General features: G+C 38.0%; 133 protein-coding genes (2 of these 133 only partly in view). 89 read left to right on the top strand and 44 right to left on the bottom strand.

Annotated features, from left to right (window positions below):
* The 7 genes from CEQ83_RS17140 to CEQ83_RS17110 all read left to right on the top strand — a co-directional run.
* On the top strand, positions 1–765 hold the 3' portion of the coding sequence (locus CEQ83_RS17140) for an ATP-binding cassette domain-containing protein (RefSeq protein WP_014459000.1). Its footprint begins 6 nt before the window's first position; only the last 765 of its 771 coding nucleotides appear in the window; the start codon falls outside the window, past its left edge; it ends in the stop codon at positions 763–765.
* Between the two features lie 12 nt (positions 766–777).
* Positions 778–1,164 (top strand): hypothetical protein, encoded by a 387-nt coding sequence (locus tag CEQ83_RS17135; protein WP_148262917.1) that lies wholly within the window; start codon positions 778–780, stop codon positions 1,162–1,164.
* 19 nt (positions 1,165–1,183) lie between these two features.
* Positions 1,184–1,939: an enoyl-CoA hydratase/isomerase family protein gene (locus CEQ83_RS17130; protein ID WP_014459002.1), complete on the top strand. Its 756-nt coding sequence runs from the start codon at positions 1,184–1,186 to the stop codon at positions 1,937–1,939.
* 37 nt (positions 1,940–1,976) lie between these two features.
* On the top strand, positions 1,977–2,948 hold the full coding sequence (locus tag CEQ83_RS17125; RefSeq protein ID WP_014459003.1) for an aliphatic sulfonate ABC transporter substrate-binding protein: 972 nt from the start codon (positions 1,977–1,979) through the stop codon (positions 2,946–2,948).
* A 38-nt stretch (positions 2,949–2,986) separates the two neighbouring features.
* Positions 2,987–4,042, top strand: a complete 1,056-nt coding sequence (locus CEQ83_RS17120) for an ABC transporter substrate-binding protein (RefSeq protein WP_226555106.1) — start codon at positions 2,987–2,989, stop codon at positions 4,040–4,042.
* A 32-nt stretch (positions 4,043–4,074) separates the two neighbouring features.
* Positions 4,075–4,842: a class II aldolase/adducin family protein gene (locus CEQ83_RS17115; protein WP_014459005.1), complete on the top strand. Its 768-nt coding sequence runs from the start codon at positions 4,075–4,077 to the stop codon at positions 4,840–4,842.
* 77 nt (positions 4,843–4,919) lie between these two features.
* Positions 4,920–5,945, top strand: coding sequence for an ABC transporter substrate-binding protein (locus CEQ83_RS17110; protein WP_014459006.1), 1,026 nt, complete (start codon positions 4,920–4,922; stop codon positions 5,943–5,945).
* A gap of 20 nt (positions 5,946–5,965) precedes the next feature.
* Here CEQ83_RS17110 and CEQ83_RS17105 read toward each other — a convergent pair whose 3' ends face one another.
* Positions 5,966–6,439 (bottom strand): hypothetical protein, encoded by a 474-nt coding sequence (locus CEQ83_RS17105; protein ID WP_115654523.1) that lies wholly within the window; start codon positions 6,437–6,439, stop codon positions 5,966–5,968.
* Between the two features lie 74 nt (positions 6,440–6,513).
* Positions 6,514–7,644 carry a GerAB/ArcD/ProY family transporter gene (locus CEQ83_RS17100; protein ID WP_155017429.1) on the bottom strand — a complete coding sequence of 377 codons (1,131 nt, stop codon included), beginning with the start codon at positions 7,642–7,644 and terminating at the stop codon, positions 6,514–6,516.
* 327 nt (positions 7,645–7,971) lie between these two features.
* On the opposite strand from CEQ83_RS17100, the gene CEQ83_RS17095 reads away from it, so the two are divergent.
* The 4 genes from CEQ83_RS17095 to CEQ83_RS17080 all read left to right on the top strand — a co-directional run bounded on the left by CEQ83_RS17095 (position 7,972) and on the right by CEQ83_RS17080 (position 12,329).
* Entirely contained in the window at positions 7,972–8,454 is a 483-nt protein-coding gene (locus CEQ83_RS17095) for a GNAT family N-acetyltransferase (RefSeq protein WP_155017428.1), read from the top strand.
* Between the two features lie 2 nt (positions 8,455–8,456).
* Positions 8,457–9,536 (top strand): DNA alkylation repair protein, encoded by a 1,080-nt coding sequence (locus tag CEQ83_RS17090; RefSeq protein ID WP_155017427.1) that lies wholly within the window; start codon positions 8,457–8,459, stop codon positions 9,534–9,536.
* Between the two features lie 156 nt (positions 9,537–9,692).
* Positions 9,693–10,277, top strand: a complete 585-nt coding sequence (locus tag CEQ83_RS17085; RefSeq protein ID WP_155017426.1) for a hypothetical protein — start codon at positions 9,693–9,695, stop codon at positions 10,275–10,277.
* A gap of 396 nt (positions 10,278–10,673) precedes the next feature.
* A complete protein-coding gene (locus tag CEQ83_RS17080; RefSeq protein ID WP_155017425.1) occupies positions 10,674–12,329 on the top strand; it encodes a M14 family metallopeptidase in 1,656 nt (551 codons plus the stop codon).
* A gap of 22 nt (positions 12,330–12,351) precedes the next feature.
* Here CEQ83_RS17080 and CEQ83_RS27170 read toward each other — a convergent pair whose 3' ends face one another.
* Both CEQ83_RS27170 and CEQ83_RS17075 read right to left on the bottom strand, forming a co-directional pair.
* Positions 12,352–12,507, bottom strand: coding sequence for a hypothetical protein (locus CEQ83_RS27170; protein WP_014459014.1), 156 nt, complete (start codon positions 12,505–12,507; stop codon positions 12,352–12,354).
* A gap of 81 nt (positions 12,508–12,588) precedes the next feature.
* Positions 12,589–12,927 (bottom strand): YflT domain-containing protein, encoded by a 339-nt coding sequence (locus CEQ83_RS17075; RefSeq protein WP_115654518.1) that lies wholly within the window; start codon positions 12,925–12,927, stop codon positions 12,589–12,591.
* Positions 12,928–13,149: 222 nt separating this feature from the next.
* On the opposite strand from CEQ83_RS17075, the gene CEQ83_RS17070 reads away from it, so the two are divergent.
* Positions 13,150–14,019, top strand: a complete 870-nt coding sequence (locus CEQ83_RS17070; RefSeq protein ID WP_013058194.1) for an SDR family oxidoreductase — start codon at positions 13,150–13,152, stop codon at positions 14,017–14,019.
* Between the two features lie 31 nt (positions 14,020–14,050).
* Entirely contained in the window at positions 14,051–14,275 is a 225-nt protein-coding gene (locus CEQ83_RS17065; protein ID WP_014459016.1) for a hypothetical protein, read from the top strand.
* Positions 14,276–14,326: 51 nt separating this feature from the next.
* Here CEQ83_RS17065 and CEQ83_RS17060 read toward each other — a convergent pair whose 3' ends face one another.
* Complete coding sequence (locus CEQ83_RS17060) at positions 14,327–15,184, bottom strand: STAS domain-containing protein (protein ID WP_042991999.1); 858 nt, start codon at positions 15,182–15,184, stop codon at positions 14,327–14,329.
* Between the two features lie 169 nt (positions 15,185–15,353).
* Here CEQ83_RS17060 and CEQ83_RS17055 point away from each other — a divergent pair, with 169 nt between their 5' ends.
* Positions 15,354–16,295, top strand: coding sequence for a magnesium transporter CorA family protein (locus CEQ83_RS17055; protein ID WP_140451236.1), 942 nt, complete (start codon positions 15,354–15,356; stop codon positions 16,293–16,295).
* Positions 16,296–16,374: 79 nt separating this feature from the next.
* On the opposite strand, the gene CEQ83_RS27165 is transcribed toward CEQ83_RS17055, so the two are convergent.
* The 4 genes from CEQ83_RS27165 to CEQ83_RS17040 all read right to left on the bottom strand — a co-directional run bounded on the left by CEQ83_RS27165 (position 16,375) and on the right by CEQ83_RS17040 (position 18,613).
* Positions 16,375–16,512, bottom strand: a complete 138-nt coding sequence (locus CEQ83_RS27165; RefSeq protein WP_165573563.1) for a hypothetical protein — start codon at positions 16,510–16,512, stop codon at positions 16,375–16,377.
* A 132-nt stretch (positions 16,513–16,644) separates the two neighbouring features.
* The gene (locus CEQ83_RS17050; RefSeq protein ID WP_025750843.1) at positions 16,645–16,941 is read right to left on the bottom strand and encodes a hypothetical protein; all 297 of its coding nucleotides are present in this window, start codon (positions 16,939–16,941) and stop codon (positions 16,645–16,647) included.
* A 24-nt stretch (positions 16,942–16,965) separates the two neighbouring features.
* Positions 16,966–17,268: a hypothetical protein gene (locus tag CEQ83_RS17045; protein ID WP_115654515.1), complete on the bottom strand. Its 303-nt coding sequence runs from the start codon at positions 17,266–17,268 to the stop codon at positions 16,966–16,968.
* Positions 17,269–17,401: 133 nt separating this feature from the next.
* The gene (locus CEQ83_RS17040) at positions 17,402–18,613 is read right to left on the bottom strand and encodes an AGE family epimerase/isomerase (protein ID WP_155017424.1); all 1,212 of its coding nucleotides are present in this window, start codon (positions 18,611–18,613) and stop codon (positions 17,402–17,404) included.
* A gap of 347 nt (positions 18,614–18,960) precedes the next feature.
* Between CEQ83_RS17040 and CEQ83_RS27750 the strand changes: the two genes are divergently transcribed.
* The 4 genes from CEQ83_RS27750 (at position 18,961) to CEQ83_RS17020 (ending at position 24,435) form a co-directional block, all read left to right on the top strand.
* The gene (locus CEQ83_RS27750; RefSeq protein WP_155017423.1) at positions 18,961–20,295 is read left to right on the top strand and encodes an SH3 domain-containing protein; all 1,335 of its coding nucleotides are present in this window, start codon (positions 18,961–18,963) and stop codon (positions 20,293–20,295) included.
* A 337-nt stretch (positions 20,296–20,632) separates the two neighbouring features.
* Positions 20,633–22,276, top strand: a complete 1,644-nt coding sequence (locus CEQ83_RS17030; RefSeq protein WP_167387327.1) for a sensor domain-containing diguanylate cyclase — start codon at positions 20,633–20,635, stop codon at positions 22,274–22,276.
* 16 nt (positions 22,277–22,292) lie between these two features.
* The gene (locus CEQ83_RS17025; protein ID WP_098999169.1) at positions 22,293–23,804 is read left to right on the top strand and encodes a methyl-accepting chemotaxis protein; all 1,512 of its coding nucleotides are present in this window, start codon (positions 22,293–22,295) and stop codon (positions 23,802–23,804) included.
* Between the two features lie 133 nt (positions 23,805–23,937).
* Positions 23,938–24,435 (top strand): ankyrin repeat domain-containing protein, encoded by a 498-nt coding sequence (locus tag CEQ83_RS17020; RefSeq protein WP_028414688.1) that lies wholly within the window; start codon positions 23,938–23,940, stop codon positions 24,433–24,435.
* Between the two features lie 113 nt (positions 24,436–24,548).
* Here CEQ83_RS17020 and CEQ83_RS17015 read toward each other — a convergent pair whose 3' ends face one another.
* Positions 24,549–25,055 carry a hypothetical protein gene (locus CEQ83_RS17015; RefSeq protein WP_028414687.1) on the bottom strand — a complete coding sequence of 169 codons (507 nt, stop codon included), beginning with the start codon at positions 25,053–25,055 and terminating at the stop codon, positions 24,549–24,551.
* A gap of 446 nt (positions 25,056–25,501) precedes the next feature.
* Positions 25,502–25,714 carry a cold-shock protein gene (locus CEQ83_RS17010; RefSeq protein ID WP_155017422.1) on the bottom strand — a complete coding sequence of 71 codons (213 nt, stop codon included), beginning with the start codon at positions 25,712–25,714 and terminating at the stop codon, positions 25,502–25,504.
* A gap of 231 nt (positions 25,715–25,945) precedes the next feature.
* Here CEQ83_RS17010 and CEQ83_RS17005 point away from each other — a divergent pair, with 231 nt between their 5' ends.
* The 4 genes from CEQ83_RS17005 (at position 25,946) to CEQ83_RS16995 (ending at position 29,301) form a co-directional block, all read left to right on the top strand.
* Positions 25,946–26,815: an STAS domain-containing protein gene (locus tag CEQ83_RS17005; protein ID WP_155017421.1), complete on the top strand. Its 870-nt coding sequence runs from the start codon at positions 25,946–25,948 to the stop codon at positions 26,813–26,815.
* 135 nt (positions 26,816–26,950) lie between these two features.
* Positions 26,951–27,085 (top strand): hypothetical protein, encoded by a 135-nt coding sequence (locus CEQ83_RS27655; RefSeq protein ID WP_258232163.1) that lies wholly within the window; start codon positions 26,951–26,953, stop codon positions 27,083–27,085.
* Between the two features lie 338 nt (positions 27,086–27,423).
* The gene (locus CEQ83_RS17000) at positions 27,424–28,581 is read left to right on the top strand and encodes a ParM/StbA family protein (RefSeq protein ID WP_155017420.1); all 1,158 of its coding nucleotides are present in this window, start codon (positions 27,424–27,426) and stop codon (positions 28,579–28,581) included.
* Between the two features lie 15 nt (positions 28,582–28,596).
* The gene (locus CEQ83_RS16995; RefSeq protein ID WP_155017419.1) at positions 28,597–29,301 is read left to right on the top strand and encodes a hypothetical protein; all 705 of its coding nucleotides are present in this window, start codon (positions 28,597–28,599) and stop codon (positions 29,299–29,301) included.
* A 172-nt stretch (positions 29,302–29,473) separates the two neighbouring features.
* On the opposite strand, the gene CEQ83_RS16990 is transcribed toward CEQ83_RS16995, so the two are convergent.
* Positions 29,474–29,785: a hypothetical protein gene (locus CEQ83_RS16990; RefSeq protein ID WP_028414682.1), complete on the bottom strand. Its 312-nt coding sequence runs from the start codon at positions 29,783–29,785 to the stop codon at positions 29,474–29,476.
* A 152-nt stretch (positions 29,786–29,937) separates the two neighbouring features.
* Positions 29,938–30,465 carry a cupin domain-containing protein gene (locus tag CEQ83_RS16985; protein WP_049165744.1) on the bottom strand — a complete coding sequence of 176 codons (528 nt, stop codon included), beginning with the start codon at positions 30,463–30,465 and terminating at the stop codon, positions 29,938–29,940.
* A gap of 275 nt (positions 30,466–30,740) precedes the next feature.
* Between CEQ83_RS16985 and CEQ83_RS16980 the strand changes: the two genes are divergently transcribed.
* The 3 genes from CEQ83_RS16980 (at position 30,741) to CEQ83_RS16970 (ending at position 31,986) form a co-directional block, all read left to right on the top strand.
* The gene (locus tag CEQ83_RS16980) at positions 30,741–30,929 is read left to right on the top strand and encodes a hypothetical protein (protein WP_028414680.1); all 189 of its coding nucleotides are present in this window, start codon (positions 30,741–30,743) and stop codon (positions 30,927–30,929) included.
* 242 nt (positions 30,930–31,171) lie between these two features.
* Positions 31,172–31,348 (top strand): aspartyl-phosphate phosphatase Spo0E family protein, encoded by a 177-nt coding sequence (locus tag CEQ83_RS16975; protein WP_223260221.1) that lies wholly within the window; start codon positions 31,172–31,174, stop codon positions 31,346–31,348.
* A 248-nt stretch (positions 31,349–31,596) separates the two neighbouring features.
* Positions 31,597–31,986, top strand: coding sequence for a MerR family transcriptional regulator (locus tag CEQ83_RS16970; protein ID WP_028414679.1), 390 nt, complete (start codon positions 31,597–31,599; stop codon positions 31,984–31,986).
* A 77-nt stretch (positions 31,987–32,063) separates the two neighbouring features.
* Here CEQ83_RS16970 and CEQ83_RS16965 read toward each other — a convergent pair whose 3' ends face one another.
* Both CEQ83_RS16965 and CEQ83_RS16960 read right to left on the bottom strand, forming a co-directional pair.
* Positions 32,064–33,125, bottom strand: a complete 1,062-nt coding sequence (locus tag CEQ83_RS16965; protein ID WP_155017418.1) for an NAD(P)-dependent alcohol dehydrogenase — start codon at positions 33,123–33,125, stop codon at positions 32,064–32,066.
* A gap of 197 nt (positions 33,126–33,322) precedes the next feature.
* The gene (locus tag CEQ83_RS16960) at positions 33,323–33,583 is read right to left on the bottom strand and encodes an HPr family phosphocarrier protein (protein WP_028414677.1); all 261 of its coding nucleotides are present in this window, start codon (positions 33,581–33,583) and stop codon (positions 33,323–33,325) included.
* A 222-nt stretch (positions 33,584–33,805) separates the two neighbouring features.
* Here CEQ83_RS16960 and CEQ83_RS16955 point away from each other — a divergent pair, with 222 nt between their 5' ends.
* Positions 33,806–34,537: a nucleotidyltransferase domain-containing protein gene (locus CEQ83_RS16955; protein ID WP_155017417.1), complete on the top strand. Its 732-nt coding sequence runs from the start codon at positions 33,806–33,808 to the stop codon at positions 34,535–34,537.
* A 74-nt stretch (positions 34,538–34,611) separates the two neighbouring features.
* On the opposite strand, the gene CEQ83_RS16950 is transcribed toward CEQ83_RS16955, so the two are convergent.
* The gene (locus tag CEQ83_RS16950) at positions 34,612–35,355 is read right to left on the bottom strand and encodes an SDR family NAD(P)-dependent oxidoreductase (RefSeq protein WP_028414675.1); all 744 of its coding nucleotides are present in this window, start codon (positions 35,353–35,355) and stop codon (positions 34,612–34,614) included.
* A 117-nt stretch (positions 35,356–35,472) separates the two neighbouring features.
* Here CEQ83_RS16950 and CEQ83_RS16945 point away from each other — a divergent pair, with 117 nt between their 5' ends.
* Positions 35,473–36,315 carry a LysR family transcriptional regulator gene (locus CEQ83_RS16945; RefSeq protein WP_098113659.1) on the top strand — a complete coding sequence of 281 codons (843 nt, stop codon included), beginning with the start codon at positions 35,473–35,475 and terminating at the stop codon, positions 36,313–36,315.
* Between the two features lie 83 nt (positions 36,316–36,398).
* Here the strand turns inward: CEQ83_RS16945 and CEQ83_RS16940 are convergent, their stop codons facing one another.
* Positions 36,399–36,728 carry a four-helix bundle copper-binding protein gene (locus tag CEQ83_RS16940; protein ID WP_098113660.1) on the bottom strand — a complete coding sequence of 110 codons (330 nt, stop codon included), beginning with the start codon at positions 36,726–36,728 and terminating at the stop codon, positions 36,399–36,401.
* A gap of 183 nt (positions 36,729–36,911) precedes the next feature.
* On the opposite strand from CEQ83_RS16940, the gene CEQ83_RS16935 reads away from it, so the two are divergent.
* From CEQ83_RS16935 to CEQ83_RS16925, 3 genes are all read left to right on the top strand, one after another.
* Entirely contained in the window at positions 36,912–37,625 is a 714-nt protein-coding gene (locus tag CEQ83_RS16935) for a DUF4396 domain-containing protein (protein ID WP_098113661.1), read from the top strand.
* Between the two features lie 125 nt (positions 37,626–37,750).
* Entirely contained in the window at positions 37,751–38,134 is a 384-nt protein-coding gene (locus CEQ83_RS16930) for a DUF302 domain-containing protein (RefSeq protein WP_155017416.1), read from the top strand.
* Between the two features lie 175 nt (positions 38,135–38,309).
* The gene (locus CEQ83_RS16925) at positions 38,310–38,921 is read left to right on the top strand and encodes a DUF421 domain-containing protein (RefSeq protein ID WP_155017415.1); all 612 of its coding nucleotides are present in this window, start codon (positions 38,310–38,312) and stop codon (positions 38,919–38,921) included.
* Between the two features lie 62 nt (positions 38,922–38,983).
* On the opposite strand, the gene CEQ83_RS16920 is transcribed toward CEQ83_RS16925, so the two are convergent.
* Positions 38,984–39,526 carry a recombinase family protein gene (locus CEQ83_RS16920; protein WP_155017414.1) on the bottom strand — a complete coding sequence of 181 codons (543 nt, stop codon included), beginning with the start codon at positions 39,524–39,526 and terminating at the stop codon, positions 38,984–38,986.
* Positions 39,527–39,758: 232 nt separating this feature from the next.
* Between CEQ83_RS16920 and CEQ83_RS16915 the strand changes: the two genes are divergently transcribed.
* From CEQ83_RS16915 to CEQ83_RS16875, 9 genes are all read left to right on the top strand, one after another.
* Positions 39,759–39,962 carry a helix-turn-helix domain-containing protein gene (locus tag CEQ83_RS16915; protein WP_028414668.1) on the top strand — a complete coding sequence of 68 codons (204 nt, stop codon included), beginning with the start codon at positions 39,759–39,761 and terminating at the stop codon, positions 39,960–39,962.
* A gap of 208 nt (positions 39,963–40,170) precedes the next feature.
* Positions 40,171–41,637 (top strand): SulP family inorganic anion transporter, encoded by a 1,467-nt coding sequence (locus CEQ83_RS16910; RefSeq protein WP_098113663.1) that lies wholly within the window; start codon positions 40,171–40,173, stop codon positions 41,635–41,637.
* Between the two features lie 408 nt (positions 41,638–42,045).
* Positions 42,046–42,357: a hypothetical protein gene (locus CEQ83_RS16905; RefSeq protein ID WP_098113664.1), complete on the top strand. Its 312-nt coding sequence runs from the start codon at positions 42,046–42,048 to the stop codon at positions 42,355–42,357.
* A 53-nt stretch (positions 42,358–42,410) separates the two neighbouring features.
* Positions 42,411–42,674 carry a YesK family protein gene (locus tag CEQ83_RS16900; protein WP_098113665.1) on the top strand — a complete coding sequence of 88 codons (264 nt, stop codon included), beginning with the start codon at positions 42,411–42,413 and terminating at the stop codon, positions 42,672–42,674.
* 63 nt (positions 42,675–42,737) lie between these two features.
* Positions 42,738–43,463: an ABC transporter ATP-binding protein gene (locus tag CEQ83_RS16895; RefSeq protein ID WP_028414664.1), complete on the top strand. Its 726-nt coding sequence runs from the start codon at positions 42,738–42,740 to the stop codon at positions 43,461–43,463.
* Positions 43,460–44,287 carry an ABC transporter permease gene (locus CEQ83_RS16890; RefSeq protein WP_155017413.1) on the top strand — a complete coding sequence of 276 codons (828 nt, stop codon included), beginning with the start codon at positions 43,460–43,462 and terminating at the stop codon, positions 44,285–44,287. The genes CEQ83_RS16895 and CEQ83_RS16890 overlap by 4 nt, the downstream gene beginning before the upstream one ends.
* Before the next feature lie 13 nt (positions 44,288–44,300).
* Positions 44,301–45,074, top strand: coding sequence for an ABC transporter permease (locus CEQ83_RS16885; protein ID WP_155017412.1), 774 nt, complete (start codon positions 44,301–44,303; stop codon positions 45,072–45,074).
* A gap of 7 nt (positions 45,075–45,081) precedes the next feature.
* Positions 45,082–45,759 (top strand): response regulator transcription factor, encoded by a 678-nt coding sequence (locus tag CEQ83_RS16880; RefSeq protein WP_028414661.1) that lies wholly within the window; start codon positions 45,082–45,084, stop codon positions 45,757–45,759.
* On the top strand, positions 45,747–47,210 hold the full coding sequence (locus CEQ83_RS16875) for a sensor histidine kinase (protein WP_098113669.1): 1,464 nt from the start codon (positions 45,747–45,749) through the stop codon (positions 47,208–47,210). The genes CEQ83_RS16880 and CEQ83_RS16875 overlap by 13 nt, the downstream gene beginning before the upstream one ends.
* Positions 47,211–47,443: 233 nt before the next feature.
* Here the strand turns inward: CEQ83_RS16875 and CEQ83_RS16870 are convergent, their stop codons facing one another.
* Together CEQ83_RS16870 and CEQ83_RS16865 are read right to left on the bottom strand one after the other, a co-directional pair.
* Positions 47,444–48,310 carry an alpha/beta fold hydrolase gene (locus CEQ83_RS16870; RefSeq protein WP_223546198.1) on the bottom strand — a complete coding sequence of 289 codons (867 nt, stop codon included), beginning with the start codon at positions 48,308–48,310 and terminating at the stop codon, positions 47,444–47,446.
* A gap of 291 nt (positions 48,311–48,601) precedes the next feature.
* A complete protein-coding gene (locus CEQ83_RS16865) occupies positions 48,602–49,426 on the bottom strand; it encodes a hypothetical protein (RefSeq protein ID WP_228123015.1) in 825 nt (274 codons plus the stop codon).
* A 232-nt stretch (positions 49,427–49,658) separates the two neighbouring features.
* Here CEQ83_RS16865 and CEQ83_RS16860 point away from each other — a divergent pair, with 232 nt between their 5' ends.
* A complete protein-coding gene (locus tag CEQ83_RS16860) occupies positions 49,659–49,985 on the top strand; it encodes an antibiotic biosynthesis monooxygenase family protein (protein ID WP_098627631.1) in 327 nt (108 codons plus the stop codon).
* 417 nt (positions 49,986–50,402) lie between these two features.
* Here CEQ83_RS16860 and CEQ83_RS16855 read toward each other — a convergent pair whose 3' ends face one another.
* On the bottom strand, positions 50,403–50,705 hold the full coding sequence (locus CEQ83_RS16855; protein WP_028414656.1) for a hypothetical protein: 303 nt from the start codon (positions 50,703–50,705) through the stop codon (positions 50,403–50,405).
* Positions 50,706–50,894: 189 nt separating this feature from the next.
* On the opposite strand from CEQ83_RS16855, the gene CEQ83_RS16850 reads away from it, so the two are divergent.
* The 3 genes from CEQ83_RS16850 (at position 50,895) to CEQ83_RS16840 (ending at position 53,746) form a co-directional block, all read left to right on the top strand.
* A complete protein-coding gene (locus CEQ83_RS16850; RefSeq protein WP_155017411.1) occupies positions 50,895–51,959 on the top strand; it encodes a beta-carotene 15,15'-monooxygenase in 1,065 nt (354 codons plus the stop codon).
* A gap of 136 nt (positions 51,960–52,095) precedes the next feature.
* Positions 52,096–53,349 carry an erythromycin esterase family protein gene (locus CEQ83_RS16845; protein WP_155017410.1) on the top strand — a complete coding sequence of 418 codons (1,254 nt, stop codon included), beginning with the start codon at positions 52,096–52,098 and terminating at the stop codon, positions 53,347–53,349.
* Between the two features lie 31 nt (positions 53,350–53,380).
* The gene (locus CEQ83_RS16840) at positions 53,381–53,746 is read left to right on the top strand and encodes a cupin domain-containing protein (protein WP_028414653.1); all 366 of its coding nucleotides are present in this window, start codon (positions 53,381–53,383) and stop codon (positions 53,744–53,746) included.
* Between the two features lie 26 nt (positions 53,747–53,772).
* Here CEQ83_RS16840 and CEQ83_RS16835 read toward each other — a convergent pair whose 3' ends face one another.
* Together CEQ83_RS16835 and CEQ83_RS16830 are read right to left on the bottom strand one after the other, a co-directional pair.
* Entirely contained in the window at positions 53,773–54,546 is a 774-nt protein-coding gene (locus tag CEQ83_RS16835) for a Cof-type HAD-IIB family hydrolase (protein WP_028414652.1), read from the bottom strand.
* Entirely contained in the window at positions 54,536–54,730 is a 195-nt protein-coding gene (locus CEQ83_RS16830; protein WP_034328132.1) for a hypothetical protein, read from the bottom strand. The genes CEQ83_RS16835 and CEQ83_RS16830 overlap by 11 nt, the downstream gene beginning before the upstream one ends.
* A 114-nt stretch (positions 54,731–54,844) precedes the next feature.
* Here CEQ83_RS16830 and CEQ83_RS16825 point away from each other — a divergent pair, with 114 nt between their 5' ends.
* Positions 54,845–55,288: a hypothetical protein gene (locus CEQ83_RS16825; protein ID WP_028414651.1), complete on the top strand. Its 444-nt coding sequence runs from the start codon at positions 54,845–54,847 to the stop codon at positions 55,286–55,288.
* Positions 55,289–55,343: 55 nt separating this feature from the next.
* On the opposite strand, the gene CEQ83_RS16820 is transcribed toward CEQ83_RS16825, so the two are convergent.
* Positions 55,344–55,544: a hypothetical protein gene (locus CEQ83_RS16820; protein WP_081732905.1), complete on the bottom strand. Its 201-nt coding sequence runs from the start codon at positions 55,542–55,544 to the stop codon at positions 55,344–55,346.
* Positions 55,545–55,713: 169 nt separating this feature from the next.
* On the opposite strand from CEQ83_RS16820, the gene CEQ83_RS16815 reads away from it, so the two are divergent.
* The 5 genes from CEQ83_RS16815 (at position 55,714) to CEQ83_RS16795 (ending at position 58,821) form a co-directional block, all read left to right on the top strand.
* The gene (locus CEQ83_RS16815) at positions 55,714–56,121 is read left to right on the top strand and encodes a DUF1878 family protein (protein WP_028414650.1); all 408 of its coding nucleotides are present in this window, start codon (positions 55,714–55,716) and stop codon (positions 56,119–56,121) included.
* 57 nt (positions 56,122–56,178) lie between these two features.
* Positions 56,179–56,436, top strand: a complete 258-nt coding sequence (locus CEQ83_RS16810) for a hypothetical protein (RefSeq protein WP_028414649.1) — start codon at positions 56,179–56,181, stop codon at positions 56,434–56,436.
* Between the two features lie 142 nt (positions 56,437–56,578).
* Positions 56,579–57,112, top strand: coding sequence for a sigma-70 family RNA polymerase sigma factor (locus CEQ83_RS16805; RefSeq protein WP_155017409.1), 534 nt, complete (start codon positions 56,579–56,581; stop codon positions 57,110–57,112).
* Between the two features lie 3 nt (positions 57,113–57,115).
* Positions 57,116–57,523 carry a PadR family transcriptional regulator gene (locus tag CEQ83_RS16800; RefSeq protein WP_098113678.1) on the top strand — a complete coding sequence of 136 codons (408 nt, stop codon included), beginning with the start codon at positions 57,116–57,118 and terminating at the stop codon, positions 57,521–57,523.
* An 8-nt stretch (positions 57,524–57,531) separates the two neighbouring features.
* Positions 57,532–58,821 carry an FtsW/RodA/SpoVE family cell cycle protein gene (locus CEQ83_RS16795; protein WP_034268420.1) on the top strand — a complete coding sequence of 430 codons (1,290 nt, stop codon included), beginning with the start codon at positions 57,532–57,534 and terminating at the stop codon, positions 58,819–58,821.
* A 786-nt stretch (positions 58,822–59,607) separates the two neighbouring features.
* On the opposite strand, the gene CEQ83_RS16790 is transcribed toward CEQ83_RS16795, so the two are convergent.
* Complete coding sequence (locus tag CEQ83_RS16790) at positions 59,608–59,883, bottom strand: DUF4190 domain-containing protein (RefSeq protein ID WP_028414644.1); 276 nt, start codon at positions 59,881–59,883, stop codon at positions 59,608–59,610.
* A 283-nt stretch (positions 59,884–60,166) separates the two neighbouring features.
* On the opposite strand from CEQ83_RS16790, the gene CEQ83_RS16785 reads away from it, so the two are divergent.
* The 7 genes from CEQ83_RS16785 to CEQ83_RS16755 all read left to right on the top strand — a co-directional run bounded on the left by CEQ83_RS16785 (position 60,167) and on the right by CEQ83_RS16755 (position 64,531).
* Entirely contained in the window at positions 60,167–60,457 is a 291-nt protein-coding gene (locus CEQ83_RS16785; protein ID WP_014459067.1) for a hypothetical protein, read from the top strand.
* A 21-nt stretch (positions 60,458–60,478) separates the two neighbouring features.
* On the top strand, positions 60,479–61,243 hold the full coding sequence (yidC, locus tag CEQ83_RS16780) for a membrane protein insertase YidC (RefSeq protein ID WP_098113680.1): 765 nt from the start codon (positions 60,479–60,481) through the stop codon (positions 61,241–61,243).
* A gap of 55 nt (positions 61,244–61,298) precedes the next feature.
* Complete coding sequence (locus CEQ83_RS16775; protein ID WP_034268427.1) at positions 61,299–61,538, top strand: hypothetical protein; 240 nt, start codon at positions 61,299–61,301, stop codon at positions 61,536–61,538.
* 275 nt (positions 61,539–61,813) lie between these two features.
* Entirely contained in the window at positions 61,814–62,665 is an 852-nt protein-coding gene (locus tag CEQ83_RS16770; RefSeq protein WP_098113681.1) for an ABC transporter ATP-binding protein, read from the top strand.
* On the top strand, positions 62,666–63,319 hold the full coding sequence (locus CEQ83_RS16765; protein WP_098113682.1) for an ABC-2 transporter permease: 654 nt from the start codon (positions 62,666–62,668) through the stop codon (positions 63,317–63,319).
* Positions 63,320–63,559: 240 nt separating this feature from the next.
* Positions 63,560–63,865 (top strand): hypothetical protein, encoded by a 306-nt coding sequence (locus tag CEQ83_RS16760; RefSeq protein ID WP_098113683.1) that lies wholly within the window; start codon positions 63,560–63,562, stop codon positions 63,863–63,865.
* A 456-nt stretch (positions 63,866–64,321) separates the two neighbouring features.
* A complete protein-coding gene (locus CEQ83_RS16755; RefSeq protein ID WP_098113684.1) occupies positions 64,322–64,531 on the top strand; it encodes a hypothetical protein in 210 nt (69 codons plus the stop codon).
* Between the two features lie 566 nt (positions 64,532–65,097).
* On the opposite strand, the gene CEQ83_RS16750 is transcribed toward CEQ83_RS16755, so the two are convergent.
* Positions 65,098–66,144, bottom strand: coding sequence for a 2,3-butanediol dehydrogenase (locus CEQ83_RS16750; RefSeq protein ID WP_155009947.1), 1,047 nt, complete (start codon positions 66,142–66,144; stop codon positions 65,098–65,100).
* Between the two features lie 127 nt (positions 66,145–66,271).
* Here CEQ83_RS16750 and CEQ83_RS16745 point away from each other — a divergent pair, with 127 nt between their 5' ends.
* The 3 genes from CEQ83_RS16745 to CEQ83_RS16735 all read left to right on the top strand — a co-directional run bounded on the left by CEQ83_RS16745 (position 66,272) and on the right by CEQ83_RS16735 (position 69,574).
* Complete coding sequence (locus CEQ83_RS16745) at positions 66,272–67,174, top strand: LysR family transcriptional regulator (RefSeq protein WP_028414635.1); 903 nt, start codon at positions 66,272–66,274, stop codon at positions 67,172–67,174.
* Positions 67,175–67,220: 46 nt separating this feature from the next.
* Positions 67,221–67,850 (top strand): hypothetical protein, encoded by a 630-nt coding sequence (locus tag CEQ83_RS16740; RefSeq protein ID WP_098113686.1) that lies wholly within the window; start codon positions 67,221–67,223, stop codon positions 67,848–67,850.
* A gap of 461 nt (positions 67,851–68,311) precedes the next feature.
* A complete protein-coding gene (locus CEQ83_RS16735) occupies positions 68,312–69,574 on the top strand; it encodes a SulP family inorganic anion transporter (protein ID WP_098113687.1) in 1,263 nt (420 codons plus the stop codon).
* Between the two features lie 83 nt (positions 69,575–69,657).
* On the opposite strand, the gene CEQ83_RS16730 is transcribed toward CEQ83_RS16735, so the two are convergent.
* Positions 69,658–70,602 (bottom strand): phosphotriesterase family protein, encoded by a 945-nt coding sequence (locus CEQ83_RS16730; RefSeq protein ID WP_098113688.1) that lies wholly within the window; start codon positions 70,600–70,602, stop codon positions 69,658–69,660.
* 215 nt (positions 70,603–70,817) lie between these two features.
* Positions 70,818–71,324 carry a CcdC protein domain-containing protein gene (locus CEQ83_RS16725; RefSeq protein ID WP_176521448.1) on the bottom strand — a complete coding sequence of 169 codons (507 nt, stop codon included), beginning with the start codon at positions 71,322–71,324 and terminating at the stop codon, positions 70,818–70,820.
* Positions 71,325–71,579: 255 nt separating this feature from the next.
* On the opposite strand from CEQ83_RS16725, the gene CEQ83_RS16720 reads away from it, so the two are divergent.
* From CEQ83_RS16720 to CEQ83_RS27160, 12 genes are all read left to right on the top strand, one after another.
* Complete coding sequence (locus CEQ83_RS16720) at positions 71,580–72,026, top strand: helix-turn-helix domain-containing protein (protein ID WP_224980337.1); 447 nt, start codon at positions 71,580–71,582, stop codon at positions 72,024–72,026.
* A gap of 44 nt (positions 72,027–72,070) precedes the next feature.
* Positions 72,071–72,298 carry a hypothetical protein gene (locus CEQ83_RS16715; protein WP_098113691.1) on the top strand — a complete coding sequence of 76 codons (228 nt, stop codon included), beginning with the start codon at positions 72,071–72,073 and terminating at the stop codon, positions 72,296–72,298.
* Positions 72,299–72,456: 158 nt separating this feature from the next.
* Complete coding sequence (locus tag CEQ83_RS16710) at positions 72,457–73,197, top strand: CPBP family intramembrane glutamic endopeptidase (protein WP_098113692.1); 741 nt, start codon at positions 72,457–72,459, stop codon at positions 73,195–73,197.
* 152 nt (positions 73,198–73,349) lie between these two features.
* Entirely contained in the window at positions 73,350–73,484 is a 135-nt protein-coding gene (locus tag CEQ83_RS27650; RefSeq protein ID WP_261763710.1) for a hypothetical protein, read from the top strand.
* A gap of 188 nt (positions 73,485–73,672) precedes the next feature.
* The gene (locus CEQ83_RS16705) at positions 73,673–74,449 is read left to right on the top strand and encodes an SDR family NAD(P)-dependent oxidoreductase (protein ID WP_098113521.1); all 777 of its coding nucleotides are present in this window, start codon (positions 73,673–73,675) and stop codon (positions 74,447–74,449) included.
* Positions 74,450–74,647: 198 nt separating this feature from the next.
* Positions 74,648–75,328 (top strand): FadR/GntR family transcriptional regulator, encoded by a 681-nt coding sequence (locus CEQ83_RS16700; protein ID WP_098113520.1) that lies wholly within the window; start codon positions 74,648–74,650, stop codon positions 75,326–75,328.
* 63 nt (positions 75,329–75,391) lie between these two features.
* A complete protein-coding gene (locus tag CEQ83_RS16695; RefSeq protein ID WP_155009948.1) occupies positions 75,392–76,579 on the top strand; it encodes an MFS transporter in 1,188 nt (395 codons plus the stop codon).
* Between the two features lie 20 nt (positions 76,580–76,599).
* Complete coding sequence (locus tag CEQ83_RS16690; RefSeq protein ID WP_098113519.1) at positions 76,600–77,247, top strand: MOSC domain-containing protein; 648 nt, start codon at positions 76,600–76,602, stop codon at positions 77,245–77,247.
* Positions 77,248–77,616: 369 nt separating this feature from the next.
* Entirely contained in the window at positions 77,617–78,831 is a 1,215-nt protein-coding gene (locus tag CEQ83_RS16685; RefSeq protein WP_098113518.1) for a threonine synthase, read from the top strand.
* A gap of 796 nt (positions 78,832–79,627) precedes the next feature.
* On the top strand, positions 79,628–81,031 hold the full coding sequence (locus tag CEQ83_RS16680; RefSeq protein ID WP_033580232.1) for an MFS transporter: 1,404 nt from the start codon (positions 79,628–79,630) through the stop codon (positions 81,029–81,031).
* A gap of 295 nt (positions 81,032–81,326) precedes the next feature.
* A complete protein-coding gene (locus CEQ83_RS16675) occupies positions 81,327–81,530 on the top strand; it encodes a cold-shock protein (protein WP_013056405.1) in 204 nt (67 codons plus the stop codon).
* 207 nt (positions 81,531–81,737) lie between these two features.
* Positions 81,738–81,911: a hypothetical protein gene (locus CEQ83_RS27160; protein WP_165573550.1), complete on the top strand. Its 174-nt coding sequence runs from the start codon at positions 81,738–81,740 to the stop codon at positions 81,909–81,911.
* A gap of 197 nt (positions 81,912–82,108) precedes the next feature.
* Here CEQ83_RS27160 and CEQ83_RS16670 read toward each other — a convergent pair whose 3' ends face one another.
* On the bottom strand, positions 82,109–82,309 hold the full coding sequence (locus tag CEQ83_RS16670) for a cold-shock protein (RefSeq protein WP_025908891.1): 201 nt from the start codon (positions 82,307–82,309) through the stop codon (positions 82,109–82,111).
* 289 nt (positions 82,310–82,598) lie between these two features.
* Between CEQ83_RS16670 and CEQ83_RS16665 the strand changes: the two genes are divergently transcribed.
* Both CEQ83_RS16665 and fbp read left to right on the top strand, forming a co-directional pair.
* Positions 82,599–83,474, top strand: coding sequence for a YitT family protein (locus tag CEQ83_RS16665; RefSeq protein WP_013058095.1), 876 nt, complete (start codon positions 82,599–82,601; stop codon positions 83,472–83,474).
* 867 nt (positions 83,475–84,341) lie between these two features.
* Positions 84,342–86,270, top strand: coding sequence for a fructose-1,6-bisphosphatase (fbp, locus tag CEQ83_RS16660; protein ID WP_028414618.1), 1,929 nt, complete (start codon positions 84,342–84,344; stop codon positions 86,268–86,270).
* Between the two features lie 53 nt (positions 86,271–86,323).
* On the opposite strand, the gene CEQ83_RS16655 is transcribed toward fbp, so the two are convergent.
* A complete protein-coding gene (locus tag CEQ83_RS16655; protein WP_098112422.1) occupies positions 86,324–87,031 on the bottom strand; it encodes a M48 family metallopeptidase in 708 nt (235 codons plus the stop codon).
* Between the two features lies 1 nt (position 87,032).
* Positions 87,033–87,536: a YehS family protein gene (locus CEQ83_RS16650; RefSeq protein ID WP_098112421.1), complete on the bottom strand. Its 504-nt coding sequence runs from the start codon at positions 87,534–87,536 to the stop codon at positions 87,033–87,035.
* A 421-nt stretch (positions 87,537–87,957) separates the two neighbouring features.
* Between CEQ83_RS16650 and CEQ83_RS16645 the strand changes: the two genes are divergently transcribed.
* The 3 genes from CEQ83_RS16645 (at position 87,958) to phaZ (ending at position 89,873) form a co-directional block, all read left to right on the top strand.
* Positions 87,958–88,488, top strand: a complete 531-nt coding sequence (locus tag CEQ83_RS16645) for an ECF transporter S component (RefSeq protein WP_033580236.1) — start codon at positions 87,958–87,960, stop codon at positions 88,486–88,488.
* An 89-nt stretch (positions 88,489–88,577) separates the two neighbouring features.
* Positions 88,578–88,769 (top strand): hypothetical protein, encoded by a 192-nt coding sequence (locus CEQ83_RS16640; RefSeq protein WP_013058089.1) that lies wholly within the window; start codon positions 88,578–88,580, stop codon positions 88,767–88,769.
* 207 nt (positions 88,770–88,976) lie between these two features.
* Positions 88,977–89,873, top strand: a complete 897-nt coding sequence (gene phaZ / locus CEQ83_RS16635) for an intracellular short-chain-length polyhydroxyalkanoate depolymerase (RefSeq protein ID WP_098112420.1) — start codon at positions 88,977–88,979, stop codon at positions 89,871–89,873.
* 220 nt (positions 89,874–90,093) lie between these two features.
* On the opposite strand, the gene CEQ83_RS16630 is transcribed toward phaZ, so the two are convergent.
* Positions 90,094–90,660, bottom strand: coding sequence for a CBO0543 family protein (locus tag CEQ83_RS16630; RefSeq protein WP_098112419.1), 567 nt, complete (start codon positions 90,658–90,660; stop codon positions 90,094–90,096).
* Positions 90,661–90,952: 292 nt separating this feature from the next.
* Here CEQ83_RS16630 and CEQ83_RS27155 point away from each other — a divergent pair, with 292 nt between their 5' ends.
* The 4 genes from CEQ83_RS27155 (at position 90,953) to CEQ83_RS16615 (ending at position 93,610) form a co-directional block, all read left to right on the top strand.
* The gene (locus CEQ83_RS27155; protein WP_165573549.1) at positions 90,953–91,126 is read left to right on the top strand and encodes a glycine zipper domain-containing protein; all 174 of its coding nucleotides are present in this window, start codon (positions 90,953–90,955) and stop codon (positions 91,124–91,126) included.
* Between the two features lie 23 nt (positions 91,127–91,149).
* A complete protein-coding gene (locus CEQ83_RS16625) occupies positions 91,150–91,527 on the top strand; it encodes a hypothetical protein (protein WP_047750395.1) in 378 nt (125 codons plus the stop codon).
* 270 nt (positions 91,528–91,797) lie between these two features.
* Positions 91,798–92,421, top strand: coding sequence for an FMN-binding negative transcriptional regulator (locus tag CEQ83_RS16620; protein ID WP_098112418.1), 624 nt, complete (start codon positions 91,798–91,800; stop codon positions 92,419–92,421).
* 211 nt (positions 92,422–92,632) lie between these two features.
* On the top strand, positions 92,633–93,610 hold the full coding sequence (locus CEQ83_RS16615; RefSeq protein WP_098112417.1) for a ring-cleaving dioxygenase: 978 nt from the start codon (positions 92,633–92,635) through the stop codon (positions 93,608–93,610).
* A gap of 57 nt (positions 93,611–93,667) precedes the next feature.
* Here the strand turns inward: CEQ83_RS16615 and CEQ83_RS27745 are convergent, their stop codons facing one another.
* The 4 genes from CEQ83_RS27745 to CEQ83_RS16595 all read right to left on the bottom strand — a co-directional run bounded on the left by CEQ83_RS27745 (position 93,668) and on the right by CEQ83_RS16595 (position 96,033).
* Positions 93,668–93,931: a YjcZ family sporulation protein gene (locus CEQ83_RS27745; protein ID WP_098112416.1), complete on the bottom strand. Its 264-nt coding sequence runs from the start codon at positions 93,929–93,931 to the stop codon at positions 93,668–93,670.
* Between the two features lie 231 nt (positions 93,932–94,162).
* Positions 94,163–95,056: a tyrosinase family protein gene (locus tag CEQ83_RS16605; protein WP_028414608.1), complete on the bottom strand. Its 894-nt coding sequence runs from the start codon at positions 95,054–95,056 to the stop codon at positions 94,163–94,165.
* 238 nt (positions 95,057–95,294) lie between these two features.
* A complete protein-coding gene (locus tag CEQ83_RS16600) occupies positions 95,295–95,819 on the bottom strand; it encodes a hypothetical protein (RefSeq protein WP_028414607.1) in 525 nt (174 codons plus the stop codon).
* 4 nt (positions 95,820–95,823) lie between these two features.
* Positions 95,824–96,033 (bottom strand): hypothetical protein, encoded by a 210-nt coding sequence (locus CEQ83_RS16595; RefSeq protein ID WP_028414606.1) that lies wholly within the window; start codon positions 96,031–96,033, stop codon positions 95,824–95,826.
* 198 nt (positions 96,034–96,231) lie between these two features.
* Here CEQ83_RS16595 and CEQ83_RS16590 point away from each other — a divergent pair, with 198 nt between their 5' ends.
* Positions 96,232–96,771 (top strand): GNAT family N-acetyltransferase, encoded by a 540-nt coding sequence (locus CEQ83_RS16590; protein ID WP_028414605.1) that lies wholly within the window; start codon positions 96,232–96,234, stop codon positions 96,769–96,771.
* Positions 96,772–96,832: 61 nt separating this feature from the next.
* Here the strand turns inward: CEQ83_RS16590 and CEQ83_RS16585 are convergent, their stop codons facing one another.
* The 3 genes from CEQ83_RS16585 to CEQ83_RS16575 form a co-directional block, all read right to left on the bottom strand.
* A complete protein-coding gene (locus CEQ83_RS16585) occupies positions 96,833–97,468 on the bottom strand; it encodes an FMN-dependent NADH-azoreductase (protein ID WP_028414604.1) in 636 nt (211 codons plus the stop codon).
* 492 nt (positions 97,469–97,960) lie between these two features.
* Positions 97,961–98,596, bottom strand: a complete 636-nt coding sequence (locus tag CEQ83_RS16580) for an FMN-dependent NADH-azoreductase (protein WP_028414603.1) — start codon at positions 98,594–98,596, stop codon at positions 97,961–97,963.
* A 30-nt stretch (positions 98,597–98,626) separates the two neighbouring features.
* Positions 98,627–98,944 (bottom strand): winged helix-turn-helix transcriptional regulator, encoded by a 318-nt coding sequence (locus CEQ83_RS16575; protein WP_013058076.1) that lies wholly within the window; start codon positions 98,942–98,944, stop codon positions 98,627–98,629.
* A gap of 220 nt (positions 98,945–99,164) precedes the next feature.
* Here CEQ83_RS16575 and CEQ83_RS16570 point away from each other — a divergent pair, with 220 nt between their 5' ends.
* The 6 genes from CEQ83_RS16570 (at position 99,165) to CEQ83_RS16545 (ending at position 105,067) form a co-directional block, all read left to right on the top strand.
* Positions 99,165–99,407 carry a spore germination protein gene (locus CEQ83_RS16570; protein WP_013084095.1) on the top strand — a complete coding sequence of 81 codons (243 nt, stop codon included), beginning with the start codon at positions 99,165–99,167 and terminating at the stop codon, positions 99,405–99,407.
* Positions 99,408–99,621: 214 nt separating this feature from the next.
* Complete coding sequence (locus CEQ83_RS16565) at positions 99,622–100,971, top strand: glycosyltransferase family 2 protein (RefSeq protein WP_028414602.1); 1,350 nt, start codon at positions 99,622–99,624, stop codon at positions 100,969–100,971.
* A gap of 127 nt (positions 100,972–101,098) precedes the next feature.
* On the top strand, positions 101,099–101,719 hold the full coding sequence (locus CEQ83_RS16560; RefSeq protein WP_028414601.1) for a polysaccharide deacetylase family protein: 621 nt from the start codon (positions 101,099–101,101) through the stop codon (positions 101,717–101,719).
* A gap of 287 nt (positions 101,720–102,006) precedes the next feature.
* Entirely contained in the window at positions 102,007–102,576 is a 570-nt protein-coding gene (locus CEQ83_RS16555) for a LemA family protein (RefSeq protein WP_028414600.1), read from the top strand.
* Positions 102,576–103,298 carry a TPM domain-containing protein gene (locus CEQ83_RS16550; protein ID WP_155017408.1) on the top strand — a complete coding sequence of 241 codons (723 nt, stop codon included), beginning with the start codon at positions 102,576–102,578 and terminating at the stop codon, positions 103,296–103,298. The genes CEQ83_RS16555 and CEQ83_RS16550 overlap by 1 nt, the downstream gene beginning before the upstream one ends.
* 398 nt (positions 103,299–103,696) lie before the next feature.
* Positions 103,697–105,067, top strand: a complete 1,371-nt coding sequence (locus tag CEQ83_RS16545; RefSeq protein ID WP_047750403.1) for a DUF2254 domain-containing protein — start codon at positions 103,697–103,699, stop codon at positions 105,065–105,067.
* A gap of 37 nt (positions 105,068–105,104) precedes the next feature.
* Here CEQ83_RS16545 and CEQ83_RS16540 read toward each other — a convergent pair whose 3' ends face one another.
* Complete coding sequence (locus tag CEQ83_RS16540) at positions 105,105–106,409, bottom strand: aldehyde dehydrogenase (RefSeq protein ID WP_028414597.1); 1,305 nt, start codon at positions 106,407–106,409, stop codon at positions 105,105–105,107.
* A 60-nt stretch (positions 106,410–106,469) separates the two neighbouring features.
* Entirely contained in the window at positions 106,470–107,096 is a 627-nt protein-coding gene (locus CEQ83_RS16535; RefSeq protein ID WP_081732904.1) for a nitroreductase family protein, read from the bottom strand.
* A gap of 449 nt (positions 107,097–107,545) precedes the next feature.
* On the opposite strand from CEQ83_RS16535, the gene gdh reads away from it, so the two are divergent.
* Positions 107,546–108,331 (top strand): glucose 1-dehydrogenase, encoded by a 786-nt coding sequence (gdh, locus tag CEQ83_RS16530; RefSeq protein ID WP_028414595.1) that lies wholly within the window; start codon positions 107,546–107,548, stop codon positions 108,329–108,331.
* 142 nt (positions 108,332–108,473) lie between these two features.
* Complete coding sequence (locus tag CEQ83_RS16525; protein WP_028414594.1) at positions 108,474–109,463, top strand: DUF4003 family protein; 990 nt, start codon at positions 108,474–108,476, stop codon at positions 109,461–109,463.
* Between the two features lie 137 nt (positions 109,464–109,600).
* Here the strand turns inward: CEQ83_RS16525 and CEQ83_RS16520 are convergent, their stop codons facing one another.
* From CEQ83_RS16520 to CEQ83_RS16510, 3 genes are all read right to left on the bottom strand, one after another.
* The gene (locus CEQ83_RS16520) at positions 109,601–110,362 is read right to left on the bottom strand and encodes an MBL fold metallo-hydrolase (protein WP_028414593.1); all 762 of its coding nucleotides are present in this window, start codon (positions 110,360–110,362) and stop codon (positions 109,601–109,603) included.
* A 144-nt stretch (positions 110,363–110,506) separates the two neighbouring features.
* Positions 110,507–112,087: a histidine kinase N-terminal 7TM domain-containing diguanylate cyclase gene (locus CEQ83_RS16515; protein ID WP_028414592.1), complete on the bottom strand. Its 1,581-nt coding sequence runs from the start codon at positions 112,085–112,087 to the stop codon at positions 110,507–110,509.
* Positions 112,088–112,381: 294 nt separating this feature from the next.
* Positions 112,382–112,815, bottom strand: partial view of a histidinol-phosphatase gene (locus tag CEQ83_RS16510; RefSeq protein WP_028414591.1) — the 3' portion only. It continues 385 nt past the right edge of the window; 434 of the gene's 819 nt are visible here — the last part of the coding sequence; its start codon lies beyond the right edge, outside the window; it ends in the stop codon at positions 112,382–112,384.

Here is a 112,815-nt window from a genome sequence, read left to right as displayed (position 1 = left end):
TATAAAGGTGGAGGAATTCAATTACAAATACAGCATTTAAAAAAAATCTTTGGAGATGTCGAAGTCTTGAAAGGGATTGATTTAGATATAGCGCCCGGTGAATTCGTCGCTATCGTTGGGCAAAGCGGTTGTGGAAAAAGCACGTTATTAAGACATATTGCAGGGTTAGAAAAAGAAACAAGTGGGCAAATCATGCAAAACGGGGAAAGATTACATTCAATCAATCCCTACGCTCGATTTATGTTCCAAGATTCAAGGCTGCTACCATGGGAAAAAATCGTGGCCAATGTAGGTGTTAGTCTAGGGTTAAAAGGCGAGTGGAAAGAGCAGGCGTTAATTTCTCTTAAGCAAGTAGGACTAGAAAGCAGAGCAAATGAGTGGCCGTCTGTTTTATCCGGTGGGCAGCGTCAGCGAGTAGCACTCGCTCGAGCGTTAGCCACTCAGCCGAAGCTGCTGCTATTGGATGAGCCGCTAGGTGCATTAGATGCATTAACGCGTATCGAAATGCAGGAATTGATCGAAGGAATTTGGCAAGAGCAACGCTTCACAGCTCTTTTGGTGACTCATGACGTTTCAGAAGCTATTACGCTAGCGGATCGAGTTATTTTAATTGAACAAGGAAAGATTGCGATGGATTTACGTATACCTCTTCCGAGACCTCGTGAAAGGGGAAGTCATTCGTTTGGAAAACTAGAAAGCAAAGTACTAGCAAGAGTCATGAAAAAAGAAACGTCGTCGCTTTTAGAAGATGCTACGACCGTATAAAAGGAGAAGAGTATGATGCGAGTGGCAGTTGTATTAAATAGCAAGACAGAAAAAATTGTGCCCATTGTGGAAGGAGACATTATCCGGTTATACGATACGGAAACAGAAGAAACAGAAGATGTTACAAATCCCTCTATTCATTTAAGTGAAGGAAAGAGAGGCGCGGTTGTTAAATGGGCTGAAAGTCGAGGCATAAAGGTTCTAGCGGCACCGCCTAGTATGCTGTGTGAGTTATCTTATGGCAGCGCCAAGTCGAAAGGTTTTCATTATTACCGTGTAAGTTCTGACACAGGCTTTGCAGAGTTTCAGCAGCGTTTAAAAAACAAGAATATCGAATTAGTCACAGACTTGCCATCATTTGAAATTGAACCTAGTGCAGCTGTGCTGCCCAACGAGTAAAGATTGGGAAGGAGAAGCTATGAAGTATGTAAATATAACAGTTAATCGTCAGCTGTCATCTAAAAAAATCGTTACTCTATCCTTGCACGCACCTCATAATCTTAATGCTATTAATCAAGAATTATACGAAGAGCTCAAGCAATCCTTGGAGGAGATTTCACAGGACAAAGCAATAGGCGCATTGATTTTAAACAGTGACGTATCTAATGCTTTCAGTGCAGGCGTGGATTTACAATTTATTCAAAATTTAAGTAATGAAGAAGCGAGTGATTTTTTCACTAATCTATCGAAGCTGCTAGATACGCTTATTCACTTTCCAGTTCCCACGATTTCTTTCGTCAATAGATATGCCTTCGGAGCAGGAGCTGATCTGGCTATTTCATGCGATGTACGCATTGCCAGTGAATCAGCATACTTTCGATTTCCCGGTCCGCAGTTTGGCTTGGTTTTAGGGACACAGCGGTTGGTTAATGAAATCGGTTCTTCCAAAGCTCGTTTTTTAGCATTGTCAGGTAAGAAGATAAATGGACAAACTGCTTTGGAGTACGGCTTAGTTCATGAACTAAGTGCAAATGAAGAAGCTGGCCAAAAGACTGCTTTGAAATGGGCAAGCACCTTAGCAAACGTTCCATCATACACGACTCAAACAATAAAAGAAGTTTGCCATTCAGGAGAGTCTTTTCATGAACTGACGCGTGCTTCAGTGCTAGAAGGAGATTTCATGAAGCGATTCAGTCAGTATGTGCAAGGTAATAAGAAAAAAGTACGTCAGTAGGCAAAATAAATGCTGAAAAAGCTAGAGGAGATTTGAGATGATTCAAAAAAAAAGATTTTATGCAACAACCATTATTTTGCTGTTGCTCCTAGCTTTAAGCGGATGTGGAGGAAGTAAAGAGACAGCAGCGGGCAATCAGTCAGTAGAAGAAAAAGGTGTCGTAAAAGTAGGATATCAAAAGTCTGCACCTATGCTGCTATTAAAGAAAAAGCAGCTGTTGGAAAAGAACTTAGGGAAATTAGGATATGAAGTGAAGTGGTATGAGTTCAATACAGGAATTGCAGTAGCAGAGGCGTTGAATGCAGGGAGCATCGATATTGGGGGGTTAGGTGATTCTCCTTCTTTATTTGGAAAAGCAAGAGGGCTTGATTTTGTATATATTGCAAGCGAACCTTCTGTGCCTGAATCTGAAGGTATTTTGGTAAAGAAAGATTCTTCTATTAAAACTATTAAGGATCTTAAAGGTAAGAAAATTGCTTTTAATAAAGCGTCAATCTCCCAATACTTGCTGTTAAAAACGCTGAAGTCGGAAGGGTTGACAGAGAATGATATAAACCCAGTGTATCTTAATCCGCCAGAAGCCAGTGTTGCTTTTTCACAAGGGCAAGTAGATGCATGGGTTATATGGGAGCCATACTTTACAACAACTGCAAATAAGGGTAATCGCGTGTTATCAGATGCTACTGGTCTTGTTTCCTTTCGTTCTTTCTATGTAGCTGGTGAAAAATTTGTGAAAGATAATCCGAAAGCAACAAAACAAATTGTATTAGAGCTTCAAAAGGTTGGAAAAGAAATTAATAAAAATCCTCAGGAAGCAGCTGAATTAGTATCAGATGCTACCAAGATTCCAGTTGACACTTGGAAAGAGATCTTGAAGAAAAAGCCAGCCGATGTTCAATTTATGAATCAAAAAGCTGCAGATGACCTTCAAGAGCAGGCGAATGACCTCTTAGAAATGAAATTAATTACAAAACAAATTGACGTTGAAAACTCGTACTGGTCTCCTTAAAAATGAGAAGAAAATATGAAAGGAGCGTGTAAAAAGATATGAAGGTTAAAGGGGCGGCCAGTGTTCAAATGAAAAAGCGAGCTTTTCATCTTCAATTTCTGCTTCTCTTACTAACTATAGTTATAGGATGCTTGATGACCGCTTGTGATCAAAAAAGCTCCGCTAGTGAACCGGAAAAAAATAAGCTATCTGATGTAACGCTACGAGTAGCGCAAACAGGATGGAGCAGTATTGAAGAAGAGTTAAAAGCAGCGGGGCTAGAAAATACACCATATAAGATTGATTATAGTGTATTTCAAGGTGGAAACCTTCAGCTTGAAGCGATGGCAGGAGGTCATATAGATTTTTCGCTATCGAGCGAAATTCCTCCTATCTTTGCTAATTTATCTGAAGGCAATGGGAATTTCAAAGTAGTTGCGGTGCAAGAAGGTAATACATTAAATCAAGAAGTGGTTGTTCCCAAAAATTCTTTAATAAAAACCGTAGCCGACTTAAAAGGGAAAAAGGTTGCTTATGTAAAAAATACAACCGCTCATTATTTTTTACTCAAACTGCTAAAAGAAGCAGGATTAGAGTGGAAAGACATTAAGCCAGTGGAACTTTCTACATCTGATGGGCTCACAGCGCTTTTAGGAGGAAATGTGGATGCATTTGCAAGCTATGGTGTCTCTATTATATCTGCTCATGAAAAGGGGGCAAAAACGATAGCAAGTGGTAAAGACATTTTATCAGGAAACTTCCTCATTACCGTGCCGCCTAAGCTCCTTGAGGATAAAAACAAAAAAGCGGCATTGGTTGACTTGCTGGATCGATTGCAAAAAGCCCATAAATGGACACGAGAAAATCAAGAGCAGTGGGCGAAGGTTGTCGCAACAAATACACATCAGCCAGTCAGTCAGGCACTAACAACACTAAAAGAAGGTGAAGAACAGCGTCCAAGCATTATTACTCCTATTACCACTCAGCAAATTAAATCAGAGCAAGATGTGGCGGATACGTTTTATTCAGAATCACTTTTGAAAGAAAAAATAGATGTTAAAAAGTTTTGGACAAAGGTATTAAATAGTGACGTAGAAAAAATAGGACTAAACTAAAAAAACGGAATATTCGGAAAGGTGAATGAGATATGTCAACAAAAGCAGCGTCTATTTATAATGAGCCAACATTTCACAATGTAGAGGAAGAACGTCAACATCGTAAGGAAAGGCTAGCAGGTGCTTTTCGGATTTTTAATCAATTTGGATTTAATGAAGGGGTGGCGGGACATATAACAGTTCGAGATCCTGAAAAAGAAGATCATTACTGGGTGAATCCGTTAGGTGTACATTTTGGACAAATGAAAGTAAGTGATTTGCATCTTGTTAATCACAGCGGAGATGTCGTCGTAGGGAATCGTCCAATTAATAAAGCGGCGATTGCGATTCACTCGCAAATTCATCAAGCAAGACCAGATGTAATCGCTGCTGCCCACTCTCACTCTCTTTATGGTAAAGCATGGTCGTCTTTAGGAAGGTTACTTGATCCGCTTACGCAAGACTCATGTGTATTTTATCAAGATCACGGCTTATTTGATGATTTTACGGGAGTAGTTTTAGAAAAAAGTGAAGGTGAACGCATTGCTGATGCACTTCAGCAATATAAGGGTGTTATTTTGAGGAATCACGGACTTCTCACGGTTGGAAATAGCGTAGATGAAGCGGCTTATTGGTTTATTGCTATGGACCGAGCTTGTCATGCTCAGCTTCTTGCTGAAGCAGCAGGAAGACCTATTCCAATTGATCATGAAACGGCTGTTTTGACGCACTCACAAGTAAGTAGTCCATCGGGAGGCTGGTTCAACTTTCAACAGCTATGGTACAAGCTGCTTGATGAGGAGCCCGATGTTTTAAACTAAATAAAAAAAGGGGCTTAGGCATTGATACAAACGTTTCAATGCCTAAGTAAGTACGATGAAAAGGGGAACATATACATATGAAAATCTTGCAAAAAGCTTCAGGTTTTATGAAGAGGAACCTATGTAAGCGAATTTTAGTAGTAAGCATTCTTACTATAGGAAGTGCATCTATTTTATCTGGCTGCAGTGAGGCAAATGAAACAGCAGGAAAAGAGAAAATAGATTTGTCAAAAGTAACAATTGTATTGGGAGATCAAGCTGGAATGACTAAGGCCAAAGTAGAGGCTTCTAAAGTACTTGAAGGTACACCTTACAAAGTAAAATGGGCAAGCTTTCAAGGAGCAGCCCCTTTATTTGAAGCAGTAAAAGCAGGATCAGTAGATACAGCTCCTGCCGGAGATACGCCTGTGTTAGCCGCCGCTGCATCTGACGTACCAATAAAGATTATCGCCACGAGCGTTTCTTCTCCGAAAGCCGTCGGGATATTAGTCAAAAAAAATTCATCAATTAAAACAATAAAGGATTTAAAAGGAAAAACGGTCGTCGTTTCTTCAGCAAAAGGCAGTATTGCACAATATTTATTAATTGAAGCGTTAAAAGAAGAAGGGCTGTCTACGAAAGATGTTAACGTTAAGTTTGTTCTTCCTACTGATGCAGCAGCAGCTTTCAAGGCCGGGCAGCTAGAAGCATGGGCTACTTTTGACCCGTATTTAGCGATTTCTGAGAAGAACGGTGGAAGAGTATTGCGTACAGGCGAAGGAATTAATACGGGGCTAGGGTTTATCACAGCCTCAGAAAAAGCACTGCAGGATCCCGGGAAAAAAGCAGCGCTTCAAGACGTAATTAAACGAATTTCTAAAGCATGGGAATGGGAAAACCAAAATAAAGAAAAGTATGTTAAATTGTATTCTGATATCACCAGATTACCTAATGATGTATCGAAAACAATTAATGGACGAGTAAATGCTGAAGTAAGACCTGTTAAAGAAGAAGATATACGTGCTGTACAGAAAGTAGCCGATGTATTTAAAGAAGAAGATGTATTGCCAAAAGAAGTGGACGTGAATAAATTAGTGGATAAAGAAATTTTTACTGCTAAATAAGATGAAGAAGCCTTTATTCTCTAAAGGCTTTTTGTTATTTTCCTCTCCAACTTACACACCCACCGGTAATACTGCACCACCATCCAAAACAGCAGCGGATTTAGGAGGAGCGAATACCACCACGTCCACCATCCGTAGTGAAAATACCCCCATGGAGCAGGGAGAAGGGCCACTACTTCATAAAGTAAAACAGCAACCGACCAAAGTAAAATATAGGCGGCTTTTTTTGTGAGCTTCCCGGCAAAAGGATAGTAGGTAAGAAAAAGCATGTTTACAGGCGGAATGAGAACAGTATAGGCAAAAATACCTTGCCAGTCTGTCTCTTGTGTAAAATACCAGTAGCCGTGAAATTTGAAATTAATGAAGACGTCAAAGATATGCTGAGCAGCAATGGTGAACATCCAAATGTGTACAATTTGATTTGCTGTGAAGCGCTTGTTTGTTTTAAAAGCAAGAATATTAAATATTAAAATAGAAAGAATTAATCCAATCATATTGGTTCTCCTTTTGGCTTCTTGACTATATTGTATAATTTTAGGAGATTAAATCCAATAGAGAAATGGACATACTATGAATTTTCTGCGGTATTTTTCACAGGGACGGACTGTGTTTTTTTTCGATTTCTTAAAAATGCGATCACGAGTAAAAGAGCAGGAATGACAATTTGAAACGGAAGGTGTAAAGTGAACGGAATGATTTTTAACCCTTCATATACGTGTTCGAAATAGTTTTGAGCAAGAGACAATGAATAAAACAAAACGACTAAGCCGACTGGAAATACAAGCGGTGACGGGTTTTTAAGCTGAAACACGTGGGAAAGCCCCAGCACAGTGGCATAGAAAAACAGACCGATTTTAAAGAAGCCGCCTGTGATTAAAGCCACCATAAAAAACACATCAAGCCGTTCTAAAAAACCTGCGAATTGAATGCTTTGAACAGTGCTTAAAAGCGGAAAAGCAGATCTCGATGTTAAGGTAACGCCCAGCACACCTATATTCACAATCATTGTGATCATAAGATTAATACCGTTTAACGTAATTGCGCTGAATACAATCAGAGCGGTCTTTTTCACATTTTTTGTATATGGGAAAATCATTGCAAATACAATGACTTCGCCAAAAGGAAAATACAGCGTCTGGCTGTAGGCAACCCTCAGCACTAAAGAAATACCGTTTTCAAGCATTGGCTTTAGACTTGAAAAATCAAGAAGGCCAGAAACGAAGATAAGAATAAAGCCAGCGACGGCGAGTACATAAATGAAGAAAAACAGCAGTTCCGCCGAACGTGCCATCGCTTCAATTCCTTGGCGAACCGTATAGATAATTCCCAGCATCAGTAACGCGTTCACTATAAACAGCGGCGTGTCAGGATAGACAAAAGTAAGAAGCATCGCGCCGAAATCGCGCAGCACCCGCGCGGCTCCGTTAGCAAAATATAATACGTAAAGAAAAGCCAGTATGCGTCCGGGCACTTTTCCAATAATTTTTTCGATATACTCCGTCAGCGCTAAATCGGGATAATAGCGGTGCAAGCGATAATAAATAAAAATGAGTGCATAGCTGCTGATCATACCAACTAAAATGGCAATCCAAGCATCTTGCTTAGCGTCCATCGCTAAGCCGACTAAAAAGGCGCTGCCAATCTCAAAGAGCGTAATTAACACAAACAGTTGCCATCCGCTAATTCGAGCATTTTCCACTGACTATTCGCCTCCTTTTCTACAGCTAGTATGCGCTTGTTAATATGGAGCATATGCATCATGTAAGTAAAGAGTTGGCAAATAAAAAGGGGTATTTTGTTAAAAAACAGATATGTTAACCGAAGAGATAAAAGAGAAAGACGTAAAAGGAGAGAGCTTATTGGATTTATTTGCAGTCCGCTTATTTACATAGTGGGAAGACGCTATCGAAAAAAACCTTCCGTTACTAAAAAAATATCATACTAACGAAAAAAGCCTTTTCTCTATAAAAGGCTTTTTTCTATGGCGAACATTTGTGCTATGATAGAAAAGCAAGGAGGATACAGCATGAAAGAAAAACAACAGTTTACCATACATACGAATAAAGAAAAACTTGATATAGATGTCATCTACTCGTACCTTCATCATGAATCGTACTGGGCAAAAGGAATTCCGCTTCACCTTGTTCAAACATCTATTGAACACTCCGTTTGTTTTGGCGTGTATGATGAGTGCGATAAACAAGTAGGGTTTGGACGAATTATTTCAGATTTTGCGACGTTTGCTTATTTGGCGGATGTTTTTATTCTTCCGCACGCGCGAGGCAACGGGCTTGGAAAGGCGCTGGTACAAGAGATGGTTCGCTATGAGCCGATTCAACACGTACGAAAAATTTTATTGGCAACAAAAGATGCTCACGGTTTGTACAGTCAGTATGGATTTAAAGAAGTTAAAAATAAGCAGCTGTTTATGCAAATTTTTAAAAAAGGCATGTACGAGCGGGCGCTTTATTCAAAAGAAAATAAAATACTGCCTGGAAAAGAGGGATAGATATGGCTGAAGAGTTACGTAAAAGCGTATTTAATGAAGAATTGATTACGCACTTGAGCGACGCTTTTTCACGTGAAATGAGTTCATTTGATCAAAAAGCATTTCATGAGCTGGTTTTTCAACAGGACTGGGAAGACTTAGCGCTGAAAGAGCGCATGAGAAGAATTACGCTTTCCATGCATGAAGTGCTGCCGGCGGATTATGAAGAAGCGCTTCATATTCTCTATAAAGTGGCTCCAACAGTAGGAGGACTTCAAGGTACGATTTTTCCAGATTACGTTGAACTTTACGGATTGAATGCTTGGGAAGCTTCAATAAAAGCACTCGCTTTTTTTACGCCGTTTTCCACGTCAGAATTTGCGGTGCGTCCGTTTTTGATTCAAGATACAAATCGAATGCTCCAGCAAATGATTGAATGGGCAGGGGATGAAAACCATCATATTCGAAGATTAGCAAGTGAAGGAAGCCGGCCTAGACTTCCATGGGGACAATCAGTACCTGCGTTAAAGCAAGATCCGAAGCAAACGCTGCCGATTTTAGAACAGTTAAAACGCGATGAATCGCTCTATGTCCGCAAAAGCGTAGCCAATCATTTAAATGATATTTCTTACATAGAAAAAGATTGGATGCTTGACGTGATGAAAAGATGGTACGGAAAAGACGTTAAAACGGACTGGATTGTTAAACATGCGTGCCGTTCACTTTTGAAAAAAGGAGAGCCTGAAGCTCTGTCTCTTTTTGGCTATGGAGATGATCCGGGCGTGAGTGTCACAGGGCTTAGCTTACAGCCGCATGTCATTACGATTGGTGATAGCATTAACTTTTCCTTTGAACTATCGGTAGAAAAAAACATGCCGCTTCGCATAGAGTACGGAGTTCATTACGTAAAAGCAAAAGGAAACCGCACTCAAAAAGTGTTTATGCTAAAAAATGTTCAAGCAAAAGCAGGCCAAACGCTGACAGTCACAAGAAAGCATGCGTTTAAAGATTTAAGCACAAGAAAACATTACAGCGGTACGCATACGCTGTCTGTTATTGTAAACGGAGTGGTAAAAGCAGAAGCGGATTTTGTGATCGAGTAACTCTTTCCTTATGGAGAGAGTTTTTTTATGTTTCTATAGAGCTGATGAGGAAACGTAAGTCAATAGGTTGCTGTCCCTTTACTTATTTACAAAATCGACTGATAAACATTCATTTAAATTCCTTTTATGGTATATTAATCCTTAAGGAGTGGTGAAGTGAAAAAATTTATGGTGGGCACATTGAGTGCTTTTTTGGCAATGTCATTGGTAGCGTGCTCAAACTCTGCTAGCAAAGAAGAGAGCGGCTATAGCATTCAAAAAGTGAAAGTCAAGATAACGGATGATGCTGATTTAATTGGAAAAGTTGGTATACAAGATAGCAAAGGAAAAATGGTCGACGTAAAACCAAAAGCGCTGTATTACGAGTTTAAAATGAAGCAGCAAGGCAAGCGTAAATTCTATCAAAATGATAAAGACGAAATAGAAGCTAAAATTATACCGAATGAAGATTTAAAGAAAGCATCTATCAATACAGTAGGGGTTAATGTATTTGATGAGGGGCATGAGCAGTTTGGTACAGGGATGGGAATTGAAGAGTTTGACTATATGAAAAAAGGAAAAGTCGATGTGCACTACGATCTGGGGGCGACTGTTAAAAACAAAGACATGCCTATGGCTCCGTCCGATCAGGAATTAAAAAAACTCCAAAAGGCTGCGAGGCATGGTAAACTCGTCATCACGAGAAACAACAAAGAAATTGGCCGATATGATTTAGAAACGTTAGAATCTGTAAAGAACTGACTAATAGTAGAGATAGCTGCACGGAATACGAATCAGCTTACAATAGCTGCTGGGAGAAGTACTGAATTTTATAACAGTTCATACATAAAAAAGAGATTAGGACAAAAATAGTTTAGCTGAAGTGAAAAATGAACCATTGATCAACATGTTTGATTAGTGGTTCGTTTTTTTGTTAGGGTGAACATAGATTTCATTTGTCTTCAGATTGAATTGATTCTGCTATGTCCCAATCTTTTTGTTATAAAACAGAATTCGTCTCCTACGTTAAAATAGTTAAAAAGGTTCATCTTCCTTATCTTGAAGTTATTTCCTTAAACGGTATAATTATTTATGTAACATTTTAAATATTTTAAAAATTTAAAATGTCTAACCAAAGGGATGGGGAGGAGTAAATGAATGAAAAAAACTGTAAAACGAACGGCCGTGCCGGCGATTTTGTCGATTGGATTATTGCTGTCACCGCTTGCGGTACAAGCTGAGATGCCTTATTACGGAAAAGACTATAGTCAGCCGAAAAAAATTAAAGCGCTTTATCCGGAAATAAAGGTGAATGAAGCAACGCCGGCATTTATGAAAGGACAAGACGCATTTACGACTCAAGAAGAAATGATGAGCTATGTCCAAAAGCTTGCTCATAAAAGTCCGTACGTAAAGCTGAAGATTATCGGTAAATCACAGCAAGGACGAGACATTCCGGCTCTATATTTTTCAAAGGAAAAGAAGTTTGCAGATGGCAAAACATCCAAAAAGCCAACGATTTGGCTTCAAAGTCAAATTCACGGAAATGAACCGGCAAGCGGTGAATCCGTACTCGCTGTGGCGACGCGTTTGACAGAAGACTTTGGAAAAGATGTGTTAAATAAAGTCAACATTGTCATTGTGCCGCGCATTAATCCAGACGGATCTTATGCATTTAAACGTCAGCTAGCAAATAATTTAGACGGAAACCGTGACTACATAAAGCTTGAAAGCCCTGAAGTGCAGAGCGTAAGAGCTGAATTTAACCGTTTTTCACCAGAAGTCGTCATTGACGCTCATGAATATACGCCGTACAGCAGCGGATTTAAAAATATTGGTAAAGAAGGCGTGTGGAAGTATCACGATATTTTACTGCAGTCCGGTCGGAACTTAAATATTCCGCAGCGCATTCGAGACATGTCTGATGAGCTGTTTGTGAACAGTACGCTTACAGCCATTGAAAAGCAAGGATATTCAGGAGAAGTATACTATACGTCTCAAGTGAATAAACAAGGACAGCTTGAAGTAGAAGAAGGCTCAGTTGAACCGCGAATTGGCCGAAACTCACTAGGCTTGTATCCATCTTTTTCGTTTTTAGTCGAAAGCAGAGGAATCGGTATTGGACGAGAAGATTTTCCGCGGCGAGTGAGTGCGCAAATTGCTACGCAAGAAAAGCTGATTACCCAAACAGCTGATCACGCCAAACAAATTAAAGCGCTGATTGCCAAAGAAAAAGCGGCGCTTGTTAAAAAAGGAAAAAATGCAAATGACCATGACCAAATTGTTGTGAACAGCGAAAATAAAAAAATACCAAACTCCACGTTAGAAATGGTTGATGTGGAAAGCGCGTCTGTTAAAGAAATTCCTGTGACGTACTACAGTGCAAAAGAAGCAGCTCCGACGCTTGTCCGCGAGCGTCCGACTGCTTATCTTTTAAAACCAGGACATGAAGAGTTAGCAGAAAAACTGCAGGGACAAGGAGTAAAAGGCTTCAAGTTAACGAAAGAAACGGCTCTTTCAGTAGAAGCGTATTCGGTCAGCAGCCGCATTGAAAATGAAGTCTACGAAAACAAACCAAATGTAGATGTGCAAACAATCGTCAAGTCGAAAACGGTGACGTTCCCAAAAGGAAGCTACGTCTTTTTAACGTCTCAGCCGCAAAACAATTTATTGTCTCTATCCCTTGAGCCGGAATCAGTGGACAGCTTCACAACGTTTGGGTATTTGCCTTCAGAGGTAGGACAAGAACTTGATGTTTACCGGTTTACGCGTTCCATTGAAAAATCGCCTTTACAAAAAGAATCTCGTAAATAATGAAAAAGCGTGGAGCTTGGCTTCACGCTTTTTCATTATGATCACGTGACTGCTGTCGGTTTTTTCTTCTTCTAGAAAAGAAATAAACAAAAAAGCCGGCTAATACAAGAAGTGTAATAAGGAGAATACTAGTAGGAAAGTAAAGAGAGCCTATCTGAATGCCCAAATAGTTTAACATTGTCATAACTTCCTTTCTTGATAAAAAATGGTTTATTTTACTAAATACCTTTATAAGCTGATAAAAAACGTTTCCGCTGTTTTAGTAGGGAATGTGTTGACTCTGTACGCCAATAACCACGATATGTCCTTGTTTCATTTCTTCTATATACTGATTTGCTTCTTGGTTAGATAAGCCGAGTGAAGCCATCTTTGAAAAAAGCTCATCTTCTCTTGAAAGAAGCATATTGACCGCCGTTTCAAAAATTCCTTGCTCTGCCGTTCTGTATTTTTTGGTGCGTGTTGCCTCCGTTAAATTCTGAGCCCACTCTTTATCATAGGCTAGCAGATAAATATCTTTGTTTGTAAATCCATTCTTTGAAAAAGAACGGATGACGCAGACTGCCTCCTCTTGGTTTTCTGCTACTTGAATGTGTTTCATACACCAACCAAACCTCCTGATAAAAAGATAGTTCCGACATACATCTTCTACTCATTCTGTAGCCCTTGTTTCCAACTTTAAACTTGTTTTCTATAAATTTTCTAAGATAGTAAAAAAGAATAGAAACATCATAAATTTTTAAAAAAGATGTTTGAACTTCAAAACGGAAGGCTAAACGTAGACTATACTAAAAAGTTCCATCAAAAATAGGAGGAGATTAAAATGAATTTACAAGATCAACAAACACAAGGTCAGCCCCAGCAAACGCAAGACCGCCAGCCGGGTATTGAAAGCGAGATGAATCCTCTCCCTATTTATGAGGATGATAATTATATTGGTACAGGAAAATTAAAAGGAAAAGTAGCACTAGTTACCGGAGGAGACAGCGGAATTGGACGAGCAGTATCTATTGCTTATGCGAAAGAAGGAGCGGACGTAGCCATCGTTTACTTAAATGAACATAGCGACGCCGAGGAAACAAAAGCCCGCATTGAAGAAGAAGGTGTAAGATGCCTGCTGATTGCAGGAGACGTAGGAGACGAATCGTTCTGTAACGAAGCGGTAGAAAAAACGGTGAGTGAGCTTGGAAAGCTTGATATCCTTGTGAACAATGCCGGAGAGCAGCATCCAAAAGAAAGCATTAAGGAAATTACGAGTGAACAGCTTGAACGAACGTTCAAGACGAACTTTTATTCCTACTTTTATTTTACGAAAAAAGCGCTTGATTACTTAGGAAAAGGTAGTGCAATCATTAATACAACGTCGATTAATCCTTATCGCGGAAATCCTCAGCTCATTGATTATACGGCGACAAAAGGAGCGATCAACGGCTTTACGCGCAGCATGGCGCAAGCGCTTGTCAAAGACGGCATTCGCGTGAACGCCGTAGCGCCGGGACCAATCTGGACGCCGCTTATTCCGTCTACTTTCTCAGGCGATAAAGTAGGAGAATTCGGTACAGATACGCCGATGGGCAGACCCGGACATCCTGTGGAGCACGTAGGCTGCTACGTACTATTAGCATCCAATGATTCATCTTATATGACGGGTCAAACGCTTCATGTCAACGGCGGAGACTTTATGAACACATAATTGCTTCACCTATAATAAAGGAGGAGAAAAGATGGGAGAACGCGAGAAAAGATCTATTTCAAATACACCAAAAAAACGAGATGAAACGGAACAGCGTGTAACAGATCAAGACGAAACGTTATTTGAGCGTTTTAAAGAAGAAGAAACGGTGGACCCTATGCCAATGGAAGACATAAGGCTTGAACAAAAAGAAGAGAAAAATAAAAAGAAAACGAAGGATGAATCGGGTTCTGAACGTATTCATCATAGAAAATAAAAGATAAAAAACAGCCTGAGAAGGCTGTTTTTGTCTTTATAAATCTACTTATTAATGAGTACTAGAAGCAATTACAATTTTTGAATCATCTTCTAATGCTTGAGCAAGATTCGATTTAATCCGTATACGGTCAAATTTTAGTCCAAGCTGCATCGCAGTAGTGGCCAATTCAGGGCGGATACCTGATAAAATCGATTTGACGCCGATTAAATCAAGTGCATCTATCAGCTGGAATAGCTCGTGTGCGACCATTGTATCAATCATCACAACGCCTGATAAATCAATATACAAATGAGCAATTTGCTTTTCTGCACACTGTTTTAACGTGCTTTCTAGAATCATTTTAGCTCTTGTCGTGTCAATATCACCAACTAATGGTAAAAGAGCCACGTCTTTTTTAATCACAATAACAGGTGAACTTAGTTCATGAATCATTTCCTGCTGAGAACGAAGACGACTTGACGCATAATTTTGAGCTTCTGTAATGAATTTTAAGATAATAATATCAAATACTCTTACTACTTTTTCGTTCCACTTATCGATATGCTGTTGAGTCACGTCATGATGAAGTTCTGCAAACTGACGAATATAATCACAATATTGTTTACGGACGTTCATAAACTCTTTAATAATACACTGAATGGGAGTTTGGAGATGGTGTTGATCTTTAGAAACTTTATTTAGCCACGTGTTAAAAGAGTCAAAAAAGCTCTTTTCTTCTTCTATAAAGATGTTGCTGATATATAAATGAAATTCATAGTTTTGCGCTTTTAACCGTTGAATGACATCAGGGTCATTAGAGATATAAACGCCTTCAGAAGATTTTCTGTCCAAAGATTCATACCATTCTTCGGTCATATTTGGTGCATTCTCTAGCAGATAAGAACGTAAAGCGATATCTTTCTTCACTATTATTCTCCTCTCAAACTGATGAAGCATCGCGCATACGCGCAGTGTATCTATTATTATAGCACTTTTGAAATAAAGATGTATATGAAATGTATGTTTATTTAATATGTGAGGTTTTAATTGATTGTATATAGGGAAAAATCCTAATAAAAGGGGAAAGAGGGAAAGTATGAATACCGTGACGAACGACGAATGGAAATGGTATCAGTTTGATGTAGAAGAAGCAGATGGAATAGCTGATGTCCTTAAAGACTATCAGTACCCACGAGATGAATGGTTTTGCCATCAGCTGCAAAAGAAAAACTCTAATCACATTCAAGTAGATGTAGTAGGAGAAAGTGAGCTGATTTATGGTTCACTCATTTATCATAAGAAGTCATTTGATCAAAGGGATTACGATTCGTTTCACTTTTATATTACCGAGGAGTTTATTATAACCGCGGGACTTGATTTGAAAATCCTCGAACAAACCAACCATGAACGAATGATTGAACGCATGAAGCAGTCTGCTAATACGGCGGAAAGTTTTTTTATTCTTTTAGGTGAAATTATGAAAAAGCATTTAAACGGGTTTGATCAGTTTGAAAGTCATTTCAGAGAGCTTCTGTGGGAAGTGCGCCATAATAATAACATCGACGTGTTAGATGAAATTCATAAAGCGCGCTATGACCTGCTTATATGGACAAATTTAATCAGTTCTGTTCGAGAAGTCACAATGGGAATCGAAGAAGCGTTTCATAAAAAAATTAACCAAACGATTCAATATCAGCGAATGTGTAAAAAAATCGAAATTGGCCTCACGCTGATTGAACAATATCAAAAAGAATTTGACGCGTTAATTAAATTAGAAGAAGTTGTGTCTACTCACAGAGGAAATGAGATTATGAAAGCTTTAACGCTTTTAACAGCAATTAGTACACCTTTAACCGCTTTTGGGGCCCTTTGGGGAATGAACTTCAAAGGGATGCCGGAGCTTGATTGGAAGTTTGGCTATATCTACGCGCTCATTTTAATTGTTCTTTCAACGGTTGCTCTTTATCTCTATTTAAAAATGAAAGGCTGGACGGGAGATCTGTTAAAAGGAAGAAAAAAGAATTCATTTTTTAAATAAGCTTTAATAAAAGAGGGTGAGACATAACTAAATGAATCCAACCTAAAGGCGAACAAATGAGATACATGAGCTGGCCTGCTTATGACACCGCAATTGATTTCCGTGCAAGGCTTCGCTTTCCGCGGGCGGCCGCTGAGCCTCCTCGTCGCTTGCGCTCCTGCGGGGTCTCATCTGTTCCGCTTTTCTCGCAGGAGTCTTCGCCTTGCCCTCCAATCAACTGCTAGAAGGAACAAAATAGATCAAACTATATTCACCATCACAAAAAACGAACCACTCATCAAACATGTTGATTAATGGTTCGTTTTTCACTTGGGCTAAAATATTTTTGTCCCAGCCTCTTTGATGTTTGTTATCCGCGCCTCCACGTCGTAGGCTCACCTGAACGAAGGCACCTTGGAAATAAATCGTTTTCTTTTAACTTTACTTGATTGCCGTTTTCGTCGGTATAGCGACCGGTTTGCGGAACCAATTCTCCGGTTGAAAAGGCATCATCTACGGGCTTCCACGTCGTTGATTCACGTGTGTGCGGGCAAGGTGTAAAAAGATCATCTTTTTGAAAAAGTTTAATTTCACCTTCCGCGCAAATGTAAGCACCGGATTCTGGTACAGCTTCACTCGTTCGATAAATGTTCTGTACAGTTTTCACACGTATCCAACCTTTCGTTTTCTATTAGTTGTATTTTAGTGTCCCTGTCGTGGCATCCATGTACGTGCGGTCTTCTATGATATCCGAGTCGTCTAGCTTTCTAAAAGGTGCGCAGTAGCAGACAACACCCGTCTCGATTTCAATTTCTTGAAATCCGTACGCACGGCAAAGGTACTCACCAACATCCGCCGGAGCTGGATGCGTATCCAGCTCATCTAACGCTTCATTAAACATCTCTAAAAATTCTTTTTTCGAAAACTTCTTTTCATGATGCAGTGTCACTGGGTCTCCAGAATCTGTTCCTTGTGCTAACGCGTAAAAATACATCGTCCTCACTCCTTGCATATATATAGTCGAGCTTTTTCTGAATTGTAGAAACATTGATTGTTAATAGGTAAATTCCCTTAAATAAAAAAAATAAACGCATCTGGAAGAAAACGGTTTCTTTGTTATTATGATCTTAACGAGAATTCAGCGCAATCAGCGTTTGATAGCAGGCTGCAACAGGGTGATAATCGGCTTTAGGCGCGGGGCTTTTTTTCGAGCTGTAGCGTTCATTTTGCTGATTTAACAGCTGATACCAGCCTCCATATGTGTGATCGATAAAGTGTTTCTGACAGTAGGAGAACAGGGCGTCGTATGCTTTCCAATATCCGCTGTCTCCGGTTTTTACCCCGAGCAGTGAAGCCGCAGAAATGGCTTCGGCCATCACCCAGTAGTTTTTATCGGGGTCAATGACCTCTTCTTGAGGAGACAGCGCAAAGTAAAGACCTCCGTACTTAGCATCCCAGCCTCTGTTCCAGCCCTTATCAAACAAATATTTTGCACGTTCTGTCATCCAGTTTTCCGAACGGTGCCGATCAAGCCATAAAAGCAGCTTGCTCCATTCAAACTGATGTCCTGGTATAAAGCCGTACGGACGAAATTCATCTTTTGTGTTGTTTTTATTGTAGTCCCAATCCGGCTGCCAGTCTGTATCATAATGCTCCCAAATCATACCGCCAGATCGTTCAGCAAGCTGCTGAGTAACGCCTATTGCAAGCGTGTATGCCCGGTCTACGTATTTTTTATCTCTTGTTGCTTCAAAGGCAGAAAGCATCGCTTCACACATATGCATGTTTGCATTTTGGCCCCGATAGAAAGAAGAAGCTGACCACGATGCGTCCCATTCGTCTCGGTAAAAGCCGTGCGCATCTTCCCAAAAGTACTTTTCCATCACGTCATATACCTGTTCAATTGTTTCTTTTGCTTCTTGAATACCGGCTTGATACGCGATGGAAGAAGCTAAAAGAGCAAAAGCGTGGCCATATGCTTGTTTAGAATCATCTTTTACTTCTCCGTCATCGGTTATTTCAAAAAAATACCCGCCGTTCTCTCTATCATAATGGTTGTTTTGTAGAAAACGAATGCCGTGCTGAGCTGCTTCTTTGCACCAATCCGGTCCGTCTAAAAGAGCCCCTACACTGAAGATATAAATAAAGCGCGCCGTACTTACTAAGTGCTTTGAATGCGTGTTGTTGACGGTGCCGTCGTCGTAGTATTCATGGATATACCCGCCGTTTTTTTGGTCAATACAAGCTGGGTAGTAGAAATGAAGCGTATCAAAAATATGCTGTTTTAATGTGTGAGGTTTTCGAAACGCAGTTGAGGAAAAATCCGTTGCCGTGTTCATTTTATCACCATCTCAATCTTTGTTTTTAATTGTTTTTTACCCTAAGCCATTAGGAGTAAACGTAAGGGTTTTTTTGCTTTTTTTGCTCTATTATTCTATTTTTGTTGAAAATGTATCAGTTTGGAAACAAGTTTGAAATATTTTGATATACTTTTGACACGATTATCCGGTATTCTAAAAGTACGTGCTAGCTGGAACGAACAAATGTACAGAGCCTCTAGACGTCAAATGATTTTATTTAGTGTGGCTAGTTTAAGATTGAGCTTAAACATCGGATCCTGTTTTCACTTAATCTATTAAACTGGCAACATGTATTTCTATTATATTTTGCAAATGAGGTATAAAAAATGACAGAAGTGAACAAACAAAGATTTTACAAAAAATTAGCGGTAACAGGTCTTGCTTTTACACTTGTAGGGGCAGGAACTCTAGGTCTTCATTCTTTACATTTTACGGGTGAGCCAACTGTCGCAAGCGCAGCGGCGGAAACATATACAACCACGGCGAATTTAAACATTCGAAGCGGCCCATCGACGTCCAACGCAATTATTGCAACGGTTAAACAAGGCACGCAGCTAACGGTAATTGGACAAGCAGCAAGCGGCTGGCTGAAAGTAAGCTATCAAGGCAAAACGGGCTACGTAAGCAGTGAGTATGTTAAAAAGTCAGCGAGTTCAACGACCAAAACCTATGTAACAACGGCAAATTTAAATATTCGAAGCGCTTCATCGACGTCAAGCGCGATTGTTGTAACGGTCAAACAAGGCACGCAGCTAACGGCAACGGAACAACCATCAAACGGCTGGCTAAAAGTGAGTTACCAAGGCAAAACGGGCTATGTGAGCACGCAGTACGTAAAGGAATCAACGGGTTCTTCTGAACCGGCTCCAGCTCCAGCTCCGGCGGCTTCTGTCTATGTGGCAACGGCGAATTTAAATGTTCGAACAACTGCTTCAACTTCTGGTGCGGTTATGGCAACACTGAAAGCCGGCACACAGCTCGACGTAACGGCTAAAGCAGCAAACGGCTGGCTGAAAATTACGTATCAAGGTAAGGTTGGTTATGTAAGCGGTCAATACGTACGAGCATTAGCTGGCATGAAAGTGGTTTCAAACCCTGAAAGTATACAAGTTGTTGTGAATAAACAAAACAAGCTTCCGGAAAACTACGTTCCGAAAGATTTAGTATATACAACGATTCCATTTACATTCAAAGAACAAACGGAAAAGAAAAAAATGCGCAGTGAAGCAGCCGCTGCTATTGCACAGTTATTTGCGGGTGCGAAAAAACAAGGCGTTACGCTTCTTGGCGTATCAGCTTACCGTTCACATGCAACGCAAAGCGCGCTTTTTAGTTCGTATGTTCAACGAGACGGTTATGATAAAGCGGCAACTTATAGCGCATTGCCAGGCACGAGTGAACATGAAACGGGTCTTGGAATTGATGTAACAAAAGGAGACGGTACATGTGCTGCTCAAGACTGCTTTGGCGGAACAAAAGAAGCAGCTTGGCTCGATGCCCACGCAGCCGAATATGGATTTATTATTCGTTATCCAAAAGGGAAAGACGCGGTAACTGGCTATAAATATGAGCCGTGGCATTTGCGCTATGTAGGCAAACCAGTGGCGCAGGCGATTAAAAGTAAAGGCATTACGCTTGAAGAATATTACGGAATTAAGTAGTTTAAAAAAGAGGCTGGAATAAAAATAGTTTAGTTGACGGAAGATCCGAACGCGTTTGATTTAGAATCAAATGCGTTCGGATCTTTTTATTGTTGTGGTAAAGATAGCTTTCATGTATGTAGGTGCTTCTAGTGGTTTGTTATGCCTCAATCTCTTTTATTTTTGTTCATCATGTTTACCTTTCTTGTGAAGGAGGGTAGGTAATGATACAAAAGAACTACTGTTTGTACATTTAAAGTTGAGTTTGTGTGTGAAAAGATCTAGTGTATATTTCATACAGAAGTGTAAAGTACAGGGGGCGTTCATCTGTGAAAAAACGAAGGAGATGCATCCTATCATGTTGAAAGATCATATGTTTGAATTTTATTTTGATCAAATGAATGAGCTGGTTTTTTTGGCGGAAGTAAAGAACCAGCATCTTTATTATAAAAAAATGAATAAAGCGGCTGCTAAGCTTGTACGGTACCAAGGAGAAGCGGGCATGCGGCTAGAAAGCGTACTCCCTGAGCGGGCGTATCACTCCCTTTACCCTTACTATATAAAAGCGATGGAAACAAAAAAGCCAGTTACCTACCATGACATAAATACCTTCTCAGATGCAGCTGAAGCGTTTGAAACAACGCTTACCCCCATTTTTGATGATACCGACAATAGTACGCACTTATTAGTGATGAGTAAAAATATCCAAAAGTTAAAAAAAGATTTAGCCCAAAGTATGGAGCGGTATAAGTCGCTTTTTATGAACCATGAAAACGCCATATGTATGATGGATTTAAGCGGTAAAATTGTTCAAGCAAATCCTGCCTGTGAGCAAATGTTCGGCTACGATACGCAAGAGATCATCAATAGTTCTTACATGCAGCTTCTAAAAGAGCTGAAGATTGATGTCCGTGCTTTGCCTTTGCATCACATCATATACGACCAAAGCTACAGCAAAGAAATCCAAGCGTGGCACAAAGAAAAAGGAATGATTTATTTATATGTTACAAACGTGCCCATCATCGTGGAAAATGAATGGATGGGTATTTACTTGATTGCTCAGGACGTTACGAAAGAAAAGGTAGCTGAAATAAAGCTGGAAAACACGGTGAAAGATTTAGCAAACATGAAGTATGCCCTTGATGAGTCCGCAATCGTAAGCGTCCTGGATCCATATGGAACGATTAGGTATGTCAATGATATGTTCTGTACAATATTTGGCTATGAAAAAGAAGAGCTAATCGGACAATCATACAAGTTATTTGATGTAAGCTATGACCTTCGGGTTCTTGAAAGTATTGGCCAAGGAAAGGTTTGGAGAGGGCAAGTCAAAAGCATAACAAAAGAAGGCGTCATCGTGTGGAGCCATAAGACCATCGTTCCGCTGACCGATATTCATCACCGAATCTCAAGCTACGTGCTGATTCAAACTGATATTACTGCGCAAAAAAACCTAGAAAATCAGCTGAAGTTTAAGGCGTTTCATGACAGTTTGACGGGGGTGCCGAATCGAATGATGCTGCAAAAACAAGTGCAGGCTGCGATTGAGCAAAAGGAAAGATTTGGCCTGCTGTTTTTAGACTGTGATAATTTTAAAGAAGTGAACGATCAATTTGGTCATGATATCGGCGATGCATTTTTAATCCAGTACGCACATCGCTTAACGTCTTGCATTCGCACATGTGACGAAGCTTATCGCCTCGGAGGGGATGAATTTGTTATCTTGCTTCGGTACATTGAAAGGCGCGAGGAAATCCAGCAGATCATGGAACGAATTCACCGAGAGCTTCAAAAAGAATGGAGTATTGAATCCTGCATTTTTACAGCTACATCGACCATTGGAGCCGCTTATTATCCAGAAAACGGAGAGTCGTTTCAAGAACTGCTAAAACAGGCGGATCAAGCGCTGTACGAAGGAAAACGACAGGGGAAAAATAACGTGAATTTCTATAAAAAAAACCAATCTGTAGCCGATTCTATAGATAAAGAAAGTATTGTTTAATATAGAAAGGATAAATATGAATAAACATAAATTAATGGTTGTTTTATCAAGCGGAGCAGTGATACTTTCTCTGCTCATACATATCATTCATCGTATTTGGCCGATGGAGATGTCCGGCATGTCGATGGAACATAATTCAGCGCCAGGCGAAGTGTCATTGATCTTTTTGATGCTTCCTATTGTTTTTCTTGGTGTGCTGCTTGTACTGTATGTTAAAAAGCATGAGCTAGTACCTGCGTTTGTGACGCTAACGCTCACGTTTTCAAGCATCAGCACGGTTATAGGCGGAGGAGGAATGGTTGAGTATCACTTTTCAATTTTTATGGTGATAGCCATTCTTTCCTACTATGAAAATGTAAAGCTATTATTGTTAATGACGGGTATTTTTGTCGTCGAGCATCTAGTGGGATTTTTCGTGCCATTTTTTACACCGATTATTTTCGGAACGTCTTCTTATTCCTTTTCGATGCTTTGCCTTCACGCCGCTTATCTGATTTTTACATCAGGGGCAACCGCTTGGCAAATTACTTCAAAGAAAAAATACACAGAACAGCTTCAGCAGCAAAATAAACAAAAGCAGCACATCATTTATGACATGATGAAAAAGCTGCATGAAACGAATGGTCAGGTAAGACAAACGGTTGCTGACTTAAAGGAAAGCTTAGAAGAATCGCAAGCAGCGAGTCATCATACGACGGCTTCAATGCAAGAACTAGCCGCAGGAGCGGACCAGCAGGTAATAATGGCTCAAAAAAGCAGTGAGTTTCTAGAAGAGATGACGCAAGGCGTAACCAAAATAGCCGAGGCTTCAGCGGCAGTCAGCGAAGCTTCTGATCAAACAGCAAATGAAGCCGTGCAGGGAAAAGAAAAAATTCAAGAAGCCATTCAACAAATTCATACAATCGATTCTTCTGTTCAGCATGCAGCTAGCGTTATTCATCAGTTAAAAGAACGTTCTGCAGAAATCAACGATATTATGAGTGTGATTTCAGGCATTGCTGCACAAACAAATCTACTGGCGCTAAATGCTGCAATTGAAGCAGCGCGCGCAGGCGAACATGGTAAAGGGTTTGCGGTCGTAGCAGCGGAAGTTCGCAAACTTGCAGAACAATCCAATCAGTCAGCCGAACAAGTAGCAAGACTCATTCAGCATATTCAGCAAGAAACGTTTCAAGCCGTAGCATTCATTCAATCAGGAACTGCTGATGTAAAAAACGGTATTTTACTAGCCAACGAAGCGGAAAATGTTTTTAATCGAATCGCCGACGCATCTACGTACGTTCACGAACAAATTCAGCAAACGGCTGCTTCCGCACAGCAAATAGCAGCCGGATCTACGCAGGTGCTCCATGCCGTCAGCGAGATGACCGCTTTTGCGAACCAATCAGCGGCAAGTAGCAGCAGCATTTCTTCTGCTTCCGTGCGTCAGCTGGAATCGCTGCAGACTATCGACCAAACGGCGGAATTTTTAAGTCGGTTAGTTGAAGAGCTTGGCAGCGTAACGGAAAAGTTAGCGAAGCAAGCGTGAGTGAGGTAGAGCAGATGACGTAGACGTACATAATTTTTAGCCTCTTCATTAGAAATACGATTCGCTTATTTTCCAGTTATATGTGATAAAATGGAAGGATAAGTAATTCATCTTTTATATGGGGGAATGGCATATGGATAGAATGGAAGAACTTACACAGGCCGCAATGAGTGGAAATAATGAAGAAATAAAAGTTTTGATTGGTGAAAACCCTGCACTTATTAATGAATTTAATTTAGACGGATGGACACCGCTTCACTTAGCCTCGTATTTTGGGAAAGAAGAAACTGTAAAACTATTGCTATCATTAGGAGCGAACATGAAAGCTCGGGCGAAAAATAGCAATGAAAATATGCCGCTTCACGCAGCTGTTGCCAATAAACAGACAAAAGTGGTAGAGATTTTATTACAGGGCGGTGCAGACAGCAACGCCAAGCAAAGCGGCGGATGGACAAGCCTTCACGAAGCTGCCCTACTCGGCGCAGAAGACATCGTCAAACTTTTAGTTGAAAACGGAGCTCAGATTCAGGTGAAAAAAGATGATGATCAAACGCCGCTTGATGTAGCGATAGAGAATGGACAAGAAAATGTAATAAATCTATTAAAAAATTATGTAAATACCAACGCTTAAAAAATTTTCTGCCTTTAGATCACTGAATTTAGTACAAATCCCCTTTTTTGAGATATGAAGCTATCTGCAAAAGGGGATTCATACTTTTCTCTAAAAGCTAATGTTCCATTTGTTTAGTTGTTTGTTGGAGAAGGAAATCTTGCTGCTTCAAAATGTGAGCCATCTTCGGATGTGACGATTGTACCGGCTATGCTGCTTTGAACAAAAACTTCAACGCGGTCTCCAGCTTCTAAATTATAAATAGTAGAAACGGATACCGCATTAACAAACGGTGTGTTCCCGCCAAAGAAATCGTTATCGATAGCAATAGCGGTTGTCCCATTTACACGTATTTCAATGCGAGTTCTATAATCTAGCATCTGGTCGTTAGGAGAGAATCCAATTGTAGCAATGATGGAATATACGCCATCTTTTTTGGGGCGGAAGGTAGAAGTAATCGGGTTATATTCATTTGCTAAATCAAATTGTTCAGTTGGGAAAACGGCTTTTACAAACGTATTTGCAGGAACATTTTGAGGCATCGTTAAATTGAGCGCTCTAAATGCTGACTCCCGTGTACTTCCTTTTTTGTCTTTATCTTCTTTACATTTAGAAGCCCAATCATGTGACTCCTCATACAAATCCTCTGCGCGTCCATAAGTCCAAACTTGTGATTCTTCAGAGCTATCTTCTTCGTGACCATAAGCCCAGCCGCGTGCCTCCTCAGGAGCATCTTCTTGATGCTGCTCTTTCTTATTGTTAAGGGAAGCTTTCTTCCTGTGAGGATAAGATTTTTCTACATAATATTTATCATCTTTATCATTGTAATGGAAATAATACTTTTTTATAATAATCACCCTTTCTTTGCAGTACTCTATACTGTATTCACTCATAGAGGAAATGTTTGGATACTTGTCCGACAACTTTAGAACTGTGTTTTTTAATAGCCACTAGTAACTAATTTTGAATGTAGAAGTATTTGCATCATAAAAGACACCTCGTTCGAACGAAAGTCGAAGAGGTGTTTTTATTCGAAGAGTATTCGATTCGAGAGTCTACTCATAACCTGTATGTAAATGTCACTCTATTAGTCAACAGGGTGTACTTTTATAGCGCTGGGTCCTTTAGCTCCTTCTTGGATTTCAAACTCTACTTTTTGTCCTTCTGACAGGTTTTTATATTCCTCACGGTCGATCGCATTAGAGTGAACGAACACTTCTTTTGATCCGTCCTCGGGTGTGATAAATCCAGATCCTTTTAGTTCATTGAACGATTTAACGGTTCCTTTATGTTTGCTCATTGATAAATCCCCCTCATAAGTATAGAAATAATTTCTTAATAGGTTTTTACCCAAACGCTGAAATCTCAATCATTTTTATGATCGTTATACCGATTAGAAGAGTCGGGAAAAGCAAATAGGGAGGGCTTAACAATTTTTTCATTTCAGTTATATTTTTATATTGTCTGTGATATAACTATTGTTATAAAATGTAATCGTTAATTCTGCTAACTAAAGGAGATAAAGAAAAAAATGAGGGATGAGTTGTTATATATAGGGAAGAAAATTATCGATAATAAACAGGAATTAGCGATACAATTTTCTGATCTGATGGACTCTGAATATAAGCGGAAGCTTGTTTACCATGAAGAAAGCGAAGTTTTAAAATGGAGAGCAGAACTCATTGAGTATTTAGGCGAGTCGTTATTCGAAGAGCACTCGGTCGTTTTAAAGAAAATCATTCAGTGGGGTACAGATATAGGAAAAGTGGCTGTGGAAAACGGACTTTCGTTGAGTCAAACGTTAAAATCACTCGCGCTGTTTCGAACAGTGATATGGGGCGTTTTTACAGAAGAGCTGCAGCAGAAGCAGTTTGCTCCTATTACGATGCTTGATGTAAGTAAAAAAATTGATCCGATGCTTGATGAGCTTAATCATATATTTGTCGAAATCTATGAAGAACATAATACCGAAACCATAAAACGAGCTTATGCAGCGCTAGAAGAATTATCAGTTCCCATCGTTCCTCTTTCTGAAGGAATCGCTGTGATGCCAATCGTTGGACAAATTGATACGCATCGTTCGCAGCTTATTATGGAAACGGCTTTAGAAAAAAGCGCTCAGCTGCAGCTGAGTTATTTAATATTTGATATTTCAGGTGTTTTGATCGTCGATACGATGGTAGCGGACAATATTTTTCAAATTGTAAAAGCCTTACAGCTTATCGGCACTAAAACGATGATTACTGGAATACGTCCGGAAATCGCGCAAACCGTTGTTGATTTAGGCGTCGATTTTGGAACAATCAAAACAAGAGCAACGCTAGAAAAAGGTCTTGAAGAAATAGGCTTCAGTAAACTGCCAGAAAATCCGCAAAGAAAAAAAGACAAATGGCGTTATTAATAAATAAAAAAGCCTAGAGGCTGGGACAAAAATATTTTAGTTGACGTTAAATCCGAACTATTAATCTAATTGATGGTTCGGGTTTTTTGTTGTTATGGTGAACGTAGGTTTCATGTATGTAGCTGCTTCTAGCTGGTGATTGGAGGACAAGACGAAGACTCCTGCGGGAAAAGCGGAACAGGTGAGAGCCCGCAGGAGCATAAGCGACGAGGAGGCTCACCGGCCGCCCGCGGAAAGCGAAGTCCTGCACGGAAATCACCAGCGGTGTAAAAAGCAGTCCAACTCATTTATCTCATTTGTTCGTCTTTCGATTGGGTTGATTTAATTATGTTTCCACCTCTTCGTTTTCTCGTGTCTCTAAAAAATAAAAGAAAGGCTTATATTACGAAAAATTTAAGAGGAAGTCACAGCGTCACATGTTATATTCCTTGTAAAAATGGGTACTGGTAAAAAGAAGCATTCCAAGTGCTTTTCAGTTACAGTAGCCGTCTAAAATTAATTAATTGTCAATTTCGAATAACATAAATTATTTAAATACTTAGACAAACAAATGAGGAAAATATATACTTATTAGTGTTGTCACGAAAAGATAAAGGGGAGAAACAAGGATGGATATCAAATGTCAAAACGTTGATTTTGGTAACTCAATTTTTCAAACGCTAGTGGATGGTTATTACTATGAAATTCCTACAAACGTAGTAGAAATCACAAAAGATCAGGCAGAGGGTCATTTTCCTTCAAGTGTAAATGAACCGGAATTACTGCTTCAAAATTTACTGATTTCTACCACAATTGAAGGAGTAGAAAAGTATTATTTAGTAGGAGACGCCGCAGAGAAACACGTGCTAGGCAATATCCATATTAATAAGTTACATAATAAAACTGAATCTGATATTCCTTATGTGATGTTTTTAGCTTCAGTTGCTTATTACAACATACTTAAAGGAAAAGACAAAGAGGATAATCATGTGACGATTAATTATTTCTCGACTATGCTTCCGATTTGGCTGCTTAAGAAAACAAATAAATTCAGTGAAATGCAGCAGAAGATGGCCGAACGTTTTCAAGGAGAGCATACGGTTACGGTATTGACTCCTGGGTTAGAAAAAACGGTCACTGTGAACATTGAAACGAGCAAATGCCGTATTGAAAGCGAAGTGGCTCGCTGGGCGATCAAAAAAGATTTTGAATTACAAGATAGAGAAGAAGCAAATGCATTCAAACATTTTGAAACATTGATTGTAGATTTGGGCGGAGGTACGGTTGACCTGGCACTGCTTCCTGCAGGACTTCAAGCTCCTAAAAGCAGAAATTCGTTGAAGTGTCTTACGGATATTTCATATTTGAAGCATATTGAAAAGCTAAGAAATGAAAAGCTGCTTGAGTATTTTGATGATGTTCGTTCATTAGAAGAATTTATTATTGCCAATATCCATAAAGCAAAAATGGAGCAAAGAGACGGCAACAGCGGGAAAAAAGTAGATCTCACGGAGCCTATTCACGCTTCGCTTAGAGAATACACGCAAATTTTATTAACGAAAGTTGAAAATCTATTTCCATCGCCAAAAGATAAAGTCTATAAATATATTTATATTGGAGGACTAGCTCCTATCCTTCAACAGTTTATTGCAGAGCAGATTGATAACATGTACGGGGAAGAAATCAGAGAAGAAAATCATCTTTTCTTGCCGGAGACACGCAAATTAAACTTATACGGTCTTGAAATTTTAAGTAGACATGAAACAAACGCAGCGGTTCATGCTTAAAAAGGGGGAGCATATATGAGCCATCAAAACACTCGCCTTAAAGAAGCACTAGACGATTGGTACGGTCAGCTAAGTTCCCAAGTGGCTGCACCGTTTTACTTACTATCAAATGCGTTTCTGACAGCTGGCAATCTATCAGCAGATATGATGGGAGCAAGGGAAAAGACCGCAAGTAATAGAGATGAACGTGCAAATTTAACAATCGAAACTGCTAACATTCCATCAGAAGTGTCTTCATTTCTGAAAGAAAAACAGCAGGCAAACGAGCTTCAGGACTATATAGTAGGACTCATACAGCAAGACTTGCAAAAAACGAGTAAAGAAGAGGATATAGAAACGCTCGTTCATTCACTTCGAAAAGAGCTGTTGGGCGAAATTGACTTACTAAAAAAAGAAATGAATTCACGTTTTGCTGCAAATCGTGAGGAATATGAGTCCTCGCAGGCAAATGAACTTCAGGATTATGTAGCGAAGCTTGTGGAACAAAACGGGCAGAAAGACAGCCGCGAAGAAGATTTTCAATCGTTAGTTCATTCATTGAGAAGCGAGCTGTTAGGAGAAATTCACTTGCTTAAAAAAGAGCTTGGCTCTGCGTCAGTTCCTTCTTATAAGCAGCTGAAGCCCGTTACAGATGAGGAAGAAACGTTTAAAGAAGGTCAATTAATTAAAAGTGAAAAAGTGACCGGAACCATTCAAGAAGATATCGATGTAGATTTTTAAACAGAAAGTAGAGGCGTGATATGCCTCTACTTTTATTATTTTTCTATTAAAAATGGAGCTGGGGCAAAAGTATTTTTGCTAAAGGAAGATCCGAACGAGTTTGATTCTTGATTGTGAATCCAACTTGTACGGAAATTAACAGCGGTCCGATGTAAAAGCTTTAGCGTATACATCATAAATCTTTTTGGTTTCTTTTTAGCTTTTTTTGAAAATATAAGCAAATATCAAATGTAACGATGGTACAAATACTGCATTTTATCATAAACCAAAATAGAGCTTCGTTTATGCCAAATCCGCCAATCGAAGCTTTTAGTTCATTTAGCTGCCTGAGAATTAAATTTATGTCGTTTTCATAGGCCACAGTAAAAGATTTAATCACAAGCATGGTCATAATGACTGCTTCTACCGATATATATAGAACTTTTCTTGCTAGTTTAAGGGAAGGATTTACGTTTGATTTAGGAATTTTATAAAATAATTTCATCGCCCGTTTGCCTTTCAGTTATTTTAAGCTGTTTAAAAAGGTTCGTTTATTTTATAATTCTTTCTTTGGCTATAAAATCCTTTATGTATAGCAAGTTAAAAAAAGCTCGCTAGAAAAGGTAGTACACCGATTTTCTAGCGAGCTTATGTTAGTTAATGTTCTTCAGCTAAGGCATTTGCTTTTGTCACATGAACTGTGCCAAACGGATGGTTTGGAGGAGCGTAGATGGAGTAAAGCTTTAGCGGAGTGGTACCCGTATTAGTGAGATCATGCCACGTTCCGGCAGGGATAAATATCGCATCATCATCGTAGACTTTTCGTTTAAAGGTTAGGTTGTTTTTACTTTTGCCCATTTGAACAACGCCTTGCCCTTGTTCAATGCGCAGGAATTGATCAACGTTAGGGTGGATTTCTAAGCCGATATCTTCACCGGGCTTGAGACTCATTAGCGTCACTTGTAAATGTGTTCCCGTCCATAAAGCAGTGCGGTACGTATTGTTTTGCTTTGACGCTTCATTAATGTTAATAACAAATGGCCTTGGTCCGTAGTCCTTTAATTTACCGTTTCTTTGTTGAAACTGTTCGCTGGTGTGATAGTGATTCGGCACATAATAACTATATGGCTGCCAGCCATAGTACACTGGGGTCTGCCACTGATGATAATAAGGTGCATAGTGCATACTCATTCTCCTTTTCTCGTTTCATTTTTCTTTTCATCCTATGCTTTTGTCAAAACGGTTGATACCATTTGCCTTTTTGTCCGCGGTCTTTATCCACTTATTTTTTGCCCAAATCATGTAATTAATGATTTCTCTGAGCTCTTTGATTGTTTTTCGGTGGTTAAAAAATACTTTCATCACTTTAATACGATAATTCAGTAAAAAATATATCGTATGAAAACGTTTTATTTGATATAATTTTAGAAGATGAAAATTATTTTAAAGGGTGACGTTCATTGAAAGAAAAAAAACTTCAAGAATTAACTGAACATCTTAATAATTTATTCAACAATTTAATTCATGGATCTATCACAGAAGGTGAATTTAATGAGCTGTCCGAAGAGCTTTACAGGAAGCAAACGAGGCTGCGCTATGAGATAGAGTGTGAGAAAGGTTCGTATTACCGAGAATATTTTAAAGGCTAAGGCTTTGTATTAGACTGCTTTATAAGAAATAAGAAAAGACCTCCATTTAGGGGGCCTTTTCTTCACTTCTAGTAGTAAGTGGAGTGATACTTTCTATTTCAATAAGTATATTAGTATATTTACTTCATAAAAAATACAGCTGTTGAAGGTCTAAAACTCGCTATTCACCCCCAAAAACCTGTATGATAGGTTTAAGATTGCCGCATATGAGATATATGTATAGTAAAAAGGGGTGATGAGCTGTGAAGTGGTATAAAGGAGTTGTCATGCAAGTCTTAATGACAGAAATCGAAACAGCAAGAGAGCACATGGTTATGTTGGGACTTACAGAAGGTCTTACAAGTCGTAATACAGTTCGAATCAGTCAAACCCTGGATTATTTATTAAATGAACTAAGTAAAGTGATGGCCGCAGATTAATCGTATTTTATATATAAATGAAAAGAGCTGCTGATTTCACGGCAGCTCTTTATAAGTTGCCTTCACGTTTGCTTTAATGTTTATGATACTATTTATACAGTTATCTCATAGTAAAGAAAATAGGGGATTTGATTATATATATCGTATAGTAGAAACCTAGAAGATGAGTTGAAAGCACCCTTGAAAAGGGAAGCTTAGATACATAAAGCAAACGCCGTACTAAGAATGGCGATGGAGGGTATAGTGGAATGGAATATCATATTAAAGAGGCCGCTGCAAAGGTAGGGCTGCCTACGCATACGCTTCGATACTACGAGCAGCAAGGGCTTTTGCCTTTTATAAAAAGAGACGAAAACGGAAATCGTATTTTTAGCGAGTCGGATATCGAGTGGCTGGAATTTATTATTTGCTTACGAAAAACAGACATCTCTCTTTTAGAGTTACGTAAAATTGTTGAATTAACACAAGAAGGTGATGATACAATCGGTTTGCGCAAGCAGATATTTGAAAAGCATAGAGAGAAAATGATGGAAAAACAAAGAGAGCTGGACGCAGCTTTTAGAAAAGTGGAAACAAAAATTGACTACTATGATAAATTAGAGCAAAAGTACCGGGAAGAGCTTTCATCTAAAGCCTAATTTACCGTTTGTTTTTTATTTTATAAAGAAATAAAAAGCGGGCAGCTAATCCAATTAGCTGCCCGCTTTTTTAAAACTTACAGTGTAGAAATGTCAATAACAAATCGATAGCGAACGTCGCTGCGAAGAACGCGCTCATACGCTTCGTCTACTTGATTTGCATCGATAACTTCGATCATAGGAGCAACGCCGTGTTCAGCCGCAAAATCAAGCATTTCTTGTGTTTCACGAATGCCGCCTACAAGTGAACCCGCAATGCTGCGACGTCCCATGATAAGGGAGAATACGCTGTATTGATCTGGGTTAGCAGGTGCGCCCACGTTAACAAGCGTTCCATCTACGCGAAGTAAAGATAAATATTGATCCACGTTTAAGTTAGCAGATACCGTGTTTAAGATAAGATCAAAACGACCAGCTAATTCAGTAAATGTCGCTTCATCACTTGTTGCAAAATAATGATCTGCACCAAAGCTTAGTGCTTCTTCTTTTTTATTGTTAGAACGGCTCAATACCGTCACTTCAGCACCCATTGCATGTGCAAATTGAATCGCTACATGTCCAAGGCCGCCCATTCCCACGATCGCCACTTTTTTGCCAGGGCCAGCATTCCAGTGCTTTAATGGAGAAAATGTTGTAATCCCTGCGCATAGAAGCGGACTTGCTGCATCCATACTTAAGTTATCAGGAATACGAACAACGAATCCTTCTCTTACGACGATTTTTTGGCTGTAGCCGCCGTATGTACGGTTTCCGTCGTAATCCAATGAATTGTACGTTTGAACAACGCCTTTTGTACAGTATTGCTCGTCACCGTTCACACAGTACTCGCACTCTCCGCAAGAGTCAACGAAACATCCAACGCCTACGCGATCGCCAACCTTGTATTTTGTTACGTTTTCGCCAACCGCTTCAACCACTCCTGCGATTTCGTGACCAGGAACCATCGGGAACATCCCGCCGCCCCACTCATCAAATGCACTATGGATATCAGAGTGACAGATACCGCTAAACTTAATATCAATTAAAACGTCGTCTGCTCGCAGTTCTCTGCGTTCAATTGTCGTATTTTCAAATTTTGCTTTTGCGTGCGGTGCACTTAAAACACGTGATGTTGTTGTATGTTGATGATTATTACACATAAGTAAAAACACAATCCTTTCGTATTAAACATAACCAGTTGCTACTAAACTTGCATTCACTGACTACGCTTGATGTATTTAAAAACTACAATACTAGCTTAAACGTTAAAGTCGACTTTAAAGCAAGAGTTTTTTGAAAAAAATTTCGTTCTATGACTTTATGAAAAAAGGAAAGGAAGGAATAGCATGGCAGCTTTCTATCTATGTTTAGTTAAAAGAAATTCTTCAAGGGTGCGAGCGGCAGCTTGTTCATCAACTCCATTTGTCAGCAGTGTGATTTCATCTCCTTTCTTAACAGCCAAAGCCATTACCTTCATGATGCTTTTTCCACTTACACATTTTCCATCTTTCGCAAGAAAAATATCACTTTGAAACGAACACGCTTCGCGTACAAACAAAGCTGTATGTCTAGCTAGAAGTCCACCGGAAAGTTGCACCGTTATTCTTTTAATTAGCATAGTGTTTCCCCTTTTTTGTATTTTAAAAACTATAAAACTAGCTTAAACGTTAAAGTTAACTTTAAGGCAAGGGGGAATTTGGATAAAAGAGTCATTTAAATGACGGTAACTAAAAGTAAATACGGTAGACATGTTCAGAAAGGTTAAATAAGAACTTATTGTTAAAGGAATTTCCACGTTCTAACCAGAAAAACAATATATATCATTTTCTGGAGGAATACGATGAAAGAGCTAAAAAAGTTAGAACCGCTGCAAGCAGCTACACAATTTATTTCTAAGCATTATCCTAATTGTCAGGGGGCATTACTTGCCGGAAGCGTAGTCAGAGGCGAAGCTACACATACGTCCGACCTTGATCTTGTTATTTTTGACGATAGCTTTACCTCTTCTTTTAGGGAGTCACTCATTGAATTTGGATGGGCCATTGAAGTTTTTGCTCATAATCCGACTTCATACCAAGTCTTTTTTAAAAGCGACTGTAAGAGGGCTAGACCTTCATTGCCAAGAATGATTTCCGAGGGAATTATTTTAGTGGATAAAGGAGTAATCCAGTCTATAAAAAAAGAAGCGAAACAATTACTAGAAAAAGGACCGGAAAAATGGTCGGAAGAGACGATTGAACTAAAAAGATATTTTGTAAGCGATGCGTTGGATGATTTAATCGGTTCTTCAAATACAGGTGAAGCACTTTTTATTGCCAACACGCTCGCTTATATAACGCATGAATTTGTGTTAAGAACAAACGGTCATTGGATCGGGGATTCTAAATGGATTGTCCGGTCTTTGAATCACTATAATGAACGCTTTAGTAAAGAGTTTGTAGAGGCATTTGATATCTTTTATAAAACAGGGAATAAAGATAAAGTGATTCAACTGGTTGATAAAGTGTTAGAACCATATGGAGGCCGGCTGTTTGAAGGATTTTCACTGGGGAAAGAGAGAGCCAATCAGTAGCATAGTGCTTATTATAACCCCACTACTATTTCTTTCTAGTAGTGGGGTTTATTTTTTGGAATATTTTCATATGCTTAAAGAGTTTGTCCGTTATCAATCGTAAACACTTGGCCCGTCACGGACTCTTGTTTTAACTGAAAAAGAATAGCATCTGCGATATCTTCAGGAGAAGAAATGCGCTGAAGAGGCAGATTTCCTGCAAGCTGATACATTTTATCTTCGTTGCCAGACCACCACCTTGTGTCGACTGCACCAGGAGAGATGCAGTTGACTCGAATATGGGGTGCCAGTGCAATCGCTAACGACTTCGTCATCGTATGAATCGCTGCTTTTGTTGCTGCATAAGGAATAGACGAGCCAATTCCAGTTGTGCCGGCAACACTTCCTACATTAACAATCGCTCCTGACTTTTGTTTTTTCATATGTGGAACGGCTGCTTTTACACAGTGAAACATGCCTTTTACGTTTATATCATATAAAGAGTCCCATACGTCATCCGTTGCAGACTCTAAGTCATGCATCGGGATTTGAGCAGTAATACTAGCGTTATTCACTAATCCATCTAACCGTCCGAATTGTGCAATCGTTTGATGAATCATTTCATTCACTTCATTCTCGTTGGCTACATTCGCTTTAAAAGCAAAAGCCATACTTCCTTTTTCTAAAATTTCTTCCACAGCTTTTTTAGCTTCCTTTTCTGAGTTGCTGTAGTTTATCACAAGTTTTGCGCCTTTATCGGCTAGCTTTAAAGCCGTTGCTTTGCCTACACCAGTGCCTCCGCCTGTGATAATAAATACTTTGTTTTTAAAATCGTTCATTTCTCTTAACCTTCCTTTCTCTCAACATCTTTTATTATATCTTCGATAAAAAAAAGGATATAATAGGTAATACTAAGAGAGGTATCATTTAAAATGATATCAGCGGAGGAATGGAAATTGGAAAGCCAAGACTTACGAATTTTTAAATGTGTGGCAGAAACAAAATCACTATCAAAAGCCGCCGAGGTATTAGGATATGTTCAACCGCATATCAGTCAGCGCATAAAAAAATTAGAGGAAGAGTTAGATACTAAATTACTGACACGCACAAATAGAGGAGTCACGTTAACGGATGAAGGGGAAGCTTTGTTTAACTATGCACAGCGTATTTTACTGTTAATGGAGGAAGCTAAAGCAGAAGTTAATCCGAATAAGTTTAGAACATCTTTAATCATTGGTGCGTCGCAGACGGTTTCTGCTAGTAAAGTTCCAGCTTTATTTTCGTCTTTTTTGAAAGAACATCGGGATATTGAAGTTAAAATCAAAACAGATAGAAAACAAGTCTTGCAAGAAATGCTTTCGTACGGGGAAATTGATGGACTTTTTCTTAGCGGTACCTATAACGGGGCTCAGTTTGAAAGAGTTTATCACTACGCAGAAAAGGTGGTACTCATCTCACCTACGTCTGAAGATATAGAAGAAAAAACCCCACCAATGCTGCTCATCAATAGTGATGTAAACTGCATCTATAGAAACAGACTAGTAGCGTTTTCAAAAGAACATCATACACATAAAGCCAACATGATGGAATTTGATTCATTAGAAGCGATTTTACAAGGTGTCCGCGATGGACTGGGGATGAGTGTAGTCCCGGCTAGCGTAGTAAATTCTCGTGGTGATATGAAAAGAATTGAATACGAAGAGCTTGCAGAAGACGTTCAAATTGATTTTATAGTAAAGAAAGGGAAGCAGCGCTCGCAAAGTCTTAAAAAGTTTATTCGTTTTTTAGAAAGCCTATAGATTCTCTCTTGCCTTATCACTAAAAAGAACCCTTAATGCCTGAAATGCGCTTCAAGGGTTCTAGCTTTCTTATATTCCAAAGATTATGCAGCTAATTTTCTACATTCATCCGCGCATTTCAAGCAAGCCTCTGCACATTTTTGACAGTGGTCATGATCGTGTTTCTTACACTCGTTACCGCATTTTTCGCAAATTTCAGCGCAAACTCCCGCTAGTTCAGCAACGAAAGGCGTTCCTCTTTCTAAAGCTTGTTCCAAATATCCGCACATATCTGCACATTCTCGGTCAAAACGGATACAGTCCACCATCATCCCTACATTTTCTTCCTTTAGGCAAGCATCAAAACATTGGTTGCAGGCACTCATACAGTCATGCAGCGTTTGAATAACAGTTTGATAATTTTCGTTAGACATTGTAAAATTCCTCCTTATTTTTCTTCTCTTTATTACATTAGACTATCGTTTAGTTTATTAAACCTAATAAAAGATAACAGCATTGTAAAAGTTATTAAGTAATGAGCAGTTTCTCTTTTTTACGTTTAGATATAGGGGTAGAGGGTATGTGATTGATACATAAATCTTAAAGGAGTGTAGCACATGAGCTGGCTAGAAATACTTTCTTATATAGCTATTACAATCGGAATTATTCAATTTTTAGTTATTACAATCGACGTGATCAGGCATCCGCAGATGATGTTTGTGATGAATATTGTGTGGCCTATTACGGGCCTATATTTTCCTGTGGCCGGGATATGGTTTTACTTTAAATTAGGCCGTAAAGATCGAAAGAAACACGATCACGCTCATGATTCCTCTGAACATATGCATCATAGCCATGAAGATCATCATGAACACCATCATAGTAAGAAGCCTTTTTGGCAAAGTGTTTTTGTATCTACGACCCACTGCAGCAGCGGGTGCTCGGTCGGAGATTTAATTGGCGCACCAATCGTATTTTTAACGGGATGGACGATTGCCGGAAGCGTACTTTTTGCAGATTACGTAGTGGAATTTATTCTTGCTTATATAGCGGGAATTGCTTTTCAATACTATGGTATGAGTATGAAAGATAACGGCTCAAAAGATGAGCTGAAAAATGCAGTAAAAGCAGATACGTGGTCGCTTATTGCGTTTGAAATAGGGATGTTCGGCTGGATGGCTTTATCACATTATGTCTTTTTTGCACAGGCACCCAAACCAGACAGCGTGGTCTTTTGGTTTATGATGCAAATCGCCATGATCATTGGCTTTTGTACAAGCTATCCAGCGAACTGGGTACTTGTTAAAAAAGGGGTAAAGCATGCGATGTAGATTTTATTTGGAGCTGCTGCCGTTGATATTCTATAGATTTAAACTTTAAGGGTGGGGCAGAATAACATGAACTTCAAGTTTCGTAGAAGAAAGGAATTCATTCTAACTTAACAGGAGGAGATTGGATGTTTGATTACACGGTAAAAACCTCGAAAAGCCTAGAAGAAGCGATTAGTTCTCTAGAAGAAAACTTAAAAAGCGAAGGGTTCGGTGTTTTGTGGAATTTCGATTTAACTGCAAAGCTACAGGAAAAAGGGCAGGACTTTCATACACCGTTTACAGTATTAGAAGTGTGTAATCCGAAAGAAGCTCAGCGTGTTCTTTCGCAAAATCTTTTAGTAGGATATTTTCTCCCTTGTAAAATGGTTGTATATCAAGATGAAAGTGAAACAAAGATTGGCATGCCTAGGCCTACGGCTATGATTAATATGCTTCATAATGGAGAGCTCCAAACACTAGCAGAAGACATCGAAACAAGATTAATACGCTGCATTGATCAATCTGTATAAGTCCTGTGATTCCGAGAAAGAAAATAACAAAACAAAAAGATACCTTTACGTAAGGTATCTTTTTGTTTTCTAACTTTATTAGGGTATGAGGAGTGGAAACGAAATTTTTGATACATGAATAATTTGCTTTCAGATGCCTAATCTAAAAGCAGACTGTAATAAAAAGGATGATATTATGAATTTTATTTGGCAATCTGTAATCTTGATTTTATCGGGAATATTATTACTAAGAATAGCGGGGAGGAAATCGATTGCTCAAATGACGCTCGCTCAAACGGTCGTTATGATTTCCTTAGGTACCATCATTGTACAACCTATTGTTGAGAAAAGTATGCTAAAAGCCATTGGCGGGGCAGCAATTTTTGTTCTTGCTATTTTAGTTTTAGAGTACTTACAATTAAAGTTTAATGGATTTGAAAAATTTCTGACAGGTAAATCTAAAATCGTTATAAATAATGGTCAATTAGATACTAAGCAGCTTAAAAAATTACGTTTAACCGCCGATCAATTAGAAATGAGATTACGAAATGTAGGTATATCAAACATAAAAGATGTTAAAATCGCCACAATCGAACCAAATGGACAGTTAGGATACGAACTTCGAGAAGATGCAAAACCTTTGACTGTAGGGGACTTTAAACAGTTGATGGAATTATATATGTCATCTTTTTCTCAAACCAGCGTGCCTGCGCAAGATTTACATAACAAAGTGTCGTCTAAACCTTCTTCAGATATATTTGAAGAAATTAATCACCATTCTAAACCGAATCCTAAATACCTTCAGTGATATAGTCACTAAAAAAAGACGGCCTTTTTACCGAATAAAAGGACGTCTTTTTTACATGTGCTTTAGTTATCTAAGTAACGGTACAAAGTCGTCTTGCTTATACCTGTAGCTTCTGTAATTTGAGCAATCGTATAGTTTTTACTCCAGTACATATCAAGCGCTCGGTGGACGTTATAGTCAGGTTTTTTTGGCCGGCCGCCGCTTTTTCCTTTTGATTTTGCTTCTTGAAGACCGGCTTTTGTGCGTTCACTGATCACGTCATGTTGAAATTCACCAATACGTTTAATGGTACTGAAAAAGGTTTTTCCTTGTTCGGTGGATGTATCAACGTCATCCAAAATCGATACAAAGTGAACATGATTATCTGAAAAATATTCAATTAATTCAATAAGGTGCCGAGTAGAGTCTGCAATGCAGTAAAATTTATACACAACGACTGTATCGCCTGGCTGAAGTGAAGCTACCATCTCATCGAATTCTACTCTTTTTTTTATGGAATTTGTTTTTTCATGATAAATTTTATCGCAATTAAAAGGCTGCAACGCCTGTAACTGTTTGTCCAAGTTTTCATCTTCGCTATATGGACGGGTATAACCAATAATCACTACACCATCTCCTGCATGGATTGTTTATTTATATTTACCTATTGTACCAAATTCCTTCCGCTCATAACATTTCTTTTCAGTATAGAAAGAAGTATAGTTCCAAAAAAGATCGTTTTTGGAACAAAAAGTGATAGACATTTTGGTTTAGGTCTGCTAGAGTTTTAGTTGTTAACAACGTCTCGGCTTCTATGAGAGTTGGAAGCCACTTATATAAAAAAAGCGAGGTGACAATATGGATAAAGACACCATCAAATTGATTCGGAAAAGCTACAATTTGAATCAGCGGAATTTCGCTGAAAGAGTAAACTGCAGCTTTTCACTCATTGCATTAGTGGAAGTTGGGAAGAGGAGGATTACAGAGGACTTAGAAAATAAAGTGAAAGAAGCGTTTGGATTAAATGAGGAAAAAATAAAGAAGCTGACTTCATCGTTTTAATAAACGTGTTTCATGTACGTAAATATAATACTTGAGGAAGATGGGATATGTTGGGCTGTTTTCACTCATTTTTTTATATATTAAAAGTACCATAAACGTTCCATTTAGGTTCTGTTTATTTTCTATTTTACTACTTTTATTGTCCAAAATCTAGAAAAGCGTACAGTAAACGTTTATGACTATAGAGAGAAAGGTGTTTTTGGTTATCATGTTCAATAAATTAAAAGTGGAGTGGTTTGGCAACGTGAAAGGAGATATTCTTTCAGGTATTGTCGTAGCGCTTGCGCTCATCCCTGAAGCTATTGCTTTTTCCATTATTGCCGGAGTAGATCCGATGGTGGGCTTACACGCATCTTTTTGTATCGCCGTTGTGATGGCCTTTGTAGGAGGGCGTCCTGCGATGATTTCTGCAGCTACCGGCGCGATGGCCCTGCTGATGGTGACACTCGTAAAAGAGCATGGAATGGAGTATTTATGGGCAACGACTATTTTAACGGGTGTGATTCAACTTCTGTTTGGCATCTTTAAAATTGCTCGCTTTATGAAATTCATTCCTCGATCCGTGATGGTAGGATTTGTGAATGCATTAGCGATTTTAATTTTTATGGCACAAGTTCCGCATTTTGTAGGAATCTCAACGATGACGTATGTGTTTGTGGCGTTAACTCTTGTTATTATTTACGTTTTACCGCGCTTTACAAAAGCAGTGCCTTCGCCATTAGTAGCGATTGTCGTCATGACAATTGTAGCTATTTTTGGAGGATTTAATTTGCGTACAGTAGGAGACTTAGGAGAAATTACAAAATCACTGCCGGTGTTTTCTATTCCTAACGTTCCTTGGAATATGGAAACACTGTCTATCATTTTTCCAACAGCGCTAGGATTATCTATTGTCGGATTAACAGAATCGCTGCTAACGGCATCGATTGTGGATGATATGACAGATACGTCTAGTAATAAAAACCAAGAAAGCAGAGGGCAAGGAATTGCGAACATGGTCGTTGGTTTCTTTGGCGGCATGGCTGGCTGTGCGATGATCGGTCAAACCGTTATTAATGTAAAATCAGGCGGACGCGGTCGTTTATCAACGTTTGTAGCGGGGATATTTCTTATGTTTCTCATTTTGGTGCTAGGGGACTGGGTTGTCAAAATTCCAATGGCTGCACTAGCAGGCGTCATGATTATGGTATCGATCGGAACATTTGACTGGTCTTCACTTCGTACGCTCACGAAAGTCCCTTTAACAGATACCGTCGTGATGCTTGTGACGGTAATTACGGTTGTAGCAACACATGATTTATCAAAAGGAGTTATTGCGGGTGTTATTTTAAGCGCAGTTTTCTTTGCTGCAAAAATTTCAAAGCTCGACGTATCAGCAAAGAAATCGGAAAATCGAACGGTCTATAAAGTAAAAGGTCAGCTGTTCTTTGCCTCCGTAGAAGACTTTGTTCATTCTTTTACGTTTACAGAAAAACAAGATCAAATTTTGATTGATTTTTCAGAAGCGCATATTTGGGATGACTCAGCCGTAGCGGCTATCGATAAAATTGTACTGAAGCTAAAAGAACAAACGTCTGCTGAGGTGAAGCTGACAGGTTTAAATGATGTAAGTGAAGAATTACTTCAAAGATTAGCGACTTACAACAAGCCAAATGCAAGAGCATCAGTTCATTAAGAGAGTGATAATTCCTAGGTTCAAATTCTATAGAATTTGAACCTTTTCTTTTGCGGTTAAATATGTCACCTTGTTTTCTTTACCAGTCTATATAGTTTTGGAAGACTAGAAAACCAAGCAGTATAAAGAAGGCAAAAACAAATAAGGCTTCGGCAGAATGTTGTCGTTCCGCTTTTTTTACGTTTATTTTTTCTCTATATTTCGATTGAATGTTTCTTCTTTTCGAATCCAGTTTCATATATAGACTCCTTAAACGATTTTATATAAATGATTTTACCATATTATTGAATATATGGTTTTTTAATCTGAGAAATCAAGATTATTGGAACAATGAATGAAGTTTGTAATTTGTATATTTCAATTTAGTACTATATGGTATTATTTTTTTTAGTTAGGAGGGTATTTGAAATGAGTGTTTCAAAAGAAAATAAGCCAATTGTATTAACAATTATTTTGCTGGCAGCTGCGTTTGTAGTGTTTTTTGCGAATCGGATATTCCCATCAAATTCAATTTTTCCAAGTAGAAGCGGTGATTTGACTATTCCGCTGTGGCTGTTTTTTGCGATAGATGTTGGCTTTATTGTGGCGTTAGTTTTAGGAGTTCGAACAAAGAAGCCAAGCGTCGTGTGGTTTAGCATTATCACAAACAGCATCTTTTTTGTGTTGCTTTCTGCTTTGATGTTTTTATTAGCGATTGCAAATGGAATTTCTGAGCCGTAAGCTGATTATCTCTATTTTAAGTGAATGAAAAGGATTTAGAGAGGTTGATAGATATGATGATAGGCGGTCCTTTACTGATTGCACTGCTGCCAGGTGTACTTATACTCATGTTAACTTGGCTGTTCAGAAAAATGAAATGGAACAAGGTCATTAGAATGCTTCCTTCAATGCTTACCGTTATGGCTGCCGCTGTGTTTTTTTATATTGGCTATGTAGAAGTAAGAGGGTTTGAAGGCGCTGGCTATTTGTTTTTATGCGTATGTTTACTTGTGTTTGCGACTGTTGCATTTATCATTGCCAAAAAACCTGTAGGATAATTTTTATAAACTTTATAAATTCTTTATAAATCCCTCCTATACTACGTGTAGGGGGGATTTAAGATGAAAAATATTATTTTAGAGGTAAAGAGCGTTTCGAAAAAAGTGAGACGTCGTCACTTAGTAAAAGAAGTATCGTTTCAAATTGGGGAAGGGGAAATATGCGGACTGCTAGGGCCAAACGGAGCTGGTAAAACAACGTTAATTCGTTTATTGACGGGGTTGATTAAACCAACTGGGGGAGAAGTTTTTATTACTAATAAACCTATTGTTTCACAAAGAAAAGAAGCACTGCAAAGCGTTGGTGCGATTGTAGAGTCACCCATCTTTTTTCCTTATATGACGGGAAAAGAAAACCTGGCAAACTTAGCTCGACTGCATCCATTTTCAACAAAGCAAGAAAGGCAGCAAAGAGTAAAAGAAGTGCTTGATATTGTGGGATTAACCGGCAGAGAAAATGATAAAGTTCGAACGTATTCTCTTGGGATGAAGCAAAGACTCGGTATTGCTCAAGCGCTCCTAGGCGACCCGGACTTATTAATACTAGATGAGCCAGCCAACGGCTTAGATCCAATGGGCGTACGTGAACTGCGCGAGCTGCTTTTTACCTTAAAACGTGACTATAACAAAACGATTTTAATCTCTAGTCATTTACTGGATGAATTACAGCGAGTATGTGATCAAATTGTGGTGATGAGAGAAGGAGAGCTAATGTGGGACGGCGCTTTAGATCAGTTAGCATCCGGTAAAAATCTTGAAGATGCGTTTGTAGAGCTGGTGTCGCAATGAAGGAGCTGTTAGTAGCGGAGTGGGAAAGACTTTGGAAACGAAAAGTGGCCTGGCTGACCTTTTTGTTAGTGCCGGTGGTGCTGTTAGTTGCTTCTTCTTATCTCCAAAAACAAAATGGAGCACTCACAGTCGATTTACCACAGTATACGTTTGCGGGAAACTTTCCTGTGCTGAGCTTAGCCGAAATGTTATTTACAGTTTTTAATGCCATGTTCTTAGTTTTTATTACGCTCGTGGTTACTGAAGAGTACCGGTCAGGACAGCTGCGAATGGTCATGATGCGATCGTATTCGTTTAAAGAAATCATCCTCGCAAAAGCCATAGCGCTTCTGCTGTTTAATTTACTGTTTTTTATCACGTATTTCTGTGTGAGCTATGCGATAGGCTTTCTAATGTTTGAACACCCGCAAAGCTACTTTGTATTTTATCACAACCATGTCTTCAACATAAAAGAAGCGCTAGTATATAATCTTGCATTCTATGGATATGCCTATTTAACGACGATTGCAATATGCTGTGTGCTGTTTTTTATCTCTGTTATCAGCAAAACGACTACTACGGCTGTTGGAATTGGGGTTGCTTTTATACTAATATCATTTTCGTATCCTACTTTATTAAGAGGGTTTAGGCAGTGGATGAGTGAAGAGCTCTTTGGACAGCTTTTCTTTACTTCCGTACCGATGATTCAATGGCAGGGCATTACAGTCATGATGGCAGAAAACCCGCAGTTTGTAGGGTGGAATGTCGGCGTTTTAGGTTTTTATATTTTATTTTTTGGCGGTTTAACGTATGTAGCTATTCGAAAAAAAGAATCGTTTCTATAAAAGGAGAGAAGACATGATGACAGGACTTTTTGTCAGTGAATTAGAGCGAACGTTTAAACGGAAAAAGACAGCAGTGGTACTAGGTGTGTACATAGGATTACTTGCTTTTAGTTGGTTCTTTTTCTTTCAAAGGGGAGGCATTTCATTTTTTGATGCGGCTCATGACGTAAAAATTGATTCTTTAAATTCAGCACCACTGCTTCTTCGAGACCTATCGTTTGTGATTACGTTTATTGTTATTCCTATGTTTGTGGCAGATAGTTTTAACGGCGAGTATACGTCGGGAGCGCTGCGCATGGTACTAATTCGACCGCACCATCGTTTGAAGCTGTTTTTTGTAAAGTGGGCGGTTCAATGTTTACTAGTTTTTATTATTCTTTGTATTACGTGGGTAGTGGGGACATGTCTTGGAAGAATGGTTATGCCTCATGTAAATGAAACAACGTTTTTAGGAGGACAGACTGTAGGAACTATTGGAGCGTTACTATATTCGCTCAAATTTTACGGCATTTGTTTTTGTATCTTTATAGCGGTAATTAGCATCGGGAGTATCCTGAGTGTGCTTATGCCTAATTCCATTTTATCTTACGTCGCAACCATTGGTGCTTTAATTGGAAGCGTGTATGTGTCAGATAAACTAAGCTTCTTTTTCTCCGTAACCGATTCTGTTTTTCGTGAATTAAGCAAGCCAAACTCTGAATTTTTAGTAAACCTATTATTTCCAATTTTGTTCATTAGCCTTATAATAAACCTATTCGTGTGGAAAAAGAAAGAATGGGTAGGGTGAGCTGGAGATGAACCAAACAATTTTACTAGTGGACGACGAAAAAGACATTATTTCCTTTATGAAAGATGCGCTGCAAGATGAAGGATATGAGGTGGTGTTTGCTTACGAAGGGCAAGAAGCGTTAACAAAGTTAAAAATAAATCCAGACTTAATTGTGCTGGATGTGATGATGCCAGGCATGGACGGCTTTGCGCTTTGTGAAATGATCCGAAAAAGCATATCATGCCCCATTATCTTTCTAAGTGCCAAACAAACGGAGCAGGACCGAGTAAAAGGACTATTAGTCGGTGGAGATGATTACTTAGTTAAGCCTTTTAGCATGAAAGAACTAAAAGCCCGCATTTATGCTCATCTGCGCCGAGAACAAAGAATTAGCAGTAACTCTTACAACAGGCTTCACTTTGGAGAGTTAACCATTGATTTAAACGGCTATCAAATTCTACATAACAATGAAGTGATTCCGTTTACTTCAAGAGAATTTGAGATGATTCATTTCCTTGCTCTTCATCCAGGTCAGGTTTTTACACGTGAGCAGCTGTATGAAAAAGTGTGGGGCTACGACGCGGAAGGAGATTCGTCTACGATTACAGAACACGTGAAAAAAATTAGAGCAAAACTATTAAAATATGACGAAACGCCTTACATCTCAACCGTTTGGGGAATTGGCTACAAATGGGTAAAATAAAAAAATGGATGAACCGAGCAACATTAAAAGCGCAGTTTGTGTTATCGTTTCATTTAATCTTACTGTACAGCCTGCTTGCGACGCTTTTAACGTGGGGAATTGTGATTGCAGTAAACTGGTTTCTTATGCCTGGAGCACTGAATCCAGCAAATTACTATGAAAAACAAATTCCTGATATTCTTCAGTTCGTCAAAGAAAAAGAAGATGCGCTTCTTTCTAAAGATGCTAAAAACCAAGTAGAATCGGTTATTCCGCTAGAAGGAATGGATTATCAAATTATAAATAAAAAAGGGCAAATCGTGTATGGATCCATGTCCACTTCATACATAAAAAATAAACGTGATCTTTACTCTCAGGTCAATACCAATATCCGCTCAGGTAAATATATTATAAAAGTTTATCCGCTTTTTAATTCAAAAGAAGAAGTAAACGGGGCGATTGCGCTACGGTATCAATTAAATATGGCCTCTGCTAATCCAAATATTAAATGGATTGTTGCGCTTGTTACATTTGTATCGCTAGCTAGTCCGTTTCTTTATTTTTACTTGTTTGCTTATTTGTTTGGAAGACGATTTAGTAAAAAAATTGAACGGCCTTTTAACGAGCTGATGACCGCAGCCAAAAACATTCAGCATAATAATTTGGATTTTTCGCTGTCCCTGACTCAAGACGCCAAAGAATTAAGTCAGCTGCTTCATGCCTTTGAAGAAATGCGAAAAGAATTAAAGCAATCGTTAGCTAAACAGTGGCAGCTAGAAGAAGACCGCAAAGATATGACGGCCGCGATTGCGCATGATTTACGAACGCCTCTTACGATTATTCATGGCCATACGGAAATTTTAGTAGAAGGAAGCAAAAGAGATCCAGAGAGGCTCGATAGATATTTACATACGATCTACACAAATACACAGCGTTCGATTCAGCTATTAAATCAGCTGCAAGAAGTATCTGTGATCGAAAATCCGGGCTTTACCGTAAAGAGAGAGCCAATCGATATAATCTCATTTGTTCATGAGAAAACAAACGAGTTTCAGCTTTTATGTCAAAAAAAAGAGATTGCCTTTTTACCTTCGGTTAGTGAAACAGAAGCATCAAGTCAATTTTACGGAGATCCTCAGCGCATTTCTCAAGTATTAGATAATATTATTACAAACTGTATTCGCTACACGCCTGAACGAGGGGAAATAGGGTGGAATACCGTCATTCATCACGGCGAAGTGATTTTTGAAATACATGATACGGGTCCCGGCTTTGCGTTATCGAACAAAGAGCAGGTGTTTAAAAAGTTTTACAGAGAAGATGCGTCAAGAACAAGCGGCCACGGAAACTTAGGGTTAGGTCTTTATATTGCTCATTCCATTGTGAAAAACCACGGAGGAAGCATCACGGTCGATAATAAAGAGACGGGAGGGGCATTATTTAAGATTGTTCTTCCGATAAGGAAAGAGTAAATGCGTAAAAAAAGAACCCTCAAAAAAGAGAGTTCCAAAAAGGGTAAGTAAGAAAGAAATGTACATGTTCCTTTGGGGGACTGCATCTGTACAGTAAAATTTATACCCGGTATGCACTTGTTAAAACGTTGAAAAATAAACCAATCATGTAAAAAATAGATGAAATTAGCTTTTAGCATTTAAAAAAAGACTGCAAAACGGCGGTATACCGTATTCTGCAGTCTTTCTCTCGTTTATTTGCTTAAAAACTCTCTCATAAATTCATTCACCTTTTCTGGCTGCTCATGTTGAGGAGCATGTCCTACACCATCTAAGCGGTGAATCGTTACGTTTGGAACGTACTCTTCAATTCCATCTAAATTACTATTTTCAAACGCTTCGTCCGCATTTCCCCATACAATTAAAGTTGGAGATTCGAATACTTTATGCGGCAGTGCTACAGGTTTATGAACGCGCTCTTCAAACGGATAAAGGGAAGACGCACGGTAGTAGTTAAGCATGGATTTCATTGCATTCGGCTGGTTCCACGCCTCTACGTATTTAGCTTCTTCTTCTTTTGTTAAATAGCCTTTTTTGATGCCAGGCTCCGTCAGCATGTTTCTTAATTTTTCACTATGATTCGCGAGTAGCTCATCCTGAGAGTTTGGCTTTTGGAAAAAGCTCATATAGCTGCTTGCTTCTCGTTGAGCAGGATTTTCAGCAAGCTCTCTTATAAATGTGTAAGGGTGCGGTGCATCAAACATCACTAACTTTTTGACATACTGCGGATATGTATAAGCAAATGCCCATGCTACAGCGCCGCCCCAATCATGCGCCACTAGCACACACTCTTTTTCACCAAATGCTTCAATTAGTTGCTTTACATCTTCCATTAGAATGGGCATGCTGTAAGAAGAAATTTCTTCTGGCTTATCTGATAAGTTATAGCCTCGCATATCTACAGCTACCACGCGATAATCTTTCGAAAACTCTTCTAACTGATGGTGCCATGTATACCAAAAGTAAGGGAATCCGTGTAGAAACAGCATAAGCTCGCCTTCACCTTTTGTTACATAATGAAGATTTACATCATTTACTTTTACATAACCGTCTTTAAACATCTTACTCATCCTTTCGCTTTTAACCTTTATTATAGAAAAACTTTACTCTTTATTAGTTGATGTATCAAACAATAAGGTTTCCTGACGCGGTAAATGAGCTATAAAGCTCTCTTAAAACCCTTATTTTGGTTATTATTTGTGAAATATAACCTTGATATAACTAGGATGTACGCGATGCTTTATCTGGCTCATGAGAAGAAAATATTTATAGAACGCTAGAAATAAAGAAATCGCGTTTGTAATGAATACAGCAAAAAGGCTCTCTAAAAGTACTTTATAGAGAGCCTTTTTTTAAAAATCACCGGCCTTGGCAATTCCTAAATTAGATTCAAAGTCAGTAATGTACACACAGGCATTTGTATATTTATCATAGGAATTATAGCGAAAGTTTCTGCTTATATTATAATCTCCACTTATAGGTTTATAGGATTGAATCGATTTAATTTGATCGTTAAGAGACAAATCAAAATTATGAGTGGCTTTTTTTAATTGTTCGAGCTGGAGCTTTGTATAACTGTCGCGATGCTTTTGGATTTCGTCTTGCATGAGCTCTATTTTATATTTAGATGCGGTGTTGATATGACTAATCGCAGGCCCCATATCTTTTTTTATTTGTGCTTCGGAAGAATGAAAGTGTTTATCATCAAATGAGTCTAACACGTTACTGCTTTCTTCCGAAGTTTTTGTTGCATCTATAACGTCATGCATATTGTTCATGAGCGTAACTTCATAAATAGTCTTACTTGAATTGAATTTTTTATAGGATGTTACATACTCTTTTTCTGTTAAAGTATCTACGTCTTTTGCTAAGTGGGCTATGCTTTTTTTTAGCTCGCTATCACTTTGTGTTTCTACTTTTGACGTACTATTAATAGACGCAGACAGCAGGTTAAAATCATTTTTGTAGCTTTGAAACGTTTTATCTTCTATCTTTCCGTCATTATTAATTAAGCGTTCGGACTCGTTTTGCAGAAATTTCAGCTCTATGGCCAGCTCTTTTTTTGCCTCGCTTCCATCTATGCTCTCATTGTTTGAACTTGTGTGACTGCACCCCATTAATCCAAGCGCCAAAGCTATCATAATGGTCCCAGTTGTTATCTTGCTTATGTTCCTCATGTTGAAACTCCATTTCTATTTGTTTATTACTTACTTATAAAGACTATATCATATAAATGGAATATTTATCTTTACATGCTATTAAATGTTACATTTTGTATAGGTAAACTTAAAAAAGTATTATAATGGAATTTATAAAAATAGTACTAAAAGAAGATAAAGGTAATAGAAAAATTAATTATGCACTTATACTTTTTTACTGTTAATTTGACTTCTAAAGGAGGAAATCAATATGGGTGGAATCTCTAAAACCCCTGAACCGCCTTATTATGCCGTTATTTTTGCTTCTGAACGAACGGAAGGTGAGAAGGGTTATGGACTAATGGCAGATAAAATGGTGGAGCTTGCATCTAAACAAAAAGGCTTTTTAGGAATAGAAAGTGCCAGAGATCAAGACTTAGGCATTACCGTTTCATACTGGGATTCCTTAGAATCAATCAAAATGTGGAAAGAACATTCAGCTCACCGCGTAGCCCAGCACAAAGGAAAAACAGAATGGTATCAAACGTTTTCGCTTAGAGTGTGTAAAGTGGAAAGACATAGCTTTTTTGAGATGTAGGACGTATATGGCTGATTATTTTGCAACAAGGGAGAAGCCGTTATGTTTTATGGCGTTATAGGATTTATAGCCGTTTTTATCACTTTGTGTTCGATAGAAGCAAAGCTAAGAACGATTGTTAAACAAAATGATCGAGTGATTGAATTACTTGAGAAACAGAATAGAGAGTAAGAAAACGCTAATGAACTCACCGTTTATAATATCATCTCCTGAGTTTAGTTAAGGGAGATGTTTTATTTTAAGAGTGCATAAAAAAAACCTCAGTAGGAGGTCTAGTTATTACTTTTAAAAGCACTTATAACAAGCTCATTTACTGTCGGATGTCATCTAGAGGCTAATTATAAAGTGAGGTTATATTTATCGTTTCACCAGAAAATATGAGCTCAATTTCTTTATTTCTTACTTGTGAGCTTTCATTTAATCACCGTATTTTTTTCTGTAGGTAAGAAACGTTATCAAATATATAACTGAAATCATCGTTAGAAATATTAGCGGCGAAATGCCAATGCCATCATAAGAACTTTTCCCTTGAAAAGTCCGGTAAATGGACTCTATAACTTCTAAAATCAGCATACCTATAACTACCACAAATGCGTATGATTGAGCCTTCGTACTGATAAACTTCTTTCTTTCATCACCTTTTCGAGAAGATGATGAAACAAAAATCAAAATTCCGCAAACTAACAGGATGAATGAATACACAATTTTAACCCAATCCATTCTTACTCCTCCTTACAATAAATGTAAAACTCTTTTTACATTGTAAATTATTTGTATAGAAGAATTGGTAAATAAAAAATGATTTTATAACACAATGTCACGCTACAAAGTGACTTAAATCAACTCCATTGGTAAAATGGAAGTAACAGGAATTTTTGTGTTTCACCAACTAAAAGTGAGGTGGGTTATTTGGTTCTTCATAAAAAAACGGTGTCTCTGGTCGCTCTTTTTTTACTGCTGTTAGTAATAAGTTCAAATTACGTGTTATATCATTCTTCTTTTGGACTTCAGTCGTTGCCTGGTAATTTCAACGGAGTAGTAGTAGGTTCTATTTTAGACTTAAGCCTTGTGGCTCCGCTCTTATTTCTAGCTTGGCAGCGTAAGTTCAGCGTAAAATATTTTATTGTATTAATGGCCACAGGTCTTATTGCTGCGCGTTTTATCATTCCAAGTGAATATTTAGCTTCTTTTCAGTCGGTTATGTGGCTAGGCGTTGGCATAGAAGGGGTACTCATTTTCTTTGAACTTTCGCTGCTGTTTATGCTGGCTAAAAACGTACCGCCTATTTTGAAAAGAGTCAAATCAAGCTCTTTACCGCTTTTATTTTCCTTTTCGCGGGCTATAAACGAAAAGTTTCCCAAACAAACTTTTATACACATACTGTGTTCAGAAATGCTGATGTTTTACTATGCGTTTGGAACGTGGAAGAAGCAGCCGAGTACTGAAGTTAACACCTTTACTCTGTATAAGCGCTCAAGTTTTATTACGTTTCAAATTATGATTATTCACGCGATTGTTATTGAAACATTAGGGCTTCACTGGCTGCTGCACAATACGTCTATGACTCTTTCAATCGTTTTACTGATCCTTAATATTTACAGTATTGTTTTCTTTATAGGAGATATTCAAGCATTAAGGCTTAACCCTTTACGAGTTGAAGACGACCGTATATACGTTTCGTTTGGCTTAGCCAAGCGTATGGAAATCTCTTTTAAAGATATTGAAGAAATAATAGAAGACACTCACATCCTCGAACAAAAGCTACCCAGCACCACGATTGAATTTATCGCACGCGACTTTGAAACCGTTCATCCCGATCTTTTACTAACACTAAAGTCTCCAGTAGAGGCGACGCTTTTTATGGGAATTAAAAAGAAGTATCAGCAGGTCGCCATTCGCGTAGATGATCCTCATGCGTTTAAGAAAATAGTCAAAGAACGTTTGGAGAAAGCTCAGCCGGATGAGTTGATCTAGAATTCTAGAAAGATAAGACCTTATAGATATATAAGGTCTTTTTGCTAATGATCAGCTACTGGACATAAATAGTGAAGTGTTAGCTATATTTTAGTAAAATGGAAGTAATAGGTAATGTAGTGAAGGGGGATAGGGTATGGGAATTTTTTTTAGAGGAAAAGAGAAGTATTTAAACTCTATAGAATGGCTATCTAAAAACTCAATCCATTTAAGCAAACCAACTGAATGTAAGCCGCAAGAGTTTGGATTTCTCCGTCATATCGTAAAAGATAAGAGAGTTGTGTGGTTAGGGGAAAACGGTCATAACATAAGAGAACATAATATGATGAAGTCAAAAATAATAGAATTTCTACATAAAGAAATGAATTTTACCGTACTGGCATTTGAAAGCGGCTTGGCGGAATGCCATAGTGCTAATGAGTTAAAGGAAGAGTTTACAGATGAAGACTTTTTAAAAAACGCGATTTATTCTTTATGGGCAACAAAAGAAAATCTGTCTTTGTTTCAGCTGATGAAAAAATCAGATTTAAGTTTAATAGGAATCGATATTAATCCTTCTTCTAATCCTGATCTTTTCGTAAAATTTGTTCAGCAGCTGAGTCCCGTAGTATCTGAAGACGTGATAGAAAAGATAGAATACATTGAAGCAGGCGTATATAAATGGTACTACCAGCTAGGGCAATATAAAGCGAGAAGAAAAAAAGTCCCAGCAGAAATGCTACGTGAGTTTGAAGAGTTTAAAGAAAAAGTAAGCGCAGTGATAGGAGATTTAGAAGCTTATCTACATGAAGAATACGTTTTGTATCTTGAAAATCAAGAGCTTGTATGTAAAGTTAAAATGATTATTCGATGCCTGCAAAATCGCTTGTATTTTATTAACCATATTCACCATAACCACCGAACGTATAAAAAAGTAAGAGAAAAAAGGATGAAAGAAAATCTAGAGTGGGTTTGTCAAGATCTGTATCCTGACGAGAAAATTATTATTTGGGCCCATAACCTTCATATCTTTAAACAATACAAAACGTTTACGGGATTTGAACCTCTAGGAGCAATTGTCTCTAATGAAATAAAAAAACAGTCTTATTACTTAGGCTTATTTATGTATGAAGGTGAAATACATACGGATACAGGGCAGGCATACAAAATAGAGAAGCCGCCGAAAAAAAGTCTAGAGGACTATATGCATCAAGTGCAGTCACCGGCTTTATTTACCGATTTCTCACAGGTTGAAAAAAACTCAGACAACAAATGGATATTTACTAAAACGATCTTTTTAGAAAGTGGTACTATGCCAACTTTATTTGTACCGCGTAATCAGCTAGACGGTGCTTTACTCGTTGAGTCTGTTTCTCCGCCCGAGTATCTTAAACGGAGTAAAAATAAATAAGAAATCGTAATGAACAAAGAAGAGGTGTACATTGAAAATCTATAAATTTAGTAAAAAACATGGCAAAAAAGTAGAAAAATATCAGTCGAATTTAGCTACTTACGTAAAAATGATTCAAACAAACGAAGCAGCTACGATCGGTTATATGTATATAGACGGAGAAGGAACGGTAGGATATCACGAAGCGCCTATACCTCAGTTATTTATCGTAGTCGAAGGTGAAGGGTGGGTAACAGGAGAGGATCAAAAACGAATTTCGATTAAACGTGGAGAAGCAGCACTGTGGGAAAAAGGAGAGTGGCATACATCGGGAAGTGAAACCGGTATGGCGGCCATTGTCATTCAATCGGAGGAGCTAAATCCTGAAACATTTATGGAAAGGAAAAAGCACGCTTAGATAAGTTATCTAGGCGTGTGACTTTTCTATAGGACTTTAAATTTTTTAAGGGCAAACTCAATCCCCTCTTCACCCGATTTCTTCGTGACAAAATCAGCAGCGCTTTTTAACTTATCAGATCCATTTCCCATCGCAATTCCAAGGCCGGCTAACTCGATCATATCAATATCGTTTTCGCCGTCTCCAAATGCGATAGCTTCGGAGTGATCGATGTTAAAATAGTTTAAGACGTTTAGGATAGCTACCGACTTTGTGATTTCTTCTTGAAGAACACTTACGACAAAAGGATGCCACCTTTTGAACATTAAATGAGGAAATCGCTGTGCATACTGTTCAGCCGTTTTTTCATCAGCGAATAAGCACATTAAATAAATATCTTCATCGTAAATACGCTCACTTATTTGAGGATAATCACTAAGCGATAATGTTTCGTTCAGGGCTTTTAAAATATTTTTATCTTTGACACCGTTCATGCTGAGCTCTTTTGTGTAAAATGAAAGACCGTGATTTTCTGATGCAGCGTATTCAAAAACTTCGCGCACAGCGTGCTTATCCATAGACAGCTTATGAATGATTTTTTCATTATGTACAGTAAACGCTCCGTTTGCGGTAATAAGCGTATCTATACCTAATTCTTTAACTTCTTCACACAGAGATAAAGGCCTTCCAGTAGCGGCTACGATTTTTAATCCTTTGTGCTTTAAACTTTTTACAACCTCTCGAGTTTTGGTGGAAATCGTCCCGTTTTCGTGATGAGTAAGAGTTCCGTCCACGTCAAAGAATATAATTTTATAGCTCATAGTAATCTCCTTGCTTAAACAGCACGCTCTTTTTTATATTTACAAGCAGTAGCGAACAGGCAAAAATAGCACCTACATATAAAAATGCAGAAACAACCGGTTTATGTAAAAAAGAAGTATGATTGTATGAAGAGTCATACAAGTAAAGAGCGGCTAGAAATAGAAAAGGCAGTAGTTTTTTCATGTTGTCACCTCCTGGTTTTATTATACATATTTTCCTTGTATTTGTATGTAATCTTAATAAGAGTGATAGAATAATAGTATTTTACATAAGCAAAGAGAAAGAGAAGTGACGAATATGACTGTACATCACTATATAGGATCTCCTTATGAATTGCCTACAGGAAGTTTTGGCACAAAAGAAAAGTTGATTACAATCTATGAAAAAGAAGAAGATGCGTACGGTATTAGTGTTAATCGTTTAACTGACGGGTATAGCGACATCAAGCATGTATTCACCTTGCCTTATGTATACGAATTATCTTGTGATCCACATCCTAAATCAATAAGAGAGCTGTTTACTTATATTGAAGAACAGCTGATAGAGGGCTGTCACATTGAATTATATTCATGCTTAGACGGTGATGAAGCGACAGAAAAAGATTCTAGTTTAGACATGAGTATTAACTTGAAAACCTTGTATTTTGGAAAGCATTATAAATTAGATAGAAAGAAGTACATCGATGAATTAGGGGAAGTCTTTGCATTTGAAGATAAACAATTCATAGTGGTGGTAAAATGACTGGGTAGGCCTATAGTCTTCTAATAAGACTATAGGCTAAGCTGTAGATTTCTATTTACAAAAAAGGTTTGATATACGGAAGACTCAAACCAAAATAAATAAAGCACGACATCAGTAAGTAACAGCCAATCACACTTCTTCTAACAGGTTTAGAAGCTTTCTTCAACCAGCCCCAGTGCTTATCGTCATAGTCAAAGATAAAGTAATCCAAAATGATGGACACTGTGATAATAGCAACAATTATTAATAGACCCATATGTATCCTCGCTTTCGATTTATGAAATTATTCCTATTTATAATAATATACCTTATTATTCCATTCATTACAAAGTGATACTCCTATAAACGGTTTATTGATACTACTATATTATGGTAAAATTCACAGAGTATAGTAGGATCATTTTTAAAAGAAAGATGGGAAGAAGTTGGACGTAGTAAAAGAAGTGAAGCTATTAAAATATCAAATGAGTCTCATGAAGCACATGATTAACGTAGTGGAACATCCCTTTTTTATGTTTGTGATTGATCATGAATTTGAAGAAAATCAAGTGAAGGTATTCTTGAAGATACTAGGTGTGTTTAGCTGCCGAATAAAAGGTGAAGAAATTTTCGAATGGTATCAAAATGATCAGCTATTCTCTCAATTTAATCTTCCGTTGGATAAATTATATGCGTCAGAACAACCAACTTTAGAGGAATTAAAATCGGTTGTCGCTAAGATCTTTTATCAGGAATTTGAACTAGAATATTTATTGTACAGTTTAAAGAAGCAGTGTATTCAAATGGAAGTGTGTGACTTTTTCTTGCAGCGTTTAAAAATAGATTTGAAATAACTCAATTCCGAATGTGTTTAAACGTGGAACTTTTAAAGGTAGAGGAGGGTAGGTGAGATGGCGCGAATTATTAATTTCTGGTCATTTATCTTTACGCTACTATGCGTTGGTTTCTTTTTCATCACTTTTTATTATCCAGCGTTATTGAATATCAATCTTTGTTTAGCAATTATTCTATTTTGTATTGGTATCGCAGGGTTCTTTGGAATAAACAATTGGGTATCGGCTCTGAGAAGTATTTTGACAGTGATAATTAGCGGTGGATTAATCCTCGTTACAGGGTTTATTATCTTTACCGGCTATCTTTTTTCATAGCATGTACATAAAAGTACTACTAAAGGTTCTCGTGTAGAGAACCTTTTTTTCGTGCAGATGCAATTATCTAGAAAATAAAAATAAAAATATAAAAACCTTTTTATAAAACGCTTCGTCTAAGAACAAGAAAGGAGAGGCAGAAGTGAAAGAACTAACCGTAGAATGGATACACGTGCAAGACAAAGAACTAGTGATAGATGAAATTATGGATCGATATGGACAGGAAATCTTGCAGCTGGCTTACTCATATGTAAACAGCGTAGCGGTTGCGGAGGATTTGACGCAGGAGATTTTTATTAAATGCTACAAAAATCTTTACAAGTACAGCGGTAGATCCAAGTTTCGGACGTGGTTATGGCAAATCGCAATTAACCACTGTAAAGACTTTTTAAAAAGCTGGTACAACAAAAACATTATACTGGCGACAGACTATTTTCCAAATCATATAAGTGAAAAAGAAAACATAGAGGAAGCTGTTATTCAACACGAAGAAGACCACGAGCTGATGTCAGCTGTTATGAAGCTGCCTACCAAATATAAAGAAGTGATTTACCTCTTTTACTATGAAGAATTGTTAATTAAAGACATTGCGCTCGTAACCAAAACCGGAACGAATACAGTAAAAACAAGACTGAGGCGTGCAAAATCACTTTTAAAAGAAATGCTGGAGGAATGAGTCATGGATAAACGTCTTAAAAATCTTAGAAAAACAATGGATCGTGAAGTGTTTGCTCAGCTAAAATTTACGGAAAGTCATAAGAAAAGCATTCGAGAAAAAATAAAGCAAGAGACTCATAGCGACGAAGAAATTCTGATTGCTATGATGCAGCTGCTTGTGCAGGAGAAAACGGGCTATGAGTTAGTCAGCTTACTGCAAAGCCGAGGAATTTTAGATTTCAAAGAAAACGAAGGGTCTTTATATGTCATCCTGCATCGACTAGAGCTAAAAGGTATATTGACGAGCAGTTGGCAAGAAGACGGAGCTAAGTTTTATCAATTAAATAAAAAGGGCTGCAGGCTACTTAAAAAAGTGGAAGAGCAGCCATTATCTAATCAAATGAGTTTTAAAGAAATATTTGAGGGGTGAAGAAGGATATGAGTGAACAAAGAAATTCATTCTTGGAACAAGTGAAGGCACAAATAAAATCAAAAGAAGCCCAGGCATTTGTTTCTGCGGAATTGCATCATCATTTAAACGAAGTAAAAAGCTATTGGCTGCAAAAAGGGATAAGCGAAGACCAAGCAGAAGCCAAGGCTGTTACTCAAATGGGAAATCCCATCAGCATTGGTCAAAGTCTTAACCGTATTCATCGACCGAAAGTAGACTGGATGACCTTAATTTTATTTGTAGCTGCTCTTCTTTTAGGGTTTCTGCCACTGCTGTCCCAAGGGTATATGAATGATAATCATTTTTCTATGTATAAGGCTATCTTTGTAGTTTTAGGTGGGGTTTTAGCTCTTGGCATGATGTTGATAGACTATAGAAAGATGGCCAATAAAGGATGGATGTTCTATTTATTAGGTACTGCACTCTTATTGTTCCTCACAAGGCATTTTAACACCGTCGTAGACGGTCAAGCTGTTTTTAAGTTAGGGCCTTTAAAAATGGAAGGTTTAATGGCCATTCCTTTTTTCCTTATGGCATGGGGAGGGTTCTTTCAAAGCGATCGCTTTAAAATGTGGAAATTTATTCTTTTGTTCATTCTGTCATCGTATTTCTTTTTACAATTCAGCCTTACAACGCTCTTTATATATGTAGCCATGACCTTTACGATGATCTGGTGGAGTAAGCTAAATAAAAAGAAAATAGCCATTGTCCTAGGAACTGGCTTTGCGTTAGTCGCTGCTTGGGGCATAATTGGATGGATGACCGTTGCTTATTATCAGAAGTATAGAGTTCTTTCATTTTTAAATCCCTATAACGCTGAATATTTAACATCCAAATTTGGACTCTTAGAAATACATCATCTATTTGTGGGTGCAGGGTGGTTTGGCAAGCATTCATTTGCGGATCAATTCATCCCTGAGGCTCATACTAACTTCGTCTTCTTAAGTTTTACGTATTATTACGGATGGTTATTTGCAGCAATTCTTATTGTGGTTCTTTGTTTAGTTGCTCTGAGAATTATGTTTATTGCTCGAAATCTAAACGATACGTACAGCAAGCTTTTACTAGCAGGAGTTGTAATGGTCTATACTGTACAGCTAGTTGGGAACGTAGGAATGATTGTCGGATTCTTTCCTATGACAAACATGTCACTGCCCTTTATTAGCTATGGATTGATGCCGATCTTGTTAAATGCTTTCTTAATTGGAATTGTGTTGAGTATTTATAGACGTAAGGATTTAATGGTTACAAACACCTTACATGGTAATCAGCAATAGAGTATAGATCGTGAGACTTTAAGATCTGTTGCTTTTATGAGCAAATAATTCACTTCATAAAAACAAGTAAAACAAACGCTGACATCCAATTGTCAGCGTTTGTTTTATATCTAGAGCGGTTATAGGTTTTTTAATTCTTTGAGGTAGTTTCTCGGTTTTCATATATTTTCTCGACAATTTTATACGTAACACCAGTTAAAACAGACAGAATTAGCACCTTTCCTATAAGGTTAAGACCATAGTTATATTTTAGATAGTCTAATAGTACGGCATATACGAATACGCAGATGCCTAATATGACATGTTTCATAAAGAACTCCTTTATTGTTGACTTAATACGTCGATATTTTAACGTATAGAAGAGGGCTAAATCGTTAGCCCTCTTCTAGGTAAGCTTGTTCAGTGACCAGCTGTTTTTTAACTCAGCTATTTACATTTAAAAGAATAGTCATTGGTAATTGGATTATGTATTTCTACTATCGCATCTCCGCCGTTATCATAACATTTTGAGGTGAACGTTTTTATTTCTGTACTATTAAAATAGCTGAACAGTTAATCAACACAGAGATGACTAGCAGTAAAGTAAGTAGAACAATTATGATTTCTTTTATTCTGGATTCAACGATAGATTTAATTTTGTATTCTCCTTTGCAATTTCGCGTAAGTGTAGTAACGATGATTAAATAAGTAACGTTTACATTTTAGGAGCTTGATTTTCAACTGTTTGAAAATCAAGCTTTTATTGTTTTACATAGAAATGTGAATAATTCTATATAAACTACGTTTTTATTCCATTGTCGTTCCTGCAAATACAAACGTAATAATTCCTAATACGAAGAACAGCTGAGAAATCACGCCTACTATACTGCAGATCAGCCCGGCAATCGCGAGTCCTTTACCGCTTTGATTGGAAGCAGCTATTTGATTTGATGCTTTTTTGTAGAGGATAATGCCGATAATACCTGTAATAAACCCGAGGATTGGAATAAAAATGGACAGGATACCTAGAGTTAGAGAAACAATAGAGTTGGTGTTTACTTGAGGTTTTGTATTAGTTTCCAATAGTTTCACTCCCTATGAATTATATTTTTTGATTATACCATAAAAAGGAATAATATCCTTTTTGCTAATAAAAGTAGAAATTTTTAGAATTATATGTGTCCCAGTATATTGTCTATACGTCATTTCATCAAAATGTATAATGACATGTACAAAAAGAAACTTATTTTTTGACTCCTATAAGGAAATCGGTTTTGTGGGCTACATTAGATTAAATCTGCTTCATAAAAATATTTAACCTAAAATAAGGAAAATATGATACAATAATCCATAAGTATGTGAATAAATGGAATTATTTATACCGGATGCTTTAGTGTATTTATCATTTGCGATCATGACAGCATTCTTTGTACATGCTGCTATTAAACTAGCTACATTTCAAACAATACATAAGCACGTTTGCCTGCAGCAAAAAGACATGTATCTCATACAAAACGTAAATCTTTTACGTGCTCAGGATCTTATATGCTGCGTGTATCATAAATTTAAATTTATACATTCTGTTCAGAGACAAGAAGCAATAGGTGAACAAGACGATGAAGGTCCTTATTCGCCAGTATTTTTTTCGTTTAACTAAAAAAATACTGGAGGAATATAAATGTTAAAACATAAAAAGAAGCTTTTCTTTATTGTTGTTTCCATTTTTCTACTTGCCGGATGTGATTCAGCAAACGTGATTCAAAGTTCGCACACTCACTTTTTTGATCACTATTTTATTTATCCTTTTTCACTGCTCATTTTGTTTATAGGAAATACGTGGCTTCATCAAAGCGTTGGCTTTTCAATTATGCTTGTGACGGTGGGCGTACGTATGCTGCTGGCGCCTTTAAACATTCTTCAATATAAAAATCAGCTGAGCAATAAAAGTATACAGCCTCAGCTTCAACAGCTAAAAGAGAAGTACAAAGATAAGGATCCTGAGAGTCAGCAGCAATATCAGCGTGAAATGATGGAACTGCTTAAAGAAAATGGAGCTAACCCGCTGATGGGATGCATTCCTTTACTAGTTCAGCTTCCAGTCTTTTCAATTGTGTACTATGCGATTAGACGAATAGATGAGATTAGCGCATCGTCCTTTTTGTGGCTAGATTTAGGGCACTCGGATCCCTATTTTATTCTTCCGATCGTTGCAGCGGTTGCTACGTACTTACAGGGAAGAGTTATGCAAACAGGCGTAGATGGAATGAATTCATCCCACGCACTGCTAGCCCAAATTCTTTCGCCTGTCATGGTCCTTTCTTTTGGGATATTTTCACCGTCAGGTCTCGTCTTGTATTGGATGACGGGCAGTTTGTTTATGATCTTTCAATCTCTTGTATTAAAAAAGGTTTTTCGAGAAAAGGCAGTGCTTGAAGCAAAATAAAGAAATTAAAAGGTTGCTTTGCTTGGAGCAGCCTTTTAATGAAAGGAGGGGTACAGTGAAGAAATACATCATTTCATTCGGCGTAACAATTGGCACCATAGCACTTTTATTTTTTATCGGAAATACCTTTCATATTTCGTTGCTTTCAGTTCAGTGGATTTATGTAAATGAACCGGAAAATTTTCAAATGGAAGCAAAAGGCGGTTTAATACCGGTAGCCGTTGGACTTATTCTTGGTTTTATAACAGACTACGTATTAAGTGAAAAAGAAAAAAAGCAGGGTCATCAATTATAGTGAAGAAAAAAGGATCTTTTATAGGAGATCCTTTTTTTATTTGCGCTTTTGATAAGTGGATAGGATAAGAATAGTACAGGCAGATGTTGTCATACATATTACGATTATAAAAAACAAACGAAGGAGTAATAAAGCTTTAGGTTGTCATCGACTTTTTGTAGTTTACTAGCTATAATTGGTAGTGAATATTCATTTTTGTAAAAAAAAGGTGATATTACGAATCATCATAGCGATTAGATTACACTAACTACTAATAGAGAAAGTGAAGTGAGCAAATGACAAATCTTTTAGAAGTTAGAAACATGGCAAAATCGTTTGGCCAAAATGAGGTTTTAAAAGATGTTTCATTTCATGTACCTCCTGGATCGATTGTAGGATTTATTGGTGATAACGGAGCAGGGAAATCGACGACGTTTAAGGCGGTACTAGGACTGATTTCAAGAGATAGCGGTACGGTCGAAATATTTGGTGAAGACAATTTAAATAAAGATGCGACGATTAAAGAAGACATTGGAGTCGTGTTTGATGCGATTAATCTGCCGGTTTCTTTAACGATAAAACAGTTAAACAACGTTTTTAAGAAGCTGTTTAATTCTTGGGAAGAAGCTGATTTTCACCGGTTGATTCATTCTTTTTCATTGCCAGAAGATAAAAAAATACATACGTTTTCACGCGGCATGTCGATGAAATTATCTCTAGCGGTAGCGCTGTCTCACGGTGCTAAACTATTGCTGTTAGATGAAGCGACAGGAGGATTGGATCCTTCGTCTAGAGAGCAGATATTAGATGAATTAAAAGCTTTTGTCAGCGATGGGAACAGCGGAATACTGCTTTCATCTCACATTATGAGCGACGTCGAAAAAATCGCGAGCCATCTTGTTGTGATTAAAAACGGTGAAATTTTATTAAATGAAGAAAAAGAGAAAGTGTTTGAGGAGTACGCAATTGCCGTTATGAAGGAAGAACAGCTGAATGTACTTCCTGAAGATGTAGTAGTGGCAAAAAGAACGTATGATACGTCTGCCCGTGTACTCGTATCAGATAAGCATCAGCTGCCAGAAGGAACTGTAACTGAACCGATGTCGATGGAAGAACTAAGCGTGCTTTTAACAAGGAGTGAACGATAAATGAAAGGTCTATTGTTAACGAACTATTACCTCATTCACCGAAGCTTTTTGACTTACACAGCGCTCGCCATAGTTATTTCTGCAGTCATCTTTTATTTTGCTGATCCTTCATTTTATCGTATTATAGCGATGTTAATTATTTTATTAATGGCAATGCCAGCGCTTGAAGTGATCAAACTAGAAAGCAAAACCGGCTATGACAAATACGTGCTTACCCTTCCAATTAGCCGGAAAAATGTGGTGCAAAGTCACTATATTTTTTACTTTTTAATTGTCGTCAGCGGAACCATCCTATCTTATGGTGTTTTCTCAATGTATTCGCTTATTTCCAAGAGTGCAGTAGAGAATATAGTAAATATCGTTTCGTTTGGTACATTTATCGTACTTTTCGCCGGTGCAATTGCTTATCCGCTTCTTTATGTATTCGGGGCAGAGAAATCTGACGGAATAGTACTTGGAGGTGGAATGGGCGGCCTTTTCGTTGCGATTGCTTTACAAGGAGTTGTTGGGTATATAGTTGAAATATTAGCAGCATCCAGCTTACCGATCGCTTCTTCTTTGCATGTTCCTATCTTATATACTCTTTTGGGGATGGTAATGTATATTGCTTCTTACTTTATTGCGCTGTTTATCTACCGGAAGAGAGAATTTTAGTATGAATTGATTTTGAAGTAAATACTACAAAGCGTTCTTTAAGGTTATTTATCATCAAATAATTCAAACAAAAAAACAGCTAGAACATTTGATAAACTAAGCAAACAAGATCTCAAAAATATAGCTGATATTATTGGTGATCAAGCTTAACTTATTAAGGTTTTCACAAAAGTTAATTGTGTCCTCTAGACACATGTATTATAGTAAAAGATGCAGTTTTAAAATGGGAAAGGAGATTATATGGGGAATTTGTTTAAACGTGCTTCAAACGTATCAAAAAACGCTTTTATTGCTACACTGATTTTGTACATAATTATTGTAGCGTGTTTTATTCCGTCAATTGTATTTGCAGGAGCTTTCTTTGCTATAGTAATTAAAATAGCAGCAGCACTTTTAATCTTAGTAACAATCCTAGGAATGATTTATTCGTGCTTCATTAAAGGCGGCCAAAAATTTCTTTTTTTACTGTTACATGCCGCTTCTTTATTGATTGTTTTGTTTAGTATCTCTGCTTTTATGCTCGCTAAAAGCGCTGAGTTGACATAGTGAAGAGGAATTACATATGCAAAAAGGCAGGAGAAATCCTGCCTTTTTTATTTTTGTATGATTTCAAGAGGACTCGTATGTTCTGGAGAGGCGCCGCTGACTACTTGGCTAAACTTGTTTAACAAGAAGAAAAGAAGGAAAAGGAAGAAAAAGGAGATGTGATAATTTGGAAATGATCATAGCTGTGACAGCGGGTATGGGTTTTCTTTTATCTTTTTACCTTTTTTATTTTTACCCTGTTATGAGTGAAAGAAAGGGGAAACCTTTGAGTGAAAGCCAAACCTATATGATAAGAGAGCTAGCCGTAATCGTTCTTTTAGCCAGCGCTATAGCGGGAAGTCATTTTACCTAAACAGGATTGTGCTATTAATCGGTGCATCTCTTAATTGCTGACAAATAAATCGTATGCTGCGACTATCAAGCTAGGCGGGGTGAAAAAGAGGGGAGGCTAATACAATGAAATGGTACAAGCACGCGCTCATTCCTTTAGCTATAGGCCTTTTAAGCTTTGTGTGTTTTATCATTTATAGTAAGGCAGCGGCAAATCCGAGTCTTCAGCTGAACCAGTCGCTGTTTATTTCGATTGGTATAGGTATTGGAGCAGTTCCAGTATCCTTTTTTGTAGATTATCAAAAGAACAAAGAAAATAAAAAGTTTCATAGCTAAGTTGTTTGCCGAATGTCTCTTAGATCTTTAGTTTGTTGAAACGGATGTGATAATCTGTTTATTCTTGTGAAGATTGGTTTGTTTGTCTTCGTTATTTTACTTCACATTTCCTTTCGAAAACTGGTTTTGTATGCCCATAAAAAACAAAAGAAATCCCCAAAAGAAGGGCGAAGGATATTAATAGAAGGAGTTTTGGTTATTTTGATTATCCTGTTATCCATCTTAAACTTTTTAAAGTATTACTACGGTGGTTAAAAAGGGCGGGCATATGTATTTTATATATGTCTGGTCCTCGTCGATTAACCCATTGGTACCTCAACACTAGACTAGGAAAGTTTTTTAGGGGATCAATTCCGTAATGCATGGGATTCATGTAACCAAGCGTCCCACGGATTCAAATGTAATTAAATTAATGGGCATCGTTATGTAGTTGACTCGTTCATTCTTCTAAACTGTCAAATTGTGTTGGTGAAATTTTACACATCTCTCGGCTGGACCCGATTAAAGAAATAAAAAGCCACTAATTACGATCAGTGGCTTAGAGAAATCTTCATTGTTGATGATTGTTATTGCTGTTCCGATTTAACCAGAATTTTAACTTGGTTTTTTTCTTTAATCAGGCTTTCAAACCCTTCTTCAATTACATCGTCTAGAGCTATCTTTTTCGTTACTAACTTTTCGGCTGAGAAGTAGCCTTTTTGCATAAGAGACAATACTGCTGGGAACACGTTACGATAGCCAATGATTCCTTTAACAGTTCGTTCTTTAATTACAATATCATTCGGTAGAATTTCTGCTCCTTTTTCCCATATGCTAACGATAATCGTTTCTCCGCCAATTCCCGTAGATTGGATGGCTTGACGTAATACAATAGGTACGCCTGTTACTTCAAATGATACATCTACGCCACCGTCAGTTAATCTAGCAATTTCGGCTACCGTATCTTCAACTTCAGCAGGATTAATGATGATAGCTCCTAATTCTTCTGCTTTCGCTTGTCTTTCTGGAGATAATTCAACTGCATAAATATCGGTTGCACCTGCTGCTTTCAACGCTTCAATGACAAGAAGTCCAATTGGTCCACATCCAAATACAGCAACTTTGTCTCCGGCTTTCACTTTACTTGAACGTACTGCATAAAGAGCTACTGCCGCTGGTTCTACTAGAGCACCTTGTTCATAAGATAAATCATCTGGAAGTTTGAATAAAAGTTCTTCGTCTACTGCGACATATTCACTAAGACCGCCACCGCCTCCGGCTAAACCTAAGAATCCCATTTGTTCATCTAGATTATAAGCACCTTGGTGTCCATGTGTAGAAAAGATTGGCTCAACAACCACACGATCACCAACTTTATAATGGGTTACACCTTCTCCAACCTCTACTACTTCACCTGAGAATTCATGTCCAAGCGTCACTGGAGCAACCTCATTAGTGAGAGGGTGCGGTTTATCAACTGGAATAAAGATGGGACCACCTAAGTATTCATGCAAATCACTACCGCAAATTCCACACCATTTAACTTTCATTTTTACCTGACCAGCCTGTACAACTGGTTCATTTATTTCTTCAAGACGAATATCTTTTTGATTATGCCATCTTAGCGCCTTCATATACTCCATCTCCTTGTGTCATTTCTTTTACTATATCTATCAGTATACAACCAGATATACTTATGGTAAATTTAGTTAATATTAACGATTGTTAAGTAATACTTAACTAAAAGAAAAAGAGGGCATTATGAATATTGAACAATTGAAACATATAGTGGAAATAGATAAAACGGGTTCACTAAAAGAAGCAGCTGGTAACCTGCATATTACGTTACCTGCATTAAGCCAATCTATAAAAAATTTAGAGAAAGAACTAAATATAATGATTTTTCATCGTTCCAGAAGAGGATCTATTCCAACTGAAGAAGGTCATAGGTTAATTGAAAAGGCCAGCGCTGCTTTATTGAAAATTCAAGAATTTATGGATGAAGCAGAAGCGTATACAAATACAATGAATGGTGAAATAAAGATTGCAACCTACCCAGGACCAATGGAGATTCTCGTTCGCTTAATAACAGAAATTAAAAGAGAATATCCGAACATAAAGGCTTCTGTCTATGAAAATAGCACCGAGTATATTATAGATAAAGTTCTAGATGGGGAAGTAGATGTAGGTTTCATTACTTATACAGAAAAAGAAGAAAAAAAGTATCGGAACTTGGTATTTAAAAAGTTATTGGATGGTCATATGGTAGCTGCAGTAAATAAGAAGTCGCCATTAGCCAAACAAACACTCATTACTGAAGAGATGTTAATTAACCAGCCAATTGTTTTATATAACGACAAGTATATTCAGGAATTTATGAAAGGTTTTAGTTCACTGCCATGTGATATCTTGTTTACTACCAATAATGTAGATACAATTCGTCATACATTGGAAAATAATACGGCAATAAATATAGGATTTGACTACGCATTTAAAACAGATGCTGGTTTATCTAGAAGTGATCAATATGTAGTCGTTAACTTTGCTCCTCCGCACTATAAAACTTATTCTTTTGGGTATTTTTATAACGCCAATAATGGGCTTTCTAGAATAATAAGAGAATTCTTAAAGCGGATTCACAGAACTATAGTAAATAATGAATGATAAAGAGTGAAGGTTAAAAAGAATTATTTCAGAGAGAGGGAAATATGTGAAACGTCATTTAACTTTGCTTTTATCGTTATGTAGCAGTTTGTTCATTTTTTTATTGTCCCTGTTTCAATGGGATTTAGATGATCGTATAGGGAAATACGTAAGTCCATATATATGGTTATTCTTTGTCCTTCCTTTCTTTTTATTACTAACGCTGTGGACATTGATTTATCTCTTTAGTAGTAGAAAGTGGCTACCACTGGTTATTCAAGTGATAACCGTTGTGCTGTGGTTCTTCATTCCGTCTGAGCAGCTTAATTTAGACATAAACTTTAAACTCCATCAGCAGAAGAGAAAAGAAGTGGCAGCTAACATACAAAGTGGCGTCTTGAAAGCCGATGGAGTCGACTACCCATCGCTCATTCCTTTCTCCAATGAACCCGACAACTCATCGCTGATTGATCTACCGAAAGAGTATGCGAGTGTGTCCAGAGGTCGAGATGATGTTGCAGTAGAAACCAAAGGAAAGGCAATCTCCGTACTTTTCTTTACAAGCAGTGGACTATTCGGCCATTTCTCGGGTTTTGTGTATGACCCAAAAAACCGTAAACCTTCATCGGGCGATTTTGGTCTGAAGTTTGATGAAATAGAAAAGATACAAAAGAATTGGTATTATATATCTTATTAGTAAAAACAGGGGCTTTGAATTATGATTCAAAGCCTCTGTCTTTTAGTGTTCACGTTTGTAATTAATTGGCCTTATGTAACCGAGCTTCCTATGAATTCGAATATAGTTAAACGAATGGAGGTAGGCGTGTCGTCTACTTAAACTTAAAGATTTTTAAACACAGCCTGTCCACATCCATTCATTCTATCGTTACTATAGGGTCTAGTTATCTTGCTTTATTTACAACAAAGAACCGCATTTTATCTAAAAAATAACTAAAAGAATAAAAATAAGAATTTTTAAGAAAATTTTAATAACTGTCTAAGAAACTTCTAATTTCCTCTTTATTTTTTTGTAAGTTGTCTCCTTTAAGATAGAAGTAATCGAGTAGCCCACCTTATTTTGAGAAAGCTCAATAAGGTTGTATGACCAAAATACGAATGGGTAACCTCACTACTTAAAATGGAGGCTGATGTACACTTATGAATCTAGAGGTTTTTCGAAATTACTCCTTGCAGCATTTGAAGAAAGATATACTATCGGGTATTGTTGTTGGCATTATAGCTATACCTTTAGGGTTAGGATTTGCGATAGCTTCTGGAATATCGCCTGTTACAGGACTTTATACGACGATTGTAGCGGGATTGTTAATTGCTATTTTAGGTGGATGTAGGTTTCAAATCGCTGGACCTACGGGTGCGTTTGTTCCTGTTTTATTAGGAATTGTGTTGCAATATGGCTATGAAAACTTATTAATTGCCGGCTTTATGTCAGGGATTCTCCTCATTATCTTTGCGCTATGCAAAGTAGGAGCTTTAATCAAGTATTTTCCGTCATCTATTATTGTAGGATTTCAGTCAGGAATTGCGCTGATTATCTTTAGCGGGCAGATACCAAACTTCCTTGGACTGCACGCGATTGACAAATTTCAGTTTTTTCATTTGAATATAAAAGAGATTTTTGGTAATTTACACTTCATTAACATCTATAGTATCGCTACAGCAGGATTGTGCTTAGCTACGATTTTAATAGTTCTTTACTTTTCACCAAAGTCGCTGGGAATGTCCTATTTACTTGGAATTATTGTATCAACGGGCTTGGCATCTTTTTTCTTTTCCAATCAGTTTGAAACAATTAGTTCGATTTACGGAGAGATACCTCGTCATTTCCCGGCGCCAGCGTTTCCAAATATAACAGTGGAGAGGGTGGTAACTCTTTTACCTTCTGCGTTTGTAATTGCTATACTTGTAGGGTTACAGTCTTTGCTGACAGCTCGCGTTGCGGATGAAATGACAAAATCAAAGCACAGCAGCAAAAAAGAACTGATCGGTCAAGGAATTGTAAATATGGTAACACCGCTGTTTTCAGGTATTCCCGCAGCAGGAGAGATTGCAAGAACTGTTACCAATATTAAAAACGGCGCTTCATCTCCAATTGCAGGAATGACGCATGCTATCTTTGTGTTAATCGTGCTGTTAGTGCTAGCGCCGTATGCTTCATACGTTGCGCTTGCCAGTCTTGCGCCAGTTTTAATGGTCGTAGCATGGAATATCAGTAAAAAAGAACAGTTTGCAAAGGTGATAAAAGAAAAATCATTTCATTCACTGGTTTTACTTACGACATTTTCGTTAACAGTGTTTACAAACTTGACAATTGGAATAGCCGTCGGGTTGTGCTTATGTGGTATACACTTTATGGTGAAAAAGAGCCGCGAAAAACAAAAGCTATTAAGAAAAACAGGTTAACGTAAGGTAGAATAATACGCGAAAAACCCCCACTGTAAGCTTGCACAGTGGGGGTTTTTATAGTAACAAAAAGAATATCTCAATTATTTTCCTTCAAACCAGCAGCGGGCGTTATCAAAAAGCATATGCTGAATCTGCTGTTCCGTTAAGCCTTTTCTTTTTAACTCAGGCACGACTTCTTCTAATACAAAGCTCATCGACCATTTTGGAAAACGTTCTTCAATCACGCCTTCTGGAAACCAGTCCATTGTACAGCAGTAGTCTTGTGAGAGAAACATGCGGTTTGAATAGCCTTGTTTAGCTAACTGGATGACCGTATTATTTCTGTTTTCAGTTGAACATTCTCTAGTCAAGCCGTAGCGGTCCATACCGATAAAGGCACCTTGACTTAATATGTTTGAAATATACTCAAGGTTATCCGTATCTCCCGTATGTCCAATCAGAATTTGATTTGGATTAGCGCCTTCATCGAGTAAGATGTCCAGCTGCTTTAAGCCTGTGCCGCTTGCAGGATGTGAATGAGTCATAATTGGCACGCCCGTTTTTTTATGAGCTCGTGCGACAGCGCGCATTACTTTTTCTACATCAGCCGTTACGCCAGGTGCATCCGTAGCGCATTTTAAAAAGCCTGCTTTAATCGATGTGTTTTGAATGCCGACTTCAATGTCTCGAACAAACAGGTCTGCCATATAGTCAATGCTACGAGTTTGAAAGTGGGTAGGAATGTAGTTATACGTATAAATTCCTGTGGCTGCGATGATTTGAGTGTCTGTTTCACGGGCAATTCGCTCAATAAAACGAATATCGCGTCCTTGTTCCATCACCGTAGGATCACAGATTGTTTTAACTCCAAGCTTCTTTGCACGATTTACTTGTTCGACTGCTTTAGCGATTTCTTGTTTCTCATCATATAACTGAGGAAACTGTGCGTGAACAGATTCAGAACGAACGCGCATATGCTCATGGATTAGTGTTAGCCCTAGTTCTGACGCATCGACTTGGCCTGTTACAGAATTGATAAATGTCATGTGACGATTCCTTTCATTATATACCTGTAAATCAAACAGCTGGTGATTAGGTACAGTTTTCCTATAATCTGTTTTTATAGATAGACTTCTGTTATAAAAAACACATATTGCATTATACAATATATAGGTTGTCTTACACAACACGCGAGACTTTTACTCACTATGACAAAAAATCCTTCTTTCCAAACAGGAAGAAGGATTAGTTATATTGATGATTACCCAGCATTTACACTGTAATTATCACCATTTAATTTACGGAATTTTAAATAGCTGCCAACTCTCCAAATGACAATATATATAAAAGCTAGTGTCATCGTCAAGACCGCGAAGTCTATGGAATCTAAGCCTTTGAAGTACTGGCTCAAAGCCATTCTTATAAAGATAATGGCGATAATTACATATTTAAAATTCTTGTTTGGCTTTGAATAAATAAAGCCATCTTCTCTTACTTCATAGTCTGTTTGGCTAAGCATAATGAGTCCAAATATAATACCTAATACACCAGCAATCATCATTTCCCAGTAGGGTGGTAAGTGAAATGATTGGCCCGGTATGTGCATCATCTGACTTAGACTAAGAGAAAATGCAATGACTATAAAGAAAATAGGTGCTAATATACCAAGTCCATTCTTTTTAATGGGCTTATTTTTCTTTTTCATTTTTCTCCAAATAATGAATCCAATAAGAGCGATAACAAATAGATAAATAAGCAGCATTTCCATCGTCAGTTTGCCTCCTTTTTCAGTTCTACGTTCTTACAATCCACTATTTAGTATAAACAATAAAAGGATGAAGATAAAAGTGCATTCTTTCATTTTTTACACATGAGAATTCTCACTATTTTTTAGGGGTATCGTTTTATGGTTTATACGTCTCATTACTGTTTCTTTCTTTTTTACCACAATATGTTAGAATTGTAGAAAACGAGAAAACGTAGTGCAAACAAATTTTGTTTACAAGCTGCCACAGTTATAGAGGTGAATGAGTTGAGGCTAGGAAATCAATTAAAAAAATTAAGAGAAGAACAAAAAATGTCAGAAGAAGAGGTTGCTGAACAGCTGAGTGTATCGGTACAGCACATACATAAATGGGAAGGTAATCAGAGCTACCCTGATATCCAACAACTTTTAAACTTAAGCGACATCTATGGAACAACTATTAATGAGTTTATTAAAAATGATGCTGCGTTACAAAACAGAATAAACATTCAGGAAGAAGAAAAAGAAGACGACGATAAGCTGCTTCACCCAGGCTTTTATATCGGAATTGGCCTCATGTTTTTTGGGAATTTTCTGAGTCTCATCATCGGCAATCTTATGATTATGATGGTGACAAACATCGCTGGAATGTTAATTATCTGTTTTTATAAAGAAATCTTAAAGCTTTTGAAAGGTGTCAAAAAAGATTTTTATGAACAGAAATAAAAAGCAATGTTATGTAATAACACAAAAACGATGAGGTGTACAAGGTGAAAGAGTTAAATTTAAATTTTATGACCATCTCTTTTTTATGTTTAATCAGCTATTACTTATTTCGAGTGGGTGCATACGCTTTAGCGAGAAAATATGTAGATAAAACGTCTGAGGGAAGTGTTTTGAATTGGGCTGTAAATGTACTCGTGAGAGGCGATAAAAAAATGGAGTTCAGTGATTACGTCACATGGGCAGGGTTTTGTGCATTTTTGTATCTTGTGTAATCACAGTAAAAAAGGAGGAACGATCTTCTTATTTTAAAAGGAAAAAGCGTTGCCTCACATGGTCTTTGAGCTTGAATGATAAAAAGGTGAAAACATATAAAATCCTTAAAACGAATATAGGTTATCAATGAAGCCTAAAGTAGAAAGGTAGTGTAGTGATGATCAAGTCAAAGCTTTTATGGAAAGTTATTGGCCTAGAAATCTTAGTTATCTTTTGGTTTGTGGTAAACGGTGCATACGTGAGCATGACGCATCCTACTGCACATTATCTTCAGTTTTTAGGAGTTGTCCCTTTAGCAATAGGAATAGCTTTTTATCTAACAAAAACAAAAAAGTGGCAGCATTTTTTCTCCTTTCAACAAAACATGTCCTTTAGAACAAGAATCCTCGTTCTTTCTCCGCTTCTTTTGTATTTGCTTATTATCCTCATCGGGAACAAAGGTGTACACGGAAGTTCTACTGCAGATATTGTTCTTATTTTGCTTACCCAAACTCTAGTCATAGCATTTGTAGAGGAGATGGTATTTAGAGGATTTATGCTGAATTTGCTGTTATCAAAAAGCTATAAAGTGGCGGTTCTTCTATCATCGTTCCTATTTGCCTTTACGCACAGTTTGAATATGCTAAGCGGTCAATCGGTAGCAAATACAATTTTTCAAATTTTATTTGCATTTGTTATTGGGTTGGTCTTGGCTTTACTGATCGTTAACGGTCAATCGATTGGAGTGACGATTGTATTTCATGGCTTAAATAATTTTCTCCAGTTTACAAGCCCTGTCAACGCAAATGATTCTTTATTTGTTAATTACGCGCTGCTTTTATTTTTAGGCGGATATGCCTTTTATTTATGGAATCGAAAATCTACTTTATCTGTTTCTCAACATCAAGTTAGTGGCTAATGCTAATTAAAAGAGGTTGTGACAAAAGTAGTGTAGTTGAAGGTGAATCCGAACAAGGAATGGAGATTCTTGATGGAGAATCAAACTCGTTCGGATTTTTTGTTATTGGGATGAACGTAGATTTCGTTTATGTGGGTACGTGCGTCTAGCAGTTGATTGGAGGGCAAGGCGAAGACTCCTGCGGGAAAAGCGGAATAGGTGAGACCCCGCAGGAGCGTAAGCGACGAGGAGGATCAGCGGCCGCCCGCGGAAAGCGAAGCCTTGCACGGAAATCAACAGCGGTGTAGCGAGTGACCCAAACTAGCTCATGTATCCGATTTGCTCGCCTTTAGATTGAATTGCTTTAGTTGTGTCTCACTCTCTTTTTAGTGTTTCGAAGCAGGTATTAATCTACCCAAAGCTGAATAACTTCTATGGCTAATGTTACTAAATTTAATTTTTTGGGATCTTATTGAACACAAAAGGGGAGAACTATATGTTTGAAGAAAAAGTAGGGATTATTACGGGTGGAACGTCGGGGATTGGCTTAGCAACAGCGGAATTACTCGCAAAAGAGGGCATGCATGTTGTGATTGCTTCTAGAAATAGTGAAAAAGGAGAAGAAGCTCTTTCTGTATTAAGAAAATGGTCTCCTCACTCTCTTTTTATTAAAACGGATGTAACGAATAGTCAAGATGTCAAAAACCTTGTGAGCCACACATACTCTACTTTTGGAAAAATTGATGTTGGCTTTAATAATGCGGCTAACACGGAGGCAGCTTCTAATGCTACCCATGAATTCAAAGAAGAAGACTTTGACCATTTAATAAACGTTACGTTAAAAAGCGTATGGCTTTGTATGAAATATCAGCTGCAGGTAATGACCAAACAAAACAGCGGTGTCATCGTGAATACGTCGTCAATGGACGCTATTTTATGTTCAGCAGGGACAGGCGTATATGCGGCCGGAAAAAGCGGTGTGATCGCTTTAACAAAATCAGTTGCTCAAGAATATGGCCATCAAAACATAAGAATTAACTCTCTGTGTCCAGGTGCATTTCGGACGTCTATGCTAGAAGAAAAGTTTTTAGCTCTATCTTCAGAGGAAAAAGAAAAGCTCAATGAATCCTATCAAAAATTAAACGCGCTAGGCAGAATTGGTGATCCGTTTGAAGCCGCAAAAGCAGTAAAATGGCTCCTTTCGGATGACGCATCGTTTGTTACGGGTCAAAACATTATTGTAGACGGCGGGATTGGGTTTAGGTTTGAGTAGGCAGGCTTTTAAGTTTAACGGAGCCTTTTTTTACTACTGATAAAGACTTGTTAAAATCTAGAAGTAAGGGGCGGTGATTCTCCTTGTTTAATTATTAGTGTAACGAGCACTCCACGCGCTGCTCCTTAATCTATAGCACTCTTGCCAAACAACATAAAATTGTTTATCATAAAGGTGATATAAACAGGAGATGAGCAGATGAATATACATAATAAACAATCGTTTTCAAAAGTACCGCGTCGAAAGCTAGTGGATGAGGTGCTAGAGCAGCTTCAAACGAAAATTTTTTCAGGTCAATATCAGGTAGGAGATCAGCTTCCAACGGAGCCTCAGCTAATGGAAGAGCTCGGGGTAGGGCGATCTACTTTGCGAGAAGCGGTGAAAATTCTTGTTCATGCAAATGTACTGGAAGTGAAACAAGGAAAAGGAACGAGAATTAAGTCTCTTAGCTTCACACAGGATTCGTTTGAAACAAGACTTCAAACGGCAGATATTGATCATATTTACGAAGCGCGTGAAATGCTTGATTTGCAAGTGGCGATGTTAGCGGCGCAGCGTCGAACGGACGAAGACTTGTTAAAGATGAAAGGGCATTTAGATAAACGGAAAAAAGAACTTGAAAAAGGCAATTATGCTGAATATATAGATGCGGATATTCAGTTTCATCTTTCGATTGCAGAAGCTAGTAAAAATAATGTTTTAATGGATTTATATCAATCGTTTGTGCCTGTACTGCGACATACGCTGAGTCAGCTCATTTTAAAAACGATTGATTATAAAGATAATTCCACCATTCATGAAAACTTATTTACCGCTATTTTGAATGGAGATACAGAGCAAGCAAAAAAATATGCCGGTCAAAATTTGGAGCTTATCTAAGTTCCTTTTTTAAAAAGTTAAACATCAGATGATATACTGAATCAACGAGAGAGGAATAACAACATGAAGTCAAAAGAGAGAATATATGTGTACGTGATTGCTTTATTTTTAGTTTCAATTAATTTACGAATCGGTATTACATCCGTATCGCCTGTGCTTGAAACCATACGTAATCAGCTGGGATTGAGCAATGTTACAGTTAGTTTTTTAACAGCTATTCCTGTGTTATGTATGGGGTTGTTTGCATTGTTTACAGGAAAACTTGAAGGGCTGTGGGGAGCTGAAAAAGTGATTTCTTTTTGCTTAGTGGTGATTGGAATCGCGACGTGTATGAGAGTGGCCGCACACTCAATATCTGTTCTTTTAAGCAGTGCTTTTCTTTTAGGTGTAGGTATTGCCATCGCTGGACCGCTGTTATCGGGATTTATTAAAAAGAAATTTCCGAATAGAATAGGCCTCATGATCGGAATTTACTCCGTGGGCATGGGAACGGGCGCTTCGTTAAGCGCAGGGCTGACGGTACCTTTGCAGCATGTACTGCACGATTCGTGGAATGTAGCTCTTGCTAGCTGGAGCGTGCTGGCCGTGATTGCTCTCATTGTTTGGTCTCCGATTGCGCGTAAATCTCAGCAAGCGTTTGGCTCCAGAAAAAACAAGCTGCCGTTAAAAAATAAAAAAGCCTGGCTGTTTACGCTTTTCTTTGGGCTGCAGGCCGGCATTTTTTACTCTGTGACCACATGGCTAGCGCCAGCCGCACACGATTTGGGCATGAGTAATCAAGAAGCGGGTACGCTTATTACCGTTTTTACGTTCGTTCAAATGGCGTTTAGCTTTTTAATTCCAACGCTAGCTGATTATTATAAAAACCAAACCTTTTGGCTTGCGAGCAGTACACTGTTTGCATCAGCGGGTTTAGTTTTCATTCTCTATCCTTTAACCAGTCTTTGGTTTTCTTCGATACTATTAGGAATAGGGCTTGGAGGACTTTTTCCTTTAGCACTTATGCTGCCGTTAAATGAGACAGATTCGCCTCAAGAAGCGAGCTCATGGACAGCTATGATGCAATCAGGGGGATATATCGTAGGAGGGTGTGCTCCAATTTTATCGGGTTTCGCACGCGATTTCTTTCATACAAACACGCAATTATTTTTTGTTTTACTTGTTTTAACAATGTGTTTGCTAGTGCTTACTGCATTCATGCACAAGCGCTCAGAGCGAAAAGAATTATCACATGATGAAAAAGTCTATTGATTTAAAAAAGGAGAGAGCATATGGCAGATCACTATCAAGTTCAGTCGCTTAACTACGGAAAAATTGAAACACTTACTTATGGAAAACGAACGTTTCAATCCGCCATTCGAAAAACAGCAGCAGATGAACCCGTCTTTTTAAGTAAGTTGGGGCTAGAAGGTGACGAGCAGGCGTACAAAGATCATGGAGGAGTGGACAAAGCGCTATGTCTGTATCCTTATGATTATTATGAATACTGGAATAACATCATCCAAAACCCTGTTAAAACCGCGTTGTTTGGAGAAAACATCACAACCGTTGGATTAACAGAAAGAAACGCGCACGTCGGGGATATATTTGCATTTGGTGAGGCTATTATTCAAGTATCTGAACCTAGAAATCCTTGTTACAAGCTTGCTGCAAAATATGAAGTGCCGGATATCGTCGTGAAAATGAGAGAAACAGGCTATACAGGGTTTTTATTTCGCGTTTTAAAAGAAGGCATCGTCTCAGTGAGAGATGAGTTGATCTTGCTTGAAAAAGATCCGAACGAAGTGTCTATAGCAACAGTTAACGACGTAAAATTCAAAGACCGGTTTAATAAAGAGAAGCTGGATAGAGTTCTGCAAGCAGAGGCCTTGTCTACTAGTTTAAGAGAGGTCTTATTGAAGCAGTTTCGTTCTGAATAATAGTGAAGGTGGAGTTTTATATAAGTGTACATTCTATTATTACGTTTGTTCAGCATCGAAAGTGCACTCACTGCCCTTCGTTACCTCCTTCAAGTCGCTTTTTAACACACTAAAATAATTATTCCTATATTTAAAGTGTGAAGTGCGTTTCTTTTTCGCATTTTTATTTAAATTTACTGAGGTTAATTCTAAAAAAGTAATATAAACAACGTAGGAAAAAGCATAAAATCTTAATTTAATAGTATTTTATGCTTTTTAAAATATTCAATAAAATGATGGGTAAATCATACCTTACAATTCTGATAAAAATAATATAAATTATAATGTATATAGGGTAGTATGTTTACAGAATTTAAAGGAGTGTGTATGATGCCGTTTAGTTATGTTTCTCACTTATATTGTCCTAAATGCAAAAAAGAATATAGTCCAAAAGAAAAACATCAATTATGTGAATGTGGCTCACCGCTATTGGTAGCGTATGATTTAGAGAGATTGAAAGCTAACTTGACTCCAGAAGCTGTTCAAAGCAGAGAACCAAATTTATGGAGATATCATGAGCTGCTTCCAGTAGAAGATCCAAAAAACGTCGTGTCCTTAGGTGAAGGGATGACTCCGCTTATAAAAATGCCTAAGCTAGGGAAAGAAATGAACATTCCAAACTTATATATGAAAGATGAAGGCATTATTCCAACGGGATCATTTAAAGCTAGAGGCGCCGCTGTAGGGGTGTCAAAAGCAAAAGAACTTGGCGTTGAACAGTTAGCGATGCCTACAAATGGCAACGCAGGAGCTGCTTGGTCACTGTATTCGTCACGCGCTGACATAAAAGCAACCGTTGTCATGCCAAAAGATGCGCCTGTTATTACACGAAATGAGTGTGCTGTTGCTGGAGCTGAACTTTACTTAGTCGATGGACTCATCAGCGATGCGGGTAAAATTGTCGGCGAGGCTATTAAAGCATGGGGTCTTTATGACGCTTCTACGCTTAAAGAACCGTACCGAATCGAAGGTAAAAAAACAATGGGCTTAGAAATTGCTGAACAGTTTTCTTGGAATCTTCCTGATGTGATTTTATATCCAACAGGAGGAGGCGTTGGCTTAATTGGAATCTATAAAGCGTTAAATGAATTAAAAGAGCTTGGCTGGATTAAAGGTGATCTTCCTCGTTTAGTTGCGGTACAAGCTGAAAACTGCGCGCCTATTGTAAAAGCATGGAATGAACGAAAACAAGAATCTGAATTTTGGCCGGATTCTTCAACCATCGCCTTTGGTATCAACGTACCAAAAGCAATTGGGGACTTTCTTGTTTTAGAAGCCGTATACAATACAAATGGATGTGCGATTGCGGTCGATGAAGATAAGATTGTGGAAGAACAAAAAAAGGTTGCGCAGCTTGAAGGATCGTTTATTTGTCCGGAAGGTGCGGCTACATTTTTAGCTGCACGCCATTTGCGGGAAGAAGGCTGGATTAAAGAAAACGAAACGGTTGTTGCTTTAAATACAGGGCTTGGAGTTAAATATCCAAATACGGTAGATATTGAAGTACCAATTTTAGAGCGAAATGGCAGCCTTACTAAAAAATAAAGCAAGTGAAAAAATAGATCTCCGTCTAAGTGGAGGTCTATTTTTTATGTCATCGCACACTCACACTTATTTAATGTAAAAAATTGTAATTATCGTGAATCTTTATGTTCAAAACTATATGAGTGAATGTAGGTTTAAAGTTTGTCTTAGAGGGTATTTAAGAGAAGAAAGAGGATATCTTTCAATTTGGGAAAACAGCTTGGTGAGGAGGTTGAGCGAGCATATTACAAAGCTTGAAGAATATGACAAAAGCAGCACTGTAAACCAGTTTGCTTTTACGGTAGAAAACTTCCATGAAGCCACGAACCACGATAGGGAGAAAGGAGCTGAATTTTTATCCCCCGAACCCAGCCAACTCTTGAAATTTTGTTCTAAGGGCAGAATCATACACTGTTACAATTATTAGAACGAGCTTTATAATTTATTACTAAGTTTACATAATTTTTGTAATGAAAACCGTGTATTCATTGCAAAAATGAAGCTTGTATCTAATGGGTTATGACAATAATTGTCAGGTGATCTGAGTGGAAATTATGATCCGTGAATTGTACGTTGAAATAAAAAAATTATTTTATTTTTAATTAATTTCTTTATCAACGATTATTCTTTAGCATTTTTTTTGCTCTAACCCCTTTAGCAGCAACCTTTTTTATATTTACCACCAGATGAATATTTTTTGTTTTTTACTTAAAAATAAGTAGTGTTCCAAGACAGTTACGTGTGAATTACAGTAAGTCAAATTTGACTTTACTACTCAGTCTTGTATAATCGTATACCGCGGAGGTGACGTGATGAAATGAAGTTTAACAAGAAAAAAATTAACGTCGTAGATATTGACAAAGCTAAAAAAAGCGTCTTTGCTACAGGAGTAGGAAACGCGATGGAATGGTTTGACTTTGGCTTGTATTCATATTTAGCCGTTATTATTAGTCAAAACTTTTTTAGTGCAGTTGAAAATGATCAGCTCAAATTAGTGTTCACATTTGCCACATTTGCGATTGCCTTTTTAATGCGTCCATTAGGCGGTGTTATATTCGGTAAAATTGGAGACAAGTTAGGAAGGAAAGTCGTTTTAACCACCACCATTATTTTAATGGCCTTTTCCACATTACTCATTGGGTTGTTACCTACATATGATCAAATCGGTATATGGGCACCCATCCTTTTATTAATTGCACGAATCATTCAAGGTTTTTCAACTGGTGGTGAATATGCTGGTGCGATGGTGTATATTGCAGAATCGTCTCCAGACAATAAGCGAAATGTGCTTGGAAGTGGACTAGAAATCGGTACACTTGTTGGCTATATTCTTGCTTCACTGCTAGCCAGCTTACTGTTTTTTGTTCTCTCGGATAAACAGATGGCCTCATGGGGCTGGAGAATTCCCTTCTTATTAGGATTGCCTTTAGGACTTATTGGTTTTTATTTACGAAGAAGTTTAGGGGAAACACCTATTTTTGAAAATGAACTTTCCAACGAAGACGAAGTTGAAGAAGAAAGCTTCCTCTCTATTTTAAAAAATCACAAAAAAGATGTGTTTGTTTGTTTCGTAGCCGTGGCTTTCTTTAACATTACAAACTATATGCTATTATCGTACATGCCTTCTTATTTGAATGAAATTATTGGTTTATCAAACACAGTTGGTACGGTATTAATTACGGCAGTTATGATTTTAATGGTGCCGCTTGCTCTTATGTTTGGAAAACTGAGCGATAAAATCGGAAACAAGAAAGTTTTCTTAATCGGTTTAGGCGGATTGAGCTTACTGTCAGCCTTTTCGTTCTATTTAATCAACTTAAATGGTTTAGTTTTTATTTCAATCGGTATTCTTATTCTAGGTGTTTTACTTGCTACGTATGAAGGAACAATGCCAGGAACGCTGCCAACGATGTTCTACACAGATATTCGCTACCGAACATTAGCGATTACGTTTAATGTTTCAGTTTCTATCTTTGGTGGAACGACGCCATTAGTTGCGACATGGTTAGTTCACGCAACGGGCAATCACTTAGCTCCAGCGTTCTATTTAACGATTGTGAGCATCATCGGATTTTTCGTAATCTTGTTCCTGTTCGCGAACACGGCAGGAAAATCACTGAAAGGTTCATACCCTACAGTTGCTTCTAAGTCTGAGTACAATGAAGCGGTTGAAAATCCAAAAGATTCATTATGGTGGCACACAGAGCAAACAGAAAAATAAAGTAAATAATAAGCAGCTGCTACATTCACTGCTGCGTAAAATAGGAACACTGAAAAAGAGCCTTCTCTTTGTATAGAGCTACAAAGAGAAGGCTCTTTTTATCGTTCGATGATTTATTCCATTTCCTGTATTTGCTATCTGCGGTTCCGTATGTTACGATTAAATTAATTATTTTTGTTCGGTATAGGATTGAGAGAAGAGAAATCTCTTCAATAGAATTTTTTATCTTAAGATAGTATGGTTGGACAAGGGTAGTAATACAACCGTGGAGTATTCCACACCAGGAGGCACTATTATGGAACAAGGTACAGTGAAATGGTTTAATGCAGACAAAGGCTTCGGCTTTATCGAAATTGAAGGCGGAGACGATGTATTCGTACATTTCAGCTCTATTCAAGGTGAAGGCTTTAAGTCGTTAGAAGAAGGTCAAAAAGTAACGTTTGACATTGAACAAGGTCAACGCGGAGCACAAGCTGCTAACGTTCATAAAGTAGCATAATTAATCCAACGTAAAAAGACTCCACATAGGGGTCTTTTTGCTTTGGATTTTAATAATTAAAAAAGAAATCTTCATTGGACTAGCCGTTGGAAAAGGTTGCTGACTATCAGAATGCTGATAACGTCTCAAATATAAGATGCACATTATATTTCCCGATAAATAAAGTTAAAAATTTGCTTGTTTTTGATATGAGAGAGGATGAAGGATATGAGTATAAGCTCATTTGCTAATGGAGAAACAGTAAGTATAAAAGCATCTAATGAAATAGTGATCATCTTAAAAAGTCATTATGTGAAAAATATGAAAAGATATTCTTATACAGTTGATAAATATCCCAGTACATTTTTCTTTGAAGAAGAGTTAATGAAGCACGAATCATAATTATTCATGAAGAAATATTGATTTATAGTTTGGATTCCGCCAATACTATGCTATACTGAGTTTACCATTTGTATTACCGATTACTATTTTTGTATTAATAAGCCCTATTCCTCAGTGGATAGGGTTTTATTATTACATTTTCAAAGTAATGAAAAAGACAGACTCCATGGAGTCTGTCTTTTTCTATTTATGACGGATTACGCTTTTTGAACGTTAGTAGCTTGAGGGCCGCGTTGACCTTGTTCTACTTCAAATGTAACTGCTTGACCTTCGTCTAAAGATTTGAAGCCTTCGCTTTGGATTGCTGAGAAATGTACAAATACATCGTCTCCGTTTTCGCGTTCGATGAATCCAAAACCTTTTTCTGCGTTAAACCATTTTACTTTACCTTGTTCCATAATTGTTGCCTCCTAGTGTGACACGCACACATTGTGTTACTATCCTTGCTCAAATCTATAGACGAAAGTTATGTAACTTATCAATCTTTACCGAACAAAAATAATTCTCCTTAAACTTAACAGAAATGATGACGTATTGCAAGGATAGAGTCTGTACAGCTAGAAGTTATCCTTTGTCTATTTTGCACTATGTGAGCTAAAAACCGATACGTAAGCCTCCTCAGTTCAAATAAAGAGAATGTTTGTGGTACACTTAAATAGTAAAAAACATTTAAAAGCGAGGAATTATATGAACACAACTAAAAAACACCACAGGCCTAAGCGGCTAAAAATTGCTTTCCGAGCACTAATGGTCATTATCGGAGGGATTATTGCAGCTTACGGCTTAGAAACTGTCTTAATTCCAAACCACGTCTCAGATGGAGGAGTAACAGGCATTAGTATCGTTGCGTCAAACCTATTTGGCTTACCACTAGGAGTTCTCATTGCCGTTATTAATATTCCTTTTGTATGGTTAGGATATCAACAAATCGGGAAAAGTTTTGCTATATTTTCCATCCTCGGAATCGTCTCACTAGCTGTCGGTACAAGCCTCATGCATCATACTCCAGCGATTATTGAAGGAGATACACTACTCGTAACCGTTGTCGGCGGTATTATCCTTGGTTTTGGAATGGGAATTGCACTGCGTAATGGCGGCGCGCTAGATGGCATCGATATGCTAGCTGTACTGCTTTCTCGAAAATTGCCGTTTGGAACAAGTGATCTTATTTTGTTCTTAAATGCGTTTGTCTTTATTTTTGTTTCACTAGTATTTGGTCTGCAAGGCGCGATTCTTTCTGCAATTGCATACTTTATTGCATCCAAAGTTATTCACATCGTAGAAGTAGGTCTAAGCGGATCGAAAACCTTCCAAATTATCACTTCTCAGCCTGCGTTAATGGTAGAGACAATACGTGATCGTTTAGGTCGAAGCGCTACATATAAAGAAGCTTACGGCGGATACTCCCATGAGAAATTCAAGGAAATCACATGTGTAATCAACCGCTTGGAAGAAAGCAAAATGAAAGAAATTATTAATGAAATTGACCCGACGGCTTTTGTTACGGTATATGACGTAGCCGAAGTTAAAGGCGGTAATTTCCGAAAGAATAATATTCACTAACATCATCAATACATTGTAAGAACACTCTACCACATCCTTTTTTACTTAGGCGTGTAGAGATAAGAAAAAGCAGCGTGATGTTTTACATCCGCTGCTTTTTTATATCGTAAAATCCACATGCTGAGCGGAGGGTTTTAAAATCGGATATGCTCAAAAAATGAGACGGTCAGAGTTAAAGTAGATAGGGTACCTGCAGACATTCACGTAATGATTTTTCCTTTGTATTTCTTCTTTGGAAATTTGACAACAGCGTTCCATATTATAATAGAAGCAATTGTTACTCGGAAAAGCCACATGCAACTTCTTCCGCCGTCAAACAGCAGACTCAGATAGCCTACGTGTACCATATGTATTTGTATTCACTTTCCTCTCGTGCTGTACTTAACAAAGCCAACAGAAAAAATCTCTGAACGTAGAAGAACAGAGATTCAACAGAATGATGATTCTTATATCATACAAAGGATGACTTTTCCTGTCTCAGAAAGGTCATCTTTATCGTACCACCACCAAGGACTTGGCGCTGTGCGTTTTCTCACAGCGAGGGAAGAAAAACTCTGCTATTGTATAGAGGTCGGAGTAAACTTTCTTAATTATGTGCGCTTCTTTCATATGTATCGAACCTGCTGACTAAGATCAGCAGGTTTTTTTTGTTACCAGCTAGCTATCATCTTCAAGGGGGCAAGACTGGTTAATCTTTATAGACAAATAGACTTTATACCATTTTACCCATACGTAAAATAGGTTAAAATAAAGGGGTGAGGCGTGGAGAGAAAAGAGAAGAGTTAAATAAAAGGTATTTAACATCATAATCACAAGCTTGATGAGTGATTGTACTAAATGGTGAACGTTGAAAGGGGATACATAGTTTTGAACACAAAATATCTAGATTTACTTGCACAAAAGTATGATACGGAAGAAAAAGTGGTAACCGAAATTATTAACCTTGAAGCTATTCTTCATCTGCCAAAGGGGACTGAACATTTTGTCAGTGATTTACACGGCGAGTATCAAGCTTTTCAGCACGTGCTGCGAAATGGTTCAGGAAATGTAAAAGAGAAAATCAAAGACCTTTTTAAAAATGTATTATCTGACAAAGAAATCAATGAATTTGCGACATTAGTGTATTATCCTGAAGAAAAATTACCGTTGATTAAAGCGCAGTTTCGAAACAAACGAGAACTATATGAGTGGTATAAAGAAATCATCGATCGTATGCTTAATCTCATCTCGTACGCTTCTTCTAAATACACGCGCTCTAAACTGCGTAAAGCATTGCCGGATCAATTTGTGTACATTATTGAAGAGCTGCTATATAAAACCGATGAATTTACAAATAAAGAACAGTACTATACAAAGATTGTTCAGCAGATTATTTCTTTAGGGCAAGCCGATAAGCTTATTATAGGGCTAGCTTATACGACGCAAAGATTGGTTGTGGACCATCTGCACGTAGTAGGGGATATTTATGATCGTGGACCTGAACCGGATAAAATTATGGATACGCTGATTAACTATCACTCCGTTGATATTCAGTGGGGAAACCACGATGTGCTATGGCTAGGCGCTTTTGCGGGCTCGAAAGTGTGTCTTGCCAATATTATTCGGATCTGCGCGAGATACGACAATCTAGATATTATTGAAGACGTATATGGCATTAACCTGAGACCGCTGCTTAACTTGGCGGAGAAATACTATGATGATAATCCTGCTTTTAGACCAAAAGTAAGCTCGAGTGACAAGCTATCCGATCACGAGCGACTACAAATCACGAAAATTCATCAGGCCATTGCGATGATTCAGTTCAAGCTTGAAAGTCCGATTATAAAAAGACGTCCTTTCTTTAATATGTCAGAAAGGCTGCTGCTTGAAAAAATTGATTATGATAAAAATGAAATTACGATATACGGAAACACATATCCGCTAGAAAACAGCTGCTTTGCAACGGTAGATCCGGCGCAGCCTGATCAGCTATTAGAAGAAGAAGAGCAGGTAATGGAAAGACTGCTGCTTTCCGTGCAGCATTCGGAAAAGCTGGCGAGACATATGAAGTTTCTTATGAAAAAAGGCAGCCTTTATTTGAAATACAACGGAAACTTATTAATACACGGCTGCATTCCTTTAGATGAAGAAGGAAACATGGAAAAAATGACGATAGAAGATAAAACGTATGCAGGCCGTAACTTGCTTGATGTGTTTGAACATTATTTACAGGAGGCTTTTGCGCACCCTGAAGAAACGGATGATTTGGCAACAGATATGGTCTGGTACCTATGGACAGGAGAATATTCATCACTCTTTGGGAAACGCGCCATGACGACGTTTGAACGATATTTTATCAGTGATAAAGCAACGCATAAAGAGAAGAAAAATCCATACTACTATTTACGGGAAAATGAGGAAGTCTGCCAAAACATCCTCGCAGAATTTAATCTGAATCCTGATCATGGTCATATTATTAATGGTCATACGCCTGTCAAAGAAATCGAAGGAGAAAACCCGGTCAAAGCAAATGGAAAGATGATTGTTATTGACGGCGGTTTTTCAAAAGCGTATCAATCCACAACAGGTATCGCTGGATATACATTATTATATAATTCTTACGGCATGCAGCTAGTTGCTCACAAACACTTTAATTCAAAAGAAGATATTTTATTAGAAGGAACGGACGTCTTATCCGTAAAGCGATTGGTCGATAAAGAACTAGAAAGAAAAATGGTTTTAGAAACAAATGTCGGAGAAGAATTGTTAAAAGAAATTTCGATTTTAAAAGATTTAAGAAAATATCGCTATAGTTAAAGATAAAAAAAGAGCAGTATGCCCCGGGGCTTCTGCTCTTTTTTATGTAGCCACTACACCGTCATTTCCCAGCTCGACATTTCCAGCCAGTGCTCTTGTTCACGATAATCGGGCATAATTTTCCCGACAAGACGCCAAAAGGACCGATCATGATTCATGTGAACCATGTGGCACATTTCATGAACGACTACGTAATCAATGACGTGCTGCGGTGCCATTGCCAGCCGCCAGTTGAAGGTTAGCTGACGCTTAGAATCACACGTGCCCCACGCTTTTTTGCTATCGGAAATCGAGATGGATCGCGGCTTTGTTTTAAAATGTTTTTGATAGGAGGAGATACTTTTGGTTACGAGCGCTTTACATTGTTGATAGTAAAAACGTTTGAGCGCTTGTTTTATCGCTTCATCGTCGTGCTGATTGACATAAATCTGAAGCGTGTTCGCTTCAAACACTACAGAATCCTTTGTAATAGTCGAATCGTGATGAATCTGTATCGGATAGTTTTTTCCTACATACAAAAAGCTTTCTCCGTGTTCATAGACTTTTTTCTTTGGTCCATGCGTTCTATCTTTCATTTCATTTATTTTTTGCTGAATCAATGCCCAGTTGTTCTCTAGTACCGAAAGTACTTGTTCAGTAGACGTCCCTCTAGGAGCAAGGACTTCGACCGTTCCGTATCCGTCGACTTTGATCGCAAAAGAACTTCGGTTTTTATATCGTATTTCATAATGGATACTCTGATTTGAAAAAGTGTGTATCATGTTATCCTCTATATTGTACAGTCAAGCCTCTTAGGAATTTTCGAGCAAAATTCTCTTTGCACGGTTTGTAATTTTTATGGCCTTTTTTTCGTAATAAAGCACCTAATTCTGCTTTAGATACACGTATTCCACCGTCGTCAAATACTTCTAACATCTCTTCGCTTGTTAGGGATAAAGCGATTTTCACTTTCTTTAATAAGACATTATACATATTTTGATTGCTCTGAACCGGCGCTGGAGGTGCTTGCCCTGGTTTAGGATCTTGTTTTCCTCTTTTGAAGGTAATAAAACCGTTTAAAAAAGAATCTAACATACTGTTCGTGCACGGTATATGATCGTCCGCATGAACTGCATCCTCGTCTTCTTCATCCGGTGTTCTCGTAAGGATTTTTAATACGTCTTCTTTGGTTACATCTTCTCCGCCAAGAGTAAAGATCTCTACCATTTCTGTATTTTTTAAATCCAAGGCATATCGTAATCTAATTAAAATATCGTTATTATCCATTCTTGCTCCTCCTATAACTTGCTTGCTGTATGTAAAAATTATGACTGCCACAATCTGAACGGACTTGGTCAATATCAGTACAATTATAGTAACAGGTTCCGCTGGAATTCTAGGTTATTCCATTCATTTCTACAAACATATAACTTCTCATATTTATCAGCCTTCGTCAACTCTTGAAAAAGAACGATTTGCTCATATTATGTCCGAACAGACACTTTGCCATAACAAAAATTAGGAGGTGCAGTCTGCTAAAGGAAGCAGGGGCAACTTTATTTTTTAAGAAGAGATAGGACAATTTTTGAAGTTAGCGGATCTCTGTGTGCTGCTAGAATGATATACCCTACTAAATAAATAGTTTTACATATTTATTTAGTATCCAAATAGGAGTATGATAGTAGTAAAAAAAGAAAGAGGTCAACAGATGAATTCAACATACTCACCAAGAGAATCAACCAAAATCAAAGCTTTATCCATGCATGCGCTTTTTATCGCACTGACGTTTGTAGCGACAATGTTTATCAACATAAAGCTTCCAATCATGGGTAACGGAGGCCTTATCCATTTAGGCAACGTTCCTCTTTTTATAGCGGCCTTTATTTACGGTAAAAAAACAGGAGCCATCGCCGGCGCTTTTGGAATGGGGTTATTCGATCTGATCTCGGGCTGGACAGCATGGGCGCCGTTTACGTTTATTATTGTAGGGGCTATGGGCTTTTTAGCAGGTCTTATCTCTGAAAAAGCACCTGGTAAAAGAGCACTTGTCAACACACTGGCAGTTGTTGCTGCGCTGATTGTGAAAATCGTGGGCTACTACTTTGCCGAAGTGATTCTTTACGGTAACTGGATCCTTCCGCTTGGCTCTATACCAGGCAATGTGATGCAAGTTGTTATCGCCGGTATCATCGTCGTTCCGCTTGTAGCGCGCTTAAAGAACAGAGCGGTACAAATTTAATCCGTCAATCGTAAGTCGTTTTACCATTATCCTATCCTTAAGTGATATACTTGATAGATATTCATCAAGTGAAAGGAGCGGAAAACACCATGAAATATCTAAAATCACAGATGAAGCAGCTCATTAAAGACAATCAGGAACTGCAAGGTAAGCTGAATGGACTGATGAAAGAGCACAGCCTTGAAAAAAACTTTGCTCTTAAAGCTCTCTACCATGCAGAAGTGGCTGAAGGCGGGAAATATCAGCTTGCCTATCAAGCATTAGACGCACCGAAAAAGTAATGGCCTTGTTGCTCATTCGTATATTTCTTCATGATAAAAAGGCAGCCGAATCGCGTATTTGGCTGCTTTTTTTAGCAAATAGAATGACGCACAATCATCTTGGTGTTTGTACAACTTCTTTTGAACTGCTTAACCCTAGATAAATAGGGTATGTAAAAATTAAAGATAGCTATCGTTCTAATCATATAAGAAAAGAGGAAAATAGCGATGACCGTATCTGCTTTAGAACAAGCAAAAGTAGAATTACCGAATGGAGAAACAGTAAATTACCGAATGAAAAAAGGCGGAAAAGAGGTGCTTTTGTTAATTCACGGAAACATGAATTCTTCCCTTAACTGGGATGTGTTAATGAACGAACTGCCAGAACATATCACAGCTTATGCCATCGACCTAAGAGGGTTTGGAGACTCCACTTATCATACACCTATCCACACAATCAAAGACTTATCAGATGATGTCAAACTGTTTGCAGATGCTTTAAAGTTGTCTGCTTTTACAATAAGCGGGTGGTCATTAGGAGGAGCAGTTGCTATGCAATATGTGATTGATCATCCGAATGATGCCAAAAATTTAATTCTATTAAGCTCCGTCAACATCAAAGGCTATCCCATTCCAAGAAGAACGTTTCTAGAACTGCCTATCCCTAACAATTTTATCCAAACCAAAGAAGAAGTAAAAGAAGCATTTAGAATGGTAGAAAACGCGAAAGAAACAAAAAACACATGGTTTTTAAAAATGATGCTGCGTCAATTTTTATATACAAAAAATAAGCCGTCTGCTGATCAATTTGAAAAGTATTTAGAAGGAACGATCAAGCAGCGCAACTTAATTGATATCAATTACGCACTCATGAGATTTAATATTTCAAACGATTTTAATGGTGTTGTTCAAGGGACAGGAGAGGTGGCAAAAATCACGATTCCTACTATGGTTATTCAAGGAGATGAAGATAAGATGGTTTCGACAAGAGATGCATCTGACATCGCAAAAGGCATAGGGGAAAATGCAACGTTGAAAATCATGAAAGGTGTAGGCCACTGCCCGTTGTTAGATGATTTAAGCAGTTTAATGGACTTATACAACGCTAATTTAAGCAGAGTTTAGGAAAATTGCGATTCTCCTTAGTAACAGAAGTTTTATTATTGCTAGATGCAGCATGTTCTAAATCTACACAAGCAAAATGGGCTGCTTACAAAAGAGATACTGTGAGATGAAACAAGCGTGCTATCTTTTGAGGAAGCTGACAGGGAGTAAATAAAGCCACTACAAAAAACGTAAGGTCTTTTTAAAGAAGCTTACGTTTTTTTACATGTACTCAACATATTCAATTCTGCTTTTCAAAATAAAGAAACAGATTGGTAATCCATTTTGATAGCACTATCACCCCGAGATAAAATACAAATAAATAACCGTAAGTAGCCCATTCATGCAGCTGGAAAAAGCCGATCCCTGTTAATAATGGTTTGAAAATAAAAGCAAAAAATAAACAAAGAGCCGTTGCATATAAATAATAATTTTTATGACGGTTGATCGTCCATTGGTAAAGCAACATAAAAGAGACAGGAATAAGCGAAGCATCTAGGCTAAAGCTTACGGGTATGATTGTGTTGATTTGGTAAGGATACGTCCACAGCCCGTTATAAACGCCAGCGGTATCACTATAGTGAAACCAAACGTGCACGTTAAATCCATAAAACCCTAAGTGAAAGGCTTTTTTCCGATCAATAAAAAAATAGAGAATGACTAAAGGCAAAATAAAAGCGCCCAAGGTCACCCAAAACTGCCAAGAGCTTGGACTCGAGTAGTGATGCCAATATTCAGCCCACGTTTTGGAGAGATCTTCCTGTATGCTATGTATTTTTTCAAGATATTCCTTTTGATTGGTTGTCAACGTGATCCATCCTTTTTAAGTAAGAAAAGTTTTTTATTTTTAAACTGCCCTTTTCTTAAGGTTTGGATACCTTTCCCTGTTGAGTTGTTTGTATTTTTCTGCACGTAAAACGATGTATGTATTCGGTGTAATCTGCATGCTTACGTCGATTTTGCTGCTCGGAAAGGCCGTTTATCAGCTCATCATTTAAAAAGCAGTTACAGCGACTGCTTTTTTCCATTTTTATGAAACTTTTAGCGCAGTTTTTACGTATAAAAGGTATCAATAAAATAGGAGAAAAAGGAGTGGTTTTTTGTCTGAAGAAAAGAAAAAGACAGATTATCTAGGAATGGGATTAGGTCTGGGCATTGCAATGGGGGCTTCTCTTGGGATGTTGATGAATAATATTGGGTTTGGTATTGCGATTGGGACCTCACTAGGCGTTGTTTTTGGAACGACGATGAATCAAAGAAACAATAAGGAATAAATTTCTGAAGAAAGGAGTAGAGAATGAAATATTTTGACGAAGCAAAAGAACTATGGGTAAACTATGTCCCGAGAAATGGGCAGTCGGATATTGTAGAAGGCGAGGTTATCCGAGCTATTGAAAAGCTCCGCTGTGAAGCTCAAGGAAACGGAAATGCCAATTGGGACAGCGGGTTTGAGATGCTGGTGTTATATATATTAGACGTATTAAATGACCCGGACGTATTCAGCGCAGCTATGCTAGCCGAAATAAAAGCCGATGTTCACACCTTGCTTACTTCAGCAGAAGATCCGTATTTAGAAGACGACGTATACGATCGCTTGACGGATTGCGTCATTGAGTGGCATATAGCCAAAGGCGGACCTATCAAACGAGAAAAAAATCCTCAATTGTATAGATAAACGTGAGAAAGGAGCTGCTAACAAGCTCTTCTTTTTTTAGGTTCAAACTCTGTATTTAATCAACAAATATTTAATTGCATCATGTGCTAAATAAATACATATTAAAAATCAGCGGTTTACATCACAGCAGTGTAGCATAAGCTTCTTAAAAAATCGATTCATAAACGATTAAATGTTTGCTGACCTCCATAAAAAGTTTATAACTGACGCTGTTGCAAACGCGTATAGTATTATATCTTTTACTAAATAAGAGATAAAGGAGAAGCGCCGATGTATATTCCAAAGTATTTTAAAGTGAATGATGAACAAATCATGTATGATTTTATTGAAGATAATGGATTCGCCACTTTGTTTTCGTATCATAACGAAAAGCCTTATGCTACTCATTTGCCCCTGATGTTAAACCGGAAAGAAAAAGCTTTATACGGACATTTTGCTCGTCCGAATCAGCAGTGGAAAGATGCTGAAAATCAAGATATTTTGATTGTGTTTCAAGGGCCTCACTGCTATATTTCACCGTCTTGGTATGAAACGAATCAAGCTGTACCAACATGGAATTATGAAGCTGTTCACGTGTATGGAACGATGAAAATGATTGAAGAACCAGCAGAACTGCTTGGGCTGCTGAGGAAGATGGTGGAGAAATATGAAAGTCCGAGAAGTACATATACACTAAATGACGTTGATCCTGCTTATATGAATGGTTTAAGTAAAGGAATCGTTGGATTTAAAATCGATATCACTAAAATGGAAGGCAAACAAAAGATAAGTCAAAATCATTCAGCAGAGAGACAGCAGCTAGTTATAGAAAAATTAGAGCAGACGTCGCGTGAAAATGAAAAGAAAATTGCAGCCCTGATGAAACAAAATGTGCAGCGCGCGCTTAAAAAGTAAGGGCTAGTTGAAAGAATGATCTATTCGGTAGCTTAAATCCAAAAAGAAACTAACTATGTGTTTAGTTTCTTTTTTATGTTCACAACATTTTCTTGTTATTGACAAACAGGCTGTATATCCTTTAAAATTATCTTTAATTAAAGATAATTAAATTAAAGATAATTTTAGCGTGAGTTAAAAAATTTATATATTATGAAAAGAGGCGGATCAGATGGAATTGTTAGGGTTGCATCATGTATCTATTCTGACGGGGAAAGCTGAGAAAAACTATCAGTTTTTCACTAAAGTTTTAGGCATGCGATTAGTAAAAAAAACGGTGAATCAAGATAACACTCAGTCTTACCACTTATTTTATGCAGATGGAGAAGGGACCCCAGGAACGGAAGTAACGTTTTTTGATATTCCAGGGCTTGCAAGAACACATGAAGGTGCATCTGACATTTCGACTGTGTCGCTTCGCGTTAAAAGTACGGATTCTCTACACTTTTGGAAAGAACGCTTCGAGCAGCACGGAGTGGAATATGAAGAAATAGCTAAACGAGCTAATCGTGATACATTAGCATTTAAAGATTACGAAGGTACACGTTTGCTTCTTGTCGCGGACAACGGTGAAAAAGGTGTAAGAGCAGGCGTGCCGTGGAAGCGCGAAGACATTCCGTTAGAACATGCGATCATCGGCTTAGGACCGGTCACGCTAACGGTGGGCACGGCAGAACCAACTGTTGACGTACTAACAAACATTATGGGATTTCGCTACGTGGGTTCTTATCCATCTCGTGCAGGAGATCATAGAGATATTTTGGTTTATGCAACAGGTGAAGGCGGAAGCGGAGCCGAAGTTCATATTGAAACGAGACCCGATTTGCCGAAAGTTCGCTTAGGGCGCGGTGGCGTTCATCACGTTGCCTTCCGTGTTCCAAATGAAGAAGAATACAATAAGTGGGCAAGTCGATTAGATGAAAACAGTCTGCCGAATTCTGGTAAAGTAGAACGATACTATTTCAAAGCACTTTACTTCAGAGAACCAAACGGCATTTTATTTGAATTATCAACGGACACACCTGGATTTGCGACCGATGAACCGCTTGAAACGATGGGCCAAACATTAGCGCTGCCGCCATTTTTAGAGCCAAAGCGCAAAGAAATCGAAGAGAAGCTGAGACCTCTAGATTTGGACGAAACGCTATAAGGTTTGCAGCGATTAAGACATGAAAAAACTCCAGTGTTTATACTGGAGTTTTTTGGGTTAACACTCATCGTGGCAGAAATTGAAACCACATGCACCAATGATAATGAGTAAAATAAACAGTACGATGATAATGGCAAAACCACTACCTCTGTGGCAAGGAACGCTATATCCACATTCCATATATCCATAGTCCGGCATTGTGTATCCGCAGTGTGGAATCATATGGTCATAAGCGGGAGCAGCGTAGCCGTGGTGAGCCATAGCAGGTGAGAACGGCATATTTTCATTAGAACTAAAAGGTGCGTTTACGTTATTATGCATTTTGATATCTTCCCTTCATTTATAAAACTTTTATAAAGCTTTGATAACTTATTCATATGTTCCAAGGTCCTCATATGAAGCTTATTCACAGCCCAATTATGGTTAATTAACTATATTTTATGGTGAATGGAAATGAAGCAGTGAGTTTTACGGTGTTTGTGGCCTTATAAGTTATGTCAGAAGGGAAGGGGTTTACCTGTTTTTGACTGCGCACAGCTGTTTCTAGAGTGGTTATGATGAACGTTTTGATTTTCTTAATTCTATATCGTATACGTACCCAAGCTTTCGATGGTTGATAACATCTTCAGGGGTTGTATTCCAAGGATACATCGGATCTCTAAAGTTTTGACCAAACGGCCCGTTTTTCATCGGCAGATAGTTTTGATTGCGGTGAACAATTTGCCATACAGCCCAAATACGATCCACATTTGCGTGGTGTAAAAAGAAGACAGGATCATTCGGAGCAGTAGGGACAACGCCCATCTGTCCGCCAACCCAACGGTGTACACGATTGTGAAGCTGCGGCCCGTTAATAAATCCTTCAAGCTGATTACGAAAGCTGTTTTGGCTGGTCATATCCCAAGGCGGCGTATCATATTGAGTTATTTTTAAAGCTTTGAGAACATCATCTCGAGTAGGGAGTGTAGGTGCCTCTTTCGTTGCGCCCAAATTACGTTTTAACCCTCCGGAAGGATTTCCTTGTTCATCGATCGTCGTCCAGCGCCCAGCTGCAAATGGCCCGGTATCGACGATAAAATCCTTTTTGGGATTTCCGTTTCCGCCCATAAAATCTGCGTTCCAAATTGCTGATTGTGATGGATCCTGCAGCTGTGCATCCGTTTCCCATTCCCAATAAGGAAGGGTTACTTCTGGATTGATCGACTGGAGGTCACGTTCGAATCGCAAAAGGTATTCACGATGCCACGGCAAAAAAGCAGAACTCATATGTGCTGCATTTCGATCGCTGCCCGGAGGAGTATGAAATTTACCTGCTGCACCATGCCAGGCTACATAGCGGTCATATATTCCTTTTTCCTTTAGTATTAGCACGGCACGAATAAAATCTCTTTTTTCGGTGTCTGTAAGATGTAATACGTTTTTTCTGACTTTATATTTGTTACTCATTTTTAAACCTCTTTCTTAAAAAAGAAGCAAAGGACTGTTTCTTTTTTATATTTAGAATATGTCCAAGAGGTAAAAGTGCTACTGTCATATCTCCAAAATTTAACAGTCTAAAGTTGGGTTTTTTACATGTCAAATAGACTTTAAATCAATTATTAACTTTCTAGAGCTGTAGATAATGAGAAGAGGTATAATGAAAAAAAGCAGGCGTGGGCCTGCTTTTTCATTGTATATATTAGGGTTAATGACCTATTGGATACATGGTCGTTACACTGTAGTCGTAGTCTTTGCCTCTGTAGTCGGTATACACAACTCTAACTTCTTGGTTTAAAGAACTAATATATTTTTCTTTAACGTAATTGCCAGATTTATTATTGGTGCCGTCTTCACCTTCGTTAATGACTTTTTCGGCAATAGACATGGCTTGTTTTTCATTTAAATACTTGCTGAATTGGCTTTTACCATGGTAATTGTCCGCTCCTGGTTTTTGCATATGCGCGACAATGTGGCAATATCCGTATTTATCATTTCCTTCTTGTAAGACAAGCTCTTTGCCGGTAAATAACCTGTCGCTTTGAGTCTCTGCAGAGCATTCGTTGCTTGATGTAGTGTCCGATGTACTCCCCGATGTACTGCTGGATGTGCTGCTTGAATTTTCATGCTGCTGAATGAGGGAAATAGGCGAATTGTTGGTAAATACAGCGATGAGAGCAATCACAAGTGCTACAATGGTGTATAGTATTTTGCTGTTTTTTAAAAAATCCATTCCTTTATGCGTCTCCTTTTTGAATCAACGTTAAAATCAAATCAACTTTCTTTTCTAGCTGATCGATTAAGTTTTGTTTTACTTGTTCTGATTGTAATAAAGCGCTTCTTAGTTCGTCCATATCTTTTTGCATATACGCACGGTTTTCTTTTTCTTGCTGCAGCTCTTTTTGAAGAGCGTGTATCGTGGACAGCAATTCTTTATCTTGGCTCATTTCTGCGTTCACCGCCTCTGTATTGATAAAAAGCAACGTATGCCCACTATATAAAATACCACTATCTCTGCTGTAAATCGACTATTTGGATAGGAAATGAGCCCTCCCGGGTGAGGTTTTAGCAGGATATTGCTAGTTGAGAGGAGAATAGTATGGTTTACCGTAGATAGATAAGCTGCGCAGAAAAGAGGGAAGAAAATGTTTCCGGAATTAGAGACAAAACGGCTGATATTAAGAAAAATTGTAGAAAATGATGCGGGCGAGATTTTAGAATGCTTTTCTGATGAAGACGTGCTGCGCTATTACGGGCAAAAATCTTTAGAATCGATTGACCAAGTGAAAGGGATCATTGAGAATTTTTCCAAAGGCTACGAAGAAAAGCAGTTGATTAAATGGGGGATTCAGCTAAAAGGAAACGAAAAGCTGATTGGCACAATAGGGTTTCAAGAGTGGTCTTCAGAGCATAAAAAAGCAAATATAAGCTATGCTCTTTTTCCAGAGCACTGGAACAAAGGATACGCAACGGAAGCCGTTCATGAAGCGATTTCTTATGGCTTCCACGAACTTCAATACAATCGCATAGGAGCGATTGTATTTACGCAAAATAGCGGATCTATCGCTTTGTTAAGCAAAGTAGGATTTAAAAAAGAAGGGACGTTAAGAGAGTACCTATATCAAAACAATATCCCGTTTGATACATATGTTTATTCGCTGCTGCGCGGGGAAGCAAAGATATAATTGTAAGCACAAAAAAAGGAACATGGGGAGATGTTCCTTTTTTTTGTGCTTATATTTGTTATTAGAACGTACGTGCAGCTTCTTTAGCGCGAGCAATACCGTCTTCTTTAATTTCTTGTGCTTTATCTGGCATTGCAGCCTGTCCTTCTACAAATAGGCTTCCGATAGAAGGAACCCCAAAGAAGTTCATCATAATGCGCATATAGCGGTGACCCATTTCTAGTTCACCAGCAGGGCCGCGAGAGTAGATACCGCCGTTTGCTTGAATATGATACGCTTTTTTATCTGTTAATAGACCTACAGAACCTTCTGCTGTATATTTAAATGATTTTCCAGCTACTGCTACAGCATCTAAGTATGCTTTCATCACTGGAGGGAATGAGAAGTTCCACATTGGTGTAACAAATACATATTTGTCCGCTTGAGCAAATTGGTCACTTAACTCGTTTAGGCGAGCAACTTTGCGCTGTTCTTCAGAAGTAAGTGTATCAAATTCTGCGCCGCTTCCAAGTTTGCCCCATCCGCTGAATACATCGCCGTCGATGTGAGGGATATGCTCTTGATATAAGTTAACGTGAACAATCTCATCCGCTGGGTTTACTTCTTTATACTCATTAATAAATGCATCTCCCGCAGCCATACTGAATGATTGCGTAGCATCGTTAGGGTTTGCTGTAATATATAATACTTTTGCCATAATTCTTTTCACCTTTCTGTTTTCAATATATAAATGTTGTTTTATGAATTAAAGATAATATGTTCGAAAACATCTACTACGTTATTAATAGTAACTTACGTCACAAATTTAGTCAAAGGTTTTTTATTAGGTTTTATCATGTTCAAAAACATTTTTAAGAGTATTACGCTTTTGGGTTTTATGGATGAATCCTTTAAAAATAAGGGTTTTTTCAGTTTGGAGTGTGATTTTAAACGTTATTTATCTAGAGGAACTATCTTTTTTTGAAGATGGATAATTAAAAAAAAGAAAAAGAAAAATTATATATTTTTGTTTCATGCGTTATTAATAGTAACAAAAAATAACAGCGTTTAACCGTTTGTTTAACATATATTTTTAGCGCAAAACGAGACAGAAAGAGAGGAATATTTCAAGGGAAATATAATGTAGCGAAGAGGAAAGAAAAGAAAAAGACCCCGGTCAGCTTCGAGGTCTTTTTGATTCTTATTGAATTTAAAACGTTTTGGCCATTGAATGTGCTTTTTGGAGTGCTTTTTCTTTAATTTGCGGAATTTGATCCGGGAATTTTACTTGCCCTTCAATAATAATGCTTTCAAACGCTTCAATACCAAAGAAGTCCATCATGATTTCTAAATAGCGGTGGCCCATTTCTCTTGCCATTTCTGGGCCTTCTGAATACACGTCTCCGCGGGACTGAATGTGAATTGCTTTTTTTCCTTTAAGCAATCCCTGAGCGCCTTCTTTTGTATATGTAAAGGTTTTACCTGACACGGTAATCGCATCGATGTACGTTTTCATGATCGCAGGAACGGAAAAATTCCACATTGGCGTGACAAAAATATATTTGTCAGCAAGTACGAACTGTCCGCCTAGTTCGGCTAACCGTCCCACTTTTAATCGTTCATCCGTTGATAAATCCTGGATGGAGGAGTGAGAACGAAGCTTTTTCCATCCGTTAAATACGTCTGCATCTAAGTATGGAATATCTGCTTGATATAAATCTAAATGAACCACATCATCTTCTGGATGTGTTTGCTTATACACGTCAATAAATTCTTTCCCTACAGCCATGCTAAGCGATTCGTCTTCAGCTAAAGGGTGTGCAGTAATATAGAGAACATTTGCCATGATGCTCATCCTTTCTATGGAGTAGTTTTATTAATCTTGGACCCAGCTTTCTGCCCACTGGCTAATCGGTCCTAGTATTTTACCTAACTCTGTTCCTTTTTGAGTCAGCGAATATTCAGAACGAATAGGGCGGTCGGGAATGACATTTCGGACAACGATTCCGTGGTCTTCAAGCTCTTTAATCCGTTCTGTCAACAGCCTTCTGCTTAAAGCTGGTATACTTTCATTTAATTCACTAAAGCGTTTAGGACCGCTCATAAGCACATAGATGATTAATCCTGTCCACTTCTTGCCAATCAGTTCGAAACTTTTTTCTACTTTAGGTTGAATATCTTTTGGTTCGTCCATATTACGTATCCTCCTTCAAACAATATGGATGAAAAATAACTTATGCATTTATTGTAACAGAAAAAGCGTAAAAACATGTGGAAACTTTGGGTGAAGCAGGGTGAAATGAATAAATTCACTAATGTTTGTACCTTGCCTTTTGTTTTATAAAAACTTTTCACACATAGGCTTGTCACAACATATGATGTACAAATTCTCTTTAAGAAAAGGTGGTATGGTCATGGCAGGAGTTATTAACATCTGTAACACGAGAATTAATGGTATGGCAAGAAATGGATCGATGAATTTTGGAGAAGTTCTTCACAACGGACACACAGCGGATGTTAAATCTGTTGGAATCAACTCAACCTATGGAGACATTTCAGCTGCTTGTGCGCGAATGAAAAATACAAATATGGATGCAGATATATTTGATCAAACGGCTGTTGCAAATATTGATGGGGTATATGGAAATCAGCTATAAAAGGAAGCTGCTTATAACACATGAAGTTGTAAGCAGCTTTTTTATACTGAGAAGTAGAACACTTATTTATGATAAGAGAATATGTTTCTAATTCAATAGAACGATCTACTAAAGTTCCCGAATCTATTATATACGCCTTTTCCAAAAAAAATTATATATTGTACAAGCACCCGGTCATTTATTGAATAGTATATAGAGGAAAAACAAAGAAAGGATGATTAAAATAGAATTATATGATTCCTATTACAACCGTTCCGATGGAAAATACTATATTAAAAAGAAAAAAAAGAGTCCAAATCCCTTAAAAGAGACCAAAAATAAAATAAATAAAGCAGACCATTCATTATATAGTATGAGTATAAAAAATAATCACAAACATCCTATTAAAGTTAGTATCATTATGCCTACGTATAATAAATATCATCAAACCTCTCTCTCGCTTTATAGTTTATCAAAACAAACGTTTCCTCAAGCTGAGTATGAAGTCATTTTAGTGGATGATGCTTCTTCTGATGATACGCCCAATATTTTTAAAGAAGCTGATGTCCCGTTCAAATTTAAGTATATCCGCATGAAACAAAATAAAGGACGCTCCTCTGTTCGCAATATAGGAATTAATCATGCTGAAGGGAATCTTTTAATCTTTTTAGATGGAGAAATGCTAGCGCCGCCTTCTTTTATTAAAAATCATTATAAACATCATATGCACGAATCAAATCTCGTGGTTACCGGTGCCATGCATTATGAAGGAGTCTACACATTTATTATGCCAGACTATAATGAAGATCAAATGGCCCACTTAAAAGAACTAGTCGGTAGGGATCCTGAGTATAGAAGATCGTATGAAAACTATGAACAGACGAAGTGGCATTCAAACGTTCCTTATCCTCTTGTAACAAAAGAAGACATTGATACAAACCGTTTTCAACGTTTATCATTTCCTAATCGCTATTTCCTTAACAGCGGGCTAAAACATTTCGGTGAGCGACTTGAAGGGTTTACACTACCTTATATTGCATTTTTAAGTGGAAATGTATCAGTAAGAAAAGAGAACTTAAAAAAATCCGGTCTTTTTGATGAAACGTTTGTTGGCTATGGGGCAGAAGACTGGGAGCTTGGATATCGTTTGTATAAAAATGGTGCACAATTTGTTTTAGATCCCTCAACAGTTGCTTATCATCAGGAACATGGGATATCGAAGCGAAAAGTGAAAGAACAGTGGGGAAATCACTATCGCTTCGTTAAAAAACATCCCAATATAGACGTTCTTATCCTCTCTCTTGAATGGAAAGAGCTTCCGTTTATGCATATGCATAGAACATTAGTTGAATATAAAGCGCTGGAGCAGCGTTTTCCTGATGAATATAAGGAATTTAAACATGCTTTTCGCGTCATGCTGTATAGAATCATTGAATATTTAAATAGTGGACAGCCCGTGACGAAACTTTACGATCTCCCAGGAGGATCAGATGAAAGAATAAAAATTATTCAGCAGTTCGAAACACTGCGCCCTCGCGGATTTGACTACTTGGCGAGTTCTTTTGAACAAATCTATTACCTATAGCGCTATTACATGCAGAAAAAGATATAACATCATCTCTTAAAAATTGTCTCGTCGTAAAAGCCCCTCAGCTTACACCCACAAATTGAGGGGTTTATTTCTATATCTATTTTATATAAGGGGAGAAAACATGAATCAAAATTCACCAAAGTACGTTGCGTTAACGTTTGATGATGGCCCCTCAGCTTACACGGCTGCAGTTTTAAAAGTTCTAAAAAGATATCATGTACGTGCGACCTTTTTTGTCGTTGGTTCGGAAGTAGAAAGATTTCCAAAGCTGATCCAACGTATTCATAGAGAAAAGCACGTAATTGGAAATCACACGTGGAGTCATCCTGATATTACAACTCTTTCTAAGCATGAGTTGTGGAAAGAAATCATTTCTACAAATGCTCAAATAGAGAAAATCATCGGTTATTCTCCCAAGCTGTTTCGTCCACCTTACAGTTCGATAAATGATACAGCTCTTGCTGCCATTAAGGAATTGGGAATGACGTCTGTTCTATGGAATATAGATAGCCAGGATTGGCGTGAAGAAGATCCACTGGCCATATACAAACATACGATTAAAAATCTACAAGAAAAGAATCTTATTGTCATGCACGATGGGGATCGATACGGCAGCGGAGCGCGAGACCAAATTGTTACTTCATTGCCGAAACTCATTAAGTATTTAATAAAGAACGACTATCAATTTGTAACGGTTCCTGAATTTCACCGAGTCGCATACAAGATTGAAGGTTGGTCTTAAGTAGAAAAAGGAATGGTTCTTAGCCATTCCTTTTTTAGATGTATGAAATAAGATAAAATGGATAAGGATTACATGTACTAGATTATAGAAAGACTAGATAGAGAATCGTGTTTGAGAAATGAGGAGTTTGCGATGAGAGTAGTATAAAAGTATTTCAACTTATAGAGAGAGTGATCGTTAAAACATGTGGTCATCATAAATAAAATTGGCAAAAAATGAATCTTTTTAGGGTATGATTCGTACTAGTAAATAGATACATAATTTTGATGAAGAAAAGAGGTAATACATTGAGAAACAAAGGTTTGATTGCTACGATTGTTGTGTTAGTGCTTATTGTAATTTACGGAATAAGCTCTTACAATGGCCTCGTTAGCGCAGAGGAAGATGTAGATAATAAATTTTCCCAAGTGGATAACCAACTAAAAAGACGATCTGATTTAATTCCTAACTTAGTGGAAACGGTAAAAGGCTACGCTAAGCATGAACAGGAAGCAATTGATTCAGTCACTCAGGCAAGAGCGCAGCTAGCGGGAGCGAAAACGCCTGAAGATAAAGCTGATGCAGATCAGCAATTAAGCGGCGCGTTAAATCGCCTGCTTGTAGTGGTTGAAAAGTACCCAGACTTAAAAGCGAACGAAAACTTCAGAAGCTTAATGGACAGCTTAGAAGGGACAGAAAACCGACTCGCTGTAGCCCGTAAAGACTATAACGATGAAGTTGCGAAATACAATAAATCCGTTAAGAGATTTCCTAAAAGCATGTTAGCGGGTACGTTCGGCTTTGAAAAAAAGTCATATTTTGAAGTAACAAATGAAGAAAAAGAAGCGCCGAAAGTTGATTTTGGGAGCGATAAGTGATGAAATTTCTTGCTTCGTTTGCTTTATTATTATCTCTTTTATGTAATACCGCAAGCGTTGCTTTTGCTGCACCTGATATCCCAAATCCGGTAGGCGATATTTACGTTCAAGATTTTGCTCATCTGTTAAATGACCAGGAAAAAGCGGATTTCAATCAAATGGGCAGAAAGTTAGATGATGAAACGAAAGCTCAAGTAGCGATTCTGACCGTGAATTCATTAGGTGATTCGGATGTAGAAGAGTACGCAAATGAAGCGTTTCGAAAGTACAAACTCGGTGATAAAAAGCTGAACAATGGCGTTCTTATTTTGCTCGCTAAAAAAGAACAAAAAATCCGAATCGAAGTAGGGTATGGGTTAGAAGGAGCTATCACCGATATCAAATCTGGAGAAATCATTGACTCTTATGCTATTCCTAACTTAAAAAACGGCAAATACGATACGGCGCTAGAAAGCACATACAAAGCTGTTTATAACCAAGTCGTAAAAGAGTATGATTTAGGAACAGATTTTGAACAAAAAGTGCCAAAAGCAGCTCCTCCTTCTGATAGCGGTGTTCATTTCACACCCCTTCAAACGCTGCTGATTGCAGCTGTTGTTGTGGGCTTGCTTATCCTTGACTTTGTCTTTTTTAAAGGAGCCATCACTCAATTTCTGCTAAACTTCCTTGTCATGTTTGGAGGAAGAGGCGGCGGAGGTGGCGGAGCGAGCCGAGGCTGGTAAAAAGATAAGAGTTAAAAGAGGCTGAGATAAAATTAGGTTAGTTGAAAGAAAATCCGAACGAGATGGATTCTTGATTGAGAATCCAACGCGTTCGGATTTTTTGTTTGTATGGTGAACATAGCTTTCATATCTTCATTCAGTTCCTTCTAGCAGTTGATTGGAGGGCGAGGCGAAGACTCCTGCGGGGAAAGGCTCACCGGCCGCGTCATGAGCGGTTCAGCTCATGTATTCTATTTGTACTCATTTAGATGAAATAATTAGGGGTATCTCAACCTCTTTTTTGCGTTGTGTGCCTATATCTTAAAAAATAGATTTTTTCCATTGTATAAGCATAATTAGAAAAATTAAGGGAACTAAGAAAAAAGTTAGAGATTTACAAATAAAAAGGAAGGTTTTATATGAATACATTTAGATGGATAGCTGCAAGGAAACAGCTTTCTCCTCGCGCGTTTAAAGATGAGTTAACTAGTCAAATCTGGTTTAGTCCCTTAATTTATGCTTTCTTTTCTGTTCTTTTAGCTGCACTGACGCTGTTTCTTGACTATTATTGCAAAGTAGGAGAGAAGGTCCCTTCATTTTTTTCAATCAACATGGATTTAACGAATACGTTAGTGAGTACGATTATGCCCGGGATTTTATCGATTACCACATTTACCTTTAATTTAATGCTTGTTGTGTTTACATCATTTGCAGCTCAGTTTTCTCCTCGCGTGTTAAAAAACTTTGCTTCTTCTAAGTCTACTCAGCGAATTTTAGGTATTTTTATAGGGAGTTTTTTGTATACACTTTTTGTCTTTCTATTTTTAAACAGCTCTCAAGTAGACGGATATTTTGCGATTCCCTTTGTGACGACAGCCCTTTCTGTTTTTAGTGCGGGCACGTTTGTCTACTTCATTAATCATTCTGTTAAGTGGCTGCAAGTAAATCATATGACTCAATCGATGAAAACAGCGTCCATAAAAGCGATTAAGACAACGATTCGCGAGGAACTGGAGATTCATCGAACGCAGTCTAGTCATAGCGAACAATTTTCCTTTCCAGAAGGAGAGAAAAAGCCGGTATGTATTCAAACATCTGGCTATATTCAAACGTTGAACTACAGCCAATTGATTCACTGTGCCAAAGAGCATAATTTAGTGATAAAAATGGAGCGTGAAGTAGGGGATTATGTGCTCAGCGGAACCGTATTGTTTTATTATTGGCATAGAGATTCGACAGAGCACGATGAAATGGATTGCACCGTCTTTCACCAATATATCCATGTAGGGAAATCCCAGACTGATATTCAAGACACGACGTATATTATTACCAAGTTTGTGGAGATGGCGATTAAATCACTAGGAAATGATGACTTCAAAACGGCAGTTAACTCCATTCACCAAATTAGCGATATTCTTCGGGAAATTTGTGCCGCGAGTCAATTTTCTTCTTACTTAGTTGATGATAAAGGCGTGATACGAATGGTGATCCCTGACAAAAAGTTTGAGGACTTTTTATATGATGGATTTGCGAATATCCGGCACTATGCGAGACGGAATATTATCATTACGATGGAGCTGCTCAAAACGCTTGGAAATCTCGCTGAGGCCATTGGGCCAGCTTATTATGACGACATCTGGGAGTTCGCCGTCTACATTTCTAAAGGCTTTGAAGAAGAGTATTTATTTGTTCAAGATAAAAAATATTTTTTACATATTCTTTGCGATTTAGCGGTTTCCACAAAAAAAGAAGAGCAGTATGAACAAATCGCCAAACAAATGAAAGAATAAAAAAAGCCGAAGTCAGACGCTGACTTCGGCTTTTTCTTTATTTATTTGAACGTTTTAAGATGCTTTTAGCATGTGAAAATGTATCAAAGCTTGCTTTTCCGTGATACGCACCCATTCCGCTGTCACCAACGCCGCCAAATGGAAGGTAGTGAGATGTCATATGGTTAATTGTATCGTTAATAGAACCGCCGCCAAATGACACGCTGTTTAAAATGTGATCTTGAACAGCTTCATCTTCAGAGAAAAGATAAAGTGCTAATGGTTTTGGACGTTTGACGATTGCTTGGATTACTTCTGAGATTTCATCGTATACGATGACTGGAAGAATTGGTCCAAAGATTTCATCTTGCATCACATCATCTTCCCATGAGATGTTGTCAAGAACAGTTGGTTCAATAAACAGACGAGAACGATCCGTTTTGCCTCCAAAAACGATATCTCCGTTTGTTAAGAAGCTGCTAAGACGATCAAAATGCTTTTCGCTCACTACGTGAGGGAAGTCTAGGTTTTGTGAAACATCTTCACCGTATGTGTTTGTTACGACTGCTTTTAGGTTAGCTAGCAGCTCGTCTTTTACATTTCGCTGAACAAGAATGTAGTCTGGCGCTACGCAAGTTTGACCAGCATTTGCAAATTTACCACGCGCAATGCGTTTAGCTGCTTCTTCAATATTAGCATCTTCGTGTACAATTGTAGGACTTTTTCCGCCTAGTTCTAGCGTAACAGGCGTTAAATGTTTAGCTGCAGCTTCTGCTACAATTTTGCCGACCATTGTACTTCCTGTAAAGAAGATGTAATCAAAGTTTTCTTTTAGTAAAGCCGTGCTTGTTTCCACTTCACCTTCGACTACAGTCAAGTATTCTTCAGGAAAGTTTTCATTAAACATCTTAGCAAGAAGGCTTGACGTATGAGGTGTTAATTCAGAAGGTTTTAACACCACGCAGTTACCTGCAGCAATCGCGCCTACTACCGGTGAGACAGCAAGTTGGAACGGATAGTTCCAAGGTGCAATCACTAGAGCTAAACCGTATGGATCTTGATAAATGTAGCTTTTTGCTCCAGCGTGAGTAGATGGTGTTTCTACTTCTTTTGGCGATGCCCATTCTGCAAGATTCTCAACTGCAAAGTCGATTTCGCTTAGCACAAGACCAACTTCTGCACGTTTTGCTTCCATTTCTGGTTTGTTAAGGTCAGCTTTTACTGCTTTTAAAATGTCCTCTTCATGACGCACCACAAGTTCTCTTAATTTTTTTAGCGTTTCGATACGGAACGCAACGTCTTTTGTTTTACCGCTGTTGAAGAATGAAAGCTGTTTTTTTGTAAGTTCTTGATAGTTATTCATCAGAAAGTCTCCTTTTACTTCACATTTTTAGCTCTTTACTTATTGAATAGAACTAGCTGCTTATTTCCAAGTCGTAACCGTATTGACCGGTAAACGGTAAGAAGCATGGCCTTCGCTTGCTGCTTTTCCGATTGAGATAAGCATAATTGGAAGATAACGTTCTTTATCTAGACCGAATGCTTCTGCAATTAAGTGTTTTTCGTATCCGCCAATTGGATTTGTATCATACCCGTGAGCACGAGCAACAAGCATAAGCTGCATAGATACAAGACCTGAATCGATCAGCACGATGTCTTTCATATCTGCTTTTGGCATGTTTTCGTAAATCGGCTTAAAGAAATTTAGCTGCTGTTCTTTAATGTCTTGAGGCATATAGCCAAGCTCTACGGCCTTGCCGAAAATCTCATCTGCATATTCAACGTTATTCATATCACCAAACACGGCAATAACAGCTGAAGATGTATGAACTTGTTCACTGTTAAATTTCGCAAGTTCAGCTAGCTTTTCTTTTCCTTCCGGCGTTTCAATTACAACAAAGCGCCACGGCTGCATATTAACAGAAGAAGGAGCGCGCATAGCTTCTGTAAGAATTTCCTCCATTTCCTCACGGCTAATTTTTATTGAAGGATCATATTTTTTAATTGAACGACGTTTTAAAGCAATTTCGTTAAAGTCTTTTGTAGTCATAGTCATTATTCCTTTCTTTTTAGGCGTTAAACATATTTATTGTCATTTCCATATTTTTGATTGTGGACAATTGTTTGACATATCAATAATTGATACATCAACAATATAATACATTGATTTAAGAATTGCAAGGGAAAAAGTTTAAACTTTTGAAGTGGTGTGAATTGGAAGTGTGAAGAATCATTCTCCAGTGAACAAACAACTATAAAGAGAGTAAGGAAAAAAGAAATGATAAAAATGATCAAACAAAAAGTTTGACTACTTTATTTCTCTTGGTTACGATAAGTAACGAAAAGAAACAAAAGTGAATTTGTTACTTTTTAAATGAATGACAGTTTGAGAAAGAAGAGATAGAAAAATGTTTATTCTCTTTTTAAAACTTAAACTGTATCTATAATTAATACAGTATAACAAGACATATCACGCAGGAAAAGTAGGAGGACTTCAAGATGTATACAGATTTAAAAGGTAAAGTAGTAGTTGTAACAGGTGGATCAAAAGGATTGGGTCGCGCAATGGCCGTTCGTTTTGGTCAAGAGCAGTCAAAAGTAGTTGTAAACTACCGCAGCAATGAAGACGAAGCGCTAGAAGTGAAAAAAGAAATTGAACAAGCTGGCGGTCAAGCAATTATTGTTCGAGGCGACGTAACAAAAGAAGAAGACGTTGTGAACCTTGTAGAGACAGCTGTTAAAGAATTTGGCACATTAGACGTTATGATTAATAATGCTGGTGTTGAAAACCCGGTTCCTTCTCATGAATTATCATTAGAAAACTGGAATCAAGTAATCGACACAAACTTAACGGGCGCGTTTTTAGGCAGCCGCGAAGCGATTAAATATTTTGTTGAAAATGATATCAAAGGAAACGTTATTAACATGTCTAGCGTTCACGAAATGATTCCTTGGCCATTATTTGTTCACTATGCAGCAAGTAAAGGCGGCATGAAGCTAATGACGGAAACATTGGCTCTTGAATATGCACCAAAAGGAATCCGCGTGAATAACATTGGACCTGGGGCAATTGATACACCAATTAACGCTGAAAAATTCGCTGATCCAGAACAGCGTGCAGACGTAGAAAGTATGATTCCAATGGGCTACATCGGTAACCCGGAAGAAATCGCGTCAGTTGCAGCATTCTTAGCATCATCACAAGCAAGCTATGTAACAGGTATTACATTATTTGCGGATGGCGGTATGACAAAATATCCTTCTTTCCAAGCGGGAAGAGGTTAATAAATAGAACTGAACAAAAAAAGACCTCGGAATATTCCGAGGTCTTTTTTTTGCAATAAATGCGCAGAATATTTACCAAATATTGAAACTTTTGTTGAAGTGTTACGTATATAAGCTAACACCTAATAAAGGACGTGTTGAGATGGTGCCAGGGAATATTCAACAAAAAATAAATCAGTATAGAGATTTTTATATCAGCTTAAAAAATGAGCTCAAATGGAAAGCGGCAGATCACAAGCAGTTTATGGCTATCGCTTCTATGTATGCAGTGAAAGGTAAACCGCTCAAGCTTCAGGATTACCTCGAGTTAAGCGACTATATCAAAAATCAAGTAGGGATGTTTTCTACGTTAAAATCATCACAGCGTTTTACAATAGCAGCTATGCTTGATACTCGCTATGAGAATCCAAAAGAAACGTTTCATGAGTTTCTTGACGTATATGATCAATTGATACAAGGCGGATTTACGAGAGGCGCGTTTACGTACATTGCGGCTTCGGCTATGCTGTCGAATGAGTCAAGCCGAAGTCATAAAGAAATGGTCCGAAGATCCGCAGAAATTTATCAAGGCATGAAAAAGAAGCATCTTTTCCTTACTTCAAGCGGCGATGTACCTCTTGCCGTTCTATTAGCTGAAACGAGCGAGTCTACTGATGATCTCATGCATGAAATTGAACACTTCTATACAACATTGGCGCAGCATGGATTTAAAAAAGGAAATGACCTTCAATTTTTAAGTCATATTCTCTCAATCGATAAAAATTTAGATGCAGATACACTTATTGAAAGATGCGTATCAGTAAAAGAAGCCTGTGAATCGGCAGGTATGAAAGTAAAAGCGATGCACTACCCGGTCATTGGCTTATTAGCACTGTTTGAAAAACCAGAAACTGAAATTGAACTTATCCATGAAGTAGTGAAACAGCTAAACGCAGACAAGCTTTTTAAATGGCAGAAAGACATCAATGTTATGCTGGGGGTTAATTTGGTTATCAGTGAAAAACTGAAGGATTCTAGAGTGGTCGAAACGGGCATCTATACAACGATTGAAACCATTATTCAAGCTCAGCAAGCAGCTATGCTAGCGGTTATTGCGAGCACTTCAGCAGTTGCTACTACGACTACTACTTGATAAATTAAAGAGCTATAAAAGAGAGAGGGAGACATAACTACATCAATGAAAAAATCCGAACGAGTTTAATTCTCACCCAAGAATCAAACTCGTTCGGACCTTTCCTCAACTTAAATACTTTTGTCTCATCTTCTCTCTTAAAAAGTATAAACCTCGCCATCATCTGGAACAAAGACGCGGGACGCCATATCTTTTTCGTTGATAAAGCTTTTTAACTCTTCTCTTGATAGCGCCCAGTGATTTACAGCTTCCATATGAACAGAAAGAATCGTAGCATGAGGGGCCACTTTGTGTACTTCGTAAATATCTTCTTTCCCCATCACAAGAGAACCGCCTTCTAAAAACTGATTATCGCCGCCGTTTACGATAATGACATCCGGTTGATGGGTGTTGATTTCTTCTTCAACAGCGGAATACCATACCGTATCTCCAGCTACATAAAGCGTTTTTTTGCTCTTGTGTTTAAAAACAACGCCGCATACTAAACCAGTACGCTTTAAAATTTCTCCTCTTCCGTGTTCACCTTTTGTTTTGGATAATTGGATGCCTTCAAAGACCGTGTTCTTTGTTAGTACTTCTACATTTTTAAAACCATCAGCTCTTACTACTGCGGCATCTTCTTCATTTTGAACGAACATTTTGATATCGTTTGGCAACGCCTGTTTAGCGGCATCGTCAAAATGGTCCAAATGAAGGTGAGTGAGAATTACGGCATCAATACCCTCAATAATCTCTTCAACGGATAACGGTAAGCTTACTAAAGGATTGTTTTGATCTTGTCTGATCGAATTTGGGAAAGGAGGGTACGTTCCTTTCTTCGCTAACATGGGATCAATTAAAAACGTTTTTCCCCCGTATTCAACAAGTAAAGTGGCATTTCGAATATGTGTAATCTTCATCTCTATCTCTCCTTTTTTTGATCTACATATAGTTTATAGGATAAGCTGTTTTCAAATACATAAACAAAATCAAGTCTTTTCGCACTTTTACTTGATAAATGAAAGAATATTAGTCAAAAGCAAAAAGAACCGAAACAGTGCTGTTCAGGTTCTTTTTAGTATTTCTTTTTTCTCTTCATACACACGTACTTGGTTGCGGCCGTTTTGTTTGGCAGCGTACAGGGCGATATCTGCTTTATTCAACAGCTCATCTAACGTTTCATTTTCTTGTTTTTCCGCTTGTGCTACTCCAAGACTTAGCGTAACAGAAATGGTTTCTTCATTAATCAGTAAGGGGTGAGTCTCGACGTGACGGCGAATTTGCTCAGCAAGCGTTTCACCTTGAGATAAAGTATAGCCCTTTAGCGCGAGTACAAATTCTTCACCGCCGTACCGAGCAAAAAGGGCTCCTTGTGATAATACGGACTGGCAGGCTTTTACGACATGTACAAGCACTTGATCGCCGGTATAATGGCCATACGTATCGTTCACTTTTTTAAAATAATCAATATCAAGTAAAAAAAGTGTAAAAGAAGATGCGGACTTTTTTACTTCATCGAACGCTTGCTTGCTGTGCTGAAAAAATGCCCTGCGATTATAAATTTGCGTCAGCTCATCGTAATAAGCTTGATTTTCAAGCTTTAGCTGAAGTCTTTTTAGCTCCGTGATATCCGTAAAAATAAGCAGCAAGCCGTGACTGTTGTTAGCATACTGCAAAGGAGAAGTGCGAACTTGATACGTATACGGAGATTGATCCTCAGAAAAAAGCTGCAGCTCTTGACTGCTGTTTTTATTTTCGAATGCAAAAGGAAATGAACTGCCCGATAGCGTCCCCCAAATATCAGCAAAATGTTTTCCAAGCATCGACTTTTTTAGCTGCGGAAACATGTTTTTAGACGCTAGATTAAATTCAATTAGTCTGTAGGATTCATCAAGCACGATAACACCGTCATTGATGCTGTTAAATATCGCGTCTTTCGCAACGGGCATGACTGTAAACATACGCGATGAGTTAATGGACCATAAATATAAAAATGAAGAAACCCATAAAACCATCGGAACTGGATCAATTCCCTGCGGCGTAAAGCCCATTAAATAGATAAAAGCTGTGACGATAGGGACTAATTGACCGACCATTAATGAAATTAACTGCAGGCGATAAGCTTTGGCTGTTTCTTTCCAGCGGTAAACGGCGAGCAAAAAAGCAACGAACATAGACGAAAAGATGAACATGCCGTGAATTGTGTACCATGGTCCAATTTCTTGATGAACGTAAGGAGCACCTAGAACGGGATCAATTTCAAACACGCGGTAATGAAGGTGATGCCAGTCATTTGTTGCGACCATAATCAAACTAATAAAAGGAATGATAAAAAGGGTGAAAATATGTTTTTTCCTTACTTTTATGCCGACATACTGCATAACAAACAGCAGTCCTGCAGGAGGCGAAAAAGGCATGCCCACGTATTGAATAGCGGTCCAAAATTTCATTTCTCCGAGGTTAACGGATAGTAAGCTAAACGCCGCACCCATACAATAAATAGTAGTGAAACCTGTATGAAGAATAAATAAATGCGCAATGTTAGCGTAGTGGTGACGCTTAATAAATACGTAAAAACATAAGTATAGATTAAGAACACCAGACGTGCAGATAAGCGTTATATAAGCTGTTAAATCTAAATTCACAATTGTATCCCTCATTAAGAAAGCATTTTTAGTTAAATGTAGCACAGTTGAAATGAAATGTGGATATTTTATGTAGGAATTTAGTAGTGTTGGAGATAGTAGAGGAACTATAAGGATAGGTCAGGACGATGAAAAAATGACGCCTAAACAACAAGTAATTGAAACGAACAGAGAAGATTTATCTTCATCTACAAAAGTCAAAGTTTCTCAGTAAAAAACACATGCCTGAAAACACGAGATGTTCCTTCATCTGCGTGTCTTCAGGCATATTTTTATTGTGAGTCTATTTAAGTTTTATAAAGGTGTCATCTGCATTTTTTTCTGTCTAAAAAAGACCCAATCCGTAAAGCCGATTTCTTTAAGACGCTTTTTTACTAGTTCAAAGTCGTCGCCAATACGCTCTAGGTCATGAGCATCAGAACCAAATGTAATGTGTACCCCGTAGTGCAGGGCTCTTTCTAAAATATCGTCTGCAGGATACCAGCCTCCGCAGTCTTTGGTTTTGCCTGATGTATTCACTTCTATAGCAATGTTATGTGCCGAAATCACTTTTAGCGTCTGATCAATGACAGCTGTCTCGATAGAAGAAAAAGAGGGATAGAATCCTTTCATGGCATCAATATGGCCAAGGATTTGAAACATTCTGCTCCGGGCGGATTCTTCAATTAATTGATAATACGTTTCTTTCGTGCGCTGCTTTTCTTTTTGAGAAAGCCCTTCCCAACGCG

Origin of the sequence: Priestia megaterium (genome assembly GCF_009497655.1) — a bacterium.
GTDB classification, from domain to species: Bacteria; Bacillota; Bacilli; order Bacillales; family Bacillaceae_H; genus Priestia; species Priestia zanthoxyli.
Note: the sequence above shows the minus strand (reverse complement) of the source record. Positions and strands in the feature narration are given on the sequence as shown.

Coding starts and splice junctions, on each gene's coding strand:
- CEQ83_RS17135 (WP_148262917.1), top strand. CDS start 778: ATGATGCGAGTGGCAGTTGTATTAAATAGCAAGACAGAAAAAATTGTG.
- CEQ83_RS17130 (WP_014459002.1), top strand. CDS start 1,184: ATGAAGTATGTAAATATAACAGTTAATCGTCAGCTGTCATCTAAAAAA.
- CEQ83_RS17125 (WP_014459003.1), top strand. CDS start 1,977: ATGATTCAAAAAAAAAGATTTTATGCAACAACCATTATTTTGCTGTTG.
- CEQ83_RS17120 (WP_226555106.1), top strand. CDS start 2,987: ATGAAGGTTAAAGGGGCGGCCAGTGTTCAAATGAAAAAGCGAGCTTTT.
- CEQ83_RS17115 (WP_014459005.1), top strand. CDS start 4,075: ATGTCAACAAAAGCAGCGTCTATTTATAATGAGCCAACATTTCACAAT.
- CEQ83_RS17110 (WP_014459006.1), top strand. CDS start 4,920: ATGAAAATCTTGCAAAAAGCTTCAGGTTTTATGAAGAGGAACCTATGT.
- CEQ83_RS17105 (WP_115654523.1), bottom strand. CDS start 6,439: ATGATTGGATTAATTCTTTCTATTTTAATATTTAATATTCTTGCTTTT.
- CEQ83_RS17095 (WP_155017428.1), top strand. CDS start 7,972: ATGAAAGAAAAACAACAGTTTACCATACATACGAATAAAGAAAAACTT.
- CEQ83_RS17090 (WP_155017427.1), top strand. CDS start 8,457: ATGGCTGAAGAGTTACGTAAAAGCGTATTTAATGAAGAATTGATTACG.
- CEQ83_RS17080 (WP_155017425.1), top strand. CDS start 10,674: ATGAAAAAAACTGTAAAACGAACGGCCGTGCCGGCGATTTTGTCGATT.
- CEQ83_RS27170 (WP_014459014.1), bottom strand. CDS start 12,507: ATGTTAAACTATTTGGGCATTCAGATAGGCTCTCTTTACTTTCCTACT.
- CEQ83_RS17075 (WP_115654518.1), bottom strand. CDS start 12,927: ATGAAACACATTCAAGTAGCAGAAAACCAAGAGGAGGCAGTCTGCGTC.
- CEQ83_RS17070 (WP_013058194.1), top strand. CDS start 13,150: ATGAATTTACAAGATCAACAAACACAAGGTCAGCCCCAGCAAACGCAA.
- CEQ83_RS17065 (WP_014459016.1), top strand. CDS start 14,051: ATGGGAGAACGCGAGAAAAGATCTATTTCAAATACACCAAAAAAACGA.
- CEQ83_RS17055 (WP_140451236.1), top strand. CDS start 15,354: ATGAATACCGTGACGAACGACGAATGGAAATGGTATCAGTTTGATGTA.
- CEQ83_RS17045 (WP_115654515.1), bottom strand. CDS start 17,268: ATGTATTTTTACGCGTTAGCACAAGGAACAGATTCTGGAGACCCAGTG.
- CEQ83_RS17040 (WP_155017424.1), bottom strand. CDS start 18,613: ATGAACACGGCAACGGATTTTTCCTCAACTGCGTTTCGAAAACCTCAC.
- CEQ83_RS27750 (WP_155017423.1), top strand. CDS start 18,961: ATGACAGAAGTGAACAAACAAAGATTTTACAAAAAATTAGCGGTAACA.
- CEQ83_RS17030 (WP_167387327.1), top strand. CDS start 20,633: ATGTTGAAAGATCATATGTTTGAATTTTATTTTGATCAAATGAATGAG.
- CEQ83_RS17025 (WP_098999169.1), top strand. CDS start 22,293: ATGAATAAACATAAATTAATGGTTGTTTTATCAAGCGGAGCAGTGATA.
- CEQ83_RS17020 (WP_028414688.1), top strand. CDS start 23,938: ATGGATAGAATGGAAGAACTTACACAGGCCGCAATGAGTGGAAATAAT.
- CEQ83_RS17010 (WP_155017422.1), bottom strand. CDS start 25,714: ATGAGCAAACATAAAGGAACCGTTAAATCGTTCAATGAACTAAAAGGA.
- CEQ83_RS17005 (WP_155017421.1), top strand. CDS start 25,946: ATGAGGGATGAGTTGTTATATATAGGGAAGAAAATTATCGATAATAAA.
- CEQ83_RS17000 (WP_155017420.1), top strand. CDS start 27,424: ATGGATATCAAATGTCAAAACGTTGATTTTGGTAACTCAATTTTTCAA.
- CEQ83_RS16995 (WP_155017419.1), top strand. CDS start 28,597: ATGAGCCATCAAAACACTCGCCTTAAAGAAGCACTAGACGATTGGTAC.
- CEQ83_RS16990 (WP_028414682.1), bottom strand. CDS start 29,785: ATGAAATTATTTTATAAAATTCCTAAATCAAACGTAAATCCTTCCCTT.
- CEQ83_RS16985 (WP_049165744.1), bottom strand. CDS start 30,465: ATGCACTATGCACCTTATTATCATCAGTGGCAGACCCCAGTGTACTAT.
- CEQ83_RS16970 (WP_028414679.1), top strand. CDS start 31,597: ATGGAATATCATATTAAAGAGGCCGCTGCAAAGGTAGGGCTGCCTACG.
- CEQ83_RS16965 (WP_155017418.1), bottom strand. CDS start 33,125: ATGTGTAATAATCATCAACATACAACAACATCACGTGTTTTAAGTGCA.
- CEQ83_RS16960 (WP_028414677.1), bottom strand. CDS start 33,583: ATGCTAATTAAAAGAATAACGGTGCAACTTTCCGGTGGACTTCTAGCT.
- CEQ83_RS16955 (WP_155017417.1), top strand. CDS start 33,806: ATGAAAGAGCTAAAAAAGTTAGAACCGCTGCAAGCAGCTACACAATTT.
- CEQ83_RS16950 (WP_028414675.1), bottom strand. CDS start 35,355: ATGAACGATTTTAAAAACAAAGTATTTATTATCACAGGCGGAGGCACT.
- CEQ83_RS16940 (WP_098113660.1), bottom strand. CDS start 36,728: ATGTCTAACGAAAATTATCAAACTGTTATTCAAACGCTGCATGACTGT.
- CEQ83_RS16935 (WP_098113661.1), top strand. CDS start 36,912: ATGAGCTGGCTAGAAATACTTTCTTATATAGCTATTACAATCGGAATT.
- CEQ83_RS16930 (WP_155017416.1), top strand. CDS start 37,751: ATGTTTGATTACACGGTAAAAACCTCGAAAAGCCTAGAAGAAGCGATT.
- CEQ83_RS16925 (WP_155017415.1), top strand. CDS start 38,310: ATGAATTTTATTTGGCAATCTGTAATCTTGATTTTATCGGGAATATTA.
- CEQ83_RS16915 (WP_028414668.1), top strand. CDS start 39,759: ATGGATAAAGACACCATCAAATTGATTCGGAAAAGCTACAATTTGAAT.
- CEQ83_RS16910 (WP_098113663.1), top strand. CDS start 40,171: ATGTTCAATAAATTAAAAGTGGAGTGGTTTGGCAACGTGAAAGGAGAT.
- CEQ83_RS16905 (WP_098113664.1), top strand. CDS start 42,046: ATGAGTGTTTCAAAAGAAAATAAGCCAATTGTATTAACAATTATTTTG.
- CEQ83_RS16900 (WP_098113665.1), top strand. CDS start 42,411: ATGATGATAGGCGGTCCTTTACTGATTGCACTGCTGCCAGGTGTACTT.
- CEQ83_RS16895 (WP_028414664.1), top strand. CDS start 42,738: ATGAAAAATATTATTTTAGAGGTAAAGAGCGTTTCGAAAAAAGTGAGA.
- CEQ83_RS16890 (WP_155017413.1), top strand. CDS start 43,460: ATGAAGGAGCTGTTAGTAGCGGAGTGGGAAAGACTTTGGAAACGAAAA.
- CEQ83_RS16885 (WP_155017412.1), top strand. CDS start 44,301: ATGATGACAGGACTTTTTGTCAGTGAATTAGAGCGAACGTTTAAACGG.
- CEQ83_RS16880 (WP_028414661.1), top strand. CDS start 45,082: ATGAACCAAACAATTTTACTAGTGGACGACGAAAAAGACATTATTTCC.
- CEQ83_RS16875 (WP_098113669.1), top strand. CDS start 45,747: ATGGGTAAAATAAAAAAATGGATGAACCGAGCAACATTAAAAGCGCAG.
- CEQ83_RS16870 (WP_223546198.1), bottom strand. CDS start 48,310: ATGTTTAAAGACGGTTATGTAAAAGTAAATGATGTAAATCTTCATTAT.
- CEQ83_RS16865 (WP_228123015.1), bottom strand. CDS start 49,426: ATGAGGAACATAAGCAAGATAACAACTGGGACCATTATGATAGCTTTG.
- CEQ83_RS16860 (WP_098627631.1), top strand. CDS start 49,659: ATGGGTGGAATCTCTAAAACCCCTGAACCGCCTTATTATGCCGTTATT.
- CEQ83_RS16855 (WP_028414656.1), bottom strand. CDS start 50,705: ATGGATTGGGTTAAAATTGTGTATTCATTCATCCTGTTAGTTTGCGGA.
- CEQ83_RS16845 (WP_155017410.1), top strand. CDS start 52,096: ATGGGAATTTTTTTTAGAGGAAAAGAGAAGTATTTAAACTCTATAGAA.
- CEQ83_RS16835 (WP_028414652.1), bottom strand. CDS start 54,546: ATGAGCTATAAAATTATATTCTTTGACGTGGACGGAACTCTTACTCAT.
- CEQ83_RS16830 (WP_034328132.1), bottom strand. CDS start 54,730: ATGAAAAAACTACTGCCTTTTCTATTTCTAGCCGCTCTTTACTTGTAT.
- CEQ83_RS16825 (WP_028414651.1), top strand. CDS start 54,845: ATGACTGTACATCACTATATAGGATCTCCTTATGAATTGCCTACAGGA.
- CEQ83_RS16820 (WP_081732905.1), bottom strand. CDS start 55,544: ATGGGTCTATTAATAATTGTTGCTATTATCACAGTGTCCATCATTTTG.
- CEQ83_RS16810 (WP_028414649.1), top strand. CDS start 56,179: ATGGCGCGAATTATTAATTTCTGGTCATTTATCTTTACGCTACTATGC.
- CEQ83_RS16800 (WP_098113678.1), top strand. CDS start 57,116: ATGGATAAACGTCTTAAAAATCTTAGAAAAACAATGGATCGTGAAGTG.
- CEQ83_RS16795 (WP_034268420.1), top strand. CDS start 57,532: ATGAGTGAACAAAGAAATTCATTCTTGGAACAAGTGAAGGCACAAATA.
- CEQ83_RS16785 (WP_014459067.1), top strand. CDS start 60,167: ATGGAATTATTTATACCGGATGCTTTAGTGTATTTATCATTTGCGATC.
- yidC (WP_098113680.1), top strand. CDS start 60,479: ATGTTAAAACATAAAAAGAAGCTTTTCTTTATTGTTGTTTCCATTTTT.
- CEQ83_RS16770 (WP_098113681.1), top strand. CDS start 61,814: ATGACAAATCTTTTAGAAGTTAGAAACATGGCAAAATCGTTTGGCCAA.
- CEQ83_RS16765 (WP_098113682.1), top strand. CDS start 62,666: ATGAAAGGTCTATTGTTAACGAACTATTACCTCATTCACCGAAGCTTT.
- CEQ83_RS16760 (WP_098113683.1), top strand. CDS start 63,560: ATGGGGAATTTGTTTAAACGTGCTTCAAACGTATCAAAAAACGCTTTT.
- CEQ83_RS16755 (WP_098113684.1), top strand. CDS start 64,322: ATGAAATGGTACAAGCACGCGCTCATTCCTTTAGCTATAGGCCTTTTA.
- CEQ83_RS16750 (WP_155009947.1), bottom strand. CDS start 66,144: ATGAAGGCGCTAAGATGGCATAATCAAAAAGATATTCGTCTTGAAGAA.
- CEQ83_RS16745 (WP_028414635.1), top strand. CDS start 66,272: ATGAATATTGAACAATTGAAACATATAGTGGAAATAGATAAAACGGGT.
- CEQ83_RS16735 (WP_098113687.1), top strand. CDS start 68,312: ATGAATCTAGAGGTTTTTCGAAATTACTCCTTGCAGCATTTGAAGAAA.
- CEQ83_RS16730 (WP_098113688.1), bottom strand. CDS start 70,602: ATGACATTTATCAATTCTGTAACAGGCCAAGTCGATGCGTCAGAACTA.
- CEQ83_RS16725 (WP_176521448.1), bottom strand. CDS start 71,324: ATGGAAATGCTGCTTATTTATCTATTTGTTATCGCTCTTATTGGATTC.
- CEQ83_RS16710 (WP_098113692.1), top strand. CDS start 72,457: ATGATCAAGTCAAAGCTTTTATGGAAAGTTATTGGCCTAGAAATCTTA.
- CEQ83_RS16705 (WP_098113521.1), top strand. CDS start 73,673: ATGTTTGAAGAAAAAGTAGGGATTATTACGGGTGGAACGTCGGGGATT.
- CEQ83_RS16700 (WP_098113520.1), top strand. CDS start 74,648: ATGAATATACATAATAAACAATCGTTTTCAAAAGTACCGCGTCGAAAG.
- CEQ83_RS16695 (WP_155009948.1), top strand. CDS start 75,392: ATGAAGTCAAAAGAGAGAATATATGTGTACGTGATTGCTTTATTTTTA.
- CEQ83_RS16690 (WP_098113519.1), top strand. CDS start 76,600: ATGGCAGATCACTATCAAGTTCAGTCGCTTAACTACGGAAAAATTGAA.
- CEQ83_RS16685 (WP_098113518.1), top strand. CDS start 77,617: ATGCCGTTTAGTTATGTTTCTCACTTATATTGTCCTAAATGCAAAAAA.
- CEQ83_RS16680 (WP_033580232.1), top strand. CDS start 79,628: ATGAAGTTTAACAAGAAAAAAATTAACGTCGTAGATATTGACAAAGCT.
- CEQ83_RS16675 (WP_013056405.1), top strand. CDS start 81,327: ATGGAACAAGGTACAGTGAAATGGTTTAATGCAGACAAAGGCTTCGGC.
- CEQ83_RS27160 (WP_165573550.1), top strand. CDS start 81,738: ATGAGTATAAGCTCATTTGCTAATGGAGAAACAGTAAGTATAAAAGCA.
- CEQ83_RS16670 (WP_025908891.1), bottom strand. CDS start 82,309: ATGGAACAAGGTAAAGTAAAATGGTTTAACGCAGAAAAAGGTTTTGGA.
- CEQ83_RS16665 (WP_013058095.1), top strand. CDS start 82,599: ATGAACACAACTAAAAAACACCACAGGCCTAAGCGGCTAAAAATTGCT.
- CEQ83_RS16655 (WP_098112422.1), bottom strand. CDS start 87,031: ATGATACACACTTTTTCAAATCAGAGTATCCATTATGAAATACGATAT.
- CEQ83_RS16650 (WP_098112421.1), bottom strand. CDS start 87,536: ATGGATAATAACGATATTTTAATTAGATTACGATATGCCTTGGATTTA.
- CEQ83_RS16645 (WP_033580236.1), top strand. CDS start 87,958: ATGAATTCAACATACTCACCAAGAGAATCAACCAAAATCAAAGCTTTA.
- CEQ83_RS16640 (WP_013058089.1), top strand. CDS start 88,578: ATGAAATATCTAAAATCACAGATGAAGCAGCTCATTAAAGACAATCAG.
- phaZ (WP_098112420.1), top strand. CDS start 88,977: ATGACCGTATCTGCTTTAGAACAAGCAAAAGTAGAATTACCGAATGGA.
- CEQ83_RS16625 (WP_047750395.1), top strand. CDS start 91,150: ATGAAATATTTTGACGAAGCAAAAGAACTATGGGTAAACTATGTCCCG.
- CEQ83_RS16620 (WP_098112418.1), top strand. CDS start 91,798: ATGTATATTCCAAAGTATTTTAAAGTGAATGATGAACAAATCATGTAT.
- CEQ83_RS16615 (WP_098112417.1), top strand. CDS start 92,633: ATGGAATTGTTAGGGTTGCATCATGTATCTATTCTGACGGGGAAAGCT.
- CEQ83_RS27745 (WP_098112416.1), bottom strand. CDS start 93,931: ATGCATAATAACGTAAACGCACCTTTTAGTTCTAATGAAAATATGCCG.
- CEQ83_RS16605 (WP_028414608.1), bottom strand. CDS start 95,056: ATGAGTAACAAATATAAAGTCAGAAAAAACGTATTACATCTTACAGAC.
- CEQ83_RS16600 (WP_028414607.1), bottom strand. CDS start 95,819: ATGGATTTTTTAAAAAACAGCAAAATACTATACACCATTGTAGCACTT.
- CEQ83_RS16595 (WP_028414606.1), bottom strand. CDS start 96,033: ATGAGCCAAGATAAAGAATTGCTGTCCACGATACACGCTCTTCAAAAA.
- CEQ83_RS16590 (WP_028414605.1), top strand. CDS start 96,232: ATGTTTCCGGAATTAGAGACAAAACGGCTGATATTAAGAAAAATTGTA.
- CEQ83_RS16585 (WP_028414604.1), bottom strand. CDS start 97,468: ATGGCAAAAGTATTATATATTACAGCAAACCCTAACGATGCTACGCAA.
- CEQ83_RS16580 (WP_028414603.1), bottom strand. CDS start 98,596: ATGGCAAATGTTCTCTATATTACTGCACACCCTTTAGCTGAAGACGAA.
- CEQ83_RS16575 (WP_013058076.1), bottom strand. CDS start 98,944: ATGGACGAACCAAAAGATATTCAACCTAAAGTAGAAAAAAGTTTCGAA.
- CEQ83_RS16570 (WP_013084095.1), top strand. CDS start 99,165: ATGGCAGGAGTTATTAACATCTGTAACACGAGAATTAATGGTATGGCA.
- CEQ83_RS16565 (WP_028414602.1), top strand. CDS start 99,622: ATGATTAAAATAGAATTATATGATTCCTATTACAACCGTTCCGATGGA.
- CEQ83_RS16560 (WP_028414601.1), top strand. CDS start 101,099: ATGAATCAAAATTCACCAAAGTACGTTGCGTTAACGTTTGATGATGGC.
- CEQ83_RS16550 (WP_155017408.1), top strand. CDS start 102,576: ATGAAATTTCTTGCTTCGTTTGCTTTATTATTATCTCTTTTATGTAAT.
- CEQ83_RS16545 (WP_047750403.1), top strand. CDS start 103,697: ATGAATACATTTAGATGGATAGCTGCAAGGAAACAGCTTTCTCCTCGC.
- CEQ83_RS16540 (WP_028414597.1), bottom strand. CDS start 106,409: ATGAATAACTATCAAGAACTTACAAAAAAACAGCTTTCATTCTTCAAC.
- CEQ83_RS16535 (WP_081732904.1), bottom strand. CDS start 107,096: ATGACTACAAAAGACTTTAACGAAATTGCTTTAAAACGTCGTTCAATT.
- gdh (WP_028414595.1), top strand. CDS start 107,546: ATGTATACAGATTTAAAAGGTAAAGTAGTAGTTGTAACAGGTGGATCA.
- CEQ83_RS16525 (WP_028414594.1), top strand. CDS start 108,474: ATGGTGCCAGGGAATATTCAACAAAAAATAAATCAGTATAGAGATTTT.
- CEQ83_RS16520 (WP_028414593.1), bottom strand. CDS start 110,362: ATGAAGATTACACATATTCGAAATGCCACTTTACTTGTTGAATACGGG.